Source organism: Halomonas citrativorans, assembly GCF_900163645.1.
GTDB classification, from domain to species: Bacteria; Pseudomonadota; Gammaproteobacteria; order Pseudomonadales; family Halomonadaceae; genus Vreelandella; species Vreelandella citrativorans.
On sequence record NZ_FUKM01000048.1, the window covers coordinates 115,343 to 229,802 of the forward strand.

Here is a 114,460-nt window from a genome sequence, read left to right on the forward strand (position 1 = left end):
TTTTCAACACCTCGGCCAGGTCGACCGTATGCGTAAACGGCGTTTCAACACGCCGCTCGACCACTGCACGGGCCAAGCGCTTTGCATAGCGCTCTTCACCGTAGGCTTTAAACACGTGAGCGATATCCGCCTCTTTAGCACGAGCTAAAAATGTGGCTGCACTTTCGCCTTGCGTCGGGTCCATACGCATATCCAGCGGACCATTGCGCATAAAGCTAAACCCACGCTCGGGGTCATCCAACTGCGGCGAAGAAACACCTATATCCAACAACACGCCAGACAGCTTGCCAAACACACCCTGCTCACGCGCATAGTCGGCCAAGTGAGCAAATTCACGCTGGGTAATTTGAAAACGCGAATCATCGATTTCAGCGGCGGCGGCAATGGCCTGAGGATCGCGGTCCATGGCCATCAGGCGCCCTTGGTCGCCAAGGCGAGACAGGATTAACCGTGAATGACCGCCACGACCAAAGGTGCCGTCTAAATAAATACCGTCAGGAGTATGTACAAGGGTATCAACCGCCCCTTCCAGTAATACGCTGGTATGGCGAAACGGTGAAACGACCTGGTCAGCGTCAGGAGAAGGCATGTTACTCTCACACAAAAAATTAAAGGGGCTCGCTACTGCGGGCCCCTTATGGAAATGGGGAGTCGGCCGATAAGCCGGGTTCTGTCGTGGACAGTCATTCCTCTAGGCGCTGCGTCACCACAGCGCTCAAGCAACCTACCCGGACCCAGCGCGGGCCACGCCTTTGGGTCCCTATTTGGTCTTGCTCCGAGTGGGGTTTACCATGCCACGCACTGTTGCCAGGCGCGCGGTGCGCTCTTACCGCACCCTTTCACCCTTACCGGCCCTTTGAGGTTTATTTCAAGAGGCTTAGGCGGTCTACTCTCTGCTGCACTTTCCGTCGGCTTACGCCGCCCAGGCGTTACCTGGCACTCTGCCCTATGGAGCCCGGACTTTCCTCCCCCAGCCCATCAAAAAGATGGGTTAGCGGCGACTGTCTGGCCAACTCCGGCGGCAAGCATACCAGCGCCCTCGCTTCGCCTCAATGCTCGGTTTTAATTGCCTGTAATCTTGCATACCACTCTTGCTTGCGACCGCCCAGTATTCGAGCCACTATCGCTGCTCCTTGCTTGACACCTACGCCCTCATCCAGCAGCACTTTCATCAACGCATCTGCACCAATATTCTGATGCTCGCTTTGAGTGACGGGCGGGGCACCTGCCACCATCACCACAAACTCGCCTCTTGCCTGGTTGGGGTCTTCTGTTAGTTGAACCAGTAGTGCTTCCGGCGTGCCCTGAAGAAAGGTCTCAAACGTTTTAGTCAACTCCCTGGCCAATACCACGCTACGCTCGGGCATTTGGTCGCGCAGCGCCTCCAGGGTATGCACAATGCGGTGTGGGGATTCGTAAAATACCAGCGTTTCTTCCCGAGTTTGCCACTGCTCCAGCGCTTGGCGGCGCGGGCCTGGCTTGGCGGGTAAAAAACCGCAAAACGTAAAGCGGTCAGTCGGCAGACCCGCCCCAGAAAGCGCCGTCACAAAGGCACAAGGCCCGGGCAACGCCACCACATGGCGGCCACGCACGCGCAGCTCTCTCACCAGCACAAACCCTGGGTCACAAATAAGCGGCGTTCCAGCATCGCTAATCAATGCAATACTTTCGCCCGCTTCCAAATAAGCATCCAGGGTATCCACTCTGCGCGCTTCATTATGTTCATGAAGCGACAGCATGGGTGTACTAACCCCCAAATGCGCCAATAAGCGGGCGCTATGACGCGTATCCTCTGCCGCGATGCGCGATACTTCCGCTAATACCCGAGCTGCACGCGGCGATAGATCGTCCAAATTCCCAATTGGGGTGGCAACCACGTACAATGTGCCCGGATTGTGGTGTGTCATCGTGACTCCCGATTTGTTAATGGCTTGCTCTGACGGTGCGCTATGCTTGTGCTATGCCAACTTACTTACTGACATGCGGCGACAGCGCAAATGAAAACTAAGGAAGGATACATGAAACAGTCTCTGCGTGGCGTACTCGCCACAGGCCTCTTGGCACTTCTTATGACCGGCTGTGCGATGCAATTGCCCAGCGTGGTCGACCGCGCGGACGATCAGGAAGCGGGCCGTTTGCTCAATCAGGCAGAACAGCAGGCCCCGGATCAAGCGGCTAAAACTCGTCTCGAAGCAGCTACCATTTTTGCCCAACAAGGGCAGCGGCAACGTGCTTTTGAGACAGCCGATACGATTGATGAAGTCAGGCTTTCAGACACGGATCGCGTTCGCTGGGCACTGCTTTTCTCTGAATTAGCGCGTGGCATGGATGATCCACGCGCCGTGCTGCGTGCCACGCAAGTGCTCAACGACGACTTGCCCATTCAGGATGATCAACGCGAAACGCTGACAGAGCGCCAGCGCTGGGCTCGTACCGCGCTTGATGAACCCGACATGGAACAACTGACACTACCAAGCCTTGAAGGTCAGGACATAAGCCGCATCATTGTGGCCCTGCCCGAATCAGGCCCGCTTAGCAGCGTCGCCAATACTTTATCGACCGCCATGCGTCGCCATCACGAGATTCGCGGCGACAATGTACAGCTCAGCTTCATCGACGCGTCACAATATTCGATGGATGAAATTTATAGCCGTGCAGAGCAGATGAACGCACAACTGATTATCGGCCCGCTTGCCAAAGACGAGGTTAGTCAACTCGAGCAACGCAATAGCGTGCCGCTCCCCACCCTTGCGCTGAACTATGGAAGCGGCGAACAGAACCGTGCTGCGGGTCTTTTCCAGTACGGCCTTTCCGCTGAAGATGAGGCACGCCAGGCAGCACGCCGCGCATACCAGGACGGGCATCGCCAGATGTCGGTAATGGTGCCGGATAATGATTGGGGACGCCGAGTAGGCGAAGCATTCTGGAATGAGTTTCACGGCCAGGGTGGCGAAGTGACGACGGCGGTACGCTATAACCCCGATAACGCGGTCACCAATGCCGTGCAGACAGCCTTAAACGTGAGTGGCGAACGTGCTCAACTGGGCAATATTGATGCCTTGTTCCTATTGGCCCTGCCTGATTACGCTCGCCAAGTCCCGCCCACCATGGATTACTACTACGCGCCCAACCTGCCTATTTATGCCACTTCCCACCTGCATGAAGGGCATCTACAAGCGCGTCGTGACCAGGATCTTGACGACGTCATGTTTATGGATATTCCATGGCAAATTCCTGACGCCGCCGTCGGTGGTGAAGAAGTGCTCCCGTTCTACGCTACTTACCAGCGCTTGAGCGAAGAGTCTGACGCCTCCATGTTCCGCCTAATGGCCATGGGCGTAGATGCCTATGAAATTGCGACCGAGCTTTCAGATATTTCAGCGCTAAATGGCTTACGCGGCAGCACAGGAACGCTCTACCTGACGGGTGACGGCCGCATATATCGCGAACTCCCCTGGGCGAAGTTTCAAAACGGTGTTCCGGCGCCCATTTTAATCCCCGGTCAATAATGGCAAATAACGCCCAAACCGCCCGTAAACGCGGCGCAGCCATTGAGCAGTTAGCTGCTCAATGGTTACAGCAAAGGGGTCTTACGCTCGTTACCCAAAATCATCACGTAAAGGGTGGCGAGCTTGATCTGGTGATGCGCGACGGTGACACACTGGTGTTTGTTGAAGTCAAGCATCGGGTGACTACGCGATACGGACACCCCCTGGAAACCATCACGCCGACAAAAAGAAAGCGCCTAATTCGGGCCGCTCAGCTATATCTTGGCAATTTCGGCCTTACATCGCCTTGCCGCTTTGATATTCTTGCCATTACGGGCGCTCCGCCCACTCTCGAGTTCCACTGGGAGAAAGCGGCTTTTGATGCCTATTAATTCTATTTTAACCAGGAAGCCCTAATGGACTTTCAATCGCGCATTCTTGACCACTTTAACGCCAGCATAGACACCAAAACCTATGCAAGCGAAGTACTCCCCCCCTTTATCGAAGTCGCCAGTCAAATGATGGTTCAATGCCTGGTGAACGAGGGAAAGATTCTGGCATGCGGCAATGGAGGCAGTGCAGGCGACAGCCAACACTTCTCTTCTGAACTGCTCAATCGGTTTGAGCGGGAACGGCCAAGCTTGCCTGCCCTTGCGTTAACTACCGATACATCAACGCTGACATCCATTGCCAACGACTACAGCTATAACGAAGTATTTTCCAAACAGATACGCGCCCTGGGTCAGCCTGGCGACGTGTTGCTGGCGATCTCTACCAGCGGAAATTCGACCAATGTCGTACAGGCAATCCAGGCAGCTCACGACCGTGAAATGACGGTTGTGGCATTAACCGGGCGAGATGGAGGCAACATGGCTTCCCTACTGGGTCAGGATGATTGCGAGATTCGCGTCCCTGCCACGTCAACAGCAAGAATCCAGGAGGTCCACCTACTGGTCATTCACTGTTTATGTGACCTTATTGATGAACAGTTATTCGGCAGCACTGCCTAACGGGGCAGTACCTAACCTCTCATTATTTTCATTAAAATAAGGAGTCATCCAACATGGCCCTGCGCTTTCTCTCTCGTCCGTTATTAGTTGCGACACTAGTAGCCGCTGCCCTGATCAGCGGCTGCGCCACGAACAGTGCTTCCAACCCCTCTAACTATGGGCAGCTCAGCAAGGACGTTAAAGCGGTTGATGCGACCATTGAGCGCGAATCCAAGCGCGCGCTGGACCAAGCCGATGCTCGACTGGCCGACGCCCGCATTCGTACGCACAGCTATAACGGTGCATTATTATTGGTAGGTCAGGTCCCCAGCGAAGAACTACGCACGAAAGCGGGCAATGTTGTGCAAAATCTTCGTGGTGTTAATCAGGTGCACAACGAGCTCACCATTGCGGGCAATCTGCCCACCACCCAGCGCTTAACCGACACATGGATAACAACCAACGTTGTAAGCACACTCGCCACCAACGATCGCATCGACTCCTCCAAGATCAAAGTGACCACTGAAAATGCCAATGTTTACTTGATGGGCTCGGTCTCTCACGAAGAGTCTGATCGAATCGTTGCTGCAACCTCCTCCGTTGGCGGTATTCAGCGCATTGTCAAAGTATTCGAATACATCGATTAACTGGCTCTTTGCCCTATAAAAAAACCTCGCATAGTCACTATGCGAGGTTTTTTATGACCTGACCTTTTATAGTCCGACCAGAGAGCACTGGCGCTATTTTACGACGCGCAGCGTTGGCTTTTTCTTGGACTTCGAAGACGCTTCAGAAGCATCTTCAAGGCTGCCGCCAGAAACAGGCTCTGTCACCGTCAACTCAGGCTTGGAAGGTGAATCAGGCGCCTCATCAAACTGCTCCTCTTCATCTCCCTCTTCAGCAAGCTCAGGCTCGTGACCAAACACCATGCCCACACCATTTTCACGGGCATAAATAGCAATCAACGCAGGAATGGGCACCATCACCTGCATGGGCTGACCGCCAAAACGTGCGTTAAAGCCAATCGCCTGATTCTCCATAAACAAATCACGCACGGCTGTTGGCGCCACGTTCAACACAATCTGGCCATTTTGTACAAACTGGCGCGGTACTTCGACCCCGGCCTGCGTCGCATCAACGACCAGGTAAGGGGTTAGTTCATTATCCAGCAACCACTCATAGAGCGCTCGGGCGAGATAGGGGCGACTCGACTTCATAAGACTCCCTCCTCCTGACAAGTAAGACCCCAACCCTTATAGGGCGATGGGGTCATGTAAATTCAAGTACGCATCTCTTTTTCGCGCTCACTCAAAGATGCTTTGAACGCTTCCCGCTCAAACACTCGCGACATATAGCTTAAAAGTGGCTTAACCTGCTTTTCAGGCAGCTCAATATTAAGATCTGGCAAACGCCACAAGATCGGCGCGAGACAGCAGTCCACCAGAGTGAACTCTTCGCTCATAAAGAAAGGCATATCTTCAAAGATCGGTGAAATACCAATCAGGCTTTCACGCAGCTCTTTACGCGCCTTGTCCGCCTCTTTCTTCCCACCGCTACGGATCTGGTCGACCATGGGGCACCACTCTCGCTCAATGCGGTGCATCCAAAGACGGCTTTGCGCACGGGCCACAGGGTAAACAGGGAGTAACGGTGGATGCGGGAAACGCTCATCCAAATACTCCATCATGACTTTTGACTCATAGAGTACTAAATCACGATCCAACAACGTGGGCACACTGTTGTACGGGTTGAGGTCTGCTAAATCTTCGGGCGGCTGCTCTTCGTTAACATCAACAACATCAACAGCCACCCCCTTCTCAGCCAGAACAATGCGCACACGATGACTAAAATGATCATCACTACCTGAGTAAAAAATCATCGACGACCGCTTGGCCACAACACCCATGAAAGCATCCTCGCATTAAAACAATTATGGATAATAACACGCCAGAGCCACCTTATGGTAAGGCAGCCTGTTTTGGGTTACCGCTTAACATCAACGCAACCGCCATGTGATTTACACGATGGCTCAACTCTGTTTTTAGCATCCGACGCTAACGGACATCTTTCCAATATTCACGCTTAAGCAAGTAAGCAAATACGCTAAAAACAAATATAAAAAACAAAACTTTAGGCCCAATATTCTGCGCCTTCAGCCTAGAAGGCTCGCCAACATAGGCTAAAAAATTGGTAATATCGTATACGGCTTTTTCAAACGCGTCGGGCGATAGCTCTCCAGGCGCTGTCACGCTTAATTGCTGACATCGCCCTCCTCCGCCAAGTGCTAAAGGCCGAGCCTGACGACAGTCGAGCTCTTGCACACCTTGAAGAGGCTCAAGCACATTCGGCATTGCCACCGACTCATAGACTGTATTATTGACGCCTGTAGGGCGCGCGGGATCTCTGTAGAACCCCAACAGAAAGCTGTACACCCAATCGACCCCACGCAAACGTGTCGTTAGGGATAAATCTGGCGGTGCAGCACCCCACCATTGCGCGGCATCGCCGTCGCTTAGCGCATTATGCATAGCATCGTTAAACGAAAGGCTTGATGAGAACATAACACTATCCTTCATCAACGCCTCAGGAATACCCAAGTCGTCCGCAGTGCGCGAAAATCGCTGATAACTCAGCGTATGACACCCAAGACAGTAGTTAACATAAAGCTTGAGACCATTTTGAAGAGACGCACTATCTTGCAAATCGGGCGACATTGACGTCACGTTACGTGCTTCTTCTTGCGCCATAGCGGTCATCGGCAATAGCCATAAAAACAGAGCCATTACATATTGTTTCATTAGCCAGTCACCCTTTTCGGCACGGGCCTGTTTTTTTCCAACCGGGTGTAGAGCGGCATCAATAAAAAATACGCAAAGTACAACACGGTAAATAGTTGCGCCAATCGTGTCCGAACAGGGGTAGGCGGCAACACACCCAACACGCCCAACGCGACAAAGCTTGCAATAAATACGGCCAGCATCAGCTTCGACATCCAGCCTTTATAGCGCATGGATCGCACCGGGCTACGGTCCAACCACGGCAAAACGAACAACACTGCAATAGCGCCACCCATAAAAACAACGCCTAAAAAACGAGCATCCAGACCCAACAGCGAGAAATTCACTCCCCGTAAAATGGCATAGAAAGGCGTGAAGTACCAAACAGGCGCAATATGGTCGGGCGTATTAAGCGGATCAGCCGGCGCAAAGTTCGGCTGCTCAATAAAAAAACCGCCGCCTTCCGGGAAGTAAAACACAACGCCACAAAAAACGAAGAGAAAGATGGCCACGCCAACCAGATCTTTAACGGTATAGTAGGGATGAAAGGGAATACCATCTACCGGCTTGCCTGCATCATCCTTCAACGCGTTAATTTCAATACCATCAGGGTTATTCGACCCCACCTCATGCAGCGCTACAATATGCAGCACCACCAGCCCAAGAATCACCAGCGGCAGTGCAATGACATGCAGCGCGAAAAAACGATTCAAGGTAGCCCCTGACACCACATAATCGCCGCGCACCCACTCGGCAAGCCCGGGGCCGATACTTGGAACAGCTGAAAAAAATGAAGTAATTACCTGCGCCCCCCAATAGGACATTTGCCCCCACGGCAGCAAATATCCCATAAACGCTTCGGCCATCAGAATCAAATACAGCGCCATACCGAACACCCACACAAGCTCACGCGGCGCTTTATAAGAACCGTACAAAAGCCCCCTAAACATGTGTAGATAAACAACAATAAACAGAGCGGATGCGCCCGTTGTATGGAGATAACGGATCAACCAGCCCCACTCAACGTCGCGCATTATATACTCGATGGACGCAAACGCCTCTTCAGGAGAAGGACGATAGCTCATGGTTAACCAGATGCCGGTCAACAGCTGGTTGACCAGCACCAGTAGCGCAAGCGATCCAAAGATGTACCAGATATTAAGGTTTTTAGGTACGTAGTAGTTGGCCAGGTGGTCGCGCCATAGCCTGCTTACTGGAAACCGGGCATCCAGCCAGCCCAGCAAACCGCCTGGCTTCTCGGGCGCCGCCATCAAACAGCCTCCTTATCTTCGCCCACCACGATAATAGTATCGTTAAGATAATGATAAGGGGGCACTTCTAGATTCGTCGGTGCAGGCATACCGGTATATACGCGCCCCGCCAAATCAAAACGCGAACCATGGCACGGGCAAAAAAAACCACCTGACCAGTCATCATTACTATCCGCCTGCGCGTCTGGCTCAGGCCGATACAGTGGCGAACAGCCAAAATGCGTGCAGAGGCCAATCAACACCCCCACTTCTGGCTTAATCGAGCGAAGCGCTCCTTGTACATAGGCAGGTTGCTGAGGGTGATTTGAATCAGGGTCTGCCAAGCGCTCTGTCGCCACGGTTTCAGTGCGCGCTATCATTTCAGGCGTTCGTCGAATAATCCATACGGGTCTACCCCGCCACTCAACGGTCATACGCTGACCAGGATGCAGCTTGGATATATCAGCTTGAACCGGCGCCGCCGCCGCTCGCGCCCTTGCACTGGGTTGCCACGAGGCCACAAAGGGGACGGCCACGCCGACCATGCCAACCGCTCCTATAACGGAGGTAGCGCCAACAAGGAAACGTCGTCGACCTTTATTGATGCCGCGCTCTGTCATGCAAGGCCTCTCCCATTAGCGTGATGTGTGGTCACCCGATGTGCACAAGAACGAATCTACGAATGCTATACGATAAATAGTCGGATATCTTTGATAGCCGTCATGCTGTTCCAGGACCGCCAAACTAACATGGTGTTAATGCATTACGCTTTTTGATTTTACAATAAAAAACGCCCAGGCCGATGGCCTGGGCGTTTTGCCGCATAAGCGTTGAAAATTAACGCTTGGAGAACTGCGGACGACGACGTGCTTTGCGCAGGCCGACTTTCTTACGCTCAACTTGACGCGCGTCACGCGTTACGTAGCCAGCGGCACGCAGCGTAGGACGCAGGTCTTCGTTGTAGTTCATCAGGGCACGAGTAATGCCGTGACGGATAGCGCCAGCCTGAGAAGAACCACCGCCACCAGCGACAGTTACAAAAATATCGAACTGGCTCAGGGTTTCAGTCAATTCAAGCGGCTGACGAACTACCATACGACCAGTAACGCGACCGAAATACAGGTCGAGATCTTGGTTGTTAACGGTAATTTTGCCAGAGCCCGGCTTCATAAACACGCGAGCGGTGGAAGTCTTGCGGCGCCCGGTACCGTAATACTGCTGTGTCATGGCGAAGATTTCCTCAGAGGTTCAGTTCAAGCGGCTGTTGGGCAGCATGCGGATGCTCGGCACCGGCGTACACTTTTAACTTGGTATACATGGCACGACCCAACGGACCTTTCGGCAACATGCCTTTAACGGCAAACTCAATGATGCGCTCGGGCGCATGATCAAGCATTTTGTCGAATGTCATGGTACGCAGGCCGCCCGGGTAACCGGTGTGGCGATAATAGGTTTTAGCCTTCGCCTTGTTGCCAGTCACTTGGACTTTTTCAGCGTTGATGACAACGATGTAGTCGCCAGTATCAACGTGAGGAGTAAATTCGGGCTTATGCTTGCCACGCAGGCGGCGAGCAATCTCGGTTGCCAGACGACCGAGCGTTTTGTCCGTAGCGTCGACAACATACCAGTCGCGCTGGACGGACTGCGGCTTAGCACTGAACGTCTTCATGGATGAAATCACCAGATTAAGTGTGTTGGGTGGCTAACACCGTCAAGCAGTGAAGCACCTTCCCTATTTTTTTTGGTTGCCAAGCTTAGCCTGACAACATGTAGCGAGGCGGCATTCTACAGTATGGCGCTGGACAAGTTAAGCCCTAATCGTGGCTTTTCTTACCGACCGGGCCATAAACCTCATCACGGCTTATGGGGCAGCGCCAAATATTCGCGCGACTGCATTTCCTGAAGGCGCGACAGCGTACGCTGAAACTCAAAGGTTAGCTTACCGTCACTATAAAGCTCTTCTACCGGCACCTCTGCTGACATTAATAGCTTTACCCCGCGATCATAAAACTCATCGACCATATTGATAAAGCGGCGCGCCTGATCGTCATGCTTGGCTTCCATCCGCTTCACATTCGACACAAGCACCGTATTGAAGCTACGCGCTAATTCAATATAGTCATTCTGGCTACGCGGCCCATCGCAGAGCTCCAGAAATTCAAACCACGCCACATTTTCATGCAGCCTGCGTGCTTTCAGCACACGGTGATTAATTTCCAGCGGCGCGTTTGCCTCACCCTCGTGGCCGGCAATCTCGCGGAAGCTACGCGCAAGCTCCTGCTCGGCCGCCCCATCCAGCGGCGAGTGAAATATCTCCGCGCGCTCCAAGGCGCGCAGCCGGTAGTCGACCCCGGAATCAACATTGACTACCTCACAGTGACGCTTGACCAGATCGATGGCAGGGAGAAAGCGCGCCCGCTGCAGGCCATCCTTGTACAGGTCATCCGGCACGATATTGGACGTTGCCACCAGCACAACGCCCCGCTCGAACAGCGCTTCAAGCAGGTTGGCCAGAATCATGGCGTCCGTAATATCCTTGACGAAGAACTCATCAAAGCAGATAACACGAGCCTCTGAGGCAAATTTACCGGCAATCAGCGTGAGAGGGTTCTTCTCACCCTTATAGTGGGTTAACTCGTTATGAACCCGCTGCATGAAACGATGAAAATGGGTGCGCATCTTTTCAGGAAATGGCAGCGACTCAAAAAAATTATCAACCAGATAGGTTTTACCACGCCCTACACCGCCCCAGAAATAGAGGCCCTGCACCTGGGGCAACGTCGGTTCGTTTGACGATGAGGCTTTACCGAACAGGCCTTTCATTTTGGCCTTCAACCCGCCATGTGCCAGTACGGCCTTGGAAACCGTGGTAGGCGTCGCCATTAGATCGTCATAAAGGCGCTGCAAATGCTCGACCGCTAACTCCTGCGCCGCATCATGCTGAAAGTCCTCGCGCAGTAGATCTGCACGATAGCGCTCCATGGGCGTTGGCCGAGATGACGGACCTGCCTTTTGGCTTGCAGAAGTAGCTGACATTTACTCGCTCCAATGCGTATTACGACGACACTCTAGACCCGACCAGCCGCCTTCAAAAAGCAGGGATTATACGCTGTACAACGTCTAAGCGCATGGTTGGATTGACCTAACCTGCCAATCGACGCCTATAATGAGGCTTGATTCGTTCGCAAACCGTCCACTCAAGCGTGACGGGGCGCTCCAAGTATCAGGGAGAAAACTGTGGAAGCAAGCTCGCCTTATACCTTTGCCATCGTTGGCATTATTATTGGCTTCATCCTCGGCTTGGGATGCTATCGTCTGTTTAGTAAAGGAGAGCGTCATAACGCGTCTTTACGCCAAACAGTGCTGGAACGAGAACATCAAATCGCCGAGCTTAAAAAAGGCATGGGAGGCCATTTAGAAGGTGTCTTCGAGCATTTGAAGTGCATTCGCGCCGAGGCCGACCAGCTTGAGCAGAAAATCATAGAGGATGCACAGCAGTGGCATTTGGGCAGTAACACGCCTGCGGTCATCAAAGAGCGGCAGCAGCCAGCGCAACATCAAGCCGCCACACCCACAGGGCCTGATTCAGAGAGCAGCTTGGCCACCCCTCGTGACTATGCGGATGGTAAAAATGGCACGCTGTCAGAAAATTTTGGCTTAAAAGGCGATAACTCCAATACGCCTCAACCGCCTCGCTATTAAGCCAGCGCCTCACGCCATCGCCCGTTACCGGTAATTTTCGACCCCGTCGCCAAAAGGTCAGACGGGGTTATCGATATCGACAAAACGGTGTTCAATATCGTACTCATCGGCCAGCCATTCACCCAGCGCCTGCACCCCATAGCGCTCGGTTGCATGATGACCCGCAGCAATGTAGTGAATACCCAGCTCGCGTGCCAAATGGGTAGTACGTTCAGAAACCTCACCTGACACAAACACCTGTGCACCTGCTTCAAAAGCAGCCGTAATCATGTCTTGCGCGCCCCCCGTACACCAAGCAATCCGCTCAATATTCTCCACGTTCGGCGCCTCAATCACCAAAGGCGCACGTTGCAAGACATTCGCAATTTGCTCTGCCAGCGCGGCCACGCTTTGCGCTTGAGCCAAGCGCCCCGACCACAACAGCCCCTCACCCAACTCACCATCCAGGCAACCTTCTACCCGCCAGCCCAATCGCCTGGCAAGCTCTGCGTTATTACCCATCTCGCTATGGGCATCAAGCGGAAGATGATAGGCAAGCAAATTGATATCGTGGTTAATCAGCGTTTTTATACGCTGATGCTTCATGCCCGTAATGGCCACTGGCTCATTTTTCCAGAAGTAGCCGTGATGAACCAAAAGCATGTCGGCCTGCCAAGCGACAGCTTCATCCAGCAACGCCTGGCACGCAGTGACCCCGCTCATTACGCGCTTAATATCCGGCCGCCCAGCGATTTGCAGGCCATTGATCGTAAAGTCCTTAAACGTTGAAGCACGCAGCTGATGGTCGCAAGCAGCTACGATTTGATCGCGATGAGTCACAAGGGCTCCTTTAATGATTCGTCGACTATCATGAGGATGAGCATCAGAAAGTGTTACCATAATGCCATAGTAAAACTCGCTTCGTATTATCGCGAACCTCGCGTTTGACAAGACCACTACCCGCTGAGGAATTTTTGCATGCACCGCTTTGTGCTGCCTTATTTATGGCCTATTTTGACCGGGGTATTATTGGCTGCCCTGCTATTATTTGCGTTCCCGGACACGCTGCCCAACCCCTTTACCCGCGCGCCCTCCACGACATCACAAGCGCCCGCATCCCCCTTGGTGAATGTCAGTGATCAGGTTAGCAGCCGCCCGGCGCCCGAAATCCGTCAGGCCGCTCCGCTTTCGCGTGACCAAGGGCCTGCCAGCTATTCAAGCGCGGTCAGCCAAGCAGCACCTGCCGTCGTTAACATCTACTCATCACGTATTGTCGAGCGTGACCAGCACCCACTGATGTCCGACCCTTTTTTCCAGCAGTTTTTCAGCGGTGACGATGCCACAGCCCACCAGCGCATGCTATCCAGCCTCGGCTCAGGGGTTATTATCAGTCACGATGGCTATGTACTAACCAACCATCACGTTATAAATGGCGCTGACGAGATTCAGGTAGCACTACGCGATGGGCGCGAGGTACTCGCCGAGGTCATTGGCACTGACCCCGAAAGCGACTTGGCCGTATTGCGTATCGACCTTGAGGATCTTCCGGTCATCGAAATAGCCGACTCGGCGGATGTGGCCATTGGGGATGTTGCGCTAGCCATTGGCAATCCGTTTGGTGTAGGGCAAACCGTTACCATGGGCATCATCAGTGCGACCGGCCGCAACCATTTAGGCTTAAATGCCTATGAAGATTTTATTCAAACGGACGCGGCGATTAATCCGGGCAACTCAGGCGGCGCACTGATCAACCCCGAAGGTGCCTTGGTGGGCATCAATACAGCGATTTTCTCGCGCTCTGGCGGCTCGCAAGGCATCGGCTTTGCGATCCCGGCCAACCTGGCGCACAGCGTTCTGGATGAGCTAGTGACTCAGGGGCGGGTGATACGTGGCTGGCTGGGAATTGAAGCGCAAGCGCTTTCACGCGAACTCGCTGCCTCGTTTGGGCTACGTACACCTCAGGGAGTTATTATTGCGGGTGTGTCGAGTGGAGGCCCAGCAGACAAGGCGGGGCTAGAGCCTGGCGACATCTTGCTCTCGGTTAACGGTCAAACCGTGCTGGACGCTCGCACTACGATGAGCAATATTGCCTCCATCCCACCCGGCACAACGCTGCCTATCACCATTGTTCGTGGCGGCGAGCGCATCGATATCTCGCTTGAAGTGGGCGAGCGCCCGCTGATTCCCAATGCACCATTGGGCGAGCGGCCTAAAGAATCCTAGTGCTCGCCCGCAGGCTAATTACGGCTTAATCCGATACTCCGCTGACCGCGCATGAGCGGTCAGCGACTCTCCGCGAGCCAACACCGACGCGATCTCGCCCAATGCTGATGCCCCCTCACGCGAGCAGTGAATAATGGAGGAGCGCTTCTGGAAATCGTAAACCCCCAGTGGAGATGAGAAGCGCGCCGTACCGGACGTGGGTAGAACATGATTCGGGCCTGCGCAGTAATCCCCTAGCGCTTCCGCCGTGTAACGCCCCATAAAAATCGCACCGGCATGACGCACGTCAGCAAGCCAGGTGTCCGGTGCATCGACGGAGAGCTCAAGATGTTCGGGCGCGATACGGTTAATGATATCAACAGCCTCAGTCTTGCCCTGACAAAGCACCAATGCACCCCGCCGACTCAGCGATTCACGCACAATTGATTCGCGATCAAGCGTGGGCAACAAACGCTCAATAGAGGCGGATACCGCATCCAGGTGTTCACGATCCCAACTGACCAGAATCGCCTGAGCATCTTCGTCATGCTCCGCCTGAGAAAACAAATCCATGGCCAGCCAGTCGGGGTCGGTCTGCCCGTCGGAGACCACTAAAATCTCGGAAGGCCCCGCAATCATGTCGATACCGACCTGACCGAATACCGCCCGCTTAGCCGTCGCGACATAAATATTACCGGGCCCAACAATCTTGTCCACTCTTGGCACGGTTTCTGTGCCATATGCCATAGCAGCGATAGCCTGAGCGCCACCAATAGTGAAGACATCGTCGACCCCAGCCAGGTGCGCCGCCGCCAATACCAACTCATTGACCACGCCGTCAGGAGTAGGAACGACCATCACAATTTCGCGCACGCCCGCCACATGGGCAGGGATCGCGTTCATCAACACAGAAGAAGGATAAGCCGCTTTGCCCCCCGGGACATAAATACCCGCGCGGTCAAGCGCCGTAACCTGCTGCCCCAGCACCGTGCCATCAGCCTCTTCATACTGCCAAGAGGTTGGCTTTTGCCGCTCATGATAGAGCCGGATACGCTCGGCAGCGCTGGCTAACGCATCGCGCTGCGCTGCGGGCAAATTTTCGAAAGCGTGCTTTAGCTGCTCGGGTTTTAAACGCAGTTCGTCCATGCGCTCAACCGAAAGCCGATCAAAACGATTGGTCGCTTCAATAACCGCTGCGTCGCCGCGCTTTTTAACATCCGCCAGAATCTCATCAACCCGTGCTTTTACCGCCGCATCCGAGACCCCCTCCCAATCCAACAGCGTATCAAGGCGGTCATCGAACGAGGCATCAAGCGTTGAAAGCCGAGCGATCATGGGCGTGGAGCCAACCGCTGAAGACATAGTGCTCATAAAGACCCCGCGTTATGTGGAAGGCTGTGCTTGGCGTTTTTTCACGGCGCACTCCAAGCGCGCCAAAAGCGGCTTGATGCGCTCATGCTTCATGGTCATGGCAGCTTTATTTACGACCAGACGCGTACTGATATGAGCAATTAACTCACGTGGCTCCATACCGTTGGCACGCAGCGTATTGCCCGTATCGACAATATCAACAATTTCATCGGCCAGATTCATTAAAGGCGCTAATTCCATTGCCCCATAAAGCTTGATGACTTCGGCTTGAATACCCTGTTCGGCATAATAACGCCTGGCGATATTCACAAACTTGGTGGCTACGCGCCGACGCGCATGTGCAGGTTGCTCCCCCGTCACCCCGGCGGTCATCAGCCTACAGCGAGCAATACCCAGGTCCAGCGGCTCATAGAGGCCTTCAGCGCCATGCTCCAATAAAACATCTTTACCCGCGATACCTAAATCAGCTGCGCCCAGCTGTACATAGGTCGGCACATCGGTGGCACGAATAACCACCAGCTTCACATCAGGCAGGTTGGTATCAAACAACAGCTTACGGCTTTTGCCCAGGTCTTCTGCCGGTGTAATACCGGCATCAGCGAGTAACGGCAGCGTTTCATCCAAAATACGCCCTTTGGAAAGGGCTAAAATTAGTTGCTTACTCATTATAATGGCCAATGGTTAATAGCATGGCTTAGCCAGGAATACGGCGAATACGTGCACCCAGCAGCTGCAATTTCTCTTCGATACACTCGTAGCCACGATCAATATGGTAGATACGGTCAACCAGCGTTTCGCCTTCCGCCATCATGGCGGCAATCACCAGCGACGCGGATGCACGCAGGTCGGTGGCCATCACAGGCGCGCCTGAAAGTTTTTCAACACCGTTTATTAATGCGGTGTTACCTTCAAGGGCTATGTCCGCCCCCATGCGATTGAGCTCTTGCACGTGCATAAAACGGTTTTCAAAGATCGTTTCTACTACGCGCGAATGACCAATGGCGACGGCGTTCATGGCCACAAACTGGGCCTGCATATCGGTAGGGAATGCCGGGTATGGCGCGGTACGTATATTAACGGCTTTGGGCCTTTTACCGTGCATATCCAGCGCGATCCAGTCATCACCACTGGTAATCTCGGCGCCCGCTTCTTCAAGCTTGGCAAGCACAGCTTCCAAAATGTCCGCACGGGTGCGCTTTACTTTCACCCGCCCACCGGTCATGGCGGCAGCCACCAGGAAGGTGCCGGTCTCAATACGGTCGGGCATGACATCGTGGTGACAACCATGCAGCTTCTCGACACCTTCAATCACAATGGTGTCCGTGCCGTGGCCACGAATATTGGCGCCCATTTTGATCAAGCATTCGGCCAGATCAACAATCTCTGGTTCACGCGCCGCATTCTCAAGGACAGTTTTACCCTCGGCAAGGGTGGCTGCCATCAACAGATTTTCAGTGCCGGTTACCGTGACCGTATCGAAGAAAATAGTCGCGCCTTTCAAGCGACCATCAACGCGAGCACGGATATACCCGGCTTCAACCCGAATGTCCGCCCCCATGGCTTCCAAGCCACGGATGTGCAGATCAACAGGGCGAGAACCGATGGCACAACCGCCAGGCAGCGACACATCTGCCTCGCCGAAATGGGCAAGCAAGGGCCCTAGCACCAGAATGGAGGCGCGCATTTTCTTCACTAACTCATAAGGAGCGTGACAATGCGTGACTTGAGAGCCATCCAACTGAATAGTGAGTCGTTCGCCCATGACAGGCTCAACGCCCATACGGCCCAGTAACTCAAGCGTAGTGGTAATGTCCTGAAGATGTGGCAGGTTGCCGATAACCACTGGCCCATCGGCCAAAAGGGTGGCGCACAAAATAGGTAGTGCCGCGTTTTTGGCACCGCTTACCCAGACTTCACCGTCGACCGACCCATTGCCGGTAATAATTAACTTATCCATGCAGGCGCCGTTATTGAGCGTTTTCCGACGCAGTGGACCACTGCGTCGGAGTGAACGTTTTAATACTGATGGCGTGTAAAGCGCCCGAGGCAATTTCATCACTTAACGCGGCGTAAACCAGCTGCTGGCGCTTGACCGGAGAGAGACCTTCAAAGGCGTCACCCACCGCAATCACCTGAAAATTACAGCCTTCGCCCTGGATATGAAAGTCACATCCGTCGATACGGGATTCAAGCAGTGCTTTTACCTCATTGGGTTGCATGAGACAGGAAACTCCTTCGGGTCGATGTGAATAGTGCTAATAAGGCAACATAATAAAGAAAAGCGACACGCTTGGCGATGCCAAGGGTGCCACCCCTAATGGGCGTGGGTTGGCGGATGGATAAGTGATTCAATTTCTGAAAGAAGCGCCAGGCGTTCAAGGGGCGCTGAAAGGGTCACCGCATTGACGGTAATGCTGCGTGACTGACAGGTACGCATCCATTCAAACAGCACGCTTATAACCGCACTACTGGCTTTATGGACGCCATTAAAATCAAACGTAACCTCACGTTGCTCTGTCGCCTGGAGCCATTTTTTACCCGCGGCGGCAAGCTCTGCCGCCGCGCCCATTCCAACATCGCCCGTAACGCACAACGTATTTTGTGAAGAATCGAGGCTTAGCTGGGACAGTGACAGTAAACGTGTCACGCATCGCCTCCCTGCTCCAGCTCGTCGACACCGATTTCGGGTGCCCAACCGCGGATAACCGCATCATAGTCACGATTGTTTTCGCGCATTGCCTGGTCAAATTGGTTACGGAACGTCAGGCCCAGGTTAATGCCGTTAACAATCACGTTCACTACGCGCCATTCGTTATCGGATAGGCGCAGGCTGTAGCTTACCGGATATACCTGTCCGTTATTGGCCACCACTTCCATATCGACACTTGCCTGGTCTTCGTAACGCTGACCGCGCTGGTTATTCAACACCCGTAGCTCACGATAATCGAACGTTACCAAGCCACGCGCATACGTATCAATCAAGGTCTGGCGAAACACGTTTGCAAAGCGGCTGCGCTGCTCCGGGGTCGCGTTACGGAAATAGCTTCCCATGACGCTGGCACCGATATAGCGAAAATCCGCCACGCCTTCAAGACTATTATCGACCAGCGTTTCAAGCTCACCCATATGATTGGCGTAATACTCTCTCTTACCCTCAATTTCACCCATCAGAGCATTGACGTTTTCCCGAACCATTGCTTCAGGCGACTGGGTTTGCGCGTGCGCCTGAAGCGGTAAGACCAGTACCAACATCATGAAAGCAAAAAGCCAGCGCATCGGCGTCAGTGTCGTGTTTCGCATTATATTCACCTCTACTAACAGAATGTTTAATTACTCGCCATATTGGATACAAATTGCTGGATTAGTTCTTCAAGCACCAGCGCAGACTGGGTATCGCGAATGGTATCGCCATCTTCAAGCACTTCAGGGGCGCCACCCACACTTAAGCCAATATACTGCTCGCCCAACAGGCCAGAGGTTAAAATGGCGGCCGTTGTGTCCTCGGAGAGCTGCCCTTCCAGGTCATTATTCAGGCGTAGCGTGACCCGAGCGTCAAACCATTCGGTATCTAAATTAATCGACTCCACGCGCCCAACGGTCACGCCCGCCATGGTGACTCTAGAGCGCGGCTTTAATCCGCCAATATTGGAGAAATTGGCGTCAAGGTGGAACGTTTCAGAAGAGGTAGCAAGGCTTAAACCACTGACGCGCAGGCCCAGAAAAATCAGCCCAACGATCCCCGCCAGCATAAATAGACCCACGCCAAATTCCATCGTTTTACTGCGCTTCATGAAATCACTCCACCTATTAAAGGCCACCGAACATTACGGCGGTTAATACAAAATCAAGCCCCAATACTGCAAGCGATGAATAAACGACTGTGCGCGTTGTGGCCCGCGAAATTCCTTCAGACGTCGGCATTAAGTCATAGCCTTGAAACACCGCAATCCAGGTAACAACGACGGCAAAGACAAGACTCTTGATGATGCCGTTACCCACATCGCCGATAAACGATACGCTGGCCTGCATGTTGCTCCAGTAAGAGCCTTCAAAAACGCCAAGCCACTCCACACCGACCAGATAGCCACCCCAAATACCCACGACGCTAAAGCCAACCGTCAGAATGGGAAGCGAAACGAACCCGGCCCAGAGCCTAGGCGCAATAATTCTACGTAGTGGATCTACGCCTATCATTTCCATACTGGTTAGCTGCTCGGTGGCTTTCATTAAGCCAATCTCTGCGGTGAGTGCCGACCCTGCACGCCCGGCGAACAGCAACGCAGCAACAACCGGTGCCAATTCCCGCAGCAAGGAAAGCGCAACCATTTGCCCTAATGCCTGCTCCGCGCCAAAGTCGACCAAGATAGTGTAGCCCTGCAGCGCCAGCACCATGCCAATAAAAAGTCCCGACACGACCACAATCGCCAGCGAGAGCACGCCCACAAAATGCATTTGACGCAGCCAGAGGCTCCATCCTTCACGAGACGGAACGCCGACCGCTGACTGGCCAAGAAATAGCCCGGCACGGCCCAGCGCTTCCATTACATCGCACCCTTTACGCCCCCAACGGGCGATATAGCCGATGCCTTGTTCAAATTTCGACTGCATTACCCTGCCCTTGTCGCGGTAACGGGGCCAAGAATATCGCTATACAGCGTCTCGGCGGGATAGTGGAACGGCACGGGGCCATCTGGCTCGCCATGAACGAACTGGCTAACGCGTGGGTCCTGGTTGGCATTTAGCGCTTGCGGCGTTCCCTCAGCGACGACCTGACCATCAGCGAGAAGGTAGAGATAATCGGCGATGCTTAACGTCTCTTTAATATCGTGAGAAACCACCACCGAGGTAAGCTCTAGTGCCTGGTTAAGCCGTTTAATCAACTGCACCAGTACGCCCATGGAAATAGGATCCTGACCGACAAAAGGCTCATCATACAAAATAAGTTCGGGGTCTAACGCTATTGCCCGGGCCAGCGCCACGCGCCTGGCCATACCGCCCGAAAGTTCTGCAGGTGTTAGATGACGAGCGCCGCGCAGCCCTACCGCCTGAAGCTTCAGCAATACCAGATCTCGAATCATGGCATCGGGCAGGTCGGTATGGACACGCAAGGGAAAAGCGACGTTCTCAAACACATCCAAGTCAGAAAACAGAGCGCCGCTTTGAAACAGCATGCCCATACGCTTACGCAATGCAAACAACGCTTTTCGCGACAGCCGATGAACATCCTGGCCATCCACGATAATACGTCCACGATCCGGCGTTAACTGACCGCCAATGAGTTTTAGCAAGGTTGTCTTGCCGGTGCCGCTAGGCCCCATAATGGCGGTGACGTTACCCTGAGGGATAATCATGCTGATTCCACGAAAGATCTCATGGCTCCCACGTGAAAAATGCACGTCTTCAATTTCGATGAAGGGAACGTCTGTCATGGGTTGGTTGACTCCCATTGTTACTTAATAGTAGCGGGTGCGTTTATCGACTGGATTATTCTACCGTTTAAAAACAGCGTTTTCTAAATATTCTCGAACATCAAGCCTGGTTTCAATGGCACTTATGGCAAGGCGTGTGTTCCAACACACCCTAAAAACCCTTTAAAGCGCTATGCTTATAGATGCTCGCTAAATGGTATTCTTGTCAGTTAATCGCACTACGTTTGCACTATGCTCCTATTAAAACGAGATGTTCATGCCCCAGCCCTCATCCACTTTTAGCCCGTTGCGTGAAAGCGCTCTACGCACGCTGCAAATAGAACAAGCCGCCATTGGCGGCCTTCAAGGCAAGCTTGATGAAAGCTTCGACCGTGCATGTGAATTGATGCTGGCGTGTCAGGGCCGGGTCGTCGTTACTGGAATGGGCAAGTCTGGCCATATAGCAGGAAAGCTGGCCGCCACGCTTGCCAGTACCGGCACACCTGCTTTTTTTGTTCATCCTGGTGAAGCTAGCCACGGCGACCTGGGGATGATTACTCGCAACGACGTGGTCCTGGCGCTGTCAAACTCCGGCGAAACCGCCGAAGTGACTGCGCTACTGCCCCTCTTAAAACGGCTAGGCACACCGCTGATTAGCATGACGGGCCGCCCTGGCTCAACGCTTGCCAAACATGCGGACGCTCACTTGGACAGCGGTGTTGAGCGCGAAGCGTGCCCGCTGGACCTGGCCCCCACAAGCTCCACGACGGCCGCTCTTGCCTTGGGCGACGCGCTTGCCGTTGCACTGCTAGAAGCACGCGGATTTACCGCTGATGACTTTGCCTTATCGCATCCCGGTGGCAGCTTGGGAAAACGACTTCTATTGCGCGTTAAGGACCTTATGCATAGCGGCACACGCTTGCCGCAGATAGCACTAGGCAGCCCGCTGCGTGATGCGCTCTTGGAGATTACCCGCCAAGGGTTGGGATTTACCTGTGTTGTCGACAGCGAAGGACGACTTGCAGGTGTTTATACCGATGGCGATTTACGCCGCACCCTCGACCAGTTTCATGATCTGCGTGAAGTAACCGTGGACGATGTAATGACCCGACCCGGCAAACGCATTGGCCCCGACCTACTGGCTGCCGAAGCGGTGCGCATCATGGAAGATAGCCGTATTACTGCGCTAGCAGTCGTCGATGACGAACAGCGGCCCATCGGGGCGCTCCATATGCATGACTTGCTTGCCAGCGGCGTTATCTAACCATTTTACCAAACAGTTTACTGACAAGGAGTCTCTATGGCCCTCCCCACTGCGCTACTTGACCCGCTTCGCCGTGTGCGACTACTTGCCCTCGATGTTGACGGCGTGCTCACCGATGGACGGCTTTACTTTCAGACCGACGGTATCGAGATCAAAGCCTTCCATACACAAGACGGCCATGGCTTAAAGCTGCTTAAACGTGCAGGCATTCATGTGGCGTTAATTACAGGCCGCGACTCCCCCATGGTGAGCCAGCGTGCTGCGGCGCTGGGAATTAACCTTGTCCATCAGGGCTGCGAAGATAAGCTCACGACCTTGAAAGCGCTGTGCGAGCGCCTCAACCTGAACCTAAGCCAAGTGGCTTACTGCGGCGATGACTTGCCTGATCTTGCGCCTATCAAACGCGCAGGCGTTGGCATTACGGTACCCAACGCACCAGATTACATGCATACCCATGCCGACTGGATTACCGACCGCTTGGGTGGCCACGGCGCCGTACGTGAAATTTGCGATACATTGCTTGAAGCCCAGGGTCACTGGAGTACGGTTCTCGACACGTATTTGCATGGTCGCGTGTAATGTTTCAAAGCGCCAAGAAACGCATCGGACTAGCGGCTCTGGTGATCGCTTTAGGGGGGCTACTGGTATGGCTGGACCCACGCGGCCCGGAAGACCGGCCCGTTGACGAAGAAGCGCAGGCTGAAGAGCCTGGCCACGTGCTGGAAAATGCCGAAATCACTCTTTTTGGTGAGACAGGGCATATCCAGCAGTCGCTAGCCGCGCCTTTATTGATTTACATACCACAAAGTACCTTGGTCGAAGTCACTCAGCCCGAAGCAACGCTGTTTGATAGTGACAACCGAGAGTGGCTCGCTAACGCCAACGAAGGTGTTCTGAACACGGCCACCCAAGCGCTAACGCTGTCTGGTGATGCGCGGCTTCTGGCACCTACAGAAGGCTGGCAGCTTGATACTGAGTTATTACGTTATGATGGGGTAGCGCGTCATGTCTGGAGCGAGGCGCCCGCCGTGTTTCAGCAGCCACCCCAACGAATGAGCGCATCACGTATGGATGTTTGGCTTGATGATAGCCAGGTCCGATTAACCGATAACGTTCGCGGTCATCACCCCCCCGCAACACAAAATCCTTAGGAGTCGCTATGAACGCTTTTATTCGCACCGCGCTTTTCGCCCTTGCGGTGCCGCTATCGGCAGCGGCCCAGACAAGCCAAGCCCCTATTGAAGTAGAAGCCGACCAGTTAGACCTTGATCAGCGTGCGGGCACTGCCGTTTATTCAGGCGATGTCAATATTCGCCAAGGCAACATGCAGCTACGTGGTGATCGCGTTGAAATTATCCGTAACGACGCGGGTGAGCTTTCTCGCGCTATTGCCACCGGTGAGCGCGCCTATCTACGCAATCAACTCGATGATCAGGATGAGCCGATGGAAGGATGGGCGCGCCGTGTGGTTTATCACGTAGCAGAGCGGCGTGTAGAGCTTATTGACCAGGCCGAGCTGACCCAAGCGGGCGATCAGTTTACCGGTGGCCGCCTGGAATACTTCATTGACCGCGAAGTGGTGCAGGCACGCTCCGATGTAAGTGGTAGCGAGCCGCAGCGTATTCGTATGACGCTTCAGCCAGCGCAATAGGAGTCAATCATGTCTATTGCGGAAGCACCGCCCATAAAAACCCTTTACGCCAATCACTTGGCAAAAAGTTATAAACGCCGCCGCGTGGTTAAAGACATTAGCCTGGAGATTGCTCAAGGCAGCGTGGTAGGCCTGCTCGGCCCTAACGGCGCAGGTAAAACCACGTCGTTTTATATGATTGTGGGCCTGGTGAAGTCTGATGCGGGTACGGTGCGTATCGACGAGCAAGACTTAACCCGCGTCCCCATGCACGAACGCGCGATGGCCGGCATTGGCTATCTACCCCAGGAAGCGTCTATTTTCCGTAAACTATCGGTTGCGGATAACATTATGGCGATTCTGGAAACCCGCAAAGATCTGGACAGGGCAGGACGAGAGCAGCGGCTTGAGGCCCTACTTGACGACTTTCATATTACCCACATCCGTGACAGCTTGGGCATGAGCCTTTCCGGCGGCGAGCGGCGACGCGTCGAAATTGCCCGTTCCTTGGCCACTGAGCCCGCGTTTATCTTGCTGGATGAGCCATTTGCAGGTGTCGATCCCATCTCGGTTGGTGAAATCAAGAGCATTATTCGTGCTTTAAAACAGCGCCACATTGGCGTGCTAATTACCGACCATAACGTCCGAGAAACACTGGATATTTGCGATATCGCCTATATTGTCGGTGACGGCCATATCATTGCCGGTGGCAGCCCTCAGACTATCCTTGATAACCAAAAAGTGAGGGAGGTTTACCTGGGTGCTGATTTTCGCTTATAAGTTTAATTTCACCGCTAAACAGTGATCTGCAGTAAAAAATTTATCAGTGGCATGCTTATTGCACTTGCACAACAACATGACTCGCACTAGGGTGAAGCTTTCCGATTAACGAGTGGTTCTCAGATGGTCATGAAAGCTTCTCTCCAATTGCGTATCGGTACGCAGCTGACCATGACACCTCAGCTGCAGCAAGCGATTGCACTGCTACAGCTATCGACATTGGATCTACGTCAGGAAATTCAGCAGGCGCTGGATGCCAATCCAATGCTGGAGCAGGAAGATGAGTTCGGCGAGCAGGCGGCCGTCGAAACACCCGACGAGGAGTGGTCAGAAAGTATCCCCGAGGAACTGTCTGTCGATAGCGACTGGTCGGATACTTACCAGGACATGGGCAGCACTGGCAGTAGCGAAGGCCCCGATTTTGAGCGCCAGGCCGCCGGACAAAGCCTGCATGGACATCTCCTTTGGCAACTGGCGATGACCGACTTTACGGCTCGTGAGCAGCTAATCGCCGAAAGCCTGATTGATGCGCTAGATGCCAATGGCTACCTGATGCAGCCGCTCAACGATATCCGCGATGGGCTACGTGCCCAGGATATCGAAGGCCTTAGCCAGCGAGAGATGGAAACCATTCTGATGCGTTTACAGCAGTTCGAGCCAACGGGCGTCTTCGCCCGAGACTTGCGCGAGTGCTTGATGCTTCAGTTAGCAACGCTCCCCGACGACACTCCCCTGCTCGTTCCGGCGCGCCGATTGGTACGCCAGTTTCTTGAAGCTCTCGGCAAAAATGACATGCGCCTATTAAAGCGCCGCCTAAGCCTGGACGATGAGCAGCTAGACGATGTGATCGGTCTGATCCGAAGCCTGGACCCTCGCCCCGGCAGTGCTTATGGCGTCACCGACGATAGCTACATCACACCCGACTTGGTTGTACGTCATGATAATGAAGGCTGGCACCTGGAGCTTAACCCTGAAGCCCTGCCCCGGCTACGTATCCAGCCCGACTACGCCAGCTTAATCAAGCGTGCAGACAAGAGTCAGGATAACCAGTTTTTAAAAGAACACTTACAAGAAGCGCGCTGGTTAATCAAAAGTCTGTCCAGCCGCAACGATACGCTTCTACGCGTAGGACGCGAGATTATCACTCGCCAAATCGGCTTTTTAGAGCACGGCGAAGAAGCGATGAAGCCTTTGATTCTTGCCGATATTGCCGAGGCGGTTGAGATGCACGAATCAACCATTTCTCGGGTCACCACACAAAAATATATCCATACCCCACGGGGCGTATTCGAACTTAAATACTTTTTCTCAAGCCAAATTAGCGGGCAGGATGGCGGAGACAGCCACTCAAGCACCGCGATTCGCGCCCGGCTTAAAAAGTTGATTCAAGGTGAGCCTCCCGGCAAACCTCTTTCGGACAGTCGTTTAGTGACATTACTGGAAGATGGCGGCATCACAGTGGCACGCCGTACGGTGGCGAAATATCGTGAGTCGCTGGGCATTCCCTCATCAAGTGAACGTCGTCGTTTGCGTTAGTCGTTACAAGAGAAATGGCAAAACTCGCGACAAGGGCTTTGCAACACAGCAAAAAGGGTTACAATCGAAATTCAGACCGATGGATAAGGAGCACGTCAATGCAAGTAAACATCACGGGTCATCATGTAGAACTGACTGACGCCTTGCGTGACTACGTTAATGAAAAACTTGAACGCGTCGAACGTCATTACGACAACATCACCACGGTACAAGTTACCTTATCTATTGAGAAGGAGCGCCAACATGCCGCGTGCACCCTTCATGCGGCAGGCGCCGATTTACATGCCGACGCCGAAGATGTCGACATGTATGCCGCTATTGACGCCTTAGCAGACAAAATTGATCGTCAACTCGTTAAGCACAAGGAAAAAGCACAAGCTCGCGCCCAAGGCGCTGGCGTGCGTTAATTCAATGACGTTGGAAACCATTCTCCCCCCGGAGCGCGTACTTTACGACGTGCCCGGGGGCAGCAAAAAGCGGGTGTTGGAGTTTTTCAGCACCTTTATCGCTCAAAATACACCCAGCCTGGATAGTCAGGAAGTTTTCAGCCGACTGATCGGCCGGGAACGTCTTGGCAGCACGGGGATCGGTAACGGCGTCGCCATACCCCATGCGCGCAGCCCACATTGCGTTACGCCTATTGCGGGTTTTTTAAAATTATCAGAACCTATTGATTTTGATGCTATTGATGGCGACCCGGTCGACCTCGTCTTTGTGCTGCTTGTTCCCGAAGAGGCTGACGACACGCATTTGTCGCTTTTGGGCCAAGTGGCCACCATTATGAATGATGCGAGCACACGCCAGGCGTTACGCAAAACCAGCAGCCAGCGCGATTTACTTGACCTGCTGATGAGCAAGATTCGCGAACAGGCCGCGCCATAACACCCATAACGACTAACACATTTTCATGCGTTACCCCTTTTATACGTTCAATCAGAGAGAGCCACTATGCAACTGGTGATTATTAGCGGCCGCTCTGGCTCTGGCAAGTCAATCGCTTTGCAAGCGCTGGAAGATATTGGCTATTACGCCATTGATAATCTCCCCGCCATGTTGCTTGGTTCTTTGATTGACGAACTCCGTGACGAGGGTGAGCGCACACATCTAGCGGTCAGTATTGATGCCCGCAACCTGCCAGCGGCGCTTGAGCGCCTTCCCGCACTGCTTGAAGAGCTGCGCGCGCGGCCTATAGATTGTCAGGTTATCTATCTAACCACCGATTCGCGTATTTTACTGGAGCGCTATTCCGCCACACGGCGACGTCATCCGTTAACGCGCAACAGTGATATGACGCTTGAAGAGGCGATAGAGAAAGAGGAAGAGACGCTCAACGAAATACGTGACTTGGCCGACCTGCGGATTGATACATCACGCTTATCGGTCCATGACCTACGTCGGCGCATTTCAGACCAGGTAGCCCACCAGCGCAAGGACCAGCTAACACTCACCTTTGAGTCATTCGGCTACAAACGTGGCGTGCCCATGGATGCAGATTTAGTCTTTGATGTACGCTGCCTGCCCAACCCTTATTGGGACCCAACGCTGCGCCAATACACAGGACGTGATGCCACGATTATTGCGTTTCTGCGCGGCTACCCGATTGTCGAAGAGATGAGCCATGATATTCAGGCAATGCTTGAGCGCTGGCTGCCTGCTTACCAAAATAGTCAGCGCAGCTATATGACGGTAGCTATTGGCTGTACCGGCGGGCAACACCGCTCTGTGTATATTGCCGAACAGCTGGCGCAAAAGTTGGCACCTCTAATCGGCGAAGTCCAGTTGCGTCACCGAGAATTGGAACTGCAATACACGCTACGAGGAACCCGGGCAGAGCCACCGACGGCTTCTCCATTTTCCGAGCAGACGCCCAGCCCTACGTAGACGCTTACGCCACCTAATGACACCACTCGGAGAAAAGGAACCAGGGTGCCAGAGAGAACCTTAACGCTTACCAATCAGCGTGGCCTACATGCCCGCGCCGCCACAAAGCTGGTTAAGTGCAGCCAGCACTACTCCGCCTGCATACAGGTGTATAAACAGCAGCAAATGGCTGATGCAGCCAACATCATGTCGCTATTGATGCTGGCCGCCCCCTGCGGCACCCAACTGCGGATTTGTGCAGAAGGAGAGGATGCCGAACAAGCGCTTGATGCAATCCAAGCGCTGTTCGACGCCCGCTTTGACGAAGATCAGTAGTACGGCTTTTTTAGCTACCGGCGACAGTCATCGCATCCACTAACCAGCTGCCCGTATGAATACTGCCGCGCGTATCGATATCACTTCCGATACCGACAAGACCTGAGAACATACGTTCAAGATTTCCAGCGATGGTAAATTCTTCAACCGGATACTGGATTTCTCCATTCTCGACCCAGAAGCCCGCCGCACCACGGGAGTAATCCCCGGTGACACCGTTCACGCCTTGGCCCATTAGTTCGGTGACCCAAATACCTCGACCCATCGTTTTAAGCAGCGCATCACGCGTCTGTAAGGGTGCATCTAAACGCACGTTGCGGGCACCGCCAGCATTCCCCGTCGTTTGCATGCCCAAGCGACGGGCACTGTAGGACGAAAGCATATAGCTTGCGATACGCCCCTGTTCGATAAAGCGGTTATTACGCGTTTGCACACCTTCTCCATCAAACGGCGTACTCGCGGTAGCTCCTATTTCCATAGGGCGCTCTTCCAGACTAAACCACTCGGGAAATAACGGCGTGCCCAAACGGTCACACAGGAAAGAGGATTGGCGATACAGCGCGCCACCCGCCAATGCGCCCAATAAATGCCCAACCAGACCACTAGACAGCGAAGGATCAAACAGAATGGGAAAGGTGCCGGTTGGCGGCCGTTTGGCACCTAACCGGCGCAGCGTACGGGCCGCGGCCTCGCGCCCTACTTCACCCGGGTCGCGCAAATGCTGAGGATTACGCGCAGAGGTATAGTCGTAGTCCCGCTGCATACCGCCTTCATCCTGAGCAATGAGCATGCATGAAAGGGAGTGACTACTGCCTTTTTGGGTACCTAAAAAGCCATGGCTGTTAGCATAAACCCGTACGCCCTCACCGCTTGAAAGAGACGCACCTTCGGACTGGCTAATACCCTCAACGTCGCGACCCGCCTGTTCACAAGCAAGAGCAAGGTCGATTGCTTGCTCAGTTGTCAGCGCCCACGGGTAATGAACCTTAAGGTCCGGCAATTCGGTCGCCATCTGATCGGCATCCGCCAAGCCAGCCACCGGGTCTTCACCGGTATAACGAGCAATGGCTAATGCTTTCTCAACCGTTGCTTGAATCGAGGCACTGCTGGCGTCACTGGACGATGCACTTCCTTTGCGCTTGCCGACGTAAAGCGTGACGGCAATGCCTTGATCCCGTGAAAGCTCAACCGTTTCCACATCGCCCAAGCGCACGCTAACGCCAACGCCCTGGTCAACGCTTGCGCCCACTTCCGCCGCATCGGCACCCAAGCGCTTGGCCAAGGCCAACGCCTCTTCTGCACGCGCGGTTAACAGTGCCTGCTGCGAGGATGCATCAAATGCCTGTGCCATATAGCCTCCTTTTTCGTACGAATCTCATCGCCGAATCAATGTTCTTGTCGCAGCCTGATATAATGCTGCCAACGAATCTTGTCTGTGAGCCTTACTATGCCGAAGAAACGCCCCGAGCCCCTGGATACTCAAGAACCCGAAGAGCGCCCCAGCAAGTCGCAGCTCAAACGCGAAATGCATGCGCTCCAAGCGCTCGGCGAAACCTTAATCGCCATGAACCCTGCTGAGCGTGCCCGCTTTCCTCTCTCCGACGACATGCTGCGTGCTATCGAAGAAACCTCTCGTATTCGCTCCCACGAAGGGCGCCGCCGTCATATGCAGTATGTCGGCAAGCTGGTTCGCAAAGAGGACCTGACCGCGATTCAAGGCGTCTTTGATTCAATTGAGCAGGAAAAAGAGCAGCGCGACCATGCCTTTCATCGCCTTGAAAAGTGGCGGGACCGGCTTATTGGAGAAGGCGACCCTGCCGTTGACCAGTTTATGGCAGACTATCCCAATGCGGATCGCCAAGCGCTACGTCAGTTAGTTCGCAACGCTCAGCGTGAGCGCGATCAGGACAAACCACCCGCCAGCTCGCGTAAGCTGTTCAAACTTCTGCGCGACACGCTGGCGCTTTAACACTTACGAGGACTGCGTACCGCCAACGGTTAGCTCATCCAGTTTTAGTGTGGGCTGACCCACTCCAACCGGTACGCCTTGGCCCTCTTTGCCACAAACGCCAATGCCTGTATCCAGCGCCATATCGTGGCCGATCATGGAGACACGCCCCATCGCCTCCGGCCCATTACCAATCAGCGTGGCGCCCTTAACGGGAACCGTAATGCGACCGTCTTCAATCAGGTAGGCTTCGCTGGCGGAGAATACAAATTTGCCCGAGGTGATATCCACCTGGCCACCACCGAAGCTAACGGCATAAATACCTTTTTTGACGCTTTTGATAATATCCTCGGGCGCATCCTGACCTGCCAGCATGACCGTGTTGGTCATGCGCGGCATGGGTAAATGCGCAAACGACTCGCGGCGAGCATTACCGGTTGGCGCCATGTTCATTAATCGGGCATTCAGCTTGTCCTGCATATAGCCAGTAAGAATGCCGTCTTCAATCAATGGGGTGTTTTGCCCGGGCGTGCCCTCGTCATCGACACTTAACGAGCCGCGACCATCAGCAATCGTGGCATCATCTACCACCGTCACACCCTTGGCGGCTACGCGCTGCCCCATACGACCCGAAAATGCTGAACTGCCTTTACGGTTGAAGTCGCCTTCCAGCCCATGGCCGACTGCTTCGTGCAGCAAAATACCCGGCCAGCCAGAAGCCAGTACCACCGGCATTTGCCCGGCTGGCGCATCGACCGCCTCAAGATTGACCAGCGCTTGGCGTACGGCCTCTTTTGCGTATCGCTCGGCTACACCTTCATTACGCAGGCGAGCCATTGAGTAGCGTCCGCCACCGCCTGCACTGCCGCGCTCTCTGCGGCCATTTTTCACGGCAATTACGCTGACGTTAAAGCGCACCAGCGGGCGAATATCCGCGGCCAAGGTACCATCACTGGCACGCACCAGAACCACTTCATAAGTGCCAGAAAGCGAGGCGCTTACCTGAGAAACGCTAGGGTCAGCCGCGCGAGCGATGCGATCGGCTTCTTTTAGCATGGCGACCTTCTCTTCAGCAGTCAGCCCCGCTAAAGGATCAACACCAGCGTAAAAAGGGGCCACTGAAACCGGCTTAACGGCTTGCCCAGGCAGGCGCTTGCCACTACGCACAATACCTGAGGCCGTGCGCCCGGTATCGATAAGCGCATCCGCACTAATCTGATTGGAGTAGGCAAAGCCGGTTTTTTCTCCGGCCAGTGAGCGGACGCCCACACCGCCATCAATGTTGTAACTTGCCTCTTTTACCTCACCATCCTCCAACACCCAGCCCTCTGTCCAGGTGCGCTGAAAGTAGAGATCGGCGTAGTCCACACCCGCGCCCATGGCGTACTCAAGGCCTTTATCAAGCCCATCAAGGTCCAAGCCACCCGGCGTAAGAAGAATGGAAACGGCGGAGTCTATATCGCTCTTAAATGCGGTCATTCGGAGCCTTCTAAAGTAACCTGCGGCGAAGTCCAGAGCCCTCGCACGCGATAATGAATGGTCGTCGCTCGGTCCAGAGCGCTGCCAAAAAGCTGATCAGCAATAAATAGTGCGCCACCTACAACAGGAGCACCTACCGCAATGGCGGCAATGGGCAGTGTTTGCGTCACAGGCATCACAACGCCAAGGCGCAGATCAAGCTCTCGATGAAGCAAGTTAACATTACCGGTTAGGGTTAAGTTGGCGGCAGGTGCTTTAATTTGCAATGGCTCGCTCAACGAAAGCTGGCCATTTTCGACATCTGCGGTGCCGTCAACGCGATCAAAAGCGGTGCCTGTGCCGGTGACGTCAGAAAAATCCAACCGCAATCGACGCAATATATTATCGAAATTCAGCAGGCCAACGAGACGCACCGGTGCAGAGTCCATATGCATAAAGCGCCCATCCTGCACGTCGATGCCTATGTCGCCCTGCGCCTGATTTAACGAGAACTGCCATGGGGCGCCCGCCCAGCCAAGATTGGCGGTCGCGGTAGTACGTCGGCTGCGTAAGGCAACGGGTTGATCCAGGCGCTCAAGAGCGGTACCTACATCGCCGCCTTCAATGGAAATATTGGCTTGGGTTCGACTGGTCGAGGCATCGCCCTCCCAATAGAGTTCACCACGAGCAGAAAGTTGCCCAAGCGTTAACCCAACCGGCATTAGCGAAAACCGGCCTGGTTCAGTATGCCAATAGGCAGATAAAGGCCCGAAAAGGCTTTCCCCCATGCTCATTTCCGCCAACCGAAGCCGCCCATCGGGTAGCTCAGCCAGCCACTCAGGAATAGCCGCAGGCACTGTATGCTGTGTCTCCACTTCACCGAGCCATGAATCCGGCGAGGTTGTTTCTGACTCACTGCTCGTATCTGCCAAATTAGCCAGCCGATCCAGTGCTAACTGGCTAATGGTGATATCCAGAGGGTACTGAGCTGCTTGCTGATAGCGAAGATGCCCCGTCACCACGTCGCTCTCAAGCGCTGCGGTAACTGTGCCATTTTGTACACTGCCGGTTAATGCCGCATCACCAACGCATGTTTGCTGATAGACAAGGCAAGCGGTATCCAGGGCGACCTCCAACGGCGGATGCTGGCCTGATAGCTGCGCCGTTAGGTCACCGCTCATATCCTGGTCGCCTCGAAACAGTGGAGCGACGGCCTGTTGCCACGCCATCGGGTCAATGCGAGGAAGGCTTGTCTGTAAGCGAAAGCCTGACTGCATCGGCCACTCGGGTGCGCTTACCTCGGCATCCGCCACATGCAGGTTGCCTGACACTTCACCTAATCGATCCTTTAAGCGTAAATGCGCGATATCGGCCAAGTGACTCTCCACCCGGCCACTGTCGAAATCAGCATTAAGCGTCCAGGGCCAAGGCTCGCCTGCAGCCTTGGCAAAAGGTTCTGGCAGATCAAGGCGCACCCCTCTAAGCTGGCTTTCTAGAGATAACGCAGGGCTTGGCTCAAGCATTACGCGCCCTTGCCACTGCATCGTTCCACCAAGCAGTTGCTTGCCTTGCTCGGCAGGTATATCCACAAATGAAAAAAGTGACGCCACCGGCGTTTGCCCCCGCAAGCGAATACCGCCTCGCTGGGTATGCATGTCAGCACTAATATCGCCGCCCAACAGTTGTCCATCGACACTGCCTATTAGCGCCATGCTGTCACCGTACTGCTGCCAGGTTAACTGCCCCCTTACTGCCTGAAGCGCCTCGCCCACGGGGGCGTAAACGATACGGGTGAACGCAGGGACTGCATTGACCTCCAACTGGAAATTCTCTGGCGCTTCCAGAGGTAGCGATATGGCCAAATCAGCCTCTACCTCGCCTTCAGCCTGAAGGTCCCTGAGAATATTCATATCGACATCAGGTATCGATGTTAAAAATGCGATCAGGGCGGGGCCATCACCATGCAGGTTGCCCGATACATTGAGTATCTCATCCTGCTGCATGGCCAGCTCACCTTGTGAAGCCGTGATACCGCGACTCTGGGCATGCTCAACCCGGGCTTCAAGCACCTGATTTTGCCACGTTAAACGCCCTTCAACCTCCTCCAGGCGAGGCCAGCCAGGTGCAATAGGCAAATGCCCTTCGGTTATCTTTAGTGCCAGCGTTGTGGATATATTATCAGCGCTAATGTCGCTCTCGATAGGCAGACTCAGTTTGAGCGAACCATTAGGCACTTTGCCGCCAATATCATCTAACAGCCAGTCACGCAGCCCCTCATCGAATACATTCAAGGGCAACCATTGACCCAGAGGGCGCTCAAGCGCATCTACATTGGCAAAATCAATATCCAGTCCGAACCGACCTGTCTCCTCCGCAACCACTAACCCAAACCCACCGCTTATCTGGGCATCATCCCAATCCACGTTAATTTGACGGCCGCTGACCATCGTATTAGGTCCATCGTAGACCCACTCTACGATGCCCTCAGCCTGCTGAAGCTGCATGGGTTCGGTGAACAAATCTGGGAAATAGAGCGAACTGTCACCGGCACTATTAAACGTCACCCGGCCACGGAAGTCCCGAGCCTGAACCCAGGCATCCATGGGGCCGCCACCTGGTGCGCCTTCCCAAGGCGATACTTCGACATTGGTTAACGCCGCATCGACCCTCCAGCTACCCTCCTTCTGGCCTAAGCTCAGCCCTTGCACCCGCCCCCTCGGGGCAAGCGTTTCCAGTACACGCGTCACGGATTCGGGTAAAAATACGTAGTCTCGCCATGCAGTGAGCGAAGCCAGCTCAAAAGCACTGGTACGCAGTGCCCACTGGCCTGGCCTATGAGACAGGTACCAATGATGCGGCAGTGCCGGGCCTTCAATCGCCCCGCCAGGTTCAGCCCAATCAACACTCTCTGCGTTACCGCTTAACCATGCTTCACCGCCCTCTCCTTCGCGCTGCCACTCACCCTGTGCTTGTATGTTTCTTAACACGGCGAACTGAATATCCTGGCGTAGCACTAGCTGAGGGATATCGATGGCAAGGCGCACCTCCTGAAGCCTGCCTCCATACCAGCGGCCCCACACGCGTGCATCGCCTCCGGCCTGCTCCAGGTTCGGCATATGTTCTGGCCGAAACAGCTCAACCAGCGTCAGCAGCTGATCAAACTGTGCCTCCAGCTTCAACGTGGCAGAGAAATCGTTCAGACCATCTCGGCCCGGCTGCATTTCCGCTAGTAGCTGTACGGCGGGTATCGGTGGCGTTTCGCTGCGCTCCGAATAAAGAACGTCGACCGTGCCCTGAAGTTTTGCCCCTTGCTGATTGCCGGCTAACAACAGCGCAGGAGCTTCGAGGATGACTTGCTCTTGCTTGCCGTGTAGCACAACACGTGTGTCATCAATCCAGATTTGCTGGCGCAATACCCATTCCGTCCAAGCATCAATGGTTGGCAGGTCAACATCCGGCTCTGGCGCTATATGCAACGGCAGCTTGGCAGGGTCGGGCCATTGCCAAACGCCGTTCACTCCTTGATAAAGGTGAAATTCGGTTTGATGTAATCTGATATCGCTAAAGATAGGCAAGAGATTACGTAGCGATGCGCCAATATCCAGGCGCAGCTCGGCTTGGCGCAGTGAAAAAAGCGGCTGACCGCTCGGCGTTTCGGCCCCAAAGCCTTCAAGCTCCACAATCAGCTCACTACGCGCCATTGAAAATGAGAGGTTCTCAATCGTTACCGGCACACCAATCTGAGCTTCCAAAAAAGCTTCAACATGCGGCGTCAAAGTATCTGCCTGACTGACCATGAGCCGGAAAAGCAGCGCTATTACCGCAATGCCGCCCAGTCCCCAGGCAAGTAGAAGTAAACTCCAACGCGTCAGCGAGCGGATCGTCATGGCATCACATCAACACAATGTCGTACTGCTCTTGTGAGTAGTGTTGCTCCACCTGAAAGCGAATCGTTTTATTAATAAACGTTTCCAGGTCTGCCACTGCCGCCGACTCCTCATCCAGCAGCCTATCAACGACGGCCTGGGAAGCGAGCACGGTATACGTTTCAGGGCTATAGGCGCGTTCTTCACGCAGAATCTCGCGGAAGATCTCGTAGCACACCGTTTCAGGGGTTCTGAGCGTGCCGCGTCCGCTACAGGTAGGACATGCATCGCACAACGTTTGCTCAAGGCTCTCACGAGTACGCTTGCGCGTCAGTTGCACAAGCCCTAACTCGGTAACACCGGTGCATTTGGTCTTGGCATGATCACGCTCCAGCGCTTTTTCGAGCACACGAATAACCTGGCGCTGATGCTCTACCTCCACCATATCGATAAAATCGATGATGATAATACCGCCCAGATTGCGTAACCGAAGCTGGCGGGCAATGGCCGTTGCGGCCTCAAGGTTGGTCTTGAAAATGGTCTCTTCGAGGTTGCGGTGCCCAACGTACCCCCCCGTATTGACATCAATTGTCGTCATCGCCTCGGTCGGGTCAATGACCAGATACCCGCCTGACTTCAGTTGCACCTTGCGGCCCAGCGCCTTCTGAATCTCATCTTCTACACTATAGAGATCAAAAATGGGCCGCTCGCCTGGGTAGTACTCAATTCTATCCACGGCATAGGGCATAAACTCTTCGGCAAATTCGACCAGTTTGACAAAATTTTCCCGAGAATCGATACGCACTTTCTCGATGTCATCACGCATCACATCGCGCAAGGTACGCATAAATAGCGGCAAGTCGTCATAAATGACGTTGGACGGCGCCGCGCTAATTTTGCGCTCGGCAACTTTACGCCAGATACGCAGCAAAAAGTGCATATCGCCCGCCAGTTCCTCATCGCCGACGCCTTCAGCGGCCGTGCGCACGATAAAGCCGCCGGTCACTTCCAATGTTTGCTCAGCAATGCTGCTATCCAGCAGGGCCTTCAGGCGCTCGCGTTCACGCTCATCTTCAATGCGCTGCGACACCCCATGATGAGGAGAATCGGGCATATACACCAAGTAGCGAGAGGGAATAGAGAGATGCGTGGTAAGACGCGCCCCTTTCGTGCCAATGGGGTCCTTGGTTACCTGTACGACCAGCGCTTGTCCCTCGTGCAATAACTGCCCAATGGTTTGCTGCTCATCAACGGGCGTGCCGGAGGGCATAACTTCATGGGCATGAATAAACGCCGCGCGCTCAAGGCCAATATCGACAAAGGCAGCCTGCATGCCAGGCAATACGCGAACCACTTTGCCTTTGTAGATATTGCCTACAATGCCACGTCGCCGTGAGCGCTCTATAAGCGCCTCTTGCAAAACGCCATTTTCAACGAGCGCAACCCGTGTTTCCATGGGCGTTAAATTGATGAGGACTTCACCGCTCATGCAAAATTCCTTCTCGGTTCACGTATTTCACACCCGTTACAGAGGGCATGAGACGACGAATAAGTGTGCGAGTATTAATGCCCCATCCAAATAGGCACTCCCTGCTGGCAAAGCAACTGCGCCGTTTCATAAAGCGGCAAACCCACGACGGCAGAGTGGCTACCCTTGATTTCTTCGACAAAAATGGCGGCCAAGCCTTGTATGGCATATCCGCCCGCCTTGTCCGCTGGCTCACCCGTTAACCAGTAATCGCTAATTTCCTGAGCGGTGATCTGTCGCATCTTGACGTCCGTCGTTACGCAACAACACAGCACCCCCTTGGGCCCCGTAACAGCCACCGCCGTCAGCACCTGATGTGTCCGATTCGACAACTGCCCCAGCATGGCGGAGGCACCTTCTGCATTAACCGGCTTACCCAGAATAGTACCGTCTACCACTACGGCGGTATCCGACCCAAGCACCGGTAACAGCGTCTTCGGTGCAGCGGCCAAGGCCTTGGCAACCGCAAGACGCTTTACATAAGCCGCTGCTGACTCTCCCGGCTTCGGCGTTTCATCTACATCGCTGGGTATAACACTCACCGTCACCCCAATGGACGCCAGCAGGTCTCGTCGCCTGGGTGAAGCAGACGCTAAACAAAGCATGGGCGATGATGTAGTAGCCAGCGTTGATTGCATGCCTAAGACCCCAGTAAGCGTCTTTCCAGTGCCTTAAACATGGTAGCTAACCATGGCCATAAAAAGGCACTGATTAACGCCGACATCAGGAAAGAGAGGTGTATCGAGAACTCCCCGGTTAAGGTACGCAACCACTGCTCGACTAACTGCACCAGGCCAAGCAGCACCAGCACCAGTAGCGACTGTTGAACCAGTGAATACGCTCGAAAGCGCGGATAAACCAGGGCGCATAGAAACGCTAATAACGACAATATCAGCGCATGCTGGCCAAGCGCAGTTCCCTCTATCAGATCAAGCAGCAGCCCAAGCACAAAGCCATGGAAAACACCGACTCGGTCAGGTGATCGCATACACCAGTAAATCAGCATCAGACCGATCCATTCAGGCCGATAAACTTGCCACCCCTCGGCCAGTGGCATGACTTGCAAACACAGCGCCAGAATCAAGCTAAACCACACCACTACCAAAGGTACGACAGGTACGCGCGCCATTAGCGAACCTCCTGAGGGTCAGCAGGTACCGTTGGCGCAAGGCGCTGGGCTGCATGTATCGCGCTGGCTGAGATATCCATGGACTCATCCCAAATTGAATCTTCGATGTCTTCGCGCGGCGGTGGGAAAAGCAGCAAGAAATGACGAGCACGCTGCAACTGGGCAGTAGGTTCAGCCGTTACATGCGCAAATGGCTGACCGGGGTCATGATAAACGTTGGTAACGCGCGCAACGGGGTATCCCGGCGGAAAACGACCGGCAATCCCTGATGTGGTGAGCAAGTCGCCTTCCCGAATATCCGCCGTGTCTGGCACGTGTAATACATTGATGCTGCCATAGCGACCAGCACCCTGGACAATAAAGCGCAATCCATTACGGTTAATCTGAACAGGGAGTGCATGGCTTGCATCTGCCAGCAACAGCACACGACTAGAGTACGCTGAAACAGCGGTCACTTGGCCTACCAGCCCCGACGCATCAATCACAGGCTGCCCAACATACGCCCCGTTACGATGCCCACGATCAACCACCATTTGATGGCTAAACGGGTCATTATCCAAGGAGAGCAGCTCTGCACTGATATAAGGAATTTGGCGTCGTTCTGCGGCGTTTAATAGATGACGAAGCTCGGTATTTTCAGCCGTCAGGTTGGCCATGCGCTGCCCACGATGAGACAGCGTCAGAATTTGTTCGCGCAGTCGACGGTTTTCATCCACCAATGCCTGCTGATCAGACAGCGCGAGCGCGCCCCAATTCAATAGATCGCTAGGCACGCTAACAATCCATTGAACAGGCGCAACAACCATCGTCATTTGGGCGCGCACGCCTTCCATGCGTGTAAATCGGTGATCGGCAAACATCAAGGCGCTTGCCGCCAGCACGCAGAAAAACAGCCGGTAGCCCGGCAGCGACCCGTGTGAAAATAGCGGTTTAATAGGCAATCCCCCGCGATAAACCGCTAAAAATTAGTCGCTTGAGAGCAGCTCAAAAGTGTGCTGATCGATCATTTCAAGCGCTTTACCGCCGCCTCTTGCCACGCAGGTAAGTGGGTCTTCGGCAACGATGACCGGCAACCCCGTCTCTTCAGCAATCAGCTTATCAAGGTCGCGCAGCAACGCGCCACCGCCTGTCAGCACCAAACCGCGCTCTGCGATATCAGAAGCAAGCTCTGGAGGCGACTGCTCAAGTGCGCTCTTAACAGCAGCGACAATCGAGCCGAGTGTTTCCTGTAGCGCTTCCAGAATCTCGTGCGAGTTTAACGTGAAACTGCGCGGTATACCTTCCGCTAAATTACGCCCACGGACGTCGATTTCACGCAGCTCACCACCGGGGTAGGCGCAACCAATCTCTTCCTTGATTCGCTCAGCCGTGGCTTCACCAATCAAGCTGCCATAGTGGCGGCGCACGTACGCGGTGATCGCCTCATCAAAACGGTCACCGCCTACGCGGATCGATTCTGAGTAGACCACGCCATTAAGCGAAATAATGGCAATTTCGGTGGTACCACCACCAATATCTACCACCATCGAACCTTGCGCTTCCTCAACCGGCAGCCCTGCACCTATGGCCGCGGCCATTGGCTCTTCGATCAGGAACACTTCACGGGCGCCAGCCCCTTCAGCCGATTCACGGATCGCTCGCCGTTCAACCTGCGTTGACATGCACGGTACGCATACCAGTACGCGCGGGCTAGGCGTCAGGAAGGTGCTTTGGTGCACTTTACGAATAAAGTGCTGAAGCATCTGCTCGGTGACCGTAAAGTCGGCGATAACGCCGTCTTTCATGGGCCGGATGGCGGTAATATTGCCAGGCGTACGTCCCAGCATACGCTTTGCGTCGGCACCTACCGATGCAACGCTACGCATACTGCCAGACTGGCGAATGGCGACAACGGACGGTTCATCGAGCACGATGCCACGACCGCGAACATAAATCAGTGTGTTGGCCGTACCCAGATCGATCGACAGATCGCTGGAAAACAGCCCCCTCAAACGTTTGAACATGGATGTTGTTACCTAGTGCAGACCGGGAACCCTGTGCGGATGCAAACGGTATCACCGCAACCCCTTGGCAGCAAGCACGAGTCGCGCTGAACACTGCCCGCGGAGGTCAAAATGTGCTACCTTTTGCGGCTATTTTCCACGTCTGCTACACAAGACGTTTTTTTCGATGACTGATTGTATACCGTATAACGCGGAATATGTTCCATCTCACGTTTTAGCGAGGAATTTTCGATCATGGCGCTTGAAGAATCTCATGTGCGCCGGGCTGCGCATCTGGCCCGACTCGCCGTCAGCGATGACCAGGCTATTGGCTTTGTAGACGATCTAAGCCGCATTCTGGACATGGTCGACCAACTACAAAGTATTGATACTGAGGGAGTTTCTCCGCTCTCACATCCATTGGACGCCACCCAGCGCCTGCGTGCGGACGAAGTAACCGAAACCAACCAGCGCGACACCTTTCAGCGTTGTGCTCCGGCAGTGGAAAACGGCCTATACCTGGTTCCCCGTGTCGTTGAGTAAGAAAGCCTGTGTTTCAAAGACTGTTTTAATGACGGTTTTAACGACAGCTTTAATGACGGTTTTAACGACGGTTTCCACACTTTTCATACGTTCTCGAACGGAGCTTTCGGGTCATGCTTGATAAAACGTTAACGCAACTCGCTGCCGCCTTAAAAAGTGGTGAGTTTTCCAGCCGCGAGCTAACCTCGCACTATTTACAAAAAATTGAAAAAGCTGACAGCAAGATCAACAGCTTTATTACCGTGACCGCTGAACAGGCGCTTAATCAGGCCGAAGCGGCCGATAAAGCACGCGCAGCGGGTAATGCTGGGCTGCTTACCGGCATTCCTTTGGCGTTAAAAGATATTTTTTGTACACGCGATGTAAAAACCAGCTGTGGCTCCAAAATGCTGGATAACTTCATCGCGCCGTATGATGCCACCGTAGTAGAGAAGCTTAATGCGGCCGGTACCATCAGCCTGGGTAAAACCAATATGGATGAGTTCGCCATGGGCTCCTCCAATGAGAATAGCTACTACGGTGCAGTTAAAAACCCTTGGGACTTAACTGCTGTTCCCGGCGGTAGTTCCGGCGGAAGCGCTGCTGCAGTCGCTGCCGGCCTTGTGCCGGCGGCCATGGGCACCGATACCGGCGGCTCCATTCGCCAACCGGCGGCTTTTTGCGGCATTACTGGCTTGAAGCCCACTTACGGGCGCGTTTCGCGCTACGGCATCATTGCCTACGCATCCAGCCTGGACCAGGCAGGCCCAATGGCCCGCTCGGCTTCCGACTGCGCGCATTTGATGAACGTGATTGCGGGTCACGACGTACGCGACTCCACTAGCGTCGCTCGCGGCGTGCCGGACTATACCGAAACCCTCAACGCACCGCTTTCAGGTCTAAAAATCGGCCTACCCAAAGAGTATTTTGGTGATGGGCTAGACCCCGAGGTCGAAAAAGCCGTGCGTGACGCGGTAAGCGTGTATGAGTCACTGGGTGCGACGGTACGCGAAGTGAGCCTTCCACATACTCACTATGCGATTCCGGCCTACTACGTCATCGCCCCGGCGGAAGCTTCCTCCAACCTGTCGCGCTATGACGGTGTGCGCTTTGGCCACCGCTGTAATGAACCGGTCGATTTAATCGATCTTTACAAGCGCAGCCGTGCGGAAGGCTTCGGTGAAGAGGTAAAACGACGCATTCTGATTGGTACGCATACTCTTTCAGAAGGCTTTTTTGACGCTTACTACACCAAAGCGCAGAAAGTTCGCCGCTTGATTCGCCAGGACTTTTTAGACGCGTTTGAAGATGTTGACGTCTTGATGGGGCCGGCCTCGCCGACTCCGGCCTTTGACCTCGGTGCTAAAAAAGATCCGGTCTCGATGTATCTGCAGGATATTTATACCATTGCCGTGAACCTGGCGGGCATCCCCGGCATCAGCGTACCCGCAGGCTTTGCCGGCGGCCGCCCAGTAGGCTTACAGATTCTGGGTACGCACTTTGCTGAAGCGCAGCTTTTAAATGTGGCGCACCAGTATCAGCAAGCGACCGACTGGCACCTTCAACTTCCTGCTATTGCCGAGGAGCACGCCTAATGCAATGGGAAACCGTAATTGGGCTGGAAGTCCACGTTCAGCTCGCTACTCGCTCCAAGATCTTCTCTGGCGCCTCTACCGCGTTTGGCGCCGAGCCAAATACCCAAGCATGCGCGGTTGATTTGGGCCTTCCAGGAACGCTTCCTGTGCTCAACGAGCAGGCCGTGGCCATGGCCGTTCAGTTTGGTCTAGCGGTCCATGCGGATATTGCTGAAGTATCAGTATTTGATCGTAAAAACTACTTCTACGCGGACCTGCCCAAAGGCTATCAAACCAGCCAGATGTATCAGCCCATAGTGGGCCCCGGTGACGTGGAAATTACCCTGGATGACAATACCACCAAGCGTATTCGCATTCACCATGCGCACCTGGAAGAAGACGCTGGCAAGTCGCTGCACGAAGACTTTTTAGGCATGACCGGCATCGATTTAAACCGTGCTGGCACCCCGCTGCTAGAGATCGTTTCCGAGCCTGATATGCGCAACGCCAAAGAAGCCGCCGCGTATCTTAAAGCGATTCACTCCATCGTTACGTACCTGGGCATTTCCGACGGCAATATGGCCGAAGGCTCAATGCGCTGCGATGTAAACGTTTCCGTGCGCCCGAAAGGCCAGGAAGCCTTTGGCACCCGGGCAGAGGTCAAAAACGTTAACTCGTTCCGCTTTGTCGAGCGGGCGATTGCGTTTGAAGTAGAGCGCCAAATTGAGCTCATCGAAGACGGTGGCACTGTTGTTCAAGAGACACGCCTGTTTGATCCTGAGCGCGATGAAACCCGCAGCATGCGCACCAAAGAGGAAGCCAACGACTACCGCTACTTCCCCTGCCCCGACCTACTGCCCGTCGTACTTGATAACGCTTACCTGGACCACTTACGCAGCCAACTGCCTGAACTGCCCGCCGACAAGCGTGAACGCTTCAAGAGTGAGCTAGGTCTTTCTGCGTATGATGCTGCGGTGCTGTCTGCCAGCCGTGAAATGGCCGAGTTCTTTGAGGAAGTTCACCAGGTATGCGGTGATGCCAAGCAGGCCGCAAACTGGGTACAGGGCGAGCTTTCCGGGGCGCTTAACCGTGAAAACCTCACCATCAACAGTAGCCCCATATCGGCGCGCCAGCTGGGCGAGCTACTTAGCCGAGTGATTGACGATACGATCAACGGTAAAGCCGCCAAGCAGGTCTTCCAGGCGCTCTGGAATGGCCAGGGCGAAAGTGCCGACGCCATCATCGAAGCCAAAGGGCTTAAACAGGTCACTGATACCGGTGCGATTGAAGCCATGATCGACCAGGTGATTTCTGAAAGCCCGGCTCAGGTCGCGCAGTATCGTGATGCCGAACCTGAAAAACGCGGCAAGATGATTGGCTACTTTGTGGGTCAGGTAATGAAAGCCTCGCGCGGTACGGCTAACCCTCAACAGGTTAACGACGTGCTAAAAGAGAAGTTCGACGCGCTGTTGTAAGCATCAACGTTTGACTCGTACAGCAAAGCGAACGGCGGCCCAAGGGCCGCCGTTTTTATTACCTTAAAACGGTTATTTCAAGCCAACTGACGTGGCGACATATAACGCATTAACTGAGCGCAGCCTGATGCCCATACGTCTGCCTCTAACTCCGCAATGCCTGCGGTGGCGAACCCCAGCCCCTGGCCCGTTCTGCCCTCCACCAGCAGTTCCGTCAGATTACCCACCAGTGGCATATGGCTGACCAGCATTATCGGCGTACTGTCTGGTTGTGTTAACAACCAATCGCTTACCTTGGCCGGGTCATCCTCTGGGGTTATAAAGTCCAGCATGCTTAGCGAACAGCCTAATGCCTCAGCGACAATACGTGCCGTTTGTTGCGCACGCGCATAGGGGCTTGCATAGAGAACCGGTGCGAAAAACTCCCCTTTTGCCAAACGTGCAGCCAGCCATTGCGCCATCATGGCAGCTTCGTGCTCCCCCTGCGGGGTGAGCAGCCGTTTACTATCCGGATAGCCGGGCACGGCTTCTCCGTGGCGCATAATGAATAAGCTACTCATGCCAGCCTCGATTATCCAAATGGGCCTGCTGAACCGCCTCACGGGGCAGAATAAATTCTACATCACTGCTCTGCTCGCCCATCATCAGCGTACGCGCCATATCCTGAGCAGGCACACCGCCGAAGAGAACATGGGAGAGGCCTTCGGCAAGCGGCATATATACGCCCATTTCCTGCGCCTTGGCACACACCAGCTTAACCGTATTGACGCCTTCAGCCACTTGGCCAAGCGCAGAAACAGCCTCTTCAAGGCTGCGCCCCTCGCCCATGGCATATCCCACGCGATAATTACGCGACAGGTTCGACGAGCAGGTCACAATCAAGTCGCCCACCCCGGCAAGGCCAAGGAATGTCATGGGGTTGGCCCCCTGAGCCACAGCAAAGCGGCTCATTTCAGCCAGCGCCCGAGTCATTAGCATGCTACGGGTATTTTCACCCATACCCAACGCAGCAGCCATGCCAGCCGCAATAGCGTAAATATTCTTAAGTGCACCGCCCAATTCCACCCCGTGGCGATCATTGCTGGCATAAACACGAAAGTAGCGGCAGCCCAATGCTTGCTGTACCCGGGTGCGTGTTAGCGCATCGGCACTGGCAATCACTGTCGCCGTTAGCTGCTTATCGGCTATTTCTGAGGCCAGGTTGGGGCCTGCGATGACGCCAATATGGGAAAAACCGGTTTCATCCGCTAACACCTGACTCATCAGCAGAAAGCTATCCGGTTCAATACCTTTGGTGGTGCTGACCAGAATTTGGCTTGCCTTTAGCCAAGGTTTCGCGGCCTGAACCACGCTTCGAAACGCCTTTGAGGGAATGGCGATAAGCACAAGCTCGGCATCGTCCAGCACCGTGTGCAGGTCCGTTGAGGCTTGAACGGCAGGATTCATCGCATAGTGCGGCAAGTAGCGACCGTTACGGTGCTCTTGATTAATTTGCGCGACCAGCGCTTCATCTCGCATCCATTGACGCACATGGGCACCGTTATCCGCCGCGATGCTGGCAAGCGCCGTACCGAAACTACCACCTCCCAGCACCGCGACCTTGATTTGCTGCTCAGCCATAAGGATGTCCTGAAAAAATCACGCGAAAAGTAACAGCTACTTTATCAAAACAAACGGCCCGCTTGGGAATCCAAACGGGCCGTGAGAGGTAGCAACGACGATTAAGCGGTCAGTACGCTGTTTAGACGCTTCACATAAGCGGCTGGGTCGTCCAGATGACCACCCTCGGCGATAATCGCCTGGTCAAGCAGGATATGCGCCAGCTGTGTGAATATCTCGCCTTCTGCTCCTTCCAGGCGTGCTACCAGCGGGTGCTCGGGGTTGAGTTCTAAAATGGGCTTAACCTCCGGCATTTTTTGCCCGGCGGCTTCCATAATGCGGCGCATTTGAAAGCCCATCTCATGCTCAGGCAGCACGACGCAAGCCGGTGAGTCGGTCAAACGATGGGTAACCTTGACGTCCTGTACACCATCGCTAAGCGCTTCTTTAACACGCTTCAACAGATCTTCTTTTGCCTTGGCTGTCTCTTCCTGAGCCTTTTTCTCGGCTTCGTCTTCGACATCACCAAGATCCAGCTCGCCTTTGGCCACATCCGCAAAGGATTTACCGTCAAACTCGGTCAGGTGGCTCATCAACCACTCATCGATACGGTCAGACAGCAGCAGGACTTCGATGCCTTTCTTGCGGAAGATCTCCAGGTGCGGGCTGTTTTTCGCCGCATTGAAGCTATCGGCCACCACGTAATAGATCTTCTGCTGGCCTTCTTTCATGCGCTCGACGTAGTCGGCAAGCGATTGATCCTGGGTAGCGGTGTCGCTGTGCGTGGACGCAAAGCGTAAAAGACCGGCGACTTTCTCGCGGTTGGCGAAATCTTCGCCTGGACCTTCCTTCAGCACGCTGCCGAAGGTATTCCAGAAGGTTTGGTACTCTTCGCTGTCCTTGGAAAGCTTTTTAAGCATATCCAGCGCACGCTTGGTCAGCGCCCCTTTGATCTTGTCGACCTGCGGGTCCTGCTGCAAAAGCTCGCGGGAAACGTTGAGCGACAGATCGCGCGTATCCAACACGCCTTTGATAAAGCGCAGGTAGAGCGGCAGGAACTGTTCAGCGTCATCCATGATAAACACGCGCTGCACATAAAGCTTAACGCCGCGAGCGCCATCGCGCTCATACATATCAAAAGGCGCCCGGCCCGGCACGTAGAGCAGGCTGGTGTACTCAAGCTTGCCTTCTACCTTGTTGTGGCTCCAGGCAAGCGGGTCGCTAAAGTCATGGGCAACGTGCTTATAAAACGCCTTGTACTCGTCATCAGAAACGTCGCTCTTGGGGCGCGCCCAGAGTGCAGTGGCTTCGTTAACGGTTTCCCACGTGGTGACTTCGCTGCCTTCGATGTCGTTGCCTTCATCATCCTTGGCCGTTTCTGTCTTGGGCATGCGCACGGGCACTTCAATATGGTCAGAGTACTTGCGCACCAGGTTTTGAAGGCGGTAATCGTCGGCAAACTCTTTAGCGTCTTCTTTCAGATAAAGCGTAATTTCGGTGCCGTGAAGCTCGCGCTCAATATCAGCGACGGTAAACTCACCTTCGCCTTTAGAGCGCCACTCAACGCCTTCAGAGGCGGCAGTCCCGGCTTTGCGAGTACGTACTGCCACTTCATCAGCCACAATAAAGCCTGAGTAGAAACCTACACCGAACTGGCCGATCAACTTGGCATCTTTTTGCTGCTCGCCTGACATCTGCTTTAAAAACTCAGCGGTGCCTGAGCGGGCGATGGTGCCTAGGTTAGCGATAACGTCTTCGCGGTTCATGCCAATACCGTTGTCGCGCAACGTAATGGTATTAGCTTCTTTATCGTGCTCAATTTCTACCCGCAGTTCGCTGTCGCCTTCGTACAGCGCATCGTTATCTAGCGCCGCGTAGCGCAGTTTGTCACAGGCATCCGCGGCGTTAGAGATAAGCTCACGCAGGAAAATCTCCCGGTTGGAATACAGGGAGTGAATCATCAGGTTGAGAAGCTGCTTAACTTCTGTTTGAAAGCCTAACGTTTCTTCGTGGGTCGCTGTTGACATTCGCCTAGCCCTCATCAATCACGTTTGTTTAGAGCTCCTGCCTCCCAATGAGACAGGAACGAAAAAATGTGTGAGTTGGATATGGGGATAAGCAGAGCGATTTCAAGAAGGTGAGTGTTGAGAAGTAGCGATATCAATATCACCGTACTTCCAGGCGCGGTAATCTACCAAGCGCTGGTCGATACGGTTGAGAAGCCAGCCAACGATAATGACATCGTCAATCAGACCTATGAAAACAAGAAAGTCCGGAATTAAATCGAACGGCATTGCAAGATAGGCAAGCGCCAGCGCCATCATGCCAAAGGCAGCCCAAGGCACAGGTCGAAAGCGACCGCTCAGGACATCAAACGTCATGGGCACAAACAGCCTCAGCGCCCGCCCGATACGTTTTACAGCCCAAAGGCGGGATTTAAGTCGACGAAATAGCCACAACGTGGATAATCGAGCCATCGTAATTGAATCCTCCAAGTGTCACGATTGTCTGAACACTATTTGCCCATTTCGTTCACTATTAGCGGTTGCCAATCCGTTAGCGAGAAAGAGAGAAAATTATGCAGGCATCGTCATTCAGATCCCCTTTTCGCACCCTAGGCGCGGCAATCCTGGTGGGCTTACCCATTGTCTCATGGGCCGCTTCTGATACCGCAATGCGCGATGCGTTAGAAGCCGCTCGTCAACAACAGTGGAACCACATCGACGAGCGCGCTATTGAAGACCATGTGCTGAGCGGCTATGTCGACTACCACCGATTACGCAATCAACTACCCAACGTCTCGACGGCCCAAGTACAAAGTTTTATTAACCAGCATAATGACTCTCCGCTTTCTGAGTGGTTACGCGGTCAGGCCATTGCCAAGTATGGCCACGCGGGGCGTTATAGCGATTTGCTGGCCGTTGCCGATGGCGAGCCTGCTGGCACGGCTCGCCAGTGTTATTACTATACGGCTCTCATGGACTCGCAGCCGCAACAGGCCGCTGAGGCAGGCCTCGCACTTTGGCTTGAAGGAAGCTCCCAGCCAGATGCGTGTGACGCCCTGTTTGACCACCTGCGAGCTAACGGCACGATTGATGCAACGGCTATCTGGGAGCGAAAAATGCTCGCTTGGCAAGCCGGTGAAGATCGTCTATCCACCTATTTAGGCGGGCTGCTCAGCGGCCAGTGGCACACCGCTATTGAAACCGCCGACCAAGTGAATACCAATACCCGCGCTGTCACCTCAGCGCCCGCCTGCCTTGGCCCTGAATGCGCGGCAACCGCCAGTTTCTACAAAGCCGCGATGCAGCGGTTCACCCGTGAGGATACCCCGGCCGCATTGAGTAGCTGGCAAACCATCGCGCCCAACGTGAACCTTCCACCCAGTGATCAGCAAGCCATTGAAGAAGAGTTGGCTTTCTATGCACTGGTACGCAATGTACCCGGCGCATTAGGCTGGGTAGATGACGTTCTTCCCTCGCTGGATAGCGAGCGCGTGCTGGAGCTACGCGTACGCCGTGCATTGGCAGACCGGCAGTGGCAGGAGGTGATTCACTGGATTGCGGAAATGCCCACCAGCCAACAAGAAAACAGCCGCTGGCAGTACTGGCTGGGGCGTGCCAACGAACAGCTGGGCAGCCAAGAGGCAGCCACCGCTCGCTACCGTCAGGCGGCGACCGACCGCAGCTTTTATGGGTTTGCGGCCGCTGAACAACTTGGCCAGCCTTACCAACTCAATCTTGAGCGCAATCATTTTGATGAGGCTTCACGCGAACGCACTGCACGCCTACCCGTGGTCCAGCGTACCGAAGCGCTGCTACGCATTGGCGAAGACGGCCTGGCCAATAGCGAATGGCTGTATGCGGTGCAAAACGGCACGCCCCAGCAGGCGCGCGCCCTGGCCGATTATGCGGCCCATCAACAGTGGCATGCACGCCTGGTGCAGACCACGATTGCTGGCAGCATGTGGGATGCGCTTGATTGGCGTTTCCCCGAGGCTTACCGAGAGAGCTTTATGCACTGGGGCCGCCAAACCGGTGTAGACCCGTATATGCTAATGGCGATTACCCGTCGTGAAAGTGCCTATAACCCGGTGGCGCTCTCTCCGGCAGGCGCCCGCGGTTTGATGCAGTTAATGCCCGGCACGGCAAGCCTGGTAAGCCGCCAACTGGGTATTAGCGACCCGGGGCCTTACGGCATTCTTGATCCTGAACTTAATATTCGCCTGGGCAGCACCTATCTGCGCGACAAACTGAACCGCTATCAGGGTAACCGGCTTGCCGCCGCTGCCGCCTATAATGCTGGCCCTGGGCGTGTTGATCAGTGGCTGGGAAGCGGCATGGAGTCATTTGATCTGTTTGTGGAAAGCATTCCCTTTAAAGAAACACGCGATTATGTGCAGGCGGTGCTTAGCTATCGGGTAATTTTTGAAAGCCTGGCCAACGGTGGTAACAGCGAAGGTGTTTCACTGTTGAGTGATAGTGAACAACAGGTACGTTACGACCGCGCTTTGCTGGCTCGTCAATAAGCGTACAAAGGTAATCGCGCTTACTGCCTGGTCAGTTTACTCACCAAGCGCCCAGTTATACTGGGCGCTGTTCCATCGCCAAACGAAGCCCAAACGCGACCAGCACCGCGCCTGTCGCGGCATTTAACACCTGCGCAAAGCGCACGCTGGCGAGCCACTTGCTGGCACCTCCCACCATGAATACCACGCTGATTTGCCAGATATTGGCAATGATAAAGTGGACACCTGCTAGCCACAGGGATTTGATCAACGCCGGATCCCCCGGCGCAATAAACTGAGGCAAAAAAGCCATATAAAAAATAATCGTTTTTGGATTCAACACATTGGACAGTAAACCTTCCTTAATCGGCTGCCAAAGCGGAACAGGAGAAGCGGCACCGATTACCCCTTTGACCGGTAATGGCTGGCCACGCCTTGCGGCTAACAAACTGGTGACCCCTAGCCATACCAGATACCCCGCCCCGACCAACTTTAATAGATGAAATGCCCAGGCCGACTGGAGCAGAATCAGTGAAATACCTAATGCCGAGATGGTCGCGTGTACAAACAGACCGCAGCAGATCGCTAAGCTGGTGGCAATGCCGTCCCGTGTCCCGCCTCGGGCAGTGTTACGGATAACCAGCAAGGTATCCACGCCAGGCGTAATCGACAACAGTGTAATAGCGACCAAAAAGGCCACAAACTGAGAATCAACAAGGTGTATTGACGACATATACGCGGCTCAAGAAAAGTTAAGAAACATTAGATTGTTACTGGACGACCCATTTTTTTGCATCTACATTGATTTTGGCGGGCGAATCCTATGTAGGTTCGCTTGATCATTATAAGCACGTTAAGGAAACGACTAATGGCAACTGGCACCGTCAAGTGGTTCAACGATACGAAAGGTTACGGCTTCATCTCACCCGATGATGGCAGTGACGACCTGTTCGCGCACTTCTCCGAAATTCAAGCGGAAGGCTTCAAGACCCTGCAAGATGGTCAAAAAGTCAGCTTTGAGGTAACGCAGGGTAAAAAGGGCCTTCAGGCTTCTAACATCCGCCTTGCTTAATCATGGCCGGATGTAGCGAGGCCCGCCAAGGCGGGCCTTTTTATTGCCTGCTCAACGCGCTTTATTGATGAGTAGCGTTAGTATTATCGTTATCTGCGTCTGCGTCTGCGTCTGCGTCTGCGTCTGCGTCTGCGTCTTCATTCAGAATAATCCCACGGCTACTACTGCCATTATGTTCACGCTCGATTTCCTGAAACTGCTCTTCAAGGCGCTTTTGGGCTTCCTCAAAGCGGCGTTCAGTATCCTCAATCAATGCATCAACATCGGTAGCTTCCCGGTTATCTTCCAGGCGAGAGCTTTCGGGTAGGCTGCTTTGTGTTTCCCATTCATTGGACAATGCTTCTTGCTCAATAGCATCGTACTCTTCGGCTTGTTGTTCAGCTTCTTCAAACTGCTCATTTAAGCGCCGCTGAGCTTCCTGAAAGCGCTGTTCAGTCTCTTCAATCATTTGATCGACGTCGGAGCGCGTTGCCTCTCCGGGCAATGCACCACCCTCTTGCAGTATCTCATCAGGGTCCGCCGCCAGAGTATCTTCGCCTGCCGTTACCTCCTGGGCCTCGGACTCGTCAGCGTTGACCGCATCATCTTGCATATCATCACGCAGCGCCTCGGCCTGCTCTAGCTCTTCAGCGGCTTGGCGCGCCTCAACGTCATCCTCTATCTCCGCAGGGCTTGGCATATCCGCGGCATTTTCAGCGGCGGTCGGCGCTTCTTCCTCTTGTACAACTTCATCATCAGAAACCGATGAAGACTCATCCGGTGTCACATCAGGCTCTTCTTGAGAGTCGCCACATGCGCTTAGCAATAGTGCCAAGGTGGCAATAACCGGTATCCATAAACGGTTTACCATTAGATTCCCCTTCTTAAATAACGCTTTTAAAGACAGCCTACGATCAGTGTCGGTCATTTGCTGACAGTAACGGGCAGCCCTCAGGTAATAAAATGCGCAGCGCCAACGGCACCACTTCAGCGCAAAAACGATCATACTGACACATTTCGCCGTCCAGCGTTAAGGGCCAAGCGGGATCATCTTTCTGAGTCTTTACGGTCAACTCAGTCGCTGTGAAATAGCGTACATACTGCCCATCAGAGGGAAAGCTCTGAAGCTCGCTAATCAGCGTCGGCAGTTCCGTTACGGAGCTAAAATCCTTCACCAGAAGAACATCCAAGCGGCCATCATCAAGCTTGGCACGTGGGGCGAGCACCTGTCCGCCGCCTGATTGCCGGCCATTACCTAACGCCAATAACAGCAGCGAGATATCCTGCTCTTTATCGCCCCAGTGGAGCGTGCCACGATAGCTGCGATGCCGCCAGGCTTTAAGCGCCCCCATCAAGGAGTATGCACCTCCGCCTAACAAACGTTTCAGCGTCTTCGGTGTTGAAGAGGTTATTTCCGCCCCAAACCCGCCCGTGGTCATGTTGACGTAGTACTGAACGACGTTTTTATTATTAGCCTCAGCCGTTACTCGCACGACATCAACGGGGTATGCGCTTAGTGTCATTGCCGCCGCCAGCGCAGGGCCTGGCTCCAACGGTACCCCCGTGGAGGTGGCAAAGTCGTTGGCACTGCCCAGCGGCACAACGCCCAAAGCGGGACGCTTATCATGAGCGACACGCATTAGCCCGTTAACCACTTCGTTAACAGTGCCATCGCCGCCGCAGGCGATGACATGGGTGATGCCCATATCACATGCCTGCTCGGCAAAGAGAGCGGCGTCACCGCCCTCCCACGTTGAGCGCACGGTAATCGGCATCCCTGCCTCACGCTGCTCTTCAACGGCTTCACGCAGTGCCGGGTTCCCGGCTGATTTACCATTTATAATCAGTAAAAAATGCGGTTGTGAGTCGTTCACCAATGTCTTCCCTTTCATGGTTGGAACGCTGGGAGTGCTTACGCCAGCGCTTTTTCAACTACTTCATATACATTCGAAGATAGTGGCTCTTTTTTGATACGTTCCAACTGCGCATGCATTAAGGCCTGGCGCGCTTCGTCAAAACGCTGCCAGCGTGTTAACGGGGTAACCAATCGCGCGGCAATTTCCGGGTTTAGCCGATTAAGCTCAATCACCACATCGGCAAGCAGCGCGTAACCCTTACCGTCCAGGCGATGGAAATTAACCCGATTTTGCGTAAAAGCACCCACTAGCGCACGTACTTTGTTTGGGTTCTTGATTGAAAATGCCGGATGCTGCATCAAGAACTCGACACGCTCCAGCACATCAGGCTGAGGCCGCGTCACTTGAATCGTAAACCACTGATCCATAACCAGCGAATCATGCGCCCATTTTTCGCCAAACGCTTTTAAAGCGGGTGACGACACGTCATCACGTTCGCTATGCACAAGCAACGTTAGCGCATAGCGCACATCGGTCATATTGTGGTCAGCGGCAAATTGGGCCTGACAAAATGCAATCGCCTGCTCATCCTCAATCGACATCAAATAGCTAAGCGCTATGTTTTTGAGGCTACGCTGGGCAATTTGCTCAGGCGTTGGAGCGTAAGCCTCCTCCGAGCGATTGGCTTCAAACGTGGCCACAAATTCATCGCGAAGTGCTAACGCCAATGACTGGCGCACAAACTCACGCGCTGCGTGAATCGCATCGACATCGACAATAGGCTGCTGCTCAGCAATGTAGGCTTCAGAAGGCAGGGTTAGCATCTCGGCAAGCACCGCCTTATCAGACACAGAACTTGTAAGCAGCGTTCTAAAGGCTTCCGTAACGCGGCCATCCATGACTTTTTCAACGCCATTACGATGCGCCGCGATCAGATCGTCCAACGCCAGCATGGCCAAGCGCTGACCGGCATCCCAGCGGTTAAAACCATCACTATCATGGGTGAGCAAAAACGCCAGTTCTTCACGTGAATAGGGGAAATGTAGCTTCACTGGCGCCGAGAAGTCACGCAGCAGTGACGGTACTGGCGCCTCGGCCACATCGGTAAAGACAAAGGTCTGCTCGTTATCGCGTAAATGGATCACCGCATCCTTGCCCAGCACTTCCCCGGCCATGGTCAGCGTTAAGTCCTGACCAGACTTGGTTCCCACCAGCCCCATCCGCACAGGGATATGCAGTGGCTGCTTCTCGGTTTGGCCAGGCGTGGCAGGCGTGCGCTGCCGAAGCGTTAGCCTGTATTCACTATGCACGTAGTCATATTCGCCGTGGGCATCAATCTCTGGCGTACCTGCCTGCGCGTACCAGCGCATAAATTGATCAAGCGTTTGGCCCGACGCCTCTTCCATACAGCCAACAAAGTCTTCAATGGTGACCGCCTGACCATCAAAGCGCTCAAAGTAGGCATCGGCCCCTTGGCGGAAATTTTCCCACCCCACCAGGTTACACAGCATACGCACTACTTCTGCACCCTTTTCATAAATAGTCAGGGTGTAGAAATTGGTGATTTCAATGTAGTGGTCGGGGCGCACAGGATGCGCAGTGGGCCCTGCATCTTCTGCAAACTGCGCCGTACGGAAAAAAGACACATCTTGAATACGCTTAACCGGCGCCGAGTTGGTATCAGCGGAAAAACACTGGTCCCTAAAAACGGTAAAGCCTTCTTTCAGAGATAGCTGGAACCAGTCACGGCAGGTCACTCGATTGCCGGACCAGTTATGGAAATATTCGTGGGCCACAATGCCTTCCACGTTTTGAAACGTGGCATCGGTGGCGGTATTGGGATGCGTAAGCACAGCGGCAGAGTTGAAAATATTCAGCCCCTTGTTCTCCATCGCTCCCATATTGAAATCGTTAACGGCCACAATCATAAACAGATCAAGGTCATATTCGCGGCCATAGGTCTGTTCATCCCACACCATGGAGCGTTTGAGCGAAGCCATGGCGTGCTCGGTTTTATCCAGATTTTCCTTTTCTACCCAAATTTGCAGCGTGACATCACGGCCGCTCATGGTAGAAAAGTGGTCTTCAACCTTGTGTAAATCCCCCGCTACCAACGCAAACAGGTAGCACGGTTTAGGATGCGGATCTTCCCATTTCACGAAATGGCGGCCGTTTTCTAATGTACCGCTGTCCACGGGGTTACCGTTAGCCAGCAAAACGGGTTCGTTGTTTTGATCACCAATGACCGTGACGGTAAAGGTGGCCATCACATCCGGGCGGTCGGGGTAGAACGTAATGCGCCGAAAACCTTCCGCTTCACACTGGGTACAGTACATACCGCTCGACTGGTAAAGCCCTTCTAGGGCAGTGTTAGCACCAGGCGCAATGTCCACCTCACTTTCAAGGCTAAACGTTGCCGGCACCTGCATAATACGCAGGCTGTCCTCATCCAATTGGTAATCCGCCTCCGCTAGCGGCGTGCCATCAATTGCCAACGAGACCAGCGACAGCTGCTCGCCATTCAGCACCAGAGGCGTTTGGGCATCTACGTTTTCGTTACGTTCAATCAACAATCGTGCTTTTACACGGGTGGCAGCAGGGTCAAGATCAAACGTCAGCTCGGTATGGGTGACCTGGTAGGCGGGCGGCTGATAGTCGCTTAAATAAACCGGCTGCGGATCAGACATAGTGCGTTAGCTCCTGTAATAAACGATGGTTGCGAGTAGGCAAAAAAGTGTGGGCAAAAAAACGGGGCAGCGCATAGACACCGCCCTACACGTGATAAGGCTTAATCGCGGAAATTATCAAACTGCAGAGGTAATTCAGGCCCCTCTTCTCCACGTAAAAGCGCCATAACGCCTTGTAAGTCATCGCGCTTCTTCCCGGTCACGCGAACTTTTTCACCCTGAATTTGCGCTTGGACTTTAAGCTTACTCGCCTTGATACGCTTTACCACATCCTTGGCTTCTGCCGCATCAAGCCCCTGCTTCAAAACGACTTCCTGACGTGCCTTCACCCCAGAAAGCTCGGGGTCTTGAATATCCATGCAGCGCGCATCAATGCCTCTGGCAATTAACCGACCGCGCAGTACATCCAACATCTGCTTAAGTTGAAAATCGACCTGGGCCTCTAACTGCACTTTTTCGCCTTCAAGGGCGAAGCTTGCGTCAACGCCTTTAAAATCAAAACGCGACTGCACTTCACGATTCGCCTGGTCAACGGCGTTAGACGCTTCGTGCTGATCAAATTCCGACACAATATCAAAAGAGGGCATAGCATTTTTCCTGGCAAGTTATGAAGGGTTATTTTAGAGCAGCAAGCCCCCTATCGGCCAATTCTGTTGTTGATTAGCCGCAAAAACCTCGATTCCCACGGAAAAGCTTAACAACTGTATAAATTTTATTCACATTTAAGCCGTCGTCACGGCATTGCAGGCTCTATATGGCGTACGCTAGAGACCTTCATGCAGCCTTTTAAGAGGAAAGCGACGGTGAAAGACCGCGATACACGCCATAAAGCGTCGATGGAAAAACTCAAAGCCCGCGTGGATGAAAAAGTAACCAGCGCCACAGAACAACGCGGACTGCTGCTGGTTAATACCGGGAATGGTAAAGGCAAGACCACGGCCGCCTGGGGCACCGTTACCCGCGCGTTGGGCTATGGCTATAAAGTGGGCGTTATTCAGTTTATTAAAGGCTTATGGGAGTGTGGCGAACGCAACCGTTTGGAAGATGATGCTAATCTTGACGTAGCAATTATGGCGACGGGCTTTACCTGGGACACCCAAAACCGTGAGGCCGACACTCAAGCCTGCCTGGCCGTTTGGAAAGAGGCTGAGCGCATGCTGGCTGACCCAGACACTTACCTGGTTGTGCTGGATGAAATTACCTACATGCTCAAGTTTGGCTACCTGGATATCGCCAACGTTAAAGCGGCGCTTGAAAACCGCCCCAGCGAGCAGACAGTCATTATTACGGGTCGTAATGCGCACCGTGAACTGATTGCCATGGCTGATACCGTCACCGAAATGCAGGAAGTTCGCCACGCCTTTAATAATGGCCTACAGGCACGCCGTGGCATTGATTTTTAATCAATATTTGCCAAAAAGGGGCGCCAAGGCACCCCTTCTGATACACCCGTCTACATTCTCAGCGGATGCCATTTGCCGACAGCGGCTTATTCGCCGTCAAACGGATTGCGCAGTACGATGGTTTCAACACGGTCTGGGCCCGTTGAAATAATATCGATACTGGTGCCCACCTGCTCTTCCAGAAAGCTGATGTAAGCGCGGGCATTGGCCGGTAAGTCGTCGACGTTTTTAGCACCCAGCGTCGACTCTTTCCAGCCTGGCAAATCCTGATAAAGCGGCTCTATGGCTTCGTAGCCTTCAGAATCAACCGGGCTGTCCAGCACGTCACCATCTTTACTGCGATAGCCCACGCACACACGAATATTTTCCAGACCATCGAGCACGTCAAGCTTGGTCAGACAGATGCCGGACACAGAGTTGATTTGTACCGCATGACGTAGTGCCACCGCATCAAACCAGCCGCAACGACGTGGACGACCCGTGGTGGCGCCAAATTCGTGGCCACGCTCAGCCAGGTGACGGCCATGGTCGTCAAACAGCTCAGTAGGGAACGGCCCCGAACCCACGCGCGTGGTATACGCTTTGGTAATACCCAGCACGTAATCCAGGTAAAGCGGGCCGACACCAGAACCCGTGGCCGTGCCGCCAGCCGTGGTGTTGGAGCTGGTAACAAACGGGTACGTACCGTGGTCGATATCCAGTAGCGAGCCTTGGGCACCCTCAAACAGAATATTTTCACCCGCCTTGCGCAGGTCGTGAACCATGTTCACGGTATCGCATACCATCGGACGAAGCTCATCGGCCATTTGCATGGCGCTGTCCAGCACTTCCTGGAAGTCGACGGCGGGTTCACCGTGGTAGTTAACCAATACGAAGTTATGATAATCCAACACTTCGCCCAGTTTGGAGGCAAAACGCTCCCGGTGAAGCATATCGCCCAGGCGCAAGCCACGACGCGCCACTTTATCTTCGTAAGCCGGACCAATACCTCGACCCGTTGTGCCAATCTTGGCAACGCCGCGGGCTTTTTCACGGGCCTGATCAAGGCGCACGTGATAAGGCAAAATCAGCGGGCATGCAGGCGAAAGGCGCAGGCGCTCACGCACCGGCACACCTTTATCTTCAAGCTCGCGGATCTCTTTGATCAGCGCTTCAGGCGAAAGCACCACCCCGTTGCCGATTACGCAGGTTTTACCCGGACGCAGGACACCCGACGGAATGAGATGAAGCACCGTTTTTTCACCGTCGATTACCAGCGTGTGGCCCGCATTATGGCCACCCTGGAAACGCACTACCGCCGCCGCTGACTCGGTGAGCAGGTCAACAATCTTGCCTTTGCCTTCATCACCCCATTGGGTGCCCAGGACTACGACATTCTTACCCATTATGCACTCGTCTCTTGTGTCAGGGCCGTTGTCTGCCAACAGCCATCGATAAACTCAAGACGGCGGTCACACTTGTGCTCCGCCGGCCCAGTACGCTGCCCAGGCAGCGCTTGAATAACGCGTTCTCCCTGCTCTCGCAGTGCAACTATGGCAGCGTTGAGAGACTCTTCCTCTTGGGCAGGTGCCCAAATGGCGCCGTTGCCTGGTGATGCCAAGGCCAATGATGCCAGCTGCTTTAAATCCATCGAAAAGCCAGTAGCCGGACGTGCACGCCCAAAGGCGCGCCCTGTATCATCATAGCGGCCACCCTTTGCAAGCGCATGGCCGTAACCTGGCACATAAGCGGCAAACATCATGCCTGTGTGGTATTGATACCCACGCAACTCGGCAAGATCAAAATAGAGCGACACGTCAAAGCGAGCCAACACGCCCTGATACAGCGCACTTAGCTGATCAAGCGCGGCGGTTACAGAGGCCGGGGCACCTGCAAAGCGCTCGCGTGCTTGCTCAAGTATGCTGGCGTCGCCGTGCAACTCGCCTAGCGCCATAAACATATCGGCCAGTACCGGGTCGCTGACGCTTGCGTTAATTTGCTCCGCCAATTGTCCCGGCGACTTTAGTGCCAGTGCCTCAAACAGCATGCTCTCCTGCTCATTATTAAGCGCGGCAGCGTCTACCAAGCTACGGTAAATGCCGATATGCCCAAGAGCCAGATGTATTTCACCTGCGCCTGCGGCTTTTAAACTGGCGAGCGCCAAGTGAATGATTTCACTATCGGCCTCTAACCCAGCATGGCCAAACAGCTCGACGCCGACCTGAACAGGGCTGCGTCCGCCTTGATGCTGATCAGCTTTAGCGCGTAGTACGTTCGTGCAGTAGCACAACCGAACGGGCCCTTGGCGCTTGAGCGAGTGGGCATCCATACGCGCCACCTGCGGCGTAACATCTGCCGAGGCGCCCATCATACGGCCGGTTAATTGGTCTGTTAGCTTAAAGGTTTGCAGATCAAGGTCGGTACCGGTACCGGTCAACAAGGAGTCTAGAAACTCCACCGGTGGTGGCATGACCTGGTCATAGCCCCAGCAATGATAAAGATCAAGCAGCGCGCGGCGCAGCTCTTCCATGCGGCTTGCCTGAGGCGGTAGCACCTCATCCATGCCGTCGGGCAACAGCCAGCGGTCAGCGATGGTCATGTAAACAATCCTGCAAGACGATGAAGGCCCTGGAGTCGATGAATACGCGCTTGACGCATTAACGTTAAATGAGGGCCACAAAAAAACCGGGCGACGCCCGGTTCAATTAAGTCTACCACGTTTGCTCAAGGGATGAACCCCGCCATGCGTTCTGCTTTATGGCAAAGTTCACCCCTATGCCAACTTACTCTTCTTCGCCTGCTTGCCCGTTAGGATTAGCACTGCGCAGGTAACGGAAAAAGTCACTGCTGGGGTCTAACACCAGCATATCACCGTCGCCCGAGAAGCTGTCGCGGTAAGCATTCAAGCTACGCCAAAAGGAGAAAAACTCCTGGTCCTGGCCATATGCTTCAGAAAAGATCCTGGCCGCTTGTGCATCACCTTCACCGCGCAGCGTCTCTGAACGCTCATTTGCCTGAGCGATAAGTACGTGGCGACGACGGTCAGCATTAGCGCGAATACGCTCAGCTTCCTCTTGCCCCTGGGCACGCCATTCGCGGGCTTCACGCTCACGCTCAGAACGCATCCGTTCAAATACTGCCGCTGACACGTCTTCAGGTAAATCGATACGCTTGATGCGAATATCACGTATAGCGACACCCAGCTCATCACGCATCAAGCTATCCAGCTCTTCGGTAGGACCAATCATTAGGTCATCGCGGCGCTCAGCAATGATTTCCTGCAGATTAAGGCGGCCAAACTCGTTACGCAAGCTCTCATCAACACGCGGCTGAATGAGGCGGATCGCCATCAATTCATCGCCCGCCGTTGCCTCGTAGTAGCGGGTAGGATCAATCACCTGCCATTTAACGTAGGAGTCGACGATAACCGCTTTTTGCTCAAGCGTTAGATAACGACTAGTGTCGGTATCCAGCGTCAGCAAGCGCGTATCAAACTTATGAATCGTTTGAGCAATCGGTATTTTGACATGCAGGCCAGGCTGAATATTCTCTTCAATAACCTCACCAAAGCGCAGTTTCACGGCACGCTGTGTCTCATCAACAACATACAGCGAATTACTTGCCAGCCACGCTACAACAGCCAAGCCACCAACGATCAGCAGGGATCGATTATTAATCATTTACCGGCCCTCCCTGCGAATAGAGCTACTACCTGAAGATGAAGAATTCGTCGTTTGGTTTCCACGTAAACTTTCTATCACACGCGGATCCAACTCCTCATTGCCTGAGCCACTGTCATTAGCGCTTGATGCACTATTGCTACGCCCGCTATTGCCGCGCATTTGATCAAGCGGCAAATACATTAGCGGTGCATTTTCGCTTACATCCAAGAGTACCTTGGGCGTACCGCCATAGACCCCTTCAAGCGTATCCAGGTACATCCGCTCACGCATTACTTCTGGCGCATTTTGGTACTCTGTTAATAAGGCATTGAAGCGATTCGCCTGGCCCTGAGCTTCGGCCACGACCGATTCACGATACCCTTGGCCTTGCTCAACCACGCGCTGGGCCTGACCCTGAGCGGCCGGGATAATGGCGTTGGCGTAAGCCATGCCTTCGTTAATGGTGCGCTGGCGGTCTTCGCGAGCACGAATTACGTCATCGAATGCGTCGATAACCGGTGCAGGCGCGGAAGTAGACTCAATATTAATGGTTTGTAAACGGATACCCGCTCCATACGCATCAAGATAGGACTGCAAGCGGCTAGCGACCGAGCTGCCCAGGATTTCACGTCCTGAGGTCAGGATCTCAATCATGTCTGTGCCACCGACAACGTGACGCAAAGAAGAATCAAGTGCATTTTCCATGGACAGTGCAGGATCACGCACATTGAGAACAAAATCTTGCGGATTTGCGACCTGGTACTGCGCCGATATTTCCACTTCCACGATGTTTTCATCGCGCGTCAGCATCGCCTGGGTTTGTGACACAGAGCGAACGCGCGTGACATTCACCATGCGGACATCATCAATCAACGGCGGATTCCAGTGAAGACCCGGCCCAACAACGCTCTGGTACTCACCAAAACGTAAAACAACGCCACGCTCAGATTGATCCACCAGATAGAAGCCGGAGGCTGCCCAAATCGCTAGCGCAACCACAACTAAAAGGCCCGGCAATGCAAGCGTATTACGTGGCTTACCACCACCGCTTCCACTGTTCCGCTTGTTCCCATTGCCTTTTTTACTGCCGCCGCCCAGCATGCCGTTCAGCTTGTCTTGAAATTTCTTGAGCGCTTCATCAAGGTCAGGAGGGCCTTGGTTGTTACCCCCATTGTTCCCACCCCGATTACCGCCGTCGTTGCCACCACGGTTATCACCGTCGTTGCCACCCCGTCGACCACCACTACTCCATGGGTCGTGCTGGTTGCCACCACCAGGCTCATTCCAGGCCATACTTCGTCTCCACTAAGGTGCTCATCTGCGCATGGCATGCCTTCGGCAAGCTCCATGCGCTTTATTGAAATTATTGCTATATCAAACTGTCATTACCATCCCTTACACGAGTAGAAAAGCAAGAACCTACCACTCGTCAACTTCACGTAACGCTACAGGCAAATAGGTATTAGCGCGCTCACCCAGCTGCGCCATTAATTGGTTAAAGTCGCGACGCGGCAGTCGAACATCTAATACAGAGCGCCCCTGCTCATCAAATGCTTCCTGGCGCACGGCGTTTAACTCATGAAGCCCTGCCCGCAGCTTGCCCTGTTCTGGCGTCAGTGTCAGCGAAAATCCGATGACATCGCCAGCCAAGCGCTCAGTAAGCGCTTCATGAAGTAGCTCAAGACCTTGGCCTTGTTGAGCAGACAACCACACCACTTCAGGCACACCGTGTCCATCACGCTCGATACGCGGCGCGCTATCAAGCTTATCGATCTTATTCATTACCTTGAGAACCGGCACACTATCGGCGCCAATCTCTTTCAATACGTACTCTACCTGGTCAACGTTTAGCTCGCGATCAGGGTCAGCTGCATCAATCACATGCACAAGCAAGGTGGCTTCCGCCGCTTCCTGAAGCGTCGCTTGGAACGCTTCAACAAGCTTGTGGGGCAAATGCCGGATAAACCCTACCGTATCCGCCATAACCACCGGGCCCACGTCTTCGATTTCAAGGCGCCTCAGTGTCGGGTCCAGCGTTGCAAACAATTGGTCAGCGGCGTACACATCGGCATGGGTTAACGCATTAAACAACGTCGACTTACCTGCGTTGGTATAGCCGACCAGCGACACACTGTGGATTTCCGCACGTGCACGGGCGCGGCGGTTCTGCTCACGCTGGCTACGTACTTTATCCAACCGCTTATTGATTGACTTAATACGCCCTCTTAATAGACGGCGGTCGGTTTCCAGCTGCGTTTCGCCGGGCCCACGCAAGCCAATCCCACCTTTTTGGCGCTCAAGGTGCGTCCACCCACGCACAAGGCGAGTAGACATATATTCTAGTTGAGCAAGCTCGACCTGCAGCTTACCCTCATGGGTTCGTGCCCGTTGCGCAAAAATATCGAGAATCAAACCAGTGCGGTCAAGGACTCGGCACTTGAGTTCTTTCTCAAGATTGCGCTGCTGGGAAGGACTTAAACTATGATTGAAGATCACCAGCTCCGCCTGATGAGCCGCGAGCATGGCTCGCAACTCTTCCAGCTTTCCCGAACCCACAAAGGTTCGTGAATCAGGGCGCTGACGACTAGCGGTGAGCAGCGTCGCGGGCTCTGCACCTGCAGAGCGCACGAGCTCTAAGAACTCACCCGGGTCTTCACGTGCTTGTTCGTCATGAAAATCAACGTGGACAAGAACTGCCGTTTCACCGGCTTCTGGGCGTTCAAAAAACAATCAATACCTCGAGGACTCTATTGCTCATCCAGCGGTGTTAAATATCCGCATCAGGCGCAGCCGGGTCTTGTGCCGGCAAACGCACATTACGCGAAGGCACCACCGTGGAAATAGCATGTTTATAAACCATCTGACTAACGGTGTTACGCAGCAGAATAACAAACTGGTCAAACGATTCGATCTGGCCTTGAAGCTTAATGCCATTTACCAAAAAGATGGAGACCGGAATGCGCTCTTTGCGCAAAATATTCAAGTAAGGATCTTGAAGGGACTGCCCTTTGGACATGTTGCTCTCCCTAAACTGTCGTTGGGGTTGGTTGTTAAATGGCGTGCCCTACTGGTGCTACGCCGCAATCTATTTGCCCGAAAGGCCCGTGTGGTTGAAAGCGCCCTTCGGCTACTCAAAAACACACGCTCACGAAACCACTATCTTACGCTAAGCACCGCTTTCACGCACGAATTTCAGCGTCTTATCCACCACGTCCAACTGCTGCGAATCAATCCAGGTAAGATTAGACCAGCTTCTTAACCAGGTTAGCTGACGCTTGGCGAGCTGGCGAGTAGCAATTACGCCGCGCTCCTTTAAGACAGCATAGTCGTACTCACCGTTCAGATACTCCCACACCTGACGATACCCTACGCTTTTCATGGCGGGCAGTTCCAGATGCAGGTCACTACGCTTTTTGAGGGCGGCCACCTCATCTATCAAGCCCTCCTCAAGCATAGCGGCAAAACGTTTTTCAATACGTGCGTGTAAAACACGTCTGTCGCTTGGCGCCAACGCAATGGATAGCACGCGCCAAGGGAAAGGCTCTGGCTGCTGCTCACCCCATAGCTCGCTCATTGAGCGCCCACTGGCATAATAAACTTCGAGTGCGCGCATTAAGCGCTGGGGATCATTGGGATGGATGCGCTGCGCCGACACAGGATCCACATCCATCAGTTTTTTATGCAGCGACTCCAGGCCTTCACTTTCACGCTGTTTGGCTAGCTGCTCGCGAATAGCGGGGTCCGCCGCAGGCATATTTGCGACCCCTTCAACCAGGCGCTTGTAGTACAGCATGGTGCCGCCCACTAGCAGTGGCACCTTGCCCGCTGCGCTGATTTGTCGCATCTCACTAAGCGCATCTTCTCGAAAATCAGCCGCTGAATAGGGCTCGGCAGGATCACGAAGATCTATTAACCGATGGGGTGCACGGGCAAGCTCAGCCGCACTGGGCTTAGCACTACCAATATTCATACCGCGGTAGACCATTGCGGAATCAACGCTGATTAGCTCATGCCCTAACCGCTCGTGCAGCGCGATTGCCGTATCGGTTTTTCCGGCCGCCGTGGGGCCCATTAAAAAAATCGCCCAAGGGCGTGTATCAGCCATACCGTGGCAAACTCCGCCAAAAAATAACAGGGATTAATTCAGCCAGCCGCCACTTGGCAACATCTGGCAGCACCGCTACTGTCCGCGCAAAAACAACCGATCAAGCGCTTTTAGGTTCATTTGTGTCCAGGTAGGCCGACCATGATTACACTGATCGCTACGCTCGGTGCGTTCCATATCGCGCAGCAATCCATTCATCTCTTCAATGGTTAGCCGTCGATTCGCACGCACGCTACCGTGGCATGCCATAGTGGAAAGCAGCTCATGAATACGTGTTTCTACCTGATGGGTGCGCCCAAAACGGGCAAGCTCTTCAAGCATTTCGCGCACCAGTGCTTCCGGGTCAGCCTGGGCCAAAAGCGCGGGTAACTGGCGCACCAGCAGCGTTTCCGGCCCTGCAACATCCAGCTCAATCCCCAATTGAGAAATTGCTTTCTGCTCGCTTTCTGCCGTTGCCACCTCCGTGCGGCTGGCAGCAAGCGACACAGGCACCAACAGCGGCTGTGTATCAATGCCACTGGCAGCTGCCAGCTGATTTTTCATCCGCTCGTAGACAATGCGTTCATGGGCGGCGTGCATATCCACCAGCACAAGCCCTTGGGCATTTTGCGCCAGAATATAAATCCCATGCAGCTGCCCCAATGCAAAGCCTAGCGGCGGCGCACTGGTCGGGTCACTTTCAGGCATTACCGCAGGTGCTTCGCGCACCTCGCTGACAGACTGGTGACTACCAGCCCACGCACCCGGCGGCTGCGGCGTAAGCAGCGTATCCTCATGATTAGGGTGCAAGGCCTGATAGCCCTGCATAAAGCGGCGTACTTTTTCAGCCCCCGGGTGACGGTCAGGCGCTTGGGAAAGCGCCATGCCCTGCTGCTGCCACCGGGTAGAATCGGTCTGCTCAGGTTCGGTGACGGCGCCATTCACGCCTTCTGCTGAATGCTCCGAGACATCACTGGCATCGCCATCACTTTCTTGCGCTGGCTTAGACGTCGCCAAGCAGTGGTGCAGACTTGAGTAGAGAAAATCATGCACCATACGCCCATCACGAAAGCGCACTTCATGCTTGGTGGGATGAACATTCACGTCGACCACATCAGGGTCCAGCGTCAGGTAGAGTACAAACACAGGATGGCGGCCGTTATAGAGCACGTCCCGATAGGCCTGGCGCACGGCATGGGCCACCAGGCGGTCACGCACCACACGTCCGTTAACGAAAAAGTACTGCTGATCGGCCTGAGAGCGTGAATGCGTGGGCAAGCCCACCCAACCGCTTAGGCGCAGCCCACCGGCTTCGCGCTCAATATAGCGTGCATGCTCAATAAAATTCTTACCCAGCAGCGAGGCAATACGCCGCTCCTGAGCCGCCGCCGTATGCCCAGCAGGTAACTGGTGGACTACCTTCTGGTTATGACGGAGCACCCAGGTGATGTCGTAACGCGACAGTGCCTGACGCCGAAAGGCCTCTTCCACATGGGCAAACTCGGTCTTTTCAGTACGTAAGAACTTACGCCGCGCAGGCGTATTGAAGAACAAATCACGCACCGCAACGCTGGTGCCTCGTGGGTGTGGTGCAGGCGTTACTCGCGCCTCCATCCCTCGCCCTTCGGCCACAACTCGCCAGCCGGTTCGCGGGTCTTCTTCCGCATTGGAAACAAGCTCCAACCGAGAGACAGAGCTTATTGAGGCCAGCGCCTCGCCACGAAACCCCAGAGAACTGACGCCCTCCAGGTCCTCAAGGCTTCCGATTTTACTGGTGGCATGACGTGCAAGCGCCAGCGGCAAGTCCTGCTCACTAATACCGATGCCGTCATCGCGTACTTTAATCAATCGCGCACCGCCCTGCTCGATCTCAACCTCAATGCGCTGACTTCCCGCATCAATGGCATTTTCAACCAATTCCTTGGTTACCGACGATGGACGTTCGACAACCTCCCCCGCGGCGATTTGGTTGGCCAAGCGGGGGTCGAGTACATGAATACGTGACGGCAAAGAACTCGACTCGGACACCAGACACCTCAAGAGTTGGGAATACGTAATACTTGGCCCACGCGAATAACGTCGCCATTCAAATCATTAGCTTGGCGCAGCTGGCCCACTGGCACACCGTGGCGCAGCGCAATCGAAGAGAGCGTATCGCCAGACTGTATGCGGTACTCATTCCCCGTAGGCTGGCGATGATTATCGCGCTGCCAGGCAAGCAGACTCGCCGGTGGCGGGTTACGCTCAAAATGCGCGTTTAACCCGGAAAAAATAGCATCCGCAAGCCCCTGCTGGTGAACGGGGTCACGCAGTCGACGCTCTTCACTGGGGTTGGAAATAAAGCCGACCTCAATCAATAGCGAAGGAATATCAGGCGATTTAAGCACCATAAAACCAGCCTGCTCAACGCGAGATTTGTGCAGTCGATTAATCCGCCCCAACTGCTCAAGCACCTGCCCGCCAATAGAGAGCGAATCGTTCAGCGTGGCGGTCATGGTTAAATCAAGCAAAACGCCGCGTAGCACTTGATCCTTATCACGCAGCGAAAGGTTGCCATCCACCCCGCCAATTAGATCAGCGCGGTTTTCGCTGTCGGCAAGCCACTGGGCTGTTTCTGACGTAGCGCCACGCTGCGAAAGCGCGTATACCGAGCTGCCCTCGGGGCGCGGACTGTTAAATGCATCGGCGTGAACCGACACAAAGAAATCAACCTTTTGCTCACGGGCAAGCTGGGTACGTTGCCGCAGGCCTATGTAATAATCGCCATCACGAATAAGCACCGCTTTATAACCCGGCGTGGCATTGATTTTGGCAGCCAACCGACGCCCGATATCCAGCACGACGTCTTTTTCTCGCGTACCTCCAGGGCCAATAGCGCCCGGATCTTCACCGCCGTGGCCAGCATCAACGGCAATAATAACATCGCGTTGGGGGTGCGGCTGGGCGGGCTGAACCTCGACCGGCTCAGGGCTTTGCGTTCCAGGCGACGCTTGGCTACCCGGCAATTGAGCCTGAACATCGTTTCGCTGCGCCAGCATTTCCTGATCACGAATCATCGCTTCTATCGGATCAATCGGGTTTTCAACGGCACTCTCGCCGGGATACTCAAGGTCTACCACCAAGCGGTGACCATATTGGTCATTAGGCGGCAACACAAAGTGACGCGGTTCAACTGAGCGATTGAGTTCCAGCACCACGCGCAAACCGCCCCCATCCCGCGGCCCGGTCCGCACAACCTCAATCGCGCTGCCATCTAGCGGCAATGTGGAGGCATCCGTTTTTAGCTGGCTCTCCTCCAAATCAATCACCAAACGCTCTGGGTCCGACAGGGAAAAAACATTCGCCTGAGTGACGCCGGAAAGATCAAATACCAGCCGCGCGTGGTCGGGAGCGGCCCATAACCGCATGCTTTCAACATCAGCGGCCTGTACAGAAGAAACGCTCGCCATTAGCGCCATCAGCCCAGGCATGACATACCGGGCCAAGCCGGTGAGTTTGTTGCTAGTTACCATGAAGTGGTACCGTCTTCTGACTGCTTAAACGATTGTCTTGACTGCAGCCCATTAAGGACGCACTCACCGTACTCACTGAGTGCGTTTAACGTCGCCTCGCGCCCTGTAGTAGCTACCGTAAGTGATAAGCAAACATCGGGAGCTGGCAGCCACCCCTCACCTCGACTTGGCCACTCAATAATACATAGAGCGTCGTCTGCCAGCACATCACGACCGCCGATAAACTCAAGCTCCTCAGGATCAGATAAACGGTAAAGATCTAAATGATAAATACGCTGTGTACCCAGCTCATAAGGCTCCACGAGGGTATAGGTAGGGCTTTTCACTGCCCCAAAATGCCCATAGGCCCTTAAAATCCCACGTGTTAACGTCGTTTTACCGGCGCCGAGGTCACCTTCCAGGTAAACACGCCCACGCCCCTGCAATGCGCGTCCCAGCGCTTCACCAAAAGCGACCTGCGCTTCTTCACTTTCCAATTGCACCTGCATGTGGGCTGCCTTTACGGGTTGATCAATACTCGCGCATAGGATGCCAGATCACTTGCCAGCAAGCCACGTTCTCCTTGTGCCTGTGCGGCACGGTCGGCGGCTAGCGCATGCACCATAACGCCTAGCCAGGCACTACTCTCTACCTCTGCTCGCTGGGCGACCAAGGCGCCAAGCATACCGCTGAGCACATCACCCATTCCACCACTGGCCATACCGGGGTTTCCGTAAGGACATACGACCAAGCCACCGGGCCCGGCAATTAAGCTCCCCGAGCCTTTTAGAACAACAACGCCTCCTCGTGTACGCTGCAGTTCACGCGCAGCGGCAGGCCGATCAGCCTGCACATCGGCGACGCTACACTCAAGCAGCCGGGCAGCTTCGCCAGGGTGCGGCGTTAGTATCCAGTTATCACGGCGCTCGCTCGGCCAGTGGCTGGCCAGCAAATTAAGCCCATCGGCATCAACGACCAGCGGGGAGTCTGATGCCAACGCATACTGCAACACAGCCTGCCCCCAAGCAGCCTGCCCCATACCTGGCCCCACCACCAGAACATCCGCTTTTTGCGGCAGTTCGTTTAAGTCGGCGCCGCCGCGTACACCGTGCGCCATTACTTCCGGGCAACGCATCAAACTGGCGATGGTATGCTCTGGCGCGGTTGCCAGGCTTACTTTGCCGGCGCCTAAGCGTACCGCCGCTTGGGAAGCCAACAGCGCCGCCCCACCAAACCCCGGCGCACCGCCCAATACCAGCACATGCCCCATCTCACCTTTATGGCTGGTGCGGGAACGCGGCGCAAAAGCGTCTGTTAACCAGGCTTCGTCCAGCCGCCACGCAAAAGGAGGAATATCAAAAAAGGCCTGCGCCTTAACACCCAAGGGGCGAAAATCAATCTCCCCCGTATAGGCAGGCGCTTCGCCGGTATGTAACCCTATTTTGTCGCCAATAAACGTGACGGTAGTATTGGCGTGAACAGCATCACCAAGGACCGCGCCCGTATCCGCAGCTAACCCAGAGGGTATATCAATCGCCAACACGGGACATTTAGCGGCGTTGATCGCATTAATCGCCTGTTGCGTTGGCCCTGTCACCTTGCCGGTAAGGCCGATACCGACCAGAGCATCAACAATCACCTCGCCCGAGAACACACAATCAGCGTGCCACGCTTCGCAGGAAACACCGGCAGAGGTTGCAAGCTCGGCAGCCCTAGCGACATCACCCTTCAGCGCATCCAACGGCTTTAGCGTAATGCGCTGCACTTTAAGCCCTGACTGAATGGCAAGCGCAGCCAGTACATGACCATCGCCACCGTTATTTCCCCCACCACATAACACCGTTACGCTACGCGCCTGGGGCCAGCGCGCACGAAAGCTATGCCAGGCACTGGACGCTGCCCGCTGCATTAGGGCAAACCCTTCGATACCACCGGCAATGGTACGGCGGTCCAGTTCACGTACCTGCTCCGCTTTGAATAGCGGGCGCAGCGAGGAAGTACTTAAGGTGAACACGATATCTCCTTTCGCATGTTGTGATGGCGGCCAATGCGTTAGCATAGCGCGACTAATGCTCGACCGTAGACTGATAATGCCCTGTTCCACTGCTTCGTCACTTTCAAGCCATGCCATGACCACTGAAAAACTGGCCCACCTTGCTGACCTCATCAAAACCTGGGGCCGCGAACTGGGCTTTCAGCAGGTAGGTATTACCGATACGCAGCTCGATACGCATGAGCAGCACCTCAACGCATGGCTTGAGAAAGGTTATCACGGTGAGATGGGCTTTATGGACAAGCACGGTACCAAGCGTACACGCCCGGCCGAGCTTGAACCGGGCACGCTGCGGATCATCAGCGTGCGTATGGACTATTTACCCCCTGAAGTTGAAACGACTCAGCTACTGGGTCAGCCGCAAAAAGCCTATGTATCGCGCTATGCGCTGGGCCGTGACTACCACAAGCTAATACGTAAGCGCTTGGCTCAGCTTGGCAAGAAAATCGAACAGGAAGTAGGCCCTTTTGGCTACCGTGCCTTTGTAGATTCCGCCCCGGTAATGGAGCGCGCCCTTGCGCAAAAGGCAGGCCTTGGCTGGTTCGGTAAAAACGCCATGCTGCTCAACCCGAAGGCGGGATCACTGTTCTTTTTAGGTGAGCTTTATACCGACCTGCCCCTCCCCGTTGACCCGCCCTACGAGCGTGAGCATTGCGGCAGCTGCGATGCTTGTCAGACCGCATGCCCAACAGGGGCGATTGTTGACGACAAAGTGGTGGATTCGCGCAAGTGCATCTCCTATTTAACGATTGAGCTACACGGAGCGATCCCGGTTGAGTTTCGCCGCGCCATGGGCAACCGCGTATATGGCTGCGACGACTGCCAACTGGTGTGCCCGTTCACACGCTTCACCCGCGTGAGTAACGAGCAAGATTTTGCCCCCCGCCACGACCTGGACCGCGCCTCCCTGCTCAGCCTGTTTGCCTGGAGCGAAGAGGCATTTTTGGACAAAACCGCTGGCAGCCCCATTCGACGTATCGGCTACGAACGCTGGCTGCGCAATATTGCCATTGGCCTGGGCAATGCACCGTGGAGCGAGGCGGTTGAAGCCGCGCTGTGGGCACGGCGTGCTTACCCCAGCGCCCTGGTACGTGAGCACGTTGCCTGGGCGCTTGATGAACAGCGCCTCAAGCGCGATGCACGCATTGCGACAAGCTAACGCTCAACCGAGGCTTACTCTTCTTCGTCCTGCCCGCCTGCCACGCGCAAAAAGGTGTTGCGGTAGTGGGCAAGTTCAGCAATCGACTCTTTGATATCATCCATTGCCAGGTGCACGTTGCGCTTGCTAAAGCCTGCCAGCGCGCCCGGGTTCCAGCGCTTGGCAAGCTCCTTAACGCTTGAAACATCCAGGTTACGGTAGTGGAAGAAACGCCACAGCGCTGGCATCTCACGCTCCAAAAAGCGTCGGTCCTGATGGATGCTATTACCACACATGGGCGACGAGCCTGCCACCACGTACTGGCGCAAAAATTCCAGTGTCTGCTGTTCGGCACTGGCCGTATCGTTCTGGCTGGCTTTTACGCGCGCGGCCAGACCGGACTCGCCGTGGGTCTTCTGGTTCCAGTCATCCATTTGTGCCAACAGACTATCTGGCTGCTTAACGGCAATTACCGGGCCTTCCGCCACGACGTTTAAATCCGCATCGGTAACGAGTGTTGCCACTTCGATAATGCGCTCTTTATCAGGATCAAGGCCGGTCATTTCCAGGTCGATCCAGACCAGCAGATCACTACGCGGTTCGTTACTATTGCTCATGCTTTTCTCCAGGATAGCCAACGGGTCGAGTTACCCGGCGTCAGTTAACAGGTACACTATCCTCTATTGTACCGAGCATCGGGTGGTCATGAGCAAACGTAAATTAAGCCGCCAGCAGCAGTGGCGAGTCGACAAAGTCCAGGCAGAGCGCGCCAGCCGCGCTGAAAAGCGTGATGTACGCGACGCTGAAAAGCTGGCTGCTGGCGAATACGGCGCCGAACAGCCCGGCCGGGTGATGGCGCATTTCGGGCGAACGCTGGAAGTACGTAATACCGAGGGCACACCGGTACGCTGCCATCTACGTGCCAATCTGGACGGTATGGTGACCGGTGACCGGGTAATCTGGCGGGCAGGCCAGGAGGGCTCCGGCGTTGTTGTGGCCCGCGAAGAGCGTGACACCGTGCTCAAGCGCCCTGACGCGCGCGGCCAACTCAAGCCGGTCGCCGCCAATATCGACCAGATTTTAATCGTTTTTGCCGTCGAGCCTGCGCCGCATCCTAATTTGATTGACCGTTATCTGGTCGCCGCTGAAGCCACCGATATCGCGCCTGTTCTGGTACTCAACAAAATCGACCTGCTGCCAGACGATGGCGGCGAGCTTGGCAAGCTACTAGAGCGCTACCGTGCGCTGGGCTACCCGGTGGTGCGCACTACCACGGCCAACGAAGAAGGGCTTGCACCTTTACGCCAGCAGCTTGAGGGCCGCACCTCAGTGTTTGTGGGCCAAAGCGGCGTGGGTAAATCATCGCTAATTGACCTGCTGTTGCCCGATGAGTCATTGCGTATCGGCGCGCTTTCCGAAGATTCACGCAAGGGCACGCACACCACGACTACCGCGCGGCTCTATACCATGAACCGCGATGAAGTCACCGATGGCGAGCTGATCGACTCTCCCGGTATTCGGGAATTTGGCCTGATCCATTTGACCGAACAGGACGTAACCGACGGCTTTATCGAGTTCCGCCCTTTCCTGGGCCACTGCCGTTTTCGTGACTGCCGCCACCGGGAGGAGCCAGGCTGTGCTTTACTTGGAGCGGTTGAGGAAGGCAAGATTCACCCGGAACGCTTTGCCAGCTATCGCCGGATTCTCGATAGCTTAGACGCTTGATTTTAAAGGAGCTAACCATGAGCACCGAGCACCCATCATCAGAGTCAAATCTTCTACCGCTGATCGTTGAGCCAGAACAGTTGCAGAGTCGCCTGGATCAACCAGCGCTTTTGATCATTGATGTGCCGGTGAATCCGGATAGTTACCGCCAGGGGCATGTGCCGGGCGCGGTATATCTGGATTTTCGCTATCTGATGCGCGGCGAAGGCCCGGTGCCCAACGACGTTCCCGATGTGGATTTCTTATCGCAGCTGTTCAGCGCATTGGGGCTTACCCGCGACACCCACGTTGTGGCCTATGATGACGAAGGCGGCGGCTGGGCAGCGCGCCTTTTATGGACGCTGGAGCTGATTGGCCACACCCGCTACTCCTATTTAAATGGCGGCATTCATGCCTGGCGTGATGCCGGCATGCCCGAAAGCACGGAGCAAACCCGCCCCTCGCCTAGCGAATACCATGCACAAATTTTAAACCCGCAGGCGCTCATCACCTGTGATGAGATTAAAGCCAAGCTGGGTGACAAGCAGTTTGCAGTTTGGGATGCTCGCTCCCAGGGCGAATATAACGGCGAGAAAGGCAATAATAAGCATCTTGGCCACATTCCAGGTGCGGTCAATATGGATTGGCTAAACGCCATGGACCGGGCCCGCGCCCTGCGTATTCGCGACTACGCCGAGCTTATAACTGAGCTTGGGGCCATGGGCCTAACGCCCGATATGGAAGTAGCCACTCACTGCCAGAGCCACCACCGCAGCAGTTTTACCTGGCTGGTAGGCAAAGCCCTAGGGTTTAATATACGCGGCTATGCGGGCTCCTGGGGTGAATGGGGCAACCGCGACGATACGCCGATTGAAAAGTAACGTAACCGGCTTGGCTGGCACGACGTTTAACCACTGCTAAAAGTAATTAATGTGACGCTACCTCAAAAAGCTTTCTCGTTACTCCAGTACCCGCTTCCCCATCATGCCATCTCGCGTCTGACCGGCACGTTTGCGCAGAGTGAAGTGCCTTGGCTGAAAAACATGCTGATCAAGGCCTTTATCAAGCGGTTTAACGTCGACATGAGCCAGGCACTTGAGCCGGACCCAACGGCGTACGCCAATTTTAACGCGTTCTTTACCCGCGCTTTAAAAGCGGATGCTCGCCCGCTGGGGCAAGGCATTTTAAGCCCGGCCGATGGCTCGCTTTCGCGCCATGGTCGCCTGCAGGCGGGCCAGCTGGTTCAAGCCAAGGGCCATACCTATTCGGCTCAGTCGTTACTGGGTGGGGATGCCGCGCTTGCAGAAGAGTTTATGGGCGGCAGTTTCGCGACCGTTTATCTCTCGCCACGCGACTATCACCGTGTACATATGCCCATGACCGGCACACTGCGGGAAATGATTTATGTGCCTGGGCGAATTTTCTCAGTGAATAAAGCCACCGCGAGCTACGTGCCGAACCTGTTTGCACGCAACGAACGCCTGGTATGCATTTTTGATTCAGAACACGGCCCATTTGCCATGGTGTTGGTCGGCGCGATGGTCGTTGCCGCCATTGAAACCGTGTGGTCTGGGCAGGTCACGCCGCTGGCGGGCGTGCCTCAACGCACACGTTTTGACAAAACCATCACACTTGAGCGCGGCGAGGAAATGGGGCTATTCAAACTCGGCTCTACCGTTGTAATGTGTTTTGCCAAGCCAGTCACGTTTAGCAATCCAGCAACGCGTGAGGATTATCGACCAGAAGCCATGGTGCAAATGGGCCAAACCCTCGGTGATTTTCCGCCAGCCCCGCCTATCGCTTAGCGTTAGCAATTAGGCGTCGAAAAGGTGAGCACGTCTTCAAGGCGTGCTTTACCCAATGCCAATTGAATTAAACGGTCAATTCCCAGCGCTACGCCCGCACATTCGGGCATGCCATGCTCAAGCGCTGCCAGCAAACGCTCATCAACATCGACCTCGGGTAGCCCCAAGCGTCGCCGTTCAGCGTTATCGTCGCTAAAGCGAGTGCGCTGCTCAGCGGCATCGGTTAATTCGTGATACCCATTGGCCAGCTCAATACCGTTCAGGTAAAGCTCAAAACGTGATGCGACCCACTCTCCATCCACATCCTGGTGTCGGCGGGCAAGCGCCGCTTGGCTGGCGGGATAGTCCGTTACCACGCTTAATTCGTTCTGTCCCAACGTGGGCTCAATCACCATGCTCATCAAAAGATCGAGGCAGGTATCGCGGCCTTCGTTCACCAACACCCCGGTAGGCATCCGGCCTCGCTCAGCGGCTAGCGCGCGTAGCTTATCAAGTGACGTTGTGAAGGGGTCGATAGCCAAACAGGTATGAAACAGCTCGCGATAACGATAGTGCACTACCGGCCCGGCAAAAGCAGGTAACAGCGTGGCCACCAGCGTGGCGGTCTCATCGATCAGTTCGCCAAGCGAAAATCCTGGCCGGTACCATTCAAGCATCGTGAATTCAATGTTATGGCGCGAGCCCACTTCACCATCACGAAAACTACGCGCCAGCTGAAAAATGGGCCCACTGCCTGCGGCCACTAAACGCTTCATATGAAATTCAGGTGAGGTTTGCAGCCATAACCGCCGCTGGCCTTTATCAGTGCGCGCTTGAGTCGCAAGTGACACCAGGTGCACATCGGTACTTCCGCCCTGCCCAAGCACCGGCGTTTCAACTTCCAGTACGTCACGTTGGGAAAAAAATGCTCGCACCTTTGAAAGCAGACGTGCTCGCTCGCGCAGCGTTTCAATTTGCGCATTTGGTCGCCAATCAATGGCCATCACCGCTCCTTGAATAAAGTAAAGCCACGCAAATGCGTGGCCCTAATGTAGTACAAATGTAGCCAAGTGCGTAATAAAGCCTGCCGCTTTATCCACTTGGCTAAGCACTTAACTACTCACTTAACACTTAGCTTAAAAACGTACTTATCAAGCACGAGAAACGTACTCGCCGGAGCGCGTATCGATTTTTAGCACTTCGCCCTGGTTGATAAACAGAGGTACACGAACAACAGCACCCGAAGAGAGCGTCGCAGGTTTAGAGCCGCCCTGCGCCGTATCGCCTTTCAGACCCGGGTCAGTCTCGACCACTTCAAGCTCAATGAAGTTGGGCGGCGTCACCGAAATTGCCTTGTCGTTCCACAGTGTAAGCGTATAAGGCACCTGCTCTTTGAGCCATTTGATGGTATCGCCCAGCGCTTTTTTCTCTACGGCGTACTGCTCAAAAGAGCCGTCCGTTTTCATAAAGTGCCACATGTCACCGTCGGTGTAGAGATACTCCATCTCCAGGTCCATGACATCTGCACCTTCCAGTGAATCACCCGACTTAAAGGTACGCTCGCCTACACGGCCGGTCATCAGGTTACGCAGCTTAACGCGGTTAAACGCTTGGCCCTTGCCGGGCTTGACCAATTCGTTCTCAACGATCGAGCAAGGATCACCGTCGAGCATTACTTTTAAACCGCCTTTGAATTCATTGGTAGAATAGTTAGCCATGTTGCCTCTCTGTGATCTATTTCAGTTAGCTATTACAGTAAGCGATGCAGGCCAGCCTACGTCGCCGCAGCGTGGGTAGCATCGTCAAATAAGTGCGCGCATGATAACCCGAAGGAGGGCTTTTTTGCAGGAGAACATTATGATCGTTGCCTCGGATAATCACGAGCGATTCAACGAAACCTCAAGCCCCACGTGGCAACAGCAGCTTTCCAACGCCGTTCGCGACCCGCATGAGCTTTGCAAGCGGCTTGGACTAAAGAGCGAATGGCTCTCTGGCGCACATACCGGGCATACGCTGTTTGAAACCTGCGTGCCCGAGGCCTATTTGTCACGCATCGCTTACGGCGATACGTCCGACCCGCTGCTGCGACAAGTGCTGCCCGTCAGCGACGAAGCGCTCACGCCTGGTGGTTACGTGCTTGACCCTCTTGAAGAGGCCGATCATCGCCCTGCCAAAGGGTTGATTCACAAATACGCCGGCCGGGTGCTATTAATCGCAAGCCCAAACTGCGCAATTAACTGCCGCTACTGTTTTCGTCGCCACTTTCCCTACAGCGATAATTCACCTTCCAGGGCCCAGTGGCAAGATGCGCTTGATTACCTGCGTAGCAATCCCACCATTCATGAAGCCATTCTTTCCGGCGGCGATCCGCTGGCTGCCAACGACCGTCAGCTAGCCTGGCTAGTCGGCGAGCTGGAAAAAATCCCTCATCTTAAGCGGCTGCGCATTCACACACGCCTACCCGTGGTGATTCCTGATCGTATTGATAATGCGCTGCTTGCCTGGCTGGGTAACAGCCGGCTGCAAAAAGTCGTGGTACTGCATATCAATCACGCCAACGAGGTAGATCAAGCCGTCGTTGAGGCCTGCACCCGGTTAAAAGAAGCCGGCGCCACACTGCTTAATCAAAGCGTACTGCTGCGCGGCGTTAACGACGAAGTGGGCACACTCACCGCCCTTTCAGAGCGGCTTTTTGAAGCAGGCATTCTGCCCTACTACCTGCATGTATTAGACCCGGTGCAGGGTGCTGCTCATTTTGATGTACCGGATGATGAAGCGCGTGCGCTCATCACCCAGCTGCGTGAGCACTTACCCGGTTTTCTGATGCCCAGGTTAGTGCGCGAAGTACCTGGGGAGGCGAGTAAAACGCCGCTATAAAAGAGGTGGCGAATGCGGGGCGGCAAGCGTCTACCAACGCCTATGCCGCCACTGAATTCAGGGGTACATAGTTGAACTTGTCTAAAAGCTAGATTTCGACCACTTCGAGAGTGATGGCACGACTACGCTTAAACACTTCAAGCTTGTCATTTCCGGCCTGATCATCGGTAATAAGCGTCCAGTGGCTTAGCATAGGCGTCCAGTGTTGTTGTCGTGCGTTACCCAGCTTACTGGAGTCAGCAAGCACTACCACTTTCAGAGCGCGTCGAATCATCATCTCTTTTAAATAAGCCTGCTCAGCGCTGGCTTCGCACAGCCCCAAATCGGCCACTACACCGTCAGCGCTTACGAAAAGTTTATCTACCGATAAGCGTTCAAGCGCCGCCTGAGCCGTTACACCGTAGGTCGTCATACTAGCCGTCCGTAAGTCCCCACCTAAAAGCGTTACTTTGCAGTCCTTGATAGCCGCTAGAGCGGGCAGCGCAGCCACATTATTGGTAAACACATGAAGCCTGCGCCGCTGCCCTAACACCTTAGCCAGCGCCGTAGTAGTGGACCCACCGTCAAGCAGCAGCGTATCACCGTCTTCAATATGCCCAAGCGCAGCGAGCGCAAGATGCGCTTTGACATCGCCCCGTTCGTGCTGACGCTGAACCAGCGAGAGTTCTGGCTCACGCTTGCCTACCACTGCGGCGGCACCACCATAGGTGCGTACGATGTATCCCTCGTCGGCCAGCGATGACAAGTCTCGCCGAACGGTGGCCTCGGAGATATTAAAACGCTCACAAAGCGTCTCCACATCGGTCATTCCGTTGTGGACTGCTTCCAGCATGGCGCTGCGGCGCTTGGCGACTTTCATTGAGACTCCTTAAGGCAGAGCGCTTTTACGATGAGAAGGACACACCGTGTCGCTTAGCGACGATATCGGAAAGCTCAGGTACAAAGCTTTCTCCGGCACCTTCTTCCAGTGCGCTTGCGTATAAATCTTTAATGGCATGAGCGACTCCCGCTTGAACGTTCAAGGCATCCGCCAGGTTGGCTACGTAGCGGATATCCTTGCCAGCATTAGCCAGCGAAAAGCGGTGGGCGTCGCGGTCGCGCTCCAGCACGTACTGGAAGAACGTCTGATAAAAACCACTATCCATTCGACTGCCGCGTATAACGCTGTCAAATACCGCAGGAGTTACGCCCGCTTTGGCGCCGATGGTAAGCGCCTCAGAATAAATCGCACCGTAGCCCATGGCCAAAAATTGATTGAGCAGTTTCATGGTATGGCCAGCGCCTGCTGGGCCTACGTGCAGGATTTTACCCGCCCAGCACTCCAGCACCGGGCGCACGGCTTCAAGCGTGGCATCATCAGCACCGACGATAGCCTGTAGCTCGCCTGATTCCGCTTGGGTCGGTGTACCGCCCAAGGCAGCATCCATGAAAGTGACGCCCTTAGCGGCGAGCGTTTCGTTTAAGCGGCGCGTCAGAGTAGGGTCGGACGTTGAACAGTCCACAATGACAAGCCCTTCGTGAGCGCCCAACGCCAACCCCTGCTCACCTTCAACAATCGCTTCGACCTGCGGAGCGCCGGGTACACAAATAAACACAATATCCGAGCACTCTGCCAGCGCCTTGGGAGAGTCCACCGACTGAGCCCCCTGTTTCAGAAGCGGCGCGATGCTTTCCTCGCGCGGATCAAAAACGGACATTGAGTAGCCACCTTGCATGATATTACGAGCAATGTTGGCACCCATCAGGCCCAAGCCGATAAAGCCGATACGTTTCATTATGCGTTCTCCTTGACGGTGGTTGATGTAGCGGGTTTTTCACGACGATTGGCGAGGTCAACGGCTTGCTTAAGCGCCTCAAGCAGACTGCGTTCGTCAGCCACGCCTTTCCCAGCAATATCAAACGCCGTGCCATGATCCACTGAGGTACGAATAACGGGCAATCCCACGGTCACATTAACGCCGGCCTCAAGCCCCATCACCTTAACGGGGCCATGCCCTTGGTCGTGGTACATCGCCACCACTACGTCAAAGTCACCTCTGCCAGCGCGGAAGAACAGCGTATCGGCAGGAAGCGGGCCTTGAACATCCCACCCACGCGCGGTGAGTTCTTCGATCGCAGGTACAATTTTCTCTTCTTCTTCGCCATAACCGAACAGACCGTTCTCACCAGCGTGAGGGTTAATACCACAAACGCCGATACGTGGGTTATCGATACCCGCGCGGGCAAGCGTTTCATGTGCACGCTCGATAGTACGTTTGACGAGTCCCGGCTCGATACGGTGAATAGCGTCTAGCAGACCGATATGGGTGGTGACATGAATGACGCGAAGATTGGGCGCCACCAGCATCATCGAAACCTCGTCGATGCCGGTCAGGTGCGCTAGCATCTCCGTATGTCCTGGAAAGAGGTGTCCGCCAGCGTGTAGCGCCTCTTTATTTAGCGGTGCTGTACAGATGGCATCAAGATCGCCCTTATGCGTCAGCTCAACGGTATGCGCAATGAACTGATAAGCCGCATCACCGGCAACTGGGGATACCTGTCCGTACGGTAAATCTTCAGGGATCAGTCCAAGATCAATGCAGTCCACTGTGCCTGGCGTAAATTTCGCCGCACTAACATCATCAATCACATTCAGGGTCAACTGGCTGCCAACAATCTGCCCCGCTTTTTTCAAACGACCCGCGTCGCCGATAACGAGTGGTCGGCAGGTGGTGTATACGCTCTCATGGGCAAGAGCCTTCATGATGACTTCAGGGCCGACGCCTGCGGCATCCCCCATGGTGATACCTACAACAGGAAGGTAGCTCATTGGTAGTATTACTCCGAAGTAACTAGGAGCAGAACCTGGCAAGGCTCAACAGCGACATGAACTGGAAGGACGTTTATCGACCAGCGTGCGCCAAGCCTCATAAAGCGTCGTCTCGCCACCAAAGGCGCCCGCTTTGGTCACTACCGGCATGCCTTGGCCGCTAACCGAGAGCGCAACACCCGGCTCAAGCTCATCAACGAGACGCAGATGATTGATACCGGCCGCGCTAAGCAAGGCTTTAGCTGTTTCGCCGCCCGTCGCGACGAGCGCCCCAAGTAGGCTTATATGGTTGCCCAAGTGGCTAGCTAGACGTTGCGACAGCGCATAACCGTCAATGGAAGGGTCCGGGGCTTGCTGAGTCAGACTTACGAGTACGTTGTGTCCTGCCTCAAGCGCTTGTTGCGCTCTTTTCAGCGCAAAAGGCGCACCCTGGAAGGTCAGTAGATCGGCGATATCCACTTGGAAGTGTTCAAGCGCTTTGCCACTTTTCGTTAACAGATAGTCAACCTGGCGATGTGAAACGGACGACATACTCCCCACCACCATCAAAACCGGCCCTTCTATCGTGACGGGGGGCAGTAAAGCCGTACCTGCGTCACGACCAAGATAGGGGCAGAGCGCTTTTGAAAGCCCTGCCGAGCCTACCCAGAAGATGCGATCAAGGATATGCGTTGCTTCAGCGAGACGCTCAAGATCTGCGTCACTTTCGGCGTCGCACACCACGGCCTCTATCTGATTTTGCTGATGTTTTAAAAGCCACTGACTTAGCACGTCCGTAGATGACTCGCGCAGCGTGGCAAGCGATAAGTGAGCGACGTTAATATCCGCCTCGACCAGCATATCGCTCAGTGAAGCCTTGCCGCTCCGCCCCTCATTGCCCCACACCGGTGTCTCTTCGACAGGCGTATGGTCAATGAACTGTCGTGCGTCTCGAGTAAAGCGCTTCATCGTGGGCATGGCCGGTGCTACCACCGCCATTCCCGCCTCAGGAATCAGCGCGGCAACTTCCTGAGCCCAGTTGCCACGAAGTGTTGAATCGATTTTTTTATAAAGACGAAGGCCTGGCTGACGCACTGCGCGCCAAGCCTCAACATTCAGCTTAGCTGCCTCGGTTGCGTCCAAATGGCGAGAATCCGTATCGAAAACCAACACCTGCGCATCTACGTTATTTTGCAGGGAAAGCTCAATAACCGTCGCTGAACCGCTCCTGGCGTAGCTCACCGCGCAGTCAGCAGCACCTGACAGATCATCCGCCAGAATAATAAGCCGCGCCTTGTCCGATAAAGACATTGATGGCCTCTCAACCATTAGCGATAAACCTGCATCAATTCATCAAGCTGCTGGCGCTGTTGATCGCTTAGCGGTAGTGCGGGAGCGCGTGTAGGGCCTGCTGGCATGCCCATCAACTCGGCTGCTGCTTTCAATACCACCGGCATGGTCGCCATACCGAAGGCGGTGCGCAGCACGCGAAGTTTTTCCTGTGCTTCACGAGCTGTTTCCATGTCGCCTGCCTGGAAGGCGTTATAGATGGTCATCACGACATCGGGTACTGCGTTGGTGGTAGCCGCTACCGCGCCATCGGCACCCGCCAGTAGGCCCCAAAGGATGAGTGAGTCGGTACCCGTAAAAACAGCAAAATCGTCGCGCTTCAAACCAATCAGTTGCGTCAACCGGTCAAAATCGCCGCCGCTGTCTTTAATGCCTTGCACCATGGGCAGGTGCGAAAGCTCGGCCACAGTATCAATGGTAATCGTGCCGCCAGTTTTAGCGGGAATGTTGTAAAGCATAAAGGGGAGCGATGCTTGCTCAGCAATCGCCGAATAATGAACGACAAGCTCACGCTGGGAAACCGCGTTAAAGTAAGGAGTAATGATCGAACATGCATCAACCCCAACCTGTTCCATCCTGGCGTTCATGTCGATCACGCCTTGGGTGGTAAACGCACCGGTCCCCGCAATAACTGGCACTCTCCCATGAGCCTGATCAACGACTATTCGCGCAACGTTCAGCTTTTCGTCGTCACTTAGCGCAAAGAACTCACCGTTAGTGCCCAGCGCGAAAAGCCCATGGACGCCCTTATCAATCAAGGTATCGACCAATGTACGCAGTGCGGCTTCATCTACCGCCTGACGATCGTTCATTGGAGTAATCAAGGCGGGGATAATGCCTTTAAATAGCGTCATGGCGTCAGTTTCCTCAGCTCGTTTGCGATCAAATCGATCATAAAAATGATTGATTTAAAAAAATATCGCAAGCAAACCAAGCAAATATAATTGACCAAAACGATCAAAAAACAATTAAGAATCTGAAAATACAATAAAAACAAGTGATTTAACTTTAGTATATACAACAAAAGTACAAATGCATAAATTGATTGTTGCGATCATTTTATAGTCATTGGAGGTTGAGGGTGCAGCACCCGCCATTTGTTAGCGACCTCTTGCGTGAAGCCTTTCTACTCACCAAGCACTGCACAATAAAAAATCGGAGATCCAATGAAAAACCTTAGGAATACCGCTCTGGCTACCATTTTGGCTGCTGTTCCTATGTCCGCATGGGCTCAGGACGCGACAATTCGCATCATCTCACAGGATCCAGGCACTGGTTGGTATGCTTACGGCTCGGCGGTGGGCGAGATCATCGATCGGTCTGAAGGTGAGTTCAATCTTAATGCTGACGTCTTGCCTCGTGGTGGCGGCATGGTGAATCCATTGGCAGTAGGCCAGGGTTCAGCCGACATAGGCTTTGCCACTGCTAATGCCGCTCTTTGGGCGCGTGACGGAATCGGGGAAGAGTTCGAAGGCCGCTCGGCGGAGAACCTGCGTACGCTTGTCGGCGGTTTGCAGGCCGCTTATACCACCATTACTGCTCGCCGTGCTTATGTAGAGCGTACTGGCCTGACGACATTCGATGATATGGTCAATGCTGAAAATCCGCCACGCTTCGTGCTCAAGCCCACAGGTTCGCAGGTACCTATCCTCGCCGACCATATGTTTGAAGCGCTTGGTACCAGTCTCGAAGAAATGCGCGACCGTGGTGCAATCAACCAGATCAGTACCGCCCAGATTGCCCAAATGATGCGTGATGGCACAGCAGATGTGTATATCGAGAACGCACCACTGGGTCAGGCGACCATGCAGGAATTAGCGCTGACTACCGATGTGGTCCTGGTTCCCATGTCCGATAACGTGCTTGACCATATGGTCGAAGTGGGCGTCCCGCGCATCGCTCTGCCCGAAGGCAGTTATCCGAAGATGGACGGTGACTATGCTTCATCGAATACACCTACGATCTTGATCGTCAGCACCGATCTGGATGATGACGTCGCTTACCAGATCACCGCAGCGATGGTCGAGGCACGCGATCAGTTGGCTGAGTCCTTCCCTCCGCTGGCAGGCTGGGATCCTCAGGCGGGTGCTCAACCCGATCAATCGGTACTTGAACTGCACCCTGGCGCGGCTCGTTACTATCGCGAACGTGGCTGGATCGAGTAATCGCTCGGCAAATAATCATTATCTTTAAACCGTGTGACGCCGCCGCAGGTTTTCGCGGCGGCGCACGGTCGTAAATATGGCCATCAATTTCGGGGTGCGTGTATTGAAACCGTCCGACCTGCTTACCTTTCCGATGCTAATGCGTGTCGTACAGATAGGGCTATCCTTCACCTACGTGACCTATCTGCTCCGGCATTTTTTCAACCCGGCATCGCCACTCGCCGCGGTAACGTTCCACGTTTTTATGGCTGTGGCGCTGGTTTTTGCTTTCAATCCGCTAAATTGGCGAGCAGGCCTTACACGCTGGCTAGGGCGGGCAATCGACATTGGCGCTATTGCATTGTCAATCGGCTTCGTTTGGACCTACCAAAACGAAATAGGCCGCCTCGAACGCCACCTTGAGATGATCGACCCTGTCCTGCCGCTCGACATGTTTTTGCATATCGTAGGCCTGGTTCTAATATTTGAAGCCGTACGGCGCGCTGTGGGCTGGTCGCTTTTGGTAGTGGTCATGGGCTTTCTCGCCTATGGCTATCTCGGGCCTTATTTCCCTGGCTGGATGTCATTTCCTGGCTTTTCGCTCTCGACGATGGCCGAATTGATCAGTATGAAAACTGACGGCATTTTCGGCGTCACAGCAACGGCGGCCATCAATTTCGTTTTCTACTTCGTACTGTTTGGCACGATCTTTACTTTTACCGGCGGCGGTGCGCTATTCATTGACTTGGCTATGCGTATGACTGCCCGCCTAAAAGGTGGTGCGGCCAAAATGGCGCTGGTAGGTTCGGCGCTGTTTGGCATGGTATCAGGCTCCGCCATTGCCAATACAACATCGACCGGGGCGCTGACCATCCCGATCATGAGGCGTGCGGGCTACTCCAAGGACCAAGCCGCCGCGACCGAAGCGATTGCTTCGACGGGTGGGCAGCTTATGCCCCCCATTATGGGCGTGGCAGCCTTCGTCATGGCGGATCTTTTAGGTATCCCCTACGGCACGATCGCGGCAGCCGCGCTGATCCCATCAGCGGCCTTCTACTTTGCTCTTTATGTCATCGTTGACCTGCGTGCCCGTCGCTACGGCATTGGCAACGTTCCGGCCGAACTGCTTGAGATCGCCCCCGTACTACCTCGAGTTCACCTTTTGGCTTCGCCTATCGCCATGATCACCTGCCTGATCATCGGCTACTCTGCTCCCTATGCAGCGCTGGTGGGTACGGTAACGGCGCTAGTCGTACCTGTTTTACGTAAATCGACCCGCTATGATCCGCGTCAGCTTTTCGATGCGATACTGGATACCGCAAAACAAATGGCGTGGATTTCAGCCCCGCTAGCGGCCGTCGGTATCGTAATGGTCGTGGCTACGCAGTCGAACCTTGCACTGAATTTCGTGAGTATTCTATCGGATGCAGGTACAGGTCAGCTTTACCTTTCATTACTGCTGGTCATTGTAGGCTGCATCATCATGGGTATGGGACTTCCTACGGTGGCAGCTTATATCATTGGCTCGCTAATTTTCGTACCAGCGCTAATGGATTTAGGGGTAGATCGTCTGGCCGCCAATCTCTTCGTTCTTTACTACTGTGTTCTATCGATGGTTACCCCGCCGGTTGCCTTATGCTCCTATGCAGCAGCGGGTATCGCGAACTCCGATGCGAACAAAACTGGTCTTTTAGCCTTTGCCTACTCACTGGTGATCTTCCTTGTGCCCTTCGGGTTTATCAACGACCCCCACATTCTTTGGCAGGGCACAGGACTCCAGATAGCGGTGGGCGCGGCAGGGATGTTCCTTGCTACCTTCTCGTGGGCAGTGTTCTTGATGGGATGGATGAACGGCAAACTTTCATGGTTGGAAAGAGGAATTTTTCTGGCAGTCAGCCTGTCGCTTATCTTGTCACCGACGCTCTCACCCGCATGGGACATTAGTGTGATTGTAGTAGTAGCGCTGCTCTTTTGGTGCTTCACCCTACGCCCGCGCTTTGTGCCGGCACAAGCCTAAGTTCATTGGCACGATGATGGGGCGCAGCGTGAAGCGCCCCCAACGCTCCCCCTAAGAGGCTTACCCAGCATACGGGCAACTCACTAGCCCCTACCAGCACCATCAACCAGATGCATCCCCTCTCGTCTCCTCGCAACCGTCTCGTACATAAACCTTCTGTTAGCGCCACCTCAATTACCGGTGTCTGCTACGCTTAAACAAACAATTAGGTAAACATTGGAACAAATCTATTCATCACAGGAGTGATAACGCAATGTCGCGATTACAAAGACGCCGTACGGGCGCAGGAGTACTGCTTTTAGCCGCTTTAGCAGGTGTTTTTATTTCTGCTTACGCTTATATAACACCGTTGACCGGAGTAACCGGCACGCTTGGTGCATTGGTGGCTATTCTGGCCTGCGTTGTGCTCATTGCCGCGGCACTGGTGCTCTTCAAACTTAACGCCAGCGGCGGCCTCATCGCGCTTCGTACGCTTATTATTATTGGGCTGGCCGGGACATTTTTCGCCGCTATGCTTTTACACCAGTGGTGGCTGGGCGTCGCCATGGTTATAGGCCTGATCGGGCTGATAGTTGATATAACAAGCTCCCCCTCTAAACCCACTCGGACCTGAGGCGCTCTATGCCTGCTCATTATGTAAACACCCAACGCCAATGTGGGCGTTCATCCTCTCGTTTCACTGGCAACATGCTTTTAGCTCTACTGTTCACACCGTTACCGCTATTGGCGCAAGCGCTGCCTTCCGAGCAAAGCGAACCTTTAAACGAGACAAATAGCCGCCAAGCAATTCCGCTAGTACCCGAAGGAGCCATTTGGGATAGCTTTCACGGGCAGCTTAATGCGCAAAAATATAGCCCCCTGGATCAGATCAACGTAGACAACGTGGGTAATTTAGAAAAAGCGTGGGAGTTTCATACCGGCGATGTCTCCGATGGCTCTGGCGATATTCCTCCCACGGTTTGGTCAGCAACCCCGGTATTTGCCAACGATACGCTCTATATAGGCACGCCGTTTTATCGCGTATTTGCCCTGGACCCCGCCACCGGCGAGCAGCGCTGGATGTTTGATACCGAATCCTCTCTTGAAGCCTTGACCCAGCCAGCGCTTAAAAGCCGCGGGGTAGCCTACTGGGAAGCGGACGAGCCTTCTGACAATGCCTGCGATAAAATTATCTACTTCGGCACCATGGATGCTCAGCTTTTCGCACTCGATGCCGATAGCGGTGAACCCTGTGAAGACTTTGCTGATAACGGCGTTTTGAACGTTAACCAGTGGAATAATATTCCCGAAGATTGGCCGTTATCGCTCTTGCAACCGCCCACCGTCGTAGGTGACCGGCTTATCCTGGGCTGGGCGGGTAAAGATTGGGCAACCAGTGAAGCCCCTTCGGGTACCGTTTTCTCGATTAATGCGCGCACAGGCGAGCTTGAGTGGGCCTTTGAAGCGCTATCTGAAGAGATGCGTGAACGCAGCGGTACCGCCAATGTTTGGACTCACATGGCAGCCGATGAAGAACTTGGGCTTGTATACTTGCCCATCTCTTCGCCCTCGCCCAACTTTTGGGGCGGTAATCGCACCGAGGAAGTGCCGCTGGCCACGTCCACGACCGCACTGGATATTGAAACCGGAGACGTCGTATGGTCACGCCAGTGGGTACATCACGACCTATGGGATTACGACATTAACGCCGCACCTACCCTAATGGATATTACGATCGATGGTGAAGAGATACCGGCGTTAATGCAGGCCACCAAAATGGGTTTTCTCTTCGTGGTTAACCGTGAAACCGGCGAAGACGTATGGCCGATTGAAGAGCGCGAGGTACCTAGTGGTGATGGCACGGTAGAAGGCGAAGTCTACTCACCTACACAGCCATTTCCCACCAAACCCGCCCCGCTTCTTGACCAGTCAGAGAAACCCAACATCTGGGCGCTGGCCGATGCGGTGAGCTTTGGCCAGTGTTCCGCCCTTTGGGATGATCTTTGGTACGAAGGCATGTACACCCCACCCACCACTCAGGGCGAAGGAACACTTGCCTACCCGGACAGTGCCGGTGGCGTGCAGTGGGGCGGCGTGGCCTTTGACCCGGTTAATCAAACGGCCGTCGTTAATACGTCACATATTGTGCAGTACGTGAAGCTATTTAATCGTGAAGACTTTGAAGAAGCCGACAGTGGCTCAGGTAATGAAAGCGGGTACTCTCCCCAGGAGGGCGCGCCCTACGGCATGCGCTTGGAAGTAGCACTTAACTGGCTTGGCATGCCCTGCTGGGAACCGCCCTTTGGCGAGTTGGTGGCGCTGGATATGACCACTGGCGATGTGAAGTGGCGCCGCCCGGTGGGCGCTTCACAGCAGTATGGTTTTTTCATGCCTGAGCGCTGGGGCTCACCGACCATTGGCGGCCCGGCAATCACGGCAGGAGGGCTTATATTTATCGGCGCATCAATAGACGCCAAACTCCGCGCTTACTCGCTTGAAACCGGCGAGCAGCTTTGGTCTGACCAGGCGGAAGCGCCCGCAGTAGCCAATCCTGCCGTTTACGAGTACGAAGGGCGTCAATATGTGGCGTTTGTGGCGGGTGGCAACTCTATTATAAAAGATCAGGTAGGCGACCAATTGGTAGTCTATGCCCTGCCCAAATAACCCATAATAATCTTGTCACCATTAACGGGGCTGCTCTTGAGAGACAAGGGCCGCCCCATTTTTATGGTAGCTCTCACCAAGCGTCTACCCAAAGAGGACAGGATAAGTCTTGACACCATATTAATTGGTTGAGCTTTACTAACCAGCTGAGTTGTATGGGGGTCGTTGGAGGGCGTCAACGGAGTGTCATCTTCTATCGGTAACCTTACGCGAATACCGAAGACGATAGCCCTCTGGAGAAACGGATGAAACACGCGTTAACGCTGCTAGCCCTGCTACCGCTAAGTGGTTTTTCAGCACAAAGCACGGCTGCCGAGATTCTTGAGGTAGCCCTGGGCGAGTTGCACCCTACCCAGCCAGCGCTTGGCTACCGGCAAATGAGCTACAAACAGGGCCGCTTTGCGGTAGACCACAAAAAGCTCTTTGATGAATATTGCGAAACTGCAGGGCAAGGAAGCATTGTCCGTTTTGACGATAACTCATCGCTACGTGATCTCGATAGCTTTGAATGTAGTGATGCAGTGGGCACCCACCTCGAAGATATGAAAACCGCGGTTATCGCCCCTAACAGCGGCGTCTATATTACCGACGGCCATCATACCTTTAGCAATTACCTCGCACTGGAAGGCCCTGATCTAGTTATGCCCCTGCTTATCACGCATAATTTCAACGACCTACCCGATATGAAACACTTCTGGGCAACCATGCAGGAAGAGCGGCTGGTTTGGCTGGATGCGCCCGACGGCCCAATTGCCTCAGAAGAGCTGCCGGAGCACGTTGGTCATGGCCATCAGGTCGACGATCCTTATCGCTCATTGGTCTACTTCACCCGCGGAGTCGGTTACAAGAAACCCGCTACGCCGCCGCCTTTTCTCGAATTTTACTGGGGGCAGTGGCTAGCCGAGCGCCTACCCCTGGAAACACTGAACTTAACGACCCTTGAAGGCTATACCGACGCCGTCACTCGAGCAGCGACATTAATGGTTGAGGTATCACCCGATGCACTGATCGCCACCACCTCTACGGGCAGTTTGACCGCCCAAGAAATGGGCCAGCTGCCAGCGTTTAATAGCGCTGAATTGGAAAAATCACTCTCTGAGCATGGCAAGCTAGCTTACGCATTTTCCACCGAGTAGCACCGGTTTAAGCAGCTAGCAGGTGCGGCCTGCCTTTTATTGAGGCGAGTTTGGGTCACGCTTTGTCAGCGCTGCTTCCATCCGGTCCAGCTGAGCACGCAGTTCGCGAACATCGCTACGCAGCCCCTGTATTTCAGCTTCTTCCCCTTCGCCATTGTCCAGCGCCATCTGGGCGCTCTCTTTTTGCATGACGTCCAGCACAATGCCGATCATCATATTGAGAAAGATAAAGGCGTTGAGGAATATGAACGTTAAGAAGTAGATCCAGGCATAGGGAAAGTGTTCCATCGTCGGGTACAGAACGGCGGTGGCCCAGCTTTCAAACGTTGCTACCTGAAAAAGCGTTAGCATGGCCAGTGCAATATTGCCCCATAGCTGCTCATCGACGGTGTGGAACAAGAAGCTGCCGATTGCGGCATAAATGTAGAAAATGATAAACATCAAAAGCACCACGTATCCCATACGCGGTATGGATTTGATCAGCGCCGACAGCAGCATTTGAAGCTCAGGAATCATTGACACCAGGCGCAGCACGCGGAAGATGCGCAGCAAGCGCGCCAGCAATACCATTTCCGACTCGTCCATGGGGATTAGACTGGCGGTAACAATCAGAAAATCAAAGACATTCCAGCCTTTCTTGAAGAAATCCCGCAGTCTGGGCTCTGCCGCCATACGGATCAGAATTTCGACCAGAAAAAATACCGTCACCGCCATATCCAGAACGCCGAGCCACTGCTCAAACCGGCTCACCTCATCGTAAGTGCGCGCGCCAATCACCAACGCCGACACCACGATAATGGCAATCACAAATGTCTCAAAAAACGTGTTACTACGCAGCTTTTCAAAGCGTGCCTGCCAGGTACTAAAGGAAGTGCTCATTGCTGTAAAGTTCTCGCAAGCATAGAAAATTCAAAAAATAGTTTAAAAAATGAGAAGCATTATTCATCCTCCCCATGCGGCAACGCAAATGCTACCTGCAATAACCGCCATCCGTTTGGGGCGTGCATCAACGGCAAGCACCCAATCACTTGCTCTTGTTCATTGAATAAGCGGACCGATTATACGAAAGCCGCACATCTTCAAAACAAGTGATATTCTACGGTTTCGCTTAATTTACCCTTGGCCCTAGGTGTATTCTCCTCACTTTGCGGCTTTTTTTGAGATTTTATTGCGCTGGATGAGCCCATGACACTGCTTTGGATAGCCTTATTACCGTTGCTTGGGGTACTGGTGCCACTGATCACCGCTCAACGCGACCGCTCTGTGTGTTCGCTTGCGACGAGCGTGGTACCGGCTGCCGCCCTGCTACTCACCTTACTTCAGGTCCCTGCCTTGCTGGATGGTGAAACGTTGCGCTTCCATGCTGAATGGATGCCTGAGCTTGGCTTGGAACTTGCCTTTCGTCTGGATGGCCTGTCCTTGCTTTTCAACCTCCTGATTCTGGGAATCGGCCTGCTCGTATTGCTGTATGCCCACTTCTATTTGGGCAAAGATGAACCTGTAGGGCGTTTCTACGCTTTCCTGATGCTGTTCATGGCCTCTATGGTCGGTATCTCAATGTCCGACAACCTGATTCTTTTATGGTTGTTCTGGGAGCTTACGAGTCTTTCCTCGTTTCTATTGATCGGTTTTTGGTCTTATCGTAACGATGCGCGTAAAGGCGCACGTATGGCGCTAACCGTGACCGGTGCAGGCGGCCTTGCCCTATTAGCGGGGCTATTACTGCTCGGCGATATGGCCGGTAGCTTTAATATGAGTGATGTGCTGGCCAGTGGTGCCACCATTGTGGCGGACCCACGCTACCCCATCATGCTGGCGCTCATCCTATTAGGCGCTTTCACCAAATCGGCGCAATTTCCGTTTCATTTCTGGTTACCGCATGCCATGGCGGCGCCTACCCCGGTTTCCGCTTATCTGCATTCAGCCACCATGGTTAAGGCGGGCATCTTTTTAATGGCCCGGCTCCACCCAGCGATTGCCGGCAGCGAGCTTTGGAGCGTGGTGGTACCGCTTATCGGTTCAATCACGCTGCTATATGGCGCCTGGTTTGCCCTGTTCAAGACAGACCTAAAAGGTATTTTGGCGTTTTCTACCATTAGCCACCTGGGCTTGATTACGGTGCTATTGGGCATCGGCACGCCTATGGCCGTTTTGGCGGCGCTGTTTCATATCGTTAACCACGCCACATTCAAAGCAGCGCTTTTCATGAGCGCAGGCATCATCGACCATGAAACCGGCACGCGTGAGCTTAAGCAGTTGGGCGCGCTGCGCAAAACCATGCCCATTACTGCCCTACTTACGACACTGGCCGCTGCGGCGATGGCAGGCGTACCCTTCTTTAATGGATTTCTCTCCAAGGAGATGTTCTTTACTGAAACATTAGCCACGCCCGTACTGGGCGGATTAAGTTGGTTAATCCCTGCGCTGGCCGCCATAGGTGGCATTCTTTCCGTTGCCTACTCGGTACGTCTGGTGTATGCGGTGTTTTATGCGCCCGCAAAGGAAGCGTCACCCAAGGCGCCTCATGAGCCACCACACCTGATGCGTTTTCCGGTCGAACTGCTGGTAGTGCTCTGCATGCTGGTAGGTTTATTCCCCACGCTGATGGTCAATAACCTGCTTGAGCTGGCGACGCAAGCGGTGCTCGGTGAACCGTTGGATTTCCACCTGGCTATTTGGCACGGCGTGAACCTGCCACTCATCATGAGTATGGTGGCCTTTGTTGTGGGTGTTGTCCTTTACTGGCGCCATGCTGATTTACGTCGTTTCGCCCAATCGTTTGCCAGCGTCGATGCAAGCCGTGTGTTTGAGCGCGCAATGATCAGCCTTGAGCAACGAGCAGAAGCACTCGTGGCTGCCTGGGACGGTCATTCGCTTCAGCGCTTTGTGGGCTGGCTTTTGCTATCCACGCTGATCATGGGCGTTATCGGCTTATCGCAAATTACCGAGCTTACCGGCCCCAAAGGCAACCAGCCAATTGATGGCGTGCTACTGCTAGGCGCTGGCATGTTGATGTTTGGCGGTATCGCCACCGCTGCCACTCACCGCTACCGGCTAATTTCACTACTCATGCTGTCGGTGGTGGGACTCTTTGTAGCCCTTACGTTTGCGCGCTTCTCTGCACCGGACCTGGCGTTGACGCAGCTCTCAGTGGAAGTGGTAACGATGATTTTGCTGATGCTGGCGCTTTTTTTCCTGCCTCAAAAGACGCCACCCGAGTCCAGTCCCAAGCGCAATCTGCGCGACATGCTGTTAGCGGGTTCATTGGGACTTGTCATCGCCAGCATTAACTATGCGGTGATGACGCGAGATACCCTGTCGATCTCTAACTTCTTTATGACCAATAGCGTTCCTGGCGGCGGCGGCCATAACGTGGTCAACGTTATTCTGGTCGATTTCCGTGGCTTCGATACTCTGGGCGAGATCACGGTGCTAGCCTTGGCGGGCTTGGCGATTTTCAAATTGCTCAACCGTTTACGCCTGTTTATCCCGCACAGCGACGGAGAAGGCCGCGTTTGGTCACCTGATCGTTATCCGGCCATCCTGACCTCTATTTCACTAGCTCTATTGCCGTTGGCGTTGCTGGTGTCGGCGTTTATTTTCTTGCGTGGCCACAATGAGCCCGGCGGCGGCTTTATCGCTGGCTTGATCACCGCTGTTGCGCTGATTCTTCTGTATATGGCACGTGGCGTGGAGTGGACGCAACAGCGTTTGAACTTCCCCTTCCAACCCGTTGCCATTGCGGGGGTTGCGGTGGCGACGCTAACCGGCTTGGGTAGCTGGTTGTTCGGCTACCCCTTCCTGACCTCTGCCTTCAGCTACTTTAGCCTGCCGGTAGTAGGTAAGTTTGAGCTGGCCACTGCCCTGCTGTTTGATCTCGGCGTTTATCTCGCCGTCGTCGGCGCCACCCTGATGATTCTGGCCAACCTGGGCAAGGTCACCACGGCTCACCGGCCAGTGGCTGATGAGTCCAAGGACGATGAGGTCACTCCGCCACCCGCCAAGGAGCAAAGCTGATGGAATTACTTTACGCAATCACCACCGGCGTACTTAGCACCTGTGGCCTCTATTTAACGCTTCGGGGACGTACTTTTCCCGTGGTGGTAGGTCTAACGCTGCTTTCTTACGCCGTGAACCTGTTTCTATTTTCGATGGGTGGGCTAACCACCGACGGCGCGGCCATTGTTCATGGCGAAGGCGTTTATGCCGACCCACTGCCTCAAGCGCTAGTGCTTACCGCCATCGTTATTGGCTTCGCAATGACTGCTTTCGTCGTGATTCTCGCGATGCGCGCCCGCAGTGAAGTGGGCAACGATCATGTAGACGGTAAGAAGGAAGACCGCGAATGATGCAACACCTAATTGTTTTTCCTATCGTCCTGCCGTTGATCGCCGGCATTATGCTGCTCTACCAGCGCCAGGGATTGGTTCGCTACAAACGTATCGTGAGCGTTGTGGCCACTGTTCTATTATTGGCCGTGGCGATAGGCCTGATTAGCCAAGCCATGCGTGGCGAGATTCTTTACTACGCATTGGGCAACTGGCAAGCGCCTTTCGGCATCGTACTGGTGCTCGACCGCCTATCTGCCTTGATGCTGCTGATCACAGCTCTGCTTGCGGTGGGTGCCGTGATATTTGCCTGTGCAGGGGATGATGAAAAAGGCAGCAATTTTCACGGCCTTTTTCAGTGGCAACTCCTGGGCATTAATGGCGCGTTTCTAACCGGCGACTTGTTCAATCTGTTCGTCTTTTTTGAAGTACTGCTTCTCGCCTCTTACGCGCTGCTGCTACACGGTGGTGGCAAAGCACGTATCCAGGCGAGCGTGCATTACGTAGTACTCAACCTGGCAGGTTCTTCACTGTTTCTGATTGCGGTAGGTACGCTTTATGGCGCTACGGGAACGCTTAACATGGCCGATATGGCTCTGCGCGTAGCCGAACTGCCTGCTGAACGCCAAGGCCTGGTGACCGCTGGCGCGTTAATGTTGCTGGTGGTATTTGGCTTGAAAGCCGCCATTTTGCCGCTCTATTTCTGGCTACCGCGCGCTTATTCAGCGGCGCCCGCCCCGGTGGCGGCTCTCTTTGCCATTATGACCAAGGTCGGCATCTACGCCATCCTGCGCGTTTATCTGCTGATTTTTGGCGAAAGCGCGGGCGCACTGACCGCACTGGAGCAGCCATGGGTATGGTGGCTCGGCTTGGCAACGCTCGTTGCCTCTGGGGTAGGCATTATGGCTGCCCGAGATCTGAAACTACTGGTCGCTTACCTGGTGCTGCTGTCGGTGGGCACGCTTTTGGTCGGTGTGGGCATGCGAACAGAGCAAGCGACTTCAGCGCTTCTTTACTATTTGATTCATACCTCCTTGATTACGGGTGGTTTATTCCTGCTGGCCGAAATGATCGGATTGCAGCGCGGCAAGGCGGGGACTCGGCTGGTGAAAAGCCGTCCCATGACCCAAGGCAAGGCGTTAGGGTTACTGTTTCTTGTAGGTGCTGTCGCCGTTGTGGGCGTTCCGCCACTTTCCGGCGCCTTGGGTAAAGCACTGGTGCTCAACGCCGCTGAAGGTGCTCAGCGATTATGGCTATGGCCTACTCTACTGCTGGTTAGTTTGGCGGCCTTGATCGCTCTGTCACGCGCAGGCTCCACGATCTTCTGGCGTAGCTATCGCGGCAGTTTAGGCGGCAATGCGTTGCCACGCCGCCAATGGTTTGCCGTCATCTGGCTGCTAAGCGCGGCCCCCTTAATGACCCTTTTTGCGGGGCCCATCAGTAGCTACACCCAGGCAACGGCCGAGCAGCTATCACAGCCACAAATCTTGATCGACACGCTGCTACTTGATGCAGGAGATGCCCCATGATTACCCCGCGCTCCTGGCTGCCGACGCCAGTTTTATCGCTATTATTACTGGGCGTCTGGCTGCTGCTTGCACGCAGTTACGCCCCCGGGCAAATCGTGCTGGGCGGCATACTGGCCATTATCATTCCACTGGTGACCTATCAGTTCTGGGACACGACTCTACGCATCAAAAAGCCCTGGGTGCTGCTGCGGTTTATCTTGAGGGTTTTAAAGGATATCGTCGTCGCCAACTTTGAGGTGGCTTGTCTAGTGGCCAACCCTTGGCGCAGGCTAACGCCACATTTTATTGAATACCCTTTAATGCTGGAGGAGCGCTTCACCATTACGCTGCTGGCCAGCACCATCAGCCTGACGCCTGGCACGGTATCAGCCAACCTGCGTCTCGACGGTCAATCGCTATTAATCCATGCTCTAAATGTTGATGATGAAGAGGAACTGATCAGGCAGATCCGCGAGCGGTATGAGCGCCCTCTCAAGGAGATTTACGAATGCTAAGCATTGCTTTGTACATTACCCTGGCGCTTGTCGTCATGGCACTGCTAATGAACCTCTTTAGGCTTACCGTGGGGCCAGACCTTCCGGACCGCGTACTGGCGCTGGATACCATGTACGTTAATTCCATCGCACTGATTGTTCTGCTGGGGCTATGGCTTAACAGCAAAACCTATTTCGAGTCGGCGCTGCTGATTGCCATGCTGGGCTTTATCAGCACCGTGGCCGTGTGCAAATACATTCTGCGCGGAGACATTATCGAATGAACGCATTTTCTGTCTCGTATCACCCGGAGGCGTCGCCATGTCGATCTTTGTAGAAGCACTTATTTCCTTAATGCTTATCACCGGCGGCGTATTCGTATTTATCGGCTCACTGGGGATGGCTCACCTACGCGATTTTTATATGCGCCTGCATGGCCCTACCAAGGCCACTACGCTGGGTATTGGCTGCATGCTGATTGCCTCAATGGGTTATTTTTGGAGCGTCGATGGTCACATTGATATCCAAGAGCTGCTCATCACGCTATTTCTGTTTATTACCGCCCCTGTCAGCGCCCATTTGCTTGCCAAAACCGGCCTGCACTTGCGTTTGAAGCATACCCAAAAAACGCAAGGCAAACCGATAGAGCTTCGCTCAGAGGAAGTCGGTGATAAACCCGTCCCCCATCCCGACAAAGGCCACGGTTAGCCCTCCGGCCATGGCCCTGTAGTGAGAAAAACAGTCTCTACACGGTCACGGTTTCTAAACTTCCACAGCCCACAATCGATAGGTAAAGCGCTTAACAATGACAGAGATAGTAGTGGTCGTTAGCGCTTTCCGGTAAGCTCCACAGCGTTTTTGACCATAATGAGGTGAATGTATGTGGAGCCTCCTACGGCTGTCTGCCATTACGCTATCGCTATGTGTGTTAGCCGGTTGCTCAGACCCCAAAATAGATACCAGCTCCATGCCGGCCGCGGTTGTCTCAATTGAGAATGTACGTGAAGCGATGCCTGCTTATAAGCGCGATGAGTTTGATAAAGCGCTCGCTATTATGGCGATGCCAAACTTTGGCAGTATGGCCTTACTTAGCACTAAGCGAATGAATGCAGCCGAGATCGCTGAATCGGCCAACGTTCGCATGCATGGTTTAACGGGCGACCAGGTAATTAAACGCGCCGACGATATTCTACGCGAGAGGCGAGCCAGAGAGCGTCAGCAGGCGCTCTCAACCCTTGCCCGGTTGACTGAAAAGCAAGCGCGGGCAGCTACAGACCGCGAGCAACGGGAACGCTTTAGCATTGATAGCGCACGCTATTATATAAGCCAAAGCCCATACGGCACGCCGGAACCAGCGCTGGATATTGAGGTGACCAATCATACGGAGCAGGCCGTCTCGCAAGTATTTTTAAGAGGTGTTGTGACCAGCGCTGACCGGTCCGCGCCCTGGGTTGATGAAACGTTTTACTATGTAATTGCGGGCGGTCTTGAAGCAGGTGAAACGGCCATGTGGCGCTTGGCACCTAATCGTTTTAGCGCCTGGGGAAACACGCAAATACCCAGCGAGGTAACGCTCACGGTAACCGTTGAAGGCCTTGACGATGCAGAAGGCAACCCGTTATGGGATTCGCCTGAACTCAGTAAGAGCGAGGTAGAAAGGCTTGAGCACCTGATCCACGAGTATCAGGGCATTGCACTATCCACCACCCAGTAGTTGTCGGATTTATATAGCGCGTACTATTGAGTCGGTACGTTACGCACCGACTCATTGGCTAGCCGAAAAGCACTTAATCAATCAGGTCCGTTTGGCGATAACCAATCAGATACAGCACGGCATCAATGCCCAGTGTCGAGATCGCCTGACGCGCTTGAGCGCGTACTAACGGCTTGGCTCGAAACGCGATACCCAATCCCGCTTTAGCCAGCATTTTCAGGTCATTGGCGCCATCGCCCACAGCAATGGTCTGCTCCAACGTAAAGCCTTCGCGCAGCGCAATCTGCTCCAAAAGCTCTGCCTTGCGCTCAGCATCAACGATCGGCAACGTCACTTCACCAGTGACTTTACCGCTCTCAATCACCAGCTCATTAGCATGAATCTCATCAAAGCCGAGTTTTTCCTGTAAATGGCGGGCAAAATAGGTAAAGCCCCCGGATAGAATCACGGTGCGGTAACCGAAGCGCTTTAAATTAGCCATCAAACGCTCTACGCCATCCATTAACGGCAGCTCTTCGGCAATCTTGATCAGCACCGACTCATCCAGGCCTTTCAGCTTGCTCATGCGTTCGCGAAAGCTCTCCTGAAAATCCAGCTCGCCACGCATGGCCCGTTCAGTCACCTCGGCAACCTCATCACCCACCCCGTGATGCCGGGCCAGCTCATCAATCACTTCGGCTTTGATCAACGTGGAATCCATATCGAAGCACACAAGGCGGCGATGGCGCCGCCAGATCGAGTCTTCCTGGATGGCGATATCCACGCCATGTTCGCCTCCTAGTGCCAACGCCTTTTCGCGCAGCGCTTCGATATTCGCCTCGTCGCCACGTAACCAGCACTCAACGCAGGCACCGCCGGAAGGCGCGCTACCGTCCAGCGATTCACGCCCAGAAAGCCGGTGAATCAGCTCGACTGTTAACCCAAATTCTGCCGTTAAAATACCGATTTCAGCCAGTATGCCTGCCGGTAAATGCGGCGCCAGCAGTGTCAAAATCAGACGAGGCTGACTTGCCTCATTACTCCAGCGTTGATAATCGCCGGGGTTAACCGTAATCGCCTGAATATCCAGCCCTAGCGCATCGCCCGCCTCACTGAGCGTCGCCTCCAACGCGTTATCGTGTTCAAGCCCCACCAGGGCTTCCAGAGAGAGCATGCCAAACGTCACGCTTTGATTAATATCCAAAAGCTGGGCGTTCGTGCGGGCCAACACTTTTCCAAAGCCCTCTAGCTGACCGGAACGCGCCATACCGGTTGCACGAATTAAACAACGTTTTGTCATGAGCTACTCTCCCGCCTCTAACCGATCAACTTTTTGGAAGCCGCGCGGCAACTTGCTGCCTCGCCGCCCTCTTTCGCCGCGATAATACGCCAAATCATCCGCTTTCAAGGTCAGCTTGCGCTTACCGGCGTGAACCAGCAGTGCGTCGCTTGCCGAGAGAACAGTAACATCACGTACAAACTCTTCGCGTCGGGCGGCTCTCGGGCCGGGGATATCGAGCATTTTGTTGCCTTTACCCTTGGTCATTTCAGGCAACTGCTCAAGCGGGAACAGCAGTAGTCGGCCTTCGTTAGACACCGACGCCACCCACAGCTCTTCACCGTCCGGCACCTCGATGGGCGCCATCACGCTGCAGCCTTTGGGTACGCTGAGTACCGCTTTACCGGCTTTATTTTTACCGGTAAGCGCGTCCAAACGGGCCATAAACCCATAGCCACCGTCGCTTGCCAATACAAAGCGCCGCTCGGGCGGGGCAAGCATTAGCCCAGCCATTTGTGCCCCTGCCGAGACATTTGCCCGACCGGTCACCGGTTCACCCTGGCCCCGCGCGCTGGGCAAATTATGGGCCGCTAGGGTGTAAGCGCGTCCCGTGTCGTCCAGCACTACCAGCGGCTGGTTGGTTTTTCCCCGGGCGGCCAGATGGAAGCTATCACCAGCTTTATAGGACAACCCTTCAGGATCAATATCGTGCCCTTTGGCAGCGCGAATCCAGCCTTTATCAGACAACACTACGGTGATCGGATCAGCGCCCAGCAGCTCAACTTCCGAAAGTGCCTTGGCTTCACTGCGCTCAACCAACGGTGAGCGGCGCTCGTCGCCGTGCTCTTTGCCCGCCGCACGAATCTCTTTTTCGATCAGCGTGGTTAGTTTTGCTTCACTGCCCAGCAAGCCCGTAAGGTACTTATGCTCTTTTTCCAGCTCGTCCTGCTCGCCGCGAATTTTCATCTCTTCGAGCTTGGCAAGGTGGCGCAGGCGCAGTTCGAGAATCGCTTCAGCCTGGCGCTCAGAGAGACTAAAAGTGGCGATTAGCGAGGCTTTTGGGTCATCTTCCTCACGAATAATTCGGATCACTTCGTCAAGATCCAGATAGGCCGTCAGCAAGCCTTCCAAAATGTGCAGACGGTCTTCAACCTTGCCCAGGCGGTGCTCCAACCGGCGGCGCACCGTGGTGCGGCGAAAGCGTAGCCACTCGCCCAGCATATCCGTTAGGGGCATGACCCGCGGGCGGCCGTCCAGGCCGATCACGTTCATATTTACCCGCACGTTCTTTTCCAGGTCCGTGGTGGCAAACAGGTGGGCCATCAGCGACTCGACATCCACGCGGCTGGAGCGCGGCTCAATCACTAAGCGCGTGGGCTCTTCGTGTGTTGATTCATCACGAAGATCGGCCACCATGGGGAGCTTTTTCGCCTGCATCTGTGCGGCAATCTGCTCAAGCACCTTGGCACCGCTGACCTGATACGGTACGGCGGTGATCACGATATTGGCGTCTTCGCGGGTATACCGAGCGCGCAGTTTTACCGAGCCTCGACCTGACTCATAAAGCTTACGCAGGTCGGCTTGGGGCGTGATGATTTCCGCGTCCGTAGGAAAGTCCGGCGCGGGTACAAACGCCATCAGGTCGGTCGTGGTCGCCTGTGGGTTGCGCAGCAGATGGCAGGTAGCCTCGACCACTTCGCTAACGTTGTGCGGCGGAATGTCAGTGGCCATGCCTACGGCGATTCCGGTACCGCCATTGAGCAGTACATGGGGCAGCTTGGCAGGCAGTACGAGGGGTTCCTGCATCGTGCCGTCAAAATTGGGTGCCCAGTCGACTGTGCCCTGCCCCAATTCACCCAACAGCACTTCAGAAAACCTGGAGAGCTTGGCTTCGGTATAGCGCATAGCGGCAAACGATTTAGGGTCGTCTGGACTCCCCCAGTTGCCTTGGCCATCCACCAGTGGGTAGCGATAGCTAAACGACTGCGCCATCAGCACCATGGCTTCGTAACAGGCGCTGTCACCATGGGGGTGAAACTTACCCAATACGTCGCCTACGGTACGCGCTGATTTTTTGTACTTGGCGTTGGCGTGAAGCGCCAACTCACGCATGGCGTAAATGATCCGCCGCTGTACGGGTTTCATACCGTCGCCAATGTTAGGCAGCGCACGGTCTAGAATGACGTACATCGAGTAGTCGAGGTACGCTTTTTCGGTATAGTCGCGCAAGGAGAGACGTTCGACATCGCCTTCCGCTACCTGAATATCCATGCTCATCGGGGGTTATACCTCAATGTCTGCGAGGTTGCCGTAATCTTCCAGCCACTTCTTGCGGTCACTGGCGCGCTTCTTGGCGAGCAGCATATCCATCATTTCCATGGTGCCGTCGCCCTCTTCCAGCGTTAGCTGTACCAGGCGACGGGTTTCGACCGCCATGGTAGTTTCTCGCAGCTGTAGCGGGTTCATTTCACCCAAGCCCTTAAAGCGCTGTACATTCGGAGTGCCGCGTTTTTTTGCCAGCTGTTTGAGAACGGCATTTTTTTCGCTCTCATCGAGTGCATAGTGGACCTCTTTACCTAAATCGATGCGGTAAAGGGGTGGCATGGCGACAAACACATGGCCTGCATCCACTAGTGCGGGGAAATGACGTACAAACAGCGCACACAGCAGCGTGGCAATATGCAGGCCGTCGGAGTCCGCATCCGCAAGAATACAAATCTTGTGGTAGCGCAGCTTTTCGAGGTTCGCGCTACTGGGGTCCGCGCCAATGGCAACGGCGATGTCGTGAACTTCCTGAGAGCCGTAAATGTCGTGGGTCTCGACTTCCCAGGTATTCAAAATCTTACCGCGTAGGGGCAGAATTGCCTGGGTTTCACGATTACGTGCCTGCTTGGCGCTGCCCCCGGCCGAGTCGCCCTCGACCAGAAACAACTCGCTGAGCGATGGATCCTGGCCTGAGCAGTCCGCCAGCTTACCCGGCAGTGCAGGGCCTGACGTCACCTTTTTACGGGCTATCTTCTTGGCCTTTTTCTGGCGATGCTGGGCGGCGTTGATCACTAGCTCAGCCAACTGCTCGGCTTGATCGATATGATGGTTTAGCCACAGCGAGAATGCATCCTTCACTACCCCGGATACAAAACCTGCAATAGTGCGTGATGACAGCCGTTCTTTGGTTTGCCCAGCAAACTGGGGGTCGAGCATTTTCACCGAGAGCACGAAAGAGACGCGCTCCCAAAGATCATCGGCGGTGAGTTTGATGCCGCGCGGCAGCAGGCTACGATATTCACAAAACTCGCGCAGTGCATCCAGTAGTCCTGATCGAAAACCGTTAACGTGAGTGCCACCTTGCGGCGTGGGGATCAAGTTGACGTAGCTTTCGAGCAGCGATTCACCGCCTTCCGGCAGCCATTGAATGGCCCAATCCACACCGTGCTCGTCGTCACTAAAGTGACCAACAAACGGCTCATTAGGCAGCACTTCATAACCATCGGTGGCTTCGGCTAAATAGTCGCGCAGACCATCAGCATAGGCCCATTCCGTCGTTGTTCCATCTGGCTCAATCAGCGTAACGGCAAGCCCTGGGCAGAGTACCGCTTTGGCGCGCAGTAGATGTTTAAGCTTTGAAACGGCCAGTTTGGGGCTGTCGAAATAGCTTTCATCCGGCCAAAAACGCACCAGGGTTCCGGTAGCACGTTTCGCAGCCTTGCCGATTTCATGCAGATTTTCGACTTTTTCGCCGTGCTCAAAGGCAATCGCATGACGCGCGCCGTCACGAGTCACTTCTACTTCCAAGCGCCGTGAAAGCGCGTTGACGACCGAGACGCCAACGCCGTGAAGGCCACCGGAAAACCGATAGCTTGAAGAGGAGAACTTACCGCCAGAGTGCAGCTTGGTAAGAATCAGCTCCACCCCTGAAACGCCGTGCTCGGGGTGAAGGTCAATCGGCATACCTCGGCCGTCATCCTGAACCTCGATGCCCCCATCGCTGTGCAACATGACACGAATAAAAGAGGCGTGGTCGGCCAGCGCTTCATCGACGCTGTTATCAATCACTTCCTGGGCCAGGTGATTGGGCCGTGAGGTATCGGTGTACATACCGGGACGCTTACGTACCGGCTCGAGCCCTGACAGGACTTCGATAGAACTCGCGCCGTACTGAGAGGCATCAAACTGGGTCATGTAACGTCGGTTCCTGAAGGGTAAAGCTGGCAGCCGCCTGTGACTCGTACAGGCAGCCGACAAAGATTGCTAGAATAGCAAAAAGCTGTATATCCAGCCATATCTAATACATGGCAGGAAAAGTGGAAGCACGCTTTTTTCATAGACGCCAGAGGCAGTTACCCATCCTGCTCTGCCGCCCAAAACGCCTCGATCAATCCGCGGCTGGAGGCATCCATGCGGGTAATATCGCCCTGCCCATCGATAATGCCCTGGGTATCGGTCGCGATCTGCTTGCCAAGCTCCACCCCCCACTGATCGAACGGGTTGATATCCCATATCACCGCTTGAACAAAGACCTTATGTTCGTAAAGAGCGATTAACGCCCCTAGCGTGGTCGGCGTTAGCTTATCAAGCAACACAGTGGTCGATGGCTGGTTGCCACGGTAGCGTTTGTGCTCTGGACGGGGGCCGTCATCTTCCAGGGCATCATCGCCCAGCATCAGAACACGGGACTGGGCAAAGCAGTTGGCAAGCGCTAGCCGGTGCTGCGCTTTGAGATGGCGGCGGGTATCTGGGTCTTCTACCTCATCGTAACGCTTGAGCGGGGCGATAAAGTCACACACAACCGACTGAGTGCCCTGGTGAAGCAGTTGATAAAACGCGTGCTGGGCGTTGGGACCCAGCTGCCCCCACAGCACCGGGCAGGTTGAATAATTGACTGCCTGGCCTTGGCGGGTAACCGACTTGCCGTTGGACTCCATTTCCAATTGCTCAAGGTAGGCGGCAAAATATTCCAACCGGCCATCGTAAGGCAGGATCGAGTGGGCGCGGATATCCAGAAAATTAACGTTCCAGATACCGGCCAAGGCTAGCAGCACAGGCAGATTGTCTTCCATGGGCGCTTCACTGAAGTGGCGGTCCATGGCGTGGGCTCCGGCCAACAGCGCGCGAAAATGCGTCATGCCTACGACCAAGGCAATCGGCAAACCAATCGTGCCCCATAGCGAATAGCGCCCGCCTACCCACTCCCAGAATTTAAGCTGGTGGTCTGGCGCAATGCCCCACTCGCTCATTTTCTCGGGACTGGCCGACACGCCAATAAAGTGTTGGCGCACAATGAGTTCAGCGCTTACCGGTGGAGCGCTAACAAAATCACTATGCTGAGTTAAACGGCCCAACAGCCAGTCTCTGGCCGTATTGGCATTGGAAAGTGTATCAATGGTGGTAAACGACTTGGAGGAAAGCACAAAGAGGGTCGTTTCCGGATTTAGGCGCCCTAAATAATCGGCCAACTGCGAGCCATCCATGGTGGAGGCAAAATGCACCTCAACAGGATGAATATTGTCAGGCCGATAATCGGCCAGCGCGTGGGTCACCATCAACGGCCCTAAATCCGAGCCGCCGACGCCCAAATTCACCACATGCCGAATGGGCTTTCCCGTGGCTCCTCGCCACTGTCCGGCGTGCAAACGGCACACCAGGCGCTCCATTTGTGCCAGGCTTTCCTGCACCCCGGCGACAATATCTTCCCCTTCAACGTTCAGCGTTGCATCGGCCGGTAAACGCAGCGCTGTGTGCAAGGCTGGGCGGTTCTCACTAACGTTAACCCGCTTGCCGCTTAACAAAGCATCAATGGCGCTGGGCACACCCGCATCGTGCGCCAACGCTAACAGATGCTCAAGCGTATCGTCGTCCCAGCGCTGCTTGGAAAGATCCAGCGTCAGGCCTGCCTCATGGCGGGTAAAATGCGTCCATCGGCTGCTCTCCGAGCCAAATAGCGTTTTTAAATGGACGCCTTTGAGTTCATCGGCATGCTGTTTTAATGCCTGCCACGCGGGCAGTTTATCGGGGGTGGCGCGTGATGCTGAGGCCATTTGCCGTCTCCTGTGGCGTCGAACCATGCAGCTCGGGTCTGTTCTGGTCAAATCAGGGCGCGTAAACTACTCCCCCCTTTTGATGATTCCCGGCTTGCCAATGAGTAATGCATCTTACCGTGACGCTATCTTTTCGACACCCCTTGATCGAGTGGCACGCTTCTCGTTCGATGAACAGGTAGTGGCTTGTTTTCCCGACATGGTCCGTCGCTCTATACCAGGCTACGGCCAAATTCTGGGCATGCTGAGCCTGATTGCCCAGCGTCACCTTCGCCATGGCGGGCACGTGTATGACCTGGGCTGCTCGCTCGGCGCCTCAGGCCTAGCGCTTGCGGGCGCACTCGCCCCTGATGCGTTTCGCTATACCGGCGTCGATTTATCGCCAGCGATGGTGTCGCGTGCTCGCCAGACCTTCACCGAAGAGTGCCCTGAACACGCCATGAGCGTGGAAGAAGCCGACATTCGCACGCTGGAGTATGCGCCATCCGGCATGATCATTCTTAACTTTACGCTACAGTTTTTGCCACCCGCCGACCGGGATGCACTGTTAAGGCGACTGTTTGACGCCCTGGAGCCTGGCGGCGTGCTGGTTTTATCGGAAAAAACCGTTGATGTAGATGAGCGGGATAATGCCTGGCGAGTAGAGCGCTACCATGACTTCAAACGCGCCAACGGTTACAGCGACATGGAAATCAGCCAAAAGCGCACCGCGCTTGAAAACGTGTTGGTGCCCGATACGCTGGATGCGCTGCATCAGCGCTTACAGCAGGCAGGCTTCCCACGTACGGTAACGTGGTTTCAATACCTGAACTTTGCCTCTGTCATTGCGTTTAAGGAGAGTTAAGTGGAACTCCCTGATGATCACCGCGCACTTTATCAGGCGTTTTTAGACCAAGGCTTAACGACCTGGCTGGCTAAATTGCCCGAGCAGCTGGCCAGAGGGCTTGACCGCCAACGTCATGGCGACCTGCCTGCTTGGGAAAAAGCCGTAGCCAAACTACCGGCCTTGCCGGCCGAGCGCCACGTTCAACTGGACAGCAATACGCTAACGGTAGAGCTTGCCCTAAACGATAGCCAGCAGCGCCAGTGTTTCAATTTGCTTAAAAAGCTTGCGCCCTGGCGCAAGGGGCCCTACTCGCTGGGCGGCATTCATATCGACACCGAATGGCGCTCTGATTGGAAATGGCAGCGCGTGGCGCCTCATTTAGCGCCCCTGAAATACCGCAAGGTGTTAGATGTAGGCGGTGGCAGCGGCTATCACGCCTGGCGGATGACCGGTGTAGGAGCGGCCTTCGTGCTGGTGATTGACCCTTCACCACGCTTTTACTGGCAGTTCCAAGCAGTGCGCCACTTTGTGGGCGACGCAGACGGTGGGCGCACTCAGTTTCTACCGGTCGGAATCGAGGATGTACCGGAAAACCTCGGCTTTTTTGATACGGTGTTCTCCATGGGCGTGCTGTACCACCGCGCTTCCCCTTTCGAACATCTTCAGCAGCTGAAAGCGGCCCTGGCCCCGGGTGGCGAGCTGGTACTGGAAACGCTGGTGGTGGAAGGCGACGAGCAAACGGTCTTTGTGCCCGGCGAGCGCTACGCCGCGATGCCGAACGTTTACTTTCTGCCTTCCTCTAAGGCGCTCTGCCACTGGCTTAGCCGCTGCGGCTTTACCAATATTCGCGTGGTCGATGAAGCAGTCACGACACTGGAGGAGCAGCGCTCCACCGAGTGGATGACCTATCAATCCTTGGCCGACTTTTTAGACCCCAATGATCGTACTCGCACCATCGAAGGCTACCCGGCGCCACGTCGTGCAGTGATTATTGCCAACAAGCCGGAATAGGCTGTAAAAACAGTACTTTAAGCGAGCGCTAGTCGTTAACGTTTAGCGGCGCAAGATCACCAACCAGCGGCCCAGGTTCAGCATGCTGGCAAGTGAAGCCGCGACATAGGTAAACGCGCAGGCGGTAAGCACGTGCCGGGCTCCCGGCATGTCATAAGGCGGTACGTACTCTTTTAAAAGCGGCAATGCGCGGTTGAAGCTGGCATCAAACTCCACCGGCAGCGTGACCAGATGAACCAAGGCGGCGGTACCAAAGCTGATCACCGCCATGCCAATAACTAACGCCAAACCGCCCGGCACGCGCGTCAACAAGAATAAAAACGGCGCGGCCATCATCAGAATCGCGCCCATTTTTTCTGCCTTTTGGGCAACACCCACCAAGCGGCTGCGCGCCAGCAGTGGCGCATAGCCCTGGTGATGCTGCAACGCATGGCCTACTTCATGAGCGGCAACGGTAACCGCCGTTAACGAGCACCCATCATAATGGTCAGGCGAAAGGCGCACACAGCGCGTCTCTGGGTCGTAATGATCGCCGAATTCGGTACGCTCAACGGGAACGTCTTTAATACCCAGACGCCGTAGCAAATGCTCGGCAAGCTCGGCGCCGGTGCCAGGGTAGTCATTACGTCCTCGCATATGGCGTTTTAGAACCCACTTCGCCCATACATTGGGCAGTATAAATACCGCGAGTAACAGCACGACGAATAGAACGACCATGATGACCTAACACTCAATAGGAGAAAACAGGGAAAGCCTTCGTTTTATCATGGTCGGGCTAGCAACAACAGCGTTGAGGCTAGCCTCACCCCTGGGCTTCACGACGCTCTTCTTCGCGATGCTCTTTTACATCGCGCTCGACCGCTTCCAAGCCCCGCGCTGAAATATCCCCATTGGCGTGGGCGTGCTCAGCAATTAATACACTGTCGGGGGCGAGTACCAGGTCGCACTCGGAATCGACCAGCTCATCGCGAAGCCGTTGAATGGCCTGTTCGCGCTCAGGGTCTTTATCCACGCGGCGGATATAAATTGCCTTGATACGCCCAGGATAGGCTTTCACGATCTCGGTATATACTTCCGGGTCATGCTGCCCGCTATCGCCAATCAGGATGCACGGTAGCTCATCAAACAGCGTCAACATTCGATCAATTAACAGGCGCTTGTGAGCTTCGGCACGGCGCGGCCAGGGGTGACGCAGCGAAATTCCCCACTCGCGTAGAAACAGGATCGGACCCACCGGAATTCGATTAAGCTGAAAGAACGTTTCGAGCATTTCATAAATAGCCCAAGGCCCACGGGATACATACAAAATGGGTCGTTCGGCCTTCTCACTTTCGCCCCGGTGCAGCGCCTGATAAAGCGAGGCAACGCCTGGAAACGCCGTACGCCGATGGGGTTTACGCACAAACAGGCGATAGAGCATCTTTAGTTTTTCGGCGACACCTGTAAACATGACGGTGTCATCGATATCACTAATAATCAGCAGGTCTGTTTCCGGTGGCGGTACGTATACCTCAACGTTAGTACGTACAGGCGACTGGTTTACCGCATGCACCATAATATCCGCTCGATGCCAGGACACATCGATAGGCAGCGAATGGGTAATGGGAAGGTGTGCATCGAAATAGCCGTCCCGGTCGGTTGTCAGGGACAGTTCGTTTTCACCGATACGAATATCAACCTGGGCACCCGCCAGGCCCCGTCGAAAAATGCGGCGCGCTACATCAGCTGTGTCGCGCAGCATCCCTCGGCGTGGAATAGCGCGGCCAAGAGCGGCTTGGCGGAACACCCGCCCCATCAAAAACACTTCACTGGACGAACCGTAACCACGGTAAGGATGAACGACCATCCCCCCGCGGCCACGGTCTCGCTTCATCGGTTTTGCAACCGTGTGGACAAGCCTTTTAACAAAGCTTGCCCACGGGCTCAACCATGACATTAGGCGTGTTGACCTGAGTGACGCCCTTCTTGCAGCTCTTCAAGGAGCTTGGCATTGAACGCATCCAGGTCTTTGGGAGTACGGCTAGTGACCAAGGCGTTATCGCATACCACCGCTTCATCTACCCAGTTGGCACCGGCGTTACGTAAATCCTGGGCAACGCTTGCCACCGAGGTCATCTTGCGGCCATCCACAACGCCTGCATTAATGAGGATCCATGGCGCATGACAGATAGCGGCTACCGGCTTACCCGCTTGGAAGAATTCTTTTACGAAGCTAAGCGCGTCCTCGTTCATGCGCAGCTCATCGGGGTTGAACAAGCCGCCAGGCAGTACCAAGGCGTGATAATCAGATTCATTGACGTCTGTCAGCGCTTTATCAGCCGAATATGTATCACCCCAATTAGTTTCTGCCCAGGCACGAATATCTTTGCCTTTAGGTGTCACGATATCAACATCAACACCGGCGTTTTTGAGTGCGTCACGCGGTGAACTTAGCTCAGACTCTTCAAAGCCATCGGCCGCCACAATAGCGACGCGTTTACTATGTAGTGCTTGGTTCATCATGCTCTCCTTTTCGTGATGAGGTGTGCGTTAAAAAACGCTTTATCAGTGTGGCGTATCCTGGGAGAGCGTCAAGCGAACCGACCGCTAGATTAGAGATGCTTGATTTAAGTAGATATAAAAAAGCCCGCTTAATTAAAGCGGGCTAACCTGTTGATAAAGACTATTGATAAAAAATGATTTAGCGTTTGAGCAATTGACTAATATCGTTGGCTTCCCAGTGCGGAAAGTGCTTGCGTACCAGCGCATTAAGGTCTTTCTCAAACGCTGACCAGTCCGTGGTGGGCGCTTCAGCAGCACCTGGTGATCCCGCTTCACGAATCATTCCCGCCCCCACCGTTACGTTGGTCAGCCGATCGACAATAATAAAGCTTCCCGTTTTAGGGCTAACCCGATAATTATCGATGGGTACGGTGGCGGTAAGCTCGATATCACAACGGGCAATCGCATTGAGGTTTAACGCCTGCGCTGTGTGCTTTTCAAGCGTATTAACATCAATTTGATAGTCAATAGCGCTGATCTGCCCGGAAAGGTCGCGGGTGGCGAGTTTAAAGTCGTAAAGCTTACCAAGGGTTAGTGGGTCTTCATGCATCCAGACCACATCAGCGGTAAACCGGTTGGAAAGCGGCACATCCGCATCGGCACTTACTAGCCAGTCGCCACGAGAAATATCGATCTCGTCTTCAAGCGTCACGGTAATCGCTTGGCCTGGATAGGCTTCGCTTAAATCGCCCTCAAAAGTGACGACTCTCGCCACGGTAGAGGTTTTACCCGAAGGCAGCGCTTTTACCGCTTGGCCGGGGCGTAAGATGCCGGCGGCCAGCGTCCCGCAGTAACCACGAAAATCCAGGTTCGGCCGATTGACATACTGTACGGGCAAACGCAGATCCGTCAGGTTGTCGTCTTGGCTGATTTCGGTATTTTCGAGTAGTTCGATCAGCGTCTCGCCACGATACCACGGCGTGTGCTCGCTACGGTTAACGACGTTATCGCCGTTGAGCGCCGACATGGGCACAAACTGGATATCGTCCACCTGCAAATTCGTTGCAAACGCGCGGTACTCTGCCTTGATTTCCTCAAAGCGCTGCTCGGAAAAGCCCACTAAATCCATTTTATTGACAGCAATTACCAAGTGCTGAATGCCCAACAAGTCAGCAATAAAGCTATGCCGACGCGTTTGGGTTTGCACGCCATAGCGAGCGTCGATAAGGATAATCGCAAGGCTTGCCGTAGAAGCACCGGTGGCCATATTACGTGTGTACTGCTCATGGCCTGGCGTATCGGCAATGATAAATTTGCGCTTATCCGTCGAGAAGAACCGATAGGCGACATCAATAGTAATGCCCTGCTCACGCTCGGACTGCAGACCGTCTACCAATAGCGCCAAGTCAACCGTATCACCCGTAGTACCGCTGGTTTTGGACGCTTGAGTAATCGCTGCTAGCTGATCTTCAAAAATCATTTTGGAGTCGTGCAGCAAGCGGCCGATCAGGGTCGACTTGCCGTCGTCGACACTGCCACAGGTAATAAAACGCAGCAGGTCTTTGTTTTCATGCTCGTGCAGGTACTGCTCGATGTTATCGGCGATTAAATTAGACTGGTGAGACATTAGAAATAGCCCTCGCGCTTTTTCTTCTCCATCGAACCCACTTGGTCGCGATCAATGGCGCGGCCACTGCGCTCACTGGTGCGGGTCAGCAGCATTTCCTGGATAATTTCCGGCAACGTTGCCGCTTCAGACTCCACTGCGCCGGTTAGCGGGTAGCACCCAAGCGTTCTGAAACGCACCGACTTCTCTTCAGGCACTTCACCTGGCGCTAGCGGCAAACGATCGTCGTCTACCATCACCTGCATGCCGTCGCGCTCAACCACTGGGCGCCTGGCTGCGTAGTACAGCGGCACAATCGGGATAGACTCCAGATAGATGTACTGCCAGATATCCAGTTCCGTCCAGTTGGAAAGCGGGAACACACGAATCGACTCACCCTTGTTGACCCTGGCGTTATACATGTTCCAGAGCTCAGGACGCTGATTTTTGGGATCCCAACGGTGGTATTTGTCGCGGAAGGAGTAGACGCGCTCCTTGGCCCGAGAGGCTTCTTCGTCGCGCCGGGCACCGCCAAATGCAGCGTCAAAGCCATACTTGTCCAGCGCCTGCTTGAGCGCTTGGGTTTTCATGATATCGGTATATTTGGCGCTGCCATGCTCGAACGGGTTGATATTCGCCGCACGCCCCTCTTCGTTGGTATGCACGATCAGTTTCATACCCGCGTCTTCGGCCATGCGGTTACGAAAATCGATCATTTCCCGGAATTTCCAAGTGGTATCCACGTGCATCAGCGGAAACGGCGGGGTACCGGGATAAAATGCCTTCCGCGCCAGATGCAGCATCACCGATGAGTCTTTACCGATCGAATACATCATGACCGGATTACTGAACTCAGCCGCCACTTCACGAATGATATGAATGGACTCGGCTTCAAGCTGTTTTAAATGGGTGAGGCGCGCGGCGCTAAGTGCGCTGGGCGCCTCACGCCGGGGCGTCGAAGAGAGTGGGGAGAACTGAGTCATGGTCTGCTACCTCACAAAACAAGCCAATTTTTATAAGCTTGCAGTACACGCTGAATTAAAACGTTATACGTTCGATTGTGAATAGAGTAACGCCGAGTCGATAATAACCCAAAAGAATTAATAACTATCTTTTTATTCTTTTATAGCCTAACGAATAAAAAAAGCATGACATCGCTATACATCAACGCGTTCGACCCAGGTATCCCACTGCTCACCGTTAAGATCTACCACTCGGTAACCAGGCCGTGAGGCTTCATCAATCGTAAATACATCAGCGCCCGGCATAAACTGATCAGACATGGCTGGACAGCCGTAAACACTCACAGAACCTGCCGCTGCTTCAATGTGCTGCGCATACGCTTGGTGAGCGTGACCAAACAGCACAACTTTAACCTGAGGATAAGCACTTAAAACCTGCCAAAACGCTTCACGGTCCTGTAGGCCGATAGCATCCATCCAGTTAGCGCCAACATCAACCGGTGGGTGGTGCATGGCAATCAGCGTTGGGCGGTCATCTTCTTCCAAGCGTGTCGTTAATGCCATCAGCTGTTCGCTGCCCAGCTCGCCGAAGGGTTGGCCCGGCACTTGGGTGTTGAGCAGCAACAGACGCCACTGCTGCAAATCCACCTCATCAAGCAGCGGATGCTCAGCGCACATGAATTCTACCTGGTCGTGATTGCCCGGGAGCCAAAACCACGGGCAAGGAAGGCCAGCCAACGCCTCCTTGGCCAGTGTATATGAGGCGGCCGTTTCATCCTGGCTGATATCTCCCGTCACAACGATAACGTCCGGACGTTCGGCCGCTGCTGCCGCGAGAACACGTTGAAAATGCAGCCAAGGAACACCCGCGCGCGAACGCGTAGTAACATCAGCATGTAAGTGAGCATCGGTAATCTGTACAAGGCGCATTAGCGCACCTCCGGTAAATCGCAGGTATGACCATGTGCTAGCCCATGCGCTAACCATTCGCCTAAAAAGCGGTTTAGCTGGAGCTTTTCGTCAGGCTGATGCATCTGTGCATTAGGGTATCGATAGCGGCCACTAAAGTGACGCTGGCGCTGAAAATCCGTCACCTCCGCCATACGCACATCGTGGTAAAGGTGCACGCGCATGCGCGGGCCGTCCATAACTGTATCCAACGGACCGCTTTGAGTAACCTCCACCATGGTGGTGTAAGGGGCATGTTCCAATACGGTAAGCTGCAAATCACCAAAGTGCTGTTCGTCACTGCTTAAGGCGATCTCTCGGCGTTGGCCGCTCTCCATATCACCCACCAGGCGTAATAACCGCAGATAGTTGGCACTGCACTCCCCCTGGAGCGACTTTAAATCGGTGACATAGGCTGTTCTTGCCATGAACACTCCTCGTGGTTTTCGCTTTACGTGAGCGCTCGTTGGGATGCCGCGCGCAACGAAGCACGCTGACCAACTAGCCAGTGCAATCCAATCAAACACATGGCGTTGTCGAGTCTTCCCTGTGTCAAGAGTTCCCACGCGGTCGGAAAAGACACCACGTGAACACGAATATCTTCATGCTCCTCATCAAGGCCATGAATACCGCCGATACCTTGTGTATCAACCAGCCCACAAAAAAGCGTTACGCGTTCGTTGCAGGCGCCGGGGCTTGGATAGTACGTATGCATTAGCGTTAACGGCCCTACGACACAGCCCGACTCTTCCAGCGCTTCACGCCGGGCTACATCTTCAAGTGATTCATCTTTTTCAACTAGCCCTGCAACCAGCTCCAGCTTCCAGGGCGAGACGGGATCATCGAAAGCGCCAGCACGAAACTGCTCCACCAGCACAAGCGCATCTCTTGCGGGGTCGTAAAGCAATACGCCTACCGCATCGCGACGGCGGTGCACTTCGCGATGCATAGGCTTGCTCCAGCCACCTTCAAAAAGCCGATGGCGAAGCTCCATGGCTTCCAAGCGAAAAAAGCCCTGATGAAGCGTTTTACGCTCAATCAGTTCTATATCGTCACGGCCAAAAGGCGGTGTTTCTAGCGATGCAGTTTTAGCAATGAATGCCATGCGGCACTCCCAGTAATCACAATTACCCCATTATCAATGCTTGCTACCGGGAATGCCAATCTGACCTGGGCGGGGTTACAGACGGTTCAACATGGCTTGGGCATCCCGGCGTAACGCTTCATCGGAGAGTTCACGCTGCGCCCGTGGAGTACCACTCACCGCACGTTCAGCGTGCTC

General features: G+C 54.4%; 112 protein-coding genes and 1 other RNA gene (2 of these 113 cut by a window edge). 42 read left to right on the forward strand and 71 right to left on the reverse strand.

The window, feature by feature from the left end:
• The 3 genes from rsmH to rsmI form a co-directional block, all read right to left on the reverse strand.
• On the reverse strand, positions 1 to 589 hold the 5' portion of the coding sequence (gene rsmH / locus CZ787_RS11705) for a 16S rRNA (cytosine(1402)-N(4))-methyltransferase RsmH (protein WP_087109366.1). Its footprint begins 368 nt before the window's first position; the window shows 589 of its 957 coding nt (coding positions 1–589); the start codon lies at positions 587 to 589; its stop codon lies beyond the left edge, outside the window.
• Positions 590 to 643: 54 nt separating this feature from the next.
• Positions 644 to 1,017, reverse strand: an RNA gene (gene rnpB, locus CZ787_RS11710) — RNase P RNA component class A.
• A gap of 32 nt (positions 1,018 to 1,049) precedes the next feature.
• Positions 1,050 to 1,907: a 16S rRNA (cytidine(1402)-2'-O)-methyltransferase gene (gene rsmI, locus CZ787_RS11715; protein ID WP_087109368.1), complete on the reverse strand. Its 858-nt coding sequence runs from the start codon at positions 1,905 to 1,907 to the stop codon at positions 1,050 to 1,052.
• A gap of 111 nt (positions 1,908 to 2,018) precedes the next feature.
• Between rsmI and CZ787_RS11720 the strand changes: the two genes are divergently transcribed.
• Genes CZ787_RS11720 through CZ787_RS11735 form a run of 4 tightly spaced genes read left to right on the forward strand, consistent with a single transcriptional unit; the run spans position 2,019 to position 5,124 of the window.
• A complete protein-coding gene (locus CZ787_RS11720; RefSeq protein WP_087109370.1) occupies positions 2,019 to 3,509 on the forward strand; it encodes a penicillin-binding protein activator in 1,491 nt (496 codons plus the stop codon).
• The gene (locus CZ787_RS11725; RefSeq protein WP_087109372.1) at positions 3,509 to 3,880 is read left to right on the forward strand and encodes a YraN family protein; all 372 of its coding nucleotides are present in this window, start codon (positions 3,509 to 3,511) and stop codon (positions 3,878 to 3,880) included. Before CZ787_RS11720 ends, CZ787_RS11725 begins: the two co-directional genes overlap by 1 nt.
• A gap of 24 nt (positions 3,881 to 3,904) precedes the next feature.
• Positions 3,905 to 4,498 carry a phosphoheptose isomerase gene (locus tag CZ787_RS11730; protein ID WP_087109374.1) on the forward strand — a complete coding sequence of 198 codons (594 nt, stop codon included), beginning with the start codon at positions 3,905 to 3,907 and terminating at the stop codon, positions 4,496 to 4,498.
• A gap of 53 nt (positions 4,499 to 4,551) precedes the next feature.
• Complete coding sequence (locus tag CZ787_RS11735; RefSeq protein ID WP_087109376.1) at positions 4,552 to 5,124, forward strand: BON domain-containing protein; 573 nt, start codon at positions 4,552 to 4,554, stop codon at positions 5,122 to 5,124.
• Positions 5,125 to 5,217: 93 nt separating this feature from the next.
• Here the strand turns inward: CZ787_RS11735 and CZ787_RS11740 are convergent, their stop codons facing one another.
• From CZ787_RS11740 to zapE, 8 genes are all read right to left on the reverse strand, one after another.
• The gene (locus CZ787_RS11740) at positions 5,218 to 5,694 is read right to left on the reverse strand and encodes a ClpXP protease specificity-enhancing factor (RefSeq protein WP_087109378.1); all 477 of its coding nucleotides are present in this window, start codon (positions 5,692 to 5,694) and stop codon (positions 5,218 to 5,220) included.
• 62 nt (positions 5,695 to 5,756) lie between these two features.
• Positions 5,757 to 6,383 (reverse strand): stringent starvation protein SspA, encoded by a 627-nt coding sequence (gene sspA, locus CZ787_RS11745; protein WP_087109380.1) that lies wholly within the window; start codon positions 6,381 to 6,383, stop codon positions 5,757 to 5,759.
• Between the two features lie 148 nt (positions 6,384 to 6,531).
• Positions 6,532 to 7,275, reverse strand: a complete 744-nt coding sequence (locus CZ787_RS11750) for a cytochrome c1 (RefSeq protein ID WP_087109382.1) — start codon at positions 7,273 to 7,275, stop codon at positions 6,532 to 6,534.
• The gene (locus CZ787_RS11755; RefSeq protein ID WP_087109384.1) at positions 7,275 to 8,525 is read right to left on the reverse strand and encodes a cytochrome b; all 1,251 of its coding nucleotides are present in this window, start codon (positions 8,523 to 8,525) and stop codon (positions 7,275 to 7,277) included. The genes CZ787_RS11750 and CZ787_RS11755 overlap by 1 nt, the downstream gene beginning before the upstream one ends.
• A complete protein-coding gene (gene petA / locus CZ787_RS11760) occupies positions 8,525 to 9,124 on the reverse strand; it encodes a ubiquinol-cytochrome c reductase iron-sulfur subunit (RefSeq protein ID WP_087109387.1) in 600 nt (199 codons plus the stop codon). The genes CZ787_RS11755 and petA overlap by 1 nt, the downstream gene beginning before the upstream one ends.
• A gap of 217 nt (positions 9,125 to 9,341) precedes the next feature.
• On the reverse strand, positions 9,342 to 9,731 hold the full coding sequence (gene rpsI, locus CZ787_RS11765; RefSeq protein ID WP_087109389.1) for a 30S ribosomal protein S9: 390 nt from the start codon (positions 9,729 to 9,731) through the stop codon (positions 9,342 to 9,344).
• Positions 9,732 to 9,744: 13 nt separating this feature from the next.
• Positions 9,745 to 10,173 carry a 50S ribosomal protein L13 gene (rplM, locus tag CZ787_RS11770; RefSeq protein ID WP_087109391.1) on the reverse strand — a complete coding sequence of 143 codons (429 nt, stop codon included), beginning with the start codon at positions 10,171 to 10,173 and terminating at the stop codon, positions 9,745 to 9,747.
• Between the two features lie 185 nt (positions 10,174 to 10,358).
• Positions 10,359 to 11,540, reverse strand: a complete 1,182-nt coding sequence (gene zapE, locus CZ787_RS11775) for a cell division protein ZapE (RefSeq protein ID WP_087109393.1) — start codon at positions 11,538 to 11,540, stop codon at positions 10,359 to 10,361.
• Between the two features lie 201 nt (positions 11,541 to 11,741).
• On the opposite strand from zapE, the gene CZ787_RS11780 reads away from it, so the two are divergent.
• Positions 11,742 to 12,206, forward strand: a complete 465-nt coding sequence (locus CZ787_RS11780; RefSeq protein WP_087109395.1) for a ZapG family protein — start codon at positions 11,742 to 11,744, stop codon at positions 12,204 to 12,206.
• Between the two features lie 57 nt (positions 12,207 to 12,263).
• Here CZ787_RS11780 and CZ787_RS11785 read toward each other — a convergent pair whose 3' ends face one another.
• Positions 12,264 to 13,025, reverse strand: a complete 762-nt coding sequence (locus tag CZ787_RS11785; protein WP_087109397.1) for a Nif3-like dinuclear metal center hexameric protein — start codon at positions 13,023 to 13,025, stop codon at positions 12,264 to 12,266.
• 138 nt (positions 13,026 to 13,163) lie between these two features.
• Between CZ787_RS11785 and CZ787_RS11790 the strand changes: the two genes are divergently transcribed.
• Complete coding sequence (locus tag CZ787_RS11790) at positions 13,164 to 14,408, forward strand: S1C family serine protease (protein ID WP_087109399.1); 1,245 nt, start codon at positions 13,164 to 13,166, stop codon at positions 14,406 to 14,408.
• 18 nt (positions 14,409 to 14,426) lie between these two features.
• On the opposite strand, the gene hisD is transcribed toward CZ787_RS11790, so the two are convergent.
• From hisD to CZ787_RS11835, 9 genes are all read right to left on the reverse strand, one after another.
• On the reverse strand, positions 14,427 to 15,758 hold the full coding sequence (hisD, locus tag CZ787_RS11795; RefSeq protein ID WP_176372215.1) for a histidinol dehydrogenase: 1,332 nt from the start codon (positions 15,756 to 15,758) through the stop codon (positions 14,427 to 14,429).
• 12 nt (positions 15,759 to 15,770) lie between these two features.
• Entirely contained in the window at positions 15,771 to 16,424 is a 654-nt protein-coding gene (gene hisG, locus CZ787_RS11800; RefSeq protein ID WP_087109404.1) for an ATP phosphoribosyltransferase, read from the reverse strand.
• A gap of 28 nt (positions 16,425 to 16,452) precedes the next feature.
• Positions 16,453 to 17,715 carry a UDP-N-acetylglucosamine 1-carboxyvinyltransferase gene (gene murA / locus CZ787_RS11805; RefSeq protein ID WP_087109406.1) on the reverse strand — a complete coding sequence of 421 codons (1,263 nt, stop codon included), beginning with the start codon at positions 17,713 to 17,715 and terminating at the stop codon, positions 16,453 to 16,455.
• Positions 17,716 to 17,725: 10 nt separating this feature from the next.
• Positions 17,726 to 17,977 carry a BolA family protein gene (locus CZ787_RS11810; RefSeq protein WP_087109408.1) on the reverse strand — a complete coding sequence of 84 codons (252 nt, stop codon included), beginning with the start codon at positions 17,975 to 17,977 and terminating at the stop codon, positions 17,726 to 17,728.
• A 95-nt stretch (positions 17,978 to 18,072) separates the two neighbouring features.
• Positions 18,073 to 18,405, reverse strand: coding sequence for an STAS domain-containing protein (locus CZ787_RS11815; protein WP_087109410.1), 333 nt, complete (start codon positions 18,403 to 18,405; stop codon positions 18,073 to 18,075).
• Complete coding sequence (locus tag CZ787_RS11820; RefSeq protein WP_087109412.1) at positions 18,402 to 19,058, reverse strand: MlaC/ttg2D family ABC transporter substrate-binding protein; 657 nt, start codon at positions 19,056 to 19,058, stop codon at positions 18,402 to 18,404. The genes CZ787_RS11815 and CZ787_RS11820 overlap by 4 nt, the downstream gene beginning before the upstream one ends.
• 26 nt (positions 19,059 to 19,084) lie before the next feature.
• Positions 19,085 to 19,549 carry an outer membrane lipid asymmetry maintenance protein MlaD gene (gene mlaD, locus CZ787_RS11825; protein WP_087109414.1) on the reverse strand — a complete coding sequence of 155 codons (465 nt, stop codon included), beginning with the start codon at positions 19,547 to 19,549 and terminating at the stop codon, positions 19,085 to 19,087.
• A gap of 16 nt (positions 19,550 to 19,565) precedes the next feature.
• Complete coding sequence (gene mlaE, locus CZ787_RS11830; RefSeq protein WP_087109416.1) at positions 19,566 to 20,366, reverse strand: lipid asymmetry maintenance ABC transporter permease subunit MlaE; 801 nt, start codon at positions 20,364 to 20,366, stop codon at positions 19,566 to 19,568.
• On the reverse strand, positions 20,366 to 21,187 hold the full coding sequence (locus CZ787_RS11835; protein ID WP_087109418.1) for an ABC transporter ATP-binding protein: 822 nt from the start codon (positions 21,185 to 21,187) through the stop codon (positions 20,366 to 20,368). Before CZ787_RS11835 ends, mlaE begins: the two co-directional genes overlap by 1 nt.
• A gap of 256 nt (positions 21,188 to 21,443) precedes the next feature.
• Between CZ787_RS11835 and CZ787_RS11840 the strand changes: the two genes are divergently transcribed.
• The 10 genes from CZ787_RS11840 (at position 21,444) to CZ787_RS11885 (ending at position 28,572) form a co-directional block, all read left to right on the forward strand.
• Positions 21,444 to 22,430 carry a KpsF/GutQ family sugar-phosphate isomerase gene (locus tag CZ787_RS11840; RefSeq protein ID WP_087109420.1) on the forward strand — a complete coding sequence of 329 codons (987 nt, stop codon included), beginning with the start codon at positions 21,444 to 21,446 and terminating at the stop codon, positions 22,428 to 22,430.
• A gap of 36 nt (positions 22,431 to 22,466) precedes the next feature.
• A complete protein-coding gene (locus tag CZ787_RS11845; protein WP_087109422.1) occupies positions 22,467 to 23,009 on the forward strand; it encodes a KdsC family phosphatase in 543 nt (180 codons plus the stop codon).
• A complete protein-coding gene (gene lptC / locus CZ787_RS11850) occupies positions 23,009 to 23,581 on the forward strand; it encodes an LPS export ABC transporter periplasmic protein LptC (protein ID WP_087109423.1) in 573 nt (190 codons plus the stop codon). The genes CZ787_RS11845 and lptC overlap by 1 nt, the downstream gene beginning before the upstream one ends.
• 8 nt (positions 23,582 to 23,589) lie before the next feature.
• Positions 23,590 to 24,081, forward strand: a complete 492-nt coding sequence (lptA, locus tag CZ787_RS11855) for a lipopolysaccharide transport periplasmic protein LptA (protein WP_087109425.1) — start codon at positions 23,590 to 23,592, stop codon at positions 24,079 to 24,081.
• A 9-nt stretch (positions 24,082 to 24,090) separates the two neighbouring features.
• Positions 24,091 to 24,840 carry an LPS export ABC transporter ATP-binding protein gene (gene lptB, locus CZ787_RS11860; RefSeq protein ID WP_087109427.1) on the forward strand — a complete coding sequence of 250 codons (750 nt, stop codon included), beginning with the start codon at positions 24,091 to 24,093 and terminating at the stop codon, positions 24,838 to 24,840.
• A 123-nt stretch (positions 24,841 to 24,963) separates the two neighbouring features.
• Positions 24,964 to 26,376, forward strand: coding sequence for an RNA polymerase factor sigma-54 (locus tag CZ787_RS11865; protein ID WP_087109429.1), 1,413 nt, complete (start codon positions 24,964 to 24,966; stop codon positions 26,374 to 26,376).
• Between the two features lie 98 nt (positions 26,377 to 26,474).
• Positions 26,475 to 26,783 carry a ribosome hibernation-promoting factor, HPF/YfiA family gene (gene hpf / locus CZ787_RS11870; RefSeq protein WP_087109431.1) on the forward strand — a complete coding sequence of 103 codons (309 nt, stop codon included), beginning with the start codon at positions 26,475 to 26,477 and terminating at the stop codon, positions 26,781 to 26,783.
• Between the two features lie 4 nt (positions 26,784 to 26,787).
• Complete coding sequence (locus CZ787_RS11875; protein ID WP_087109434.1) at positions 26,788 to 27,258, forward strand: PTS sugar transporter subunit IIA; 471 nt, start codon at positions 26,788 to 26,790, stop codon at positions 27,256 to 27,258.
• 66 nt (positions 27,259 to 27,324) lie between these two features.
• Positions 27,325 to 28,257 carry an RNase adapter RapZ gene (gene rapZ, locus CZ787_RS11880; protein ID WP_087109435.1) on the forward strand — a complete coding sequence of 311 codons (933 nt, stop codon included), beginning with the start codon at positions 27,325 to 27,327 and terminating at the stop codon, positions 28,255 to 28,257.
• 45 nt (positions 28,258 to 28,302) lie between these two features.
• Entirely contained in the window at positions 28,303 to 28,572 is a 270-nt protein-coding gene (locus CZ787_RS11885; protein WP_087109437.1) for an HPr family phosphocarrier protein, read from the forward strand.
• A 10-nt stretch (positions 28,573 to 28,582) separates the two neighbouring features.
• Here CZ787_RS11885 and pmbA read toward each other — a convergent pair whose 3' ends face one another.
• Positions 28,583 to 29,923 (reverse strand): metalloprotease PmbA, encoded by a 1,341-nt coding sequence (gene pmbA / locus CZ787_RS11890; RefSeq protein WP_087109441.1) that lies wholly within the window; start codon positions 29,921 to 29,923, stop codon positions 28,583 to 28,585.
• 96 nt (positions 29,924 to 30,019) lie between these two features.
• Between pmbA and yjgA the strand changes: the two genes are divergently transcribed.
• On the forward strand, positions 30,020 to 30,541 hold the full coding sequence (gene yjgA, locus CZ787_RS11895) for a ribosome biogenesis factor YjgA (protein ID WP_087109443.1): 522 nt from the start codon (positions 30,020 to 30,022) through the stop codon (positions 30,539 to 30,541).
• A 3-nt stretch (positions 30,542 to 30,544) separates the two neighbouring features.
• On the opposite strand, the gene tldD is transcribed toward yjgA, so the two are convergent.
• The 7 genes from tldD to CZ787_RS11930 form a co-directional block, all read right to left on the reverse strand.
• Positions 30,545 to 31,999, reverse strand: coding sequence for a metalloprotease TldD (tldD, locus tag CZ787_RS11900; RefSeq protein WP_087109445.1), 1,455 nt, complete (start codon positions 31,997 to 31,999; stop codon positions 30,545 to 30,547).
• Positions 31,996 to 35,865 carry a YhdP family protein gene (locus tag CZ787_RS11905; RefSeq protein ID WP_087109447.1) on the reverse strand — a complete coding sequence of 1,290 codons (3,870 nt, stop codon included), beginning with the start codon at positions 35,863 to 35,865 and terminating at the stop codon, positions 31,996 to 31,998. Before CZ787_RS11905 ends, tldD begins: the two co-directional genes overlap by 4 nt.
• Positions 35,866 to 35,869: 4 nt before the next feature.
• Positions 35,870 to 37,333 (reverse strand): ribonuclease G, encoded by a 1,464-nt coding sequence (gene rng / locus CZ787_RS11910; protein ID WP_087109449.1) that lies wholly within the window; start codon positions 37,331 to 37,333, stop codon positions 35,870 to 35,872.
• A 74-nt stretch (positions 37,334 to 37,407) separates the two neighbouring features.
• Complete coding sequence (locus tag CZ787_RS11915) at positions 37,408 to 38,010, reverse strand: Maf family protein (RefSeq protein WP_087109450.1); 603 nt, start codon at positions 38,008 to 38,010, stop codon at positions 37,408 to 37,410.
• 2 nt (positions 38,011 to 38,012) lie between these two features.
• Positions 38,013 to 38,501 carry a rod shape-determining protein MreD gene (mreD, locus tag CZ787_RS11920; protein ID WP_087109452.1) on the reverse strand — a complete coding sequence of 163 codons (489 nt, stop codon included), beginning with the start codon at positions 38,499 to 38,501 and terminating at the stop codon, positions 38,013 to 38,015.
• A complete protein-coding gene (gene mreC, locus CZ787_RS11925) occupies positions 38,501 to 39,442 on the reverse strand; it encodes a rod shape-determining protein MreC (protein WP_087109454.1) in 942 nt (313 codons plus the stop codon). Before mreC ends, mreD begins: the two co-directional genes overlap by 1 nt.
• Positions 39,443 to 39,466: 24 nt before the next feature.
• Positions 39,467 to 40,504, reverse strand: a complete 1,038-nt coding sequence (locus tag CZ787_RS11930; RefSeq protein WP_087109456.1) for a rod shape-determining protein — start codon at positions 40,502 to 40,504, stop codon at positions 39,467 to 39,469.
• Between the two features lie 234 nt (positions 40,505 to 40,738).
• On the opposite strand from CZ787_RS11930, the gene gatC reads away from it, so the two are divergent.
• The 3 genes from gatC to gatB all read left to right on the forward strand — a co-directional run bounded on the left by gatC (position 40,739) and on the right by gatB (position 44,054).
• Entirely contained in the window at positions 40,739 to 41,026 is a 288-nt protein-coding gene (gene gatC, locus CZ787_RS11935) for an Asp-tRNA(Asn)/Glu-tRNA(Gln) amidotransferase subunit GatC (RefSeq protein ID WP_087109458.1), read from the forward strand.
• Between the two features lie 113 nt (positions 41,027 to 41,139).
• Positions 41,140 to 42,600 (forward strand): Asp-tRNA(Asn)/Glu-tRNA(Gln) amidotransferase subunit GatA, encoded by a 1,461-nt coding sequence (gene gatA / locus CZ787_RS11940; RefSeq protein WP_087109460.1) that lies wholly within the window; start codon positions 41,140 to 41,142, stop codon positions 42,598 to 42,600.
• Positions 42,600 to 44,054, forward strand: coding sequence for an Asp-tRNA(Asn)/Glu-tRNA(Gln) amidotransferase subunit GatB (gene gatB, locus CZ787_RS11945; RefSeq protein WP_087109462.1), 1,455 nt, complete (start codon positions 42,600 to 42,602; stop codon positions 44,052 to 44,054). The genes gatA and gatB overlap by 1 nt, the downstream gene beginning before the upstream one ends.
• A 77-nt stretch (positions 44,055 to 44,131) precedes the next feature.
• Here the strand turns inward: gatB and sixA are convergent, their stop codons facing one another.
• From sixA to CZ787_RS11965, 4 genes are all read right to left on the reverse strand, one after another.
• Positions 44,132 to 44,614: a phosphohistidine phosphatase SixA gene (gene sixA, locus CZ787_RS11950; RefSeq protein ID WP_087109464.1), complete on the reverse strand. Its 483-nt coding sequence runs from the start codon at positions 44,612 to 44,614 to the stop codon at positions 44,132 to 44,134.
• Positions 44,607 to 45,674, reverse strand: coding sequence for an NAD(P)H-dependent glycerol-3-phosphate dehydrogenase (locus tag CZ787_RS11955; RefSeq protein ID WP_087109465.1), 1,068 nt, complete (start codon positions 45,672 to 45,674; stop codon positions 44,607 to 44,609). The genes sixA and CZ787_RS11955 overlap by 8 nt, the downstream gene beginning before the upstream one ends.
• A gap of 101 nt (positions 45,675 to 45,775) precedes the next feature.
• Entirely contained in the window at positions 45,776 to 47,680 is a 1,905-nt protein-coding gene (gene htpG, locus CZ787_RS11960) for a molecular chaperone HtpG (RefSeq protein ID WP_087109466.1), read from the reverse strand.
• A 102-nt stretch (positions 47,681 to 47,782) separates the two neighbouring features.
• Positions 47,783 to 48,130 carry a YkvA family protein gene (locus tag CZ787_RS11965; RefSeq protein WP_176372216.1) on the reverse strand — a complete coding sequence of 116 codons (348 nt, stop codon included), beginning with the start codon at positions 48,128 to 48,130 and terminating at the stop codon, positions 47,783 to 47,785.
• A gap of 101 nt (positions 48,131 to 48,231) precedes the next feature.
• Here CZ787_RS11965 and CZ787_RS11970 point away from each other — a divergent pair, with 101 nt between their 5' ends.
• Entirely contained in the window at positions 48,232 to 50,181 is a 1,950-nt protein-coding gene (locus tag CZ787_RS11970) for a transglycosylase SLT domain-containing protein (RefSeq protein ID WP_087109468.1), read from the forward strand.
• Between the two features lie 55 nt (positions 50,182 to 50,236).
• On the opposite strand, the gene CZ787_RS11975 is transcribed toward CZ787_RS11970, so the two are convergent.
• Positions 50,237 to 50,893, reverse strand: a complete 657-nt coding sequence (locus CZ787_RS11975) for a LysE family translocator (protein ID WP_087109470.1) — start codon at positions 50,891 to 50,893, stop codon at positions 50,237 to 50,239.
• Positions 50,894 to 51,028: 135 nt separating this feature from the next.
• Here CZ787_RS11975 and CZ787_RS11980 point away from each other — a divergent pair, with 135 nt between their 5' ends.
• Positions 51,029 to 51,232 (forward strand): cold-shock protein, encoded by a 204-nt coding sequence (locus CZ787_RS11980; protein ID WP_018915713.1) that lies wholly within the window; start codon positions 51,029 to 51,031, stop codon positions 51,230 to 51,232.
• A gap of 61 nt (positions 51,233 to 51,293) precedes the next feature.
• Here the strand turns inward: CZ787_RS11980 and CZ787_RS11985 are convergent, their stop codons facing one another.
• From CZ787_RS11985 to CZ787_RS12000, 4 genes are all read right to left on the reverse strand, one after another.
• Positions 51,294 to 52,082 (reverse strand): hypothetical protein, encoded by a 789-nt coding sequence (locus CZ787_RS11985; protein ID WP_087109472.1) that lies wholly within the window; start codon positions 52,080 to 52,082, stop codon positions 51,294 to 51,296.
• 43 nt (positions 52,083 to 52,125) lie between these two features.
• On the reverse strand, positions 52,126 to 53,085 hold the full coding sequence (gene yegS, locus CZ787_RS11990) for a lipid kinase YegS (protein ID WP_087109474.1): 960 nt from the start codon (positions 53,083 to 53,085) through the stop codon (positions 52,126 to 52,128).
• A 38-nt stretch (positions 53,086 to 53,123) separates the two neighbouring features.
• Positions 53,124 to 55,754, reverse strand: coding sequence for an aminopeptidase N (gene pepN / locus CZ787_RS11995; protein ID WP_087109476.1), 2,631 nt, complete (start codon positions 55,752 to 55,754; stop codon positions 53,124 to 53,126).
• Between the two features lie 101 nt (positions 55,755 to 55,855).
• On the reverse strand, positions 55,856 to 56,341 hold the full coding sequence (locus tag CZ787_RS12000; protein ID WP_087109478.1) for a YajQ family cyclic di-GMP-binding protein: 486 nt from the start codon (positions 56,339 to 56,341) through the stop codon (positions 55,856 to 55,858).
• A gap of 216 nt (positions 56,342 to 56,557) precedes the next feature.
• Between CZ787_RS12000 and cobO the strand changes: the two genes are divergently transcribed.
• On the forward strand, positions 56,558 to 57,157 hold the full coding sequence (gene cobO, locus CZ787_RS12005; RefSeq protein WP_087109685.1) for a cob(I)yrinic acid a,c-diamide adenosyltransferase: 600 nt from the start codon (positions 56,558 to 56,560) through the stop codon (positions 57,155 to 57,157).
• Positions 57,158 to 57,243: 86 nt separating this feature from the next.
• Here the strand turns inward: cobO and CZ787_RS12010 are convergent, their stop codons facing one another.
• The 11 genes from CZ787_RS12010 to CZ787_RS12060 all read right to left on the reverse strand — a co-directional run bounded on the left by CZ787_RS12010 (position 57,244) and on the right by CZ787_RS12060 (position 70,387).
• Positions 57,244 to 58,542 carry an adenylosuccinate synthase gene (locus CZ787_RS12010; protein WP_087109480.1) on the reverse strand — a complete coding sequence of 433 codons (1,299 nt, stop codon included), beginning with the start codon at positions 58,540 to 58,542 and terminating at the stop codon, positions 57,244 to 57,246.
• On the reverse strand, positions 58,542 to 59,735 hold the full coding sequence (locus CZ787_RS12015) for an ATP phosphoribosyltransferase regulatory subunit (RefSeq protein ID WP_087109482.1): 1,194 nt from the start codon (positions 59,733 to 59,735) through the stop codon (positions 58,542 to 58,544). Before CZ787_RS12015 ends, CZ787_RS12010 begins: the two co-directional genes overlap by 1 nt.
• 184 nt (positions 59,736 to 59,919) lie before the next feature.
• Positions 59,920 to 60,816, reverse strand: coding sequence for a protease modulator HflC (gene hflC, locus CZ787_RS12020; protein WP_087109484.1), 897 nt, complete (start codon positions 60,814 to 60,816; stop codon positions 59,920 to 59,922).
• Positions 60,817 to 62,091 (reverse strand): FtsH protease activity modulator HflK, encoded by a 1,275-nt coding sequence (gene hflK / locus CZ787_RS12025; RefSeq protein WP_087109486.1) that lies wholly within the window; start codon positions 62,089 to 62,091, stop codon positions 60,817 to 60,819.
• A 126-nt stretch (positions 62,092 to 62,217) separates the two neighbouring features.
• A complete protein-coding gene (hflX, locus tag CZ787_RS12030) occupies positions 62,218 to 63,528 on the reverse strand; it encodes a ribosome rescue GTPase HflX (RefSeq protein WP_087109489.1) in 1,311 nt (436 codons plus the stop codon).
• A gap of 37 nt (positions 63,529 to 63,565) precedes the next feature.
• The gene (hfq, locus tag CZ787_RS12035; protein WP_009099947.1) at positions 63,566 to 63,814 is read right to left on the reverse strand and encodes an RNA chaperone Hfq; all 249 of its coding nucleotides are present in this window, start codon (positions 63,812 to 63,814) and stop codon (positions 63,566 to 63,568) included.
• A gap of 150 nt (positions 63,815 to 63,964) precedes the next feature.
• Positions 63,965 to 64,903, reverse strand: coding sequence for a tRNA (adenosine(37)-N6)-dimethylallyltransferase MiaA (gene miaA, locus CZ787_RS12040; protein WP_087109491.1), 939 nt, complete (start codon positions 64,901 to 64,903; stop codon positions 63,965 to 63,967).
• 75 nt (positions 64,904 to 64,978) lie between these two features.
• Positions 64,979 to 66,910 (reverse strand): DNA mismatch repair endonuclease MutL, encoded by a 1,932-nt coding sequence (mutL, locus tag CZ787_RS12045; RefSeq protein ID WP_087109492.1) that lies wholly within the window; start codon positions 66,908 to 66,910, stop codon positions 64,979 to 64,981.
• An 8-nt stretch (positions 66,911 to 66,918) separates the two neighbouring features.
• A complete protein-coding gene (locus CZ787_RS12050; RefSeq protein ID WP_087109494.1) occupies positions 66,919 to 68,394 on the reverse strand; it encodes an N-acetylmuramoyl-L-alanine amidase in 1,476 nt (491 codons plus the stop codon).
• Positions 68,388 to 68,882 carry a tRNA (adenosine(37)-N6)-threonylcarbamoyltransferase complex ATPase subunit type 1 TsaE gene (tsaE, locus tag CZ787_RS12055; RefSeq protein WP_087109496.1) on the reverse strand — a complete coding sequence of 165 codons (495 nt, stop codon included), beginning with the start codon at positions 68,880 to 68,882 and terminating at the stop codon, positions 68,388 to 68,390. The genes CZ787_RS12050 and tsaE overlap by 7 nt, the downstream gene beginning before the upstream one ends.
• Positions 68,883 to 68,893: 11 nt before the next feature.
• Positions 68,894 to 70,387 carry an NAD(P)H-hydrate dehydratase gene (locus tag CZ787_RS12060; protein WP_087109687.1) on the reverse strand — a complete coding sequence of 498 codons (1,494 nt, stop codon included), beginning with the start codon at positions 70,385 to 70,387 and terminating at the stop codon, positions 68,894 to 68,896.
• A gap of 115 nt (positions 70,388 to 70,502) precedes the next feature.
• Here CZ787_RS12060 and queG point away from each other — a divergent pair, with 115 nt between their 5' ends.
• A complete protein-coding gene (queG, locus tag CZ787_RS12065; RefSeq protein WP_087109498.1) occupies positions 70,503 to 71,585 on the forward strand; it encodes a tRNA epoxyqueuosine(34) reductase QueG in 1,083 nt (360 codons plus the stop codon).
• Between the two features lie 14 nt (positions 71,586 to 71,599).
• Here queG and orn read toward each other — a convergent pair whose 3' ends face one another.
• Complete coding sequence (orn, locus tag CZ787_RS12070) at positions 71,600 to 72,181, reverse strand: oligoribonuclease (protein ID WP_087109499.1); 582 nt, start codon at positions 72,179 to 72,181, stop codon at positions 71,600 to 71,602.
• Between the two features lie 88 nt (positions 72,182 to 72,269).
• Here orn and rsgA point away from each other — a divergent pair, with 88 nt between their 5' ends.
• From rsgA to asd, 3 genes are read left to right on the forward strand one after another with little or no spacing between them, the layout of a single operon-like run.
• Complete coding sequence (rsgA, locus tag CZ787_RS12075) at positions 72,270 to 73,289, forward strand: small ribosomal subunit biogenesis GTPase RsgA (RefSeq protein WP_087109501.1); 1,020 nt, start codon at positions 72,270 to 72,272, stop codon at positions 73,287 to 73,289.
• A gap of 17 nt (positions 73,290 to 73,306) precedes the next feature.
• Complete coding sequence (locus CZ787_RS12080) at positions 73,307 to 74,149, forward strand: sulfurtransferase (RefSeq protein WP_087109502.1); 843 nt, start codon at positions 73,307 to 73,309, stop codon at positions 74,147 to 74,149.
• A gap of 51 nt (positions 74,150 to 74,200) precedes the next feature.
• On the forward strand, positions 74,201 to 75,073 hold the full coding sequence (gene asd, locus CZ787_RS12085; RefSeq protein ID WP_087109504.1) for an archaetidylserine decarboxylase: 873 nt from the start codon (positions 74,201 to 74,203) through the stop codon (positions 75,071 to 75,073).
• A 2-nt stretch (positions 75,074 to 75,075) separates the two neighbouring features.
• Here asd and epmA read toward each other — a convergent pair whose 3' ends face one another.
• On the reverse strand, positions 75,076 to 76,056 hold the full coding sequence (epmA, locus tag CZ787_RS12090; RefSeq protein WP_087109506.1) for an EF-P lysine aminoacylase EpmA: 981 nt from the start codon (positions 76,054 to 76,056) through the stop codon (positions 75,076 to 75,078).
• 147 nt (positions 76,057 to 76,203) lie between these two features.
• Positions 76,204 to 76,770 carry an elongation factor P gene (gene efp / locus CZ787_RS12095; RefSeq protein ID WP_087109509.1) on the reverse strand — a complete coding sequence of 189 codons (567 nt, stop codon included), beginning with the start codon at positions 76,768 to 76,770 and terminating at the stop codon, positions 76,204 to 76,206.
• Positions 76,771 to 76,909: 139 nt separating this feature from the next.
• On the opposite strand from efp, the gene epmB reads away from it, so the two are divergent.
• On the forward strand, positions 76,910 to 77,929 hold the full coding sequence (epmB, locus tag CZ787_RS12100; RefSeq protein ID WP_087109511.1) for an EF-P beta-lysylation protein EpmB: 1,020 nt from the start codon (positions 76,910 to 76,912) through the stop codon (positions 77,927 to 77,929).
• 88 nt (positions 77,930 to 78,017) lie between these two features.
• Here the strand turns inward: epmB and CZ787_RS12105 are convergent, their stop codons facing one another.
• Genes CZ787_RS12105 through dapA form a run of 5 tightly spaced genes read right to left on the reverse strand, consistent with a single transcriptional unit; the run spans position 78,018 to position 82,921 of the window.
• Positions 78,018 to 78,788 carry a DeoR/GlpR family DNA-binding transcription regulator gene (locus CZ787_RS12105; protein ID WP_087109513.1) on the reverse strand — a complete coding sequence of 257 codons (771 nt, stop codon included), beginning with the start codon at positions 78,786 to 78,788 and terminating at the stop codon, positions 78,018 to 78,020.
• A gap of 25 nt (positions 78,789 to 78,813) precedes the next feature.
• The gene (locus CZ787_RS12110; RefSeq protein WP_087109515.1) at positions 78,814 to 79,704 is read right to left on the reverse strand and encodes an NAD(P)-dependent oxidoreductase; all 891 of its coding nucleotides are present in this window, start codon (positions 79,702 to 79,704) and stop codon (positions 78,814 to 78,816) included.
• The gene (gene pdxA, locus CZ787_RS18955; RefSeq protein WP_217883869.1) at positions 79,704 to 80,738 is read right to left on the reverse strand and encodes a 4-hydroxythreonine-4-phosphate dehydrogenase PdxA; all 1,035 of its coding nucleotides are present in this window, start codon (positions 80,736 to 80,738) and stop codon (positions 79,704 to 79,706) included. Before pdxA ends, CZ787_RS12110 begins: the two co-directional genes overlap by 1 nt.
• A gap of 45 nt (positions 80,739 to 80,783) precedes the next feature.
• Positions 80,784 to 82,028 carry a four-carbon acid sugar kinase family protein gene (locus tag CZ787_RS18960; RefSeq protein WP_217883870.1) on the reverse strand — a complete coding sequence of 415 codons (1,245 nt, stop codon included), beginning with the start codon at positions 82,026 to 82,028 and terminating at the stop codon, positions 80,784 to 80,786.
• A gap of 17 nt (positions 82,029 to 82,045) precedes the next feature.
• A complete protein-coding gene (gene dapA, locus CZ787_RS12120) occupies positions 82,046 to 82,921 on the reverse strand; it encodes a 4-hydroxy-tetrahydrodipicolinate synthase (RefSeq protein WP_087109517.1) in 876 nt (291 codons plus the stop codon).
• Between the two features lie 312 nt (positions 82,922 to 83,233).
• Here dapA and CZ787_RS12125 point away from each other — a divergent pair, with 312 nt between their 5' ends.
• The 5 genes from CZ787_RS12125 (at position 83,234) to CZ787_RS12145 (ending at position 90,007) form a co-directional block, all read left to right on the forward strand.
• On the forward strand, positions 83,234 to 84,232 hold the full coding sequence (locus CZ787_RS12125; RefSeq protein ID WP_087109519.1) for a TAXI family TRAP transporter solute-binding subunit: 999 nt from the start codon (positions 83,234 to 83,236) through the stop codon (positions 84,230 to 84,232).
• Between the two features lie 76 nt (positions 84,233 to 84,308).
• On the forward strand, positions 84,309 to 86,228 hold the full coding sequence (locus CZ787_RS12130) for a TRAP transporter permease (RefSeq protein ID WP_217883871.1): 1,920 nt from the start codon (positions 84,309 to 84,311) through the stop codon (positions 86,226 to 86,228).
• A gap of 253 nt (positions 86,229 to 86,481) precedes the next feature.
• Positions 86,482 to 86,841: a hypothetical protein gene (locus CZ787_RS12135; protein WP_087109521.1), complete on the forward strand. Its 360-nt coding sequence runs from the start codon at positions 86,482 to 86,484 to the stop codon at positions 86,839 to 86,841.
• Positions 86,842 to 86,915: 74 nt separating this feature from the next.
• Positions 86,916 to 88,871 (forward strand): pyrroloquinoline quinone-dependent dehydrogenase, encoded by a 1,956-nt coding sequence (locus tag CZ787_RS12140; protein ID WP_087109523.1) that lies wholly within the window; start codon positions 86,916 to 86,918, stop codon positions 88,869 to 88,871.
• A 245-nt stretch (positions 88,872 to 89,116) separates the two neighbouring features.
• Positions 89,117 to 90,007 carry a ParB/Srx family N-terminal domain-containing protein gene (locus CZ787_RS12145; protein WP_087109525.1) on the forward strand — a complete coding sequence of 297 codons (891 nt, stop codon included), beginning with the start codon at positions 89,117 to 89,119 and terminating at the stop codon, positions 90,005 to 90,007.
• 36 nt (positions 90,008 to 90,043) lie between these two features.
• On the opposite strand, the gene CZ787_RS12150 is transcribed toward CZ787_RS12145, so the two are convergent.
• Positions 90,044 to 90,886, reverse strand: coding sequence for an ion transporter (locus CZ787_RS12150; protein ID WP_087109527.1), 843 nt, complete (start codon positions 90,884 to 90,886; stop codon positions 90,044 to 90,046).
• Positions 90,887 to 91,192: 306 nt separating this feature from the next.
• Here CZ787_RS12150 and CZ787_RS12155 point away from each other — a divergent pair, with 306 nt between their 5' ends.
• The 7 genes from CZ787_RS12155 (at position 91,193) to CZ787_RS12185 (ending at position 98,051) form a co-directional block, all read left to right on the forward strand.
• The gene (locus tag CZ787_RS12155; protein ID WP_087109529.1) at positions 91,193 to 94,024 is read left to right on the forward strand and encodes a monovalent cation/H+ antiporter subunit A; all 2,832 of its coding nucleotides are present in this window, start codon (positions 91,193 to 91,195) and stop codon (positions 94,022 to 94,024) included.
• A complete protein-coding gene (locus tag CZ787_RS12160) occupies positions 94,024 to 94,356 on the forward strand; it encodes a Na+/H+ antiporter subunit C (protein ID WP_087109531.1) in 333 nt (110 codons plus the stop codon). Before CZ787_RS12155 ends, CZ787_RS12160 begins: the two co-directional genes overlap by 1 nt.
• Positions 94,353 to 95,864, forward strand: a complete 1,512-nt coding sequence (locus CZ787_RS12165; protein ID WP_087109533.1) for a monovalent cation/H+ antiporter subunit D — start codon at positions 94,353 to 94,355, stop codon at positions 95,862 to 95,864. Before CZ787_RS12160 ends, CZ787_RS12165 begins: the two co-directional genes overlap by 4 nt.
• A complete protein-coding gene (locus CZ787_RS12170; RefSeq protein WP_087109535.1) occupies positions 95,861 to 96,358 on the forward strand; it encodes a Na+/H+ antiporter subunit E in 498 nt (165 codons plus the stop codon). Before CZ787_RS12165 ends, CZ787_RS12170 begins: the two co-directional genes overlap by 4 nt.
• The gene (locus CZ787_RS12175; protein WP_087109537.1) at positions 96,352 to 96,621 is read left to right on the forward strand and encodes a K+/H+ antiporter subunit F; all 270 of its coding nucleotides are present in this window, start codon (positions 96,352 to 96,354) and stop codon (positions 96,619 to 96,621) included. Before CZ787_RS12170 ends, CZ787_RS12175 begins: the two co-directional genes overlap by 7 nt.
• A gap of 37 nt (positions 96,622 to 96,658) precedes the next feature.
• Complete coding sequence (locus CZ787_RS12180; RefSeq protein ID WP_087109539.1) at positions 96,659 to 97,045, forward strand: Na+/H+ antiporter subunit G; 387 nt, start codon at positions 96,659 to 96,661, stop codon at positions 97,043 to 97,045.
• 172 nt (positions 97,046 to 97,217) lie between these two features.
• The gene (locus CZ787_RS12185; RefSeq protein WP_328514783.1) at positions 97,218 to 98,051 is read left to right on the forward strand and encodes a DUF6694 family lipoprotein; all 834 of its coding nucleotides are present in this window, start codon (positions 97,218 to 97,220) and stop codon (positions 98,049 to 98,051) included.
• Between the two features lie 73 nt (positions 98,052 to 98,124).
• On the opposite strand, the gene serB is transcribed toward CZ787_RS12185, so the two are convergent.
• From serB to pgi, 4 genes are all read right to left on the reverse strand, one after another.
• Positions 98,125 to 99,330 carry a phosphoserine phosphatase SerB gene (gene serB / locus CZ787_RS12190; protein WP_087109541.1) on the reverse strand — a complete coding sequence of 402 codons (1,206 nt, stop codon included), beginning with the start codon at positions 99,328 to 99,330 and terminating at the stop codon, positions 98,125 to 98,127.
• 3 nt (positions 99,331 to 99,333) lie between these two features.
• Positions 99,334 to 101,586, reverse strand: a complete 2,253-nt coding sequence (parC, locus tag CZ787_RS12195; RefSeq protein WP_087109543.1) for a DNA topoisomerase IV subunit A — start codon at positions 101,584 to 101,586, stop codon at positions 99,334 to 99,336.
• Positions 101,587 to 101,592: 6 nt separating this feature from the next.
• On the reverse strand, positions 101,593 to 103,488 hold the full coding sequence (gene parE / locus CZ787_RS12200) for a DNA topoisomerase IV subunit B (RefSeq protein WP_087109545.1): 1,896 nt from the start codon (positions 103,486 to 103,488) through the stop codon (positions 101,593 to 101,595).
• A gap of 158 nt (positions 103,489 to 103,646) precedes the next feature.
• Complete coding sequence (pgi, locus tag CZ787_RS12205; protein WP_087109547.1) at positions 103,647 to 105,344, reverse strand: glucose-6-phosphate isomerase; 1,698 nt, start codon at positions 105,342 to 105,344, stop codon at positions 103,647 to 103,649.
• A gap of 100 nt (positions 105,345 to 105,444) precedes the next feature.
• On the opposite strand from pgi, the gene cmoA reads away from it, so the two are divergent.
• Together cmoA and cmoB are read left to right on the forward strand one after the other, a co-directional pair.
• Entirely contained in the window at positions 105,445 to 106,188 is a 744-nt protein-coding gene (gene cmoA / locus CZ787_RS12210; RefSeq protein WP_087109693.1) for a carboxy-S-adenosyl-L-methionine synthase CmoA, read from the forward strand.
• Complete coding sequence (gene cmoB, locus CZ787_RS12215; RefSeq protein WP_087109549.1) at positions 106,189 to 107,181, forward strand: tRNA 5-methoxyuridine(34)/uridine 5-oxyacetic acid(34) synthase CmoB; 993 nt, start codon at positions 106,189 to 106,191, stop codon at positions 107,179 to 107,181. It begins immediately after the preceding gene.
• Positions 107,182 to 107,223: 42 nt separating this feature from the next.
• Here cmoB and CZ787_RS12220 read toward each other — a convergent pair whose 3' ends face one another.
• The 9 genes from CZ787_RS12220 to CZ787_RS12260 all read right to left on the reverse strand — a co-directional run.
• Complete coding sequence (locus CZ787_RS12220) at positions 107,224 to 107,898, reverse strand: zinc metallopeptidase (RefSeq protein WP_087109551.1); 675 nt, start codon at positions 107,896 to 107,898, stop codon at positions 107,224 to 107,226.
• An 85-nt stretch (positions 107,899 to 107,983) separates the two neighbouring features.
• Positions 107,984 to 109,117 carry an App1 family protein gene (locus tag CZ787_RS12225; protein ID WP_087109553.1) on the reverse strand — a complete coding sequence of 378 codons (1,134 nt, stop codon included), beginning with the start codon at positions 109,115 to 109,117 and terminating at the stop codon, positions 107,984 to 107,986.
• Complete coding sequence (locus tag CZ787_RS12230) at positions 109,117 to 109,680, reverse strand: type 1 glutamine amidotransferase domain-containing protein (protein ID WP_087109555.1); 564 nt, start codon at positions 109,678 to 109,680, stop codon at positions 109,117 to 109,119. The genes CZ787_RS12225 and CZ787_RS12230 overlap by 1 nt, the downstream gene beginning before the upstream one ends.
• A 181-nt stretch (positions 109,681 to 109,861) precedes the next feature.
• The gene (gene cysN / locus CZ787_RS12235; RefSeq protein WP_087109558.1) at positions 109,862 to 111,289 is read right to left on the reverse strand and encodes a sulfate adenylyltransferase subunit CysN; all 1,428 of its coding nucleotides are present in this window, start codon (positions 111,287 to 111,289) and stop codon (positions 109,862 to 109,864) included.
• Positions 111,289 to 112,251, reverse strand: coding sequence for a sulfate adenylyltransferase subunit CysD (cysD, locus tag CZ787_RS12240; protein WP_087109560.1), 963 nt, complete (start codon positions 112,249 to 112,251; stop codon positions 111,289 to 111,291). The genes cysN and cysD overlap by 1 nt, the downstream gene beginning before the upstream one ends.
• A 174-nt stretch (positions 112,252 to 112,425) precedes the next feature.
• Positions 112,426 to 113,160: a metallophosphoesterase gene (locus CZ787_RS12245; protein WP_087109562.1), complete on the reverse strand. Its 735-nt coding sequence runs from the start codon at positions 113,158 to 113,160 to the stop codon at positions 112,426 to 112,428.
• Positions 113,160 to 113,606 (reverse strand): DUF1249 domain-containing protein, encoded by a 447-nt coding sequence (locus tag CZ787_RS12250; protein WP_087109564.1) that lies wholly within the window; start codon positions 113,604 to 113,606, stop codon positions 113,160 to 113,162. Before CZ787_RS12250 ends, CZ787_RS12245 begins: the two co-directional genes overlap by 1 nt.
• Positions 113,607 to 113,629: 23 nt before the next feature.
• On the reverse strand, positions 113,630 to 114,283 hold the full coding sequence (locus CZ787_RS12255; RefSeq protein WP_087109567.1) for an NUDIX domain-containing protein: 654 nt from the start codon (positions 114,281 to 114,283) through the stop codon (positions 113,630 to 113,632).
• Positions 114,284 to 114,358: 75 nt separating this feature from the next.
• Positions 114,359 to 114,460, reverse strand: the end of a protein-coding gene (locus tag CZ787_RS12260; RefSeq protein ID WP_087109569.1) for a tetratricopeptide repeat protein. It continues 543 nt past the right edge of the window; only the last 102 of its 645 coding nucleotides appear in the window; its start codon lies off the right edge, out of view; the stop codon is at positions 114,359 to 114,361.

Coding starts and splice junctions, on each gene's coding strand:
- rsmI (WP_087109368.1), bottom strand. CDS start 1,907: ATGACACACCACAATCCGGGCACATTGTACGTGGTTGCCACCCCAATT.
- CZ787_RS11720 (WP_087109370.1), top strand. CDS start 2,019: ATGAAACAGTCTCTGCGTGGCGTACTCGCCACAGGCCTCTTGGCACTT.
- CZ787_RS11725 (WP_087109372.1), top strand. CDS start 3,509: ATGGCAAATAACGCCCAAACCGCCCGTAAACGCGGCGCAGCCATTGAG.
- CZ787_RS11730 (WP_087109374.1), top strand. CDS start 3,905: ATGGACTTTCAATCGCGCATTCTTGACCACTTTAACGCCAGCATAGAC.
- CZ787_RS11735 (WP_087109376.1), top strand. CDS start 4,552: ATGGCCCTGCGCTTTCTCTCTCGTCCGTTATTAGTTGCGACACTAGTA.
- CZ787_RS11740 (WP_087109378.1), bottom strand. CDS start 5,694: ATGAAGTCGAGTCGCCCCTATCTCGCCCGAGCGCTCTATGAGTGGTTG.
- sspA (WP_087109380.1), bottom strand. CDS start 6,383: ATGGGTGTTGTGGCCAAGCGGTCGTCGATGATTTTTTACTCAGGTAGT.
- CZ787_RS11750 (WP_087109382.1), bottom strand. CDS start 7,275: ATGAAACAATATGTAATGGCTCTGTTTTTATGGCTATTGCCGATGACC.
- CZ787_RS11755 (WP_087109384.1), bottom strand. CDS start 8,525: ATGGCGGCGCCCGAGAAGCCAGGCGGTTTGCTGGGCTGGCTGGATGCC.
- petA (WP_087109387.1), bottom strand. CDS start 9,124: ATGACAGAGCGCGGCATCAATAAAGGTCGACGACGTTTCCTTGTTGGC.
- rpsI (WP_087109389.1), bottom strand. CDS start 9,731: ATGACACAGCAGTATTACGGTACCGGGCGCCGCAAGACTTCCACCGCT.
- rplM (WP_087109391.1), bottom strand. CDS start 10,173: ATGAAGACGTTCAGTGCTAAGCCGCAGTCCGTCCAGCGCGACTGGTAT.
- zapE (WP_087109393.1), bottom strand. CDS start 11,540: ATGTCAGCTACTTCTGCAAGCCAAAAGGCAGGTCCGTCATCTCGGCCA.
- CZ787_RS11790 (WP_087109399.1), top strand. CDS start 13,164: ATGCACCGCTTTGTGCTGCCTTATTTATGGCCTATTTTGACCGGGGTA.
- hisD (WP_176372215.1), bottom strand. CDS start 15,758: ATGAGCACTATGTCTTCAGCGGTTGGCTCCACGCCCATGATCGCTCGG.
- hisG (WP_087109404.1), bottom strand. CDS start 16,424: ATGAGTAAGCAACTAATTTTAGCCCTTTCCAAAGGGCGTATTTTGGAT.
- murA (WP_087109406.1), bottom strand. CDS start 17,715: ATGGATAAGTTAATTATTACCGGCAATGGGTCGGTCGACGGTGAAGTC.
- CZ787_RS11810 (WP_087109408.1), bottom strand. CDS start 17,977: ATGCAACCCAATGAGGTAAAAGCACTGCTTGAATCCCGTATCGACGGA.
- CZ787_RS11820 (WP_087109412.1), bottom strand. CDS start 19,058: ATGCGAAACACGACACTGACGCCGATGCGCTGGCTTTTTGCTTTCATG.
- mlaD (WP_087109414.1), bottom strand. CDS start 19,549: ATGAAGCGCAGTAAAACGATGGAATTTGGCGTGGGTCTATTTATGCTG.
- mlaE (WP_087109416.1), bottom strand. CDS start 20,366: ATGCAGTCGAAATTTGAACAAGGCATCGGCTATATCGCCCGTTGGGGG.
- CZ787_RS11835 (WP_087109418.1), bottom strand. CDS start 21,187: ATGACAGACGTTCCCTTCATCGAAATTGAAGACGTGCATTTTTCACGT.
- CZ787_RS11840 (WP_087109420.1), top strand. CDS start 21,444: ATGCCCCAGCCCTCATCCACTTTTAGCCCGTTGCGTGAAAGCGCTCTA.
- CZ787_RS11845 (WP_087109422.1), top strand. CDS start 22,467: ATGGCCCTCCCCACTGCGCTACTTGACCCGCTTCGCCGTGTGCGACTA.
- lptC (WP_087109423.1), top strand. CDS start 23,009: ATGTTTCAAAGCGCCAAGAAACGCATCGGACTAGCGGCTCTGGTGATC.
- lptA (WP_087109425.1), top strand. CDS start 23,590: ATGAACGCTTTTATTCGCACCGCGCTTTTCGCCCTTGCGGTGCCGCTA.
- lptB (WP_087109427.1), top strand. CDS start 24,091: ATGTCTATTGCGGAAGCACCGCCCATAAAAACCCTTTACGCCAATCAC.
- CZ787_RS11865 (WP_087109429.1), top strand. CDS start 24,964: ATGGTCATGAAAGCTTCTCTCCAATTGCGTATCGGTACGCAGCTGACC.
- hpf (WP_087109431.1), top strand. CDS start 26,475: ATGCAAGTAAACATCACGGGTCATCATGTAGAACTGACTGACGCCTTG.
- CZ787_RS11875 (WP_087109434.1), top strand. CDS start 26,788: ATGACGTTGGAAACCATTCTCCCCCCGGAGCGCGTACTTTACGACGTG.
- rapZ (WP_087109435.1), top strand. CDS start 27,325: ATGCAACTGGTGATTATTAGCGGCCGCTCTGGCTCTGGCAAGTCAATC.
- pmbA (WP_087109441.1), bottom strand. CDS start 29,923: ATGGCACAGGCATTTGATGCATCCTCGCAGCAGGCACTGTTAACCGCG.
- yjgA (WP_087109443.1), top strand. CDS start 30,020: ATGCCGAAGAAACGCCCCGAGCCCCTGGATACTCAAGAACCCGAAGAG.
- tldD (WP_087109445.1), bottom strand. CDS start 31,999: ATGACCGCATTTAAGAGCGATATAGACTCCGCCGTTTCCATTCTTCTT.
- CZ787_RS11905 (WP_087109447.1), bottom strand. CDS start 35,865: ATGACGATCCGCTCGCTGACGCGTTGGAGTTTACTTCTACTTGCCTGG.
- rng (WP_087109449.1), bottom strand. CDS start 37,333: ATGAGCGGTGAAGTCCTCATCAATTTAACGCCCATGGAAACACGGGTT.
- CZ787_RS11915 (WP_087109450.1), bottom strand. CDS start 38,010: ATGCAATCAACGCTGGCTACTACATCATCGCCCATGCTTTGTTTAGCG.
- mreD (WP_087109452.1), bottom strand. CDS start 38,501: ATGGCGCGCGTACCTGTCGTACCTTTGGTAGTGGTGTGGTTTAGCTTG.
- CZ787_RS11930 (WP_087109456.1), bottom strand. CDS start 40,504: ATGTTCAAACGTTTGAGGGGGCTGTTTTCCAGCGATCTGTCGATCGAT.
- gatC (WP_087109458.1), top strand. CDS start 40,739: ATGGCGCTTGAAGAATCTCATGTGCGCCGGGCTGCGCATCTGGCCCGA.
- gatA (WP_087109460.1), top strand. CDS start 41,140: ATGCTTGATAAAACGTTAACGCAACTCGCTGCCGCCTTAAAAAGTGGT.
- gatB (WP_087109462.1), top strand. CDS start 42,600: ATGCAATGGGAAACCGTAATTGGGCTGGAAGTCCACGTTCAGCTCGCT.
- sixA (WP_087109464.1), bottom strand. CDS start 44,614: ATGAGTAGCTTATTCATTATGCGCCACGGAGAAGCCGTGCCCGGCTAT.
- CZ787_RS11955 (WP_087109465.1), bottom strand. CDS start 45,674: ATGGCTGAGCAGCAAATCAAGGTCGCGGTGCTGGGAGGTGGTAGTTTC.
- htpG (WP_087109466.1), bottom strand. CDS start 47,680: ATGTCAACAGCGACCCACGAAGAAACGTTAGGCTTTCAAACAGAAGTT.
- CZ787_RS11965 (WP_176372216.1), bottom strand. CDS start 48,130: ATGGCTCGATTATCCACGTTGTGGCTATTTCGTCGACTTAAATCCCGC.
- CZ787_RS11970 (WP_087109468.1), top strand. CDS start 48,232: ATGCAGGCATCGTCATTCAGATCCCCTTTTCGCACCCTAGGCGCGGCA.
- CZ787_RS11975 (WP_087109470.1), bottom strand. CDS start 50,893: ATGTCGTCAATACACCTTGTTGATTCTCAGTTTGTGGCCTTTTTGGTC.
- CZ787_RS11980 (WP_018915713.1), top strand. CDS start 51,029: ATGGCAACTGGCACCGTCAAGTGGTTCAACGATACGAAAGGTTACGGC.
- CZ787_RS11985 (WP_087109472.1), bottom strand. CDS start 52,082: ATGGTAAACCGTTTATGGATACCGGTTATTGCCACCTTGGCACTATTG.
- pepN (WP_087109476.1), bottom strand. CDS start 55,754: ATGTCTGATCCGCAGCCGGTTTATTTAAGCGACTATCAGCCGCCCGCC.
- CZ787_RS12000 (WP_087109478.1), bottom strand. CDS start 56,341: ATGCCCTCTTTTGATATTGTGTCGGAATTTGATCAGCACGAAGCGTCT.
- CZ787_RS12010 (WP_087109480.1), bottom strand. CDS start 58,542: ATGGGTAAGAATGTCGTAGTCCTGGGCACCCAATGGGGTGATGAAGGC.
- CZ787_RS12015 (WP_087109482.1), bottom strand. CDS start 59,735: ATGACCATCGCTGACCGCTGGCTGTTGCCCGACGGCATGGATGAGGTG.
- hflC (WP_087109484.1), bottom strand. CDS start 60,816: ATGATTAATAATCGATCCCTGCTGATCGTTGGTGGCTTGGCTGTTGTA.
- hflK (WP_087109486.1), bottom strand. CDS start 62,091: ATGGCCTGGAATGAGCCTGGTGGTGGCAACCAGCACGACCCATGGAGT.
- hfq (WP_009099947.1), bottom strand. CDS start 63,814: ATGTCCAAAGGGCAGTCCCTTCAAGATCCTTACTTGAATATTTTGCGC.
- miaA (WP_087109491.1), bottom strand. CDS start 64,903: ATGGCTGATACACGCCCTTGGGCGATTTTTTTAATGGGCCCCACGGCG.
- CZ787_RS12050 (WP_087109494.1), bottom strand. CDS start 68,394: ATGGTAACTAGCAACAAACTCACCGGCTTGGCCCGGTATGTCATGCCT.
- tsaE (WP_087109496.1), bottom strand. CDS start 68,882: ATGCAGGTGCAATTGGAAAGTGAAGAAGCGCAGGTCGCTTTTGGTGAA.
- queG (WP_087109498.1), top strand. CDS start 70,503: ATGACCACTGAAAAACTGGCCCACCTTGCTGACCTCATCAAAACCTGG.
- orn (WP_087109499.1), bottom strand. CDS start 72,181: ATGAGCAATAGTAACGAACCGCGTAGTGATCTGCTGGTCTGGATCGAC.
- rsgA (WP_087109501.1), top strand. CDS start 72,270: ATGAGCAAACGTAAATTAAGCCGCCAGCAGCAGTGGCGAGTCGACAAA.
- CZ787_RS12080 (WP_087109502.1), top strand. CDS start 73,307: ATGAGCACCGAGCACCCATCATCAGAGTCAAATCTTCTACCGCTGATC.
- epmA (WP_087109506.1), bottom strand. CDS start 76,056: ATGGCCATTGATTGGCGACCAAATGCGCAAATTGAAACGCTGCGCGAG.
- efp (WP_087109509.1), bottom strand. CDS start 76,770: ATGGCTAACTATTCTACCAATGAATTCAAAGGCGGTTTAAAAGTAATG.
- epmB (WP_087109511.1), top strand. CDS start 76,910: ATGATCGTTGCCTCGGATAATCACGAGCGATTCAACGAAACCTCAAGC.
- CZ787_RS12105 (WP_087109513.1), bottom strand. CDS start 78,788: ATGAAAGTCGCCAAGCGCCGCAGCGCCATGCTGGAAGCAGTCCACAAC.
- CZ787_RS12110 (WP_087109515.1), bottom strand. CDS start 79,704: ATGAAACGTATCGGCTTTATCGGCTTGGGCCTGATGGGTGCCAACATT.
- pdxA (WP_217883869.1), bottom strand. CDS start 80,738: ATGAGCTACCTTCCTGTTGTAGGTATCACCATGGGGGATGCCGCAGGC.
- CZ787_RS18960 (WP_217883870.1), bottom strand. CDS start 82,028: ATGTCTTTATCGGACAAGGCGCGGCTTATTATTCTGGCGGATGATCTG.
- dapA (WP_087109517.1), bottom strand. CDS start 82,921: ATGACGCTATTTAAAGGCATTATCCCCGCCTTGATTACTCCAATGAAC.
- CZ787_RS12125 (WP_087109519.1), top strand. CDS start 83,234: ATGAAAAACCTTAGGAATACCGCTCTGGCTACCATTTTGGCTGCTGTT.
- CZ787_RS12130 (WP_217883871.1), top strand. CDS start 84,309: ATGGCCATCAATTTCGGGGTGCGTGTATTGAAACCGTCCGACCTGCTT.
- CZ787_RS12135 (WP_087109521.1), top strand. CDS start 86,482: ATGTCGCGATTACAAAGACGCCGTACGGGCGCAGGAGTACTGCTTTTA.
- CZ787_RS12140 (WP_087109523.1), top strand. CDS start 86,916: ATGCTTTTAGCTCTACTGTTCACACCGTTACCGCTATTGGCGCAAGCG.
- CZ787_RS12145 (WP_087109525.1), top strand. CDS start 89,117: ATGAAACACGCGTTAACGCTGCTAGCCCTGCTACCGCTAAGTGGTTTT.
- CZ787_RS12150 (WP_087109527.1), bottom strand. CDS start 90,886: ATGAGCACTTCCTTTAGTACCTGGCAGGCACGCTTTGAAAAGCTGCGT.
- CZ787_RS12155 (WP_087109529.1), top strand. CDS start 91,193: ATGACACTGCTTTGGATAGCCTTATTACCGTTGCTTGGGGTACTGGTG.
- CZ787_RS12160 (WP_087109531.1), top strand. CDS start 94,024: ATGGAATTACTTTACGCAATCACCACCGGCGTACTTAGCACCTGTGGC.
- CZ787_RS12165 (WP_087109533.1), top strand. CDS start 94,353: ATGATGCAACACCTAATTGTTTTTCCTATCGTCCTGCCGTTGATCGCC.
- CZ787_RS12170 (WP_087109535.1), top strand. CDS start 95,861: ATGATTACCCCGCGCTCCTGGCTGCCGACGCCAGTTTTATCGCTATTA.
- CZ787_RS12175 (WP_087109537.1), top strand. CDS start 96,352: ATGCTAAGCATTGCTTTGTACATTACCCTGGCGCTTGTCGTCATGGCA.
- CZ787_RS12180 (WP_087109539.1), top strand. CDS start 96,659: ATGTCGATCTTTGTAGAAGCACTTATTTCCTTAATGCTTATCACCGGC.
- CZ787_RS12185 (WP_328514783.1), top strand. CDS start 97,218: ATGTGGAGCCTCCTACGGCTGTCTGCCATTACGCTATCGCTATGTGTG.
- serB (WP_087109541.1), bottom strand. CDS start 99,330: ATGACAAAACGTTGTTTAATTCGTGCAACCGGTATGGCGCGTTCCGGT.
- parC (WP_087109543.1), bottom strand. CDS start 101,586: ATGAGCATGGATATTCAGGTAGCGGAAGGCGATGTCGAACGTCTCTCC.
- parE (WP_087109545.1), bottom strand. CDS start 103,488: ATGACCCAGTTTGATGCCTCTCAGTACGGCGCGAGTTCTATCGAAGTC.
- pgi (WP_087109547.1), bottom strand. CDS start 105,344: ATGGCCTCAGCATCACGCGCCACCCCCGATAAACTGCCCGCGTGGCAG.
- cmoA (WP_087109693.1), top strand. CDS start 105,445: ATGAGTAATGCATCTTACCGTGACGCTATCTTTTCGACACCCCTTGAT.
- CZ787_RS12220 (WP_087109551.1), bottom strand. CDS start 107,898: ATGGTCGTTCTATTCGTCGTGCTGTTACTCGCGGTATTTATACTGCCC.
- CZ787_RS12225 (WP_087109553.1), bottom strand. CDS start 109,117: ATGTCATGGTTGAGCCCGTGGGCAAGCTTTGTTAAAAGGCTTGTCCAC.
- CZ787_RS12230 (WP_087109555.1), bottom strand. CDS start 109,680: ATGAACCAAGCACTACATAGTAAACGCGTCGCTATTGTGGCGGCCGAT.
- cysN (WP_087109558.1), bottom strand. CDS start 111,289: ATGTCTCACCAGTCTAATTTAATCGCCGATAACATCGAGCAGTACCTG.
- cysD (WP_087109560.1), bottom strand. CDS start 112,251: ATGACTCAGTTCTCCCCACTCTCTTCGACGCCCCGGCGTGAGGCGCCC.
- CZ787_RS12245 (WP_087109562.1), bottom strand. CDS start 113,160: ATGCGCCTTGTACAGATTACCGATGCTCACTTACATGCTGATGTTACT.
- CZ787_RS12250 (WP_087109564.1), bottom strand. CDS start 113,606: ATGGCAAGAACAGCCTATGTCACCGATTTAAAGTCGCTCCAGGGGGAG.
- CZ787_RS12255 (WP_087109567.1), bottom strand. CDS start 114,283: ATGGCATTCATTGCTAAAACTGCATCGCTAGAAACACCGCCTTTTGGC.